Annotated in this window: 84 protein-coding genes and 6 pseudogenes (2 of these 90 only partly in view); 39 read left to right on the top strand and 51 right to left on the bottom strand. The window is 59.9% G+C overall.

Features of this window, described 5'->3' with window-relative positions; translation table 11 throughout:
* Positions 1-318, bottom strand: the start of a protein-coding gene (locus ACSBP4_RS06385; protein ID WP_049967031.1) for an N-acyl homoserine lactonase family protein. 486 nt of this gene lie to the left of the window's left edge; 318 of the gene's 804 nt are visible here — the first part of the coding sequence; it begins with the start codon at positions 316-318; the stop codon falls past the left edge of the window.
* A gap of 164 nt (positions 319-482) precedes the next feature.
* Here ACSBP4_RS06385 and ACSBP4_RS06390 point away from each other — a divergent pair, with 164 nt between their 5' ends.
* On the top strand, positions 483-2,147 hold the full coding sequence (locus ACSBP4_RS06390; protein ID WP_435551683.1) for an acyl-CoA synthetase: 1,665 nt from the start codon (positions 483-485) through the stop codon (positions 2,145-2,147).
* A 15-nt stretch (positions 2,148-2,162) separates the two neighbouring features.
* On the opposite strand, the gene ACSBP4_RS06395 is transcribed toward ACSBP4_RS06390, so the two are convergent.
* From ACSBP4_RS06395 to ACSBP4_RS06405, 3 genes are all read right to left on the bottom strand, one after another.
* Positions 2,163-3,305, bottom strand: coding sequence for a tyrosine-type recombinase/integrase (locus ACSBP4_RS06395; RefSeq protein WP_435551684.1), 1,143 nt, complete (start codon positions 3,303-3,305; stop codon positions 2,163-2,165).
* 620 nt (positions 3,306-3,925) lie between these two features.
* On the bottom strand, positions 3,926-5,173 hold the full coding sequence (locus ACSBP4_RS06400) for a digeranylgeranylglycerophospholipid reductase (RefSeq protein ID WP_435551685.1): 1,248 nt from the start codon (positions 5,171-5,173) through the stop codon (positions 3,926-3,928).
* Between the two features lie 94 nt (positions 5,174-5,267).
* The gene (locus ACSBP4_RS06405) at positions 5,268-5,600 is read right to left on the bottom strand and encodes a DMT family transporter (RefSeq protein ID WP_435551686.1); all 333 of its coding nucleotides are present in this window, start codon (positions 5,598-5,600) and stop codon (positions 5,268-5,270) included.
* 83 nt (positions 5,601-5,683) lie between these two features.
* Here ACSBP4_RS06405 and ACSBP4_RS06410 point away from each other — a divergent pair, with 83 nt between their 5' ends.
* The 3 genes and pseudogenes from ACSBP4_RS06410 to ACSBP4_RS06420 all read left to right on the top strand — a co-directional run bounded on the left by ACSBP4_RS06410 (position 5,684) and on the right by ACSBP4_RS06420 (position 11,345).
* Positions 5,684-6,472 carry a TrmB family transcriptional regulator gene (locus tag ACSBP4_RS06410; RefSeq protein WP_435551687.1) on the top strand — a complete coding sequence of 263 codons (789 nt, stop codon included), beginning with the start codon at positions 5,684-5,686 and terminating at the stop codon, positions 6,470-6,472.
* Positions 6,473-6,729: 257 nt separating this feature from the next.
* Positions 6,730-7,364 (top strand): annotated as a pseudogene (locus ACSBP4_RS06415) (IS6 family transposase).
* A 75-nt stretch (positions 7,365-7,439) separates the two neighbouring features.
* Positions 7,440-11,345, top strand: coding sequence for a PAS domain S-box protein (locus ACSBP4_RS06420; RefSeq protein ID WP_435551688.1), 3,906 nt, complete (start codon positions 7,440-7,442; stop codon positions 11,343-11,345).
* A gap of 399 nt (positions 11,346-11,744) precedes the next feature.
* Here the strand turns inward: ACSBP4_RS06420 and ACSBP4_RS06425 are convergent, their stop codons facing one another.
* From ACSBP4_RS06425 to ACSBP4_RS06435, 3 genes are all read right to left on the bottom strand, one after another.
* Entirely contained in the window at positions 11,745-12,251 is a 507-nt protein-coding gene (locus ACSBP4_RS06425; RefSeq protein WP_373633552.1) for a twitching motility protein PilT, read from the bottom strand.
* A complete protein-coding gene (locus ACSBP4_RS06430) occupies positions 12,251-12,616 on the bottom strand; it encodes a UPF0175 family protein (RefSeq protein WP_435551689.1) in 366 nt (121 codons plus the stop codon). The genes ACSBP4_RS06425 and ACSBP4_RS06430 overlap by 1 nt, the downstream gene beginning before the upstream one ends.
* A gap of 533 nt (positions 12,617-13,149) precedes the next feature.
* Positions 13,150-14,379 carry an HAD-IIA family hydrolase gene (locus tag ACSBP4_RS06435; RefSeq protein ID WP_435551690.1) on the bottom strand — a complete coding sequence of 410 codons (1,230 nt, stop codon included), beginning with the start codon at positions 14,377-14,379 and terminating at the stop codon, positions 13,150-13,152.
* A 333-nt stretch (positions 14,380-14,712) separates the two neighbouring features.
* On the opposite strand from ACSBP4_RS06435, the gene ACSBP4_RS06440 reads away from it, so the two are divergent.
* Entirely contained in the window at positions 14,713-15,516 is an 804-nt protein-coding gene (locus ACSBP4_RS06440; protein WP_006648163.1) for an IclR family transcriptional regulator, read from the top strand.
* 91 nt (positions 15,517-15,607) lie between these two features.
* On the opposite strand, the gene gdhB is transcribed toward ACSBP4_RS06440, so the two are convergent.
* Entirely contained in the window at positions 15,608-16,897 is a 1,290-nt protein-coding gene (gdhB, locus tag ACSBP4_RS06445) for a glutamate dehydrogenase GdhB (RefSeq protein WP_006648164.1), read from the bottom strand.
* Positions 16,898-17,014: 117 nt separating this feature from the next.
* Entirely contained in the window at positions 17,015-18,325 is a 1,311-nt protein-coding gene (locus ACSBP4_RS06450) for an aspartate aminotransferase family protein (protein WP_435551691.1), read from the bottom strand.
* Between the two features lie 1,379 nt (positions 18,326-19,704).
* On the opposite strand from ACSBP4_RS06450, the gene nhaC reads away from it, so the two are divergent.
* Entirely contained in the window at positions 19,705-21,171 is a 1,467-nt protein-coding gene (gene nhaC / locus ACSBP4_RS06455; protein ID WP_049967040.1) for a Na+/H+ antiporter NhaC, read from the top strand.
* A gap of 291 nt (positions 21,172-21,462) precedes the next feature.
* Here the strand turns inward: nhaC and ACSBP4_RS06460 are convergent, their stop codons facing one another.
* From ACSBP4_RS06460 to ACSBP4_RS06475, 4 genes are all read right to left on the bottom strand, one after another.
* On the bottom strand, positions 21,463-22,782 hold the full coding sequence (locus tag ACSBP4_RS06460; RefSeq protein ID WP_006648167.1) for an aspartate aminotransferase family protein: 1,320 nt from the start codon (positions 22,780-22,782) through the stop codon (positions 21,463-21,465).
* Positions 22,783-22,948: 166 nt separating this feature from the next.
* Entirely contained in the window at positions 22,949-23,905 is a 957-nt protein-coding gene (rocF, locus tag ACSBP4_RS06465; RefSeq protein ID WP_006648168.1) for an arginase, read from the bottom strand.
* Positions 23,906-24,425: 520 nt separating this feature from the next.
* Positions 24,426-25,226, bottom strand: coding sequence for an IclR family transcriptional regulator (locus ACSBP4_RS06470; protein WP_006648169.1), 801 nt, complete (start codon positions 25,224-25,226; stop codon positions 24,426-24,428).
* A 146-nt stretch (positions 25,227-25,372) separates the two neighbouring features.
* Positions 25,373-26,905: an aldehyde dehydrogenase family protein gene (locus ACSBP4_RS06475; RefSeq protein WP_006648170.1), complete on the bottom strand. Its 1,533-nt coding sequence runs from the start codon at positions 26,903-26,905 to the stop codon at positions 25,373-25,375.
* A gap of 389 nt (positions 26,906-27,294) precedes the next feature.
* Between ACSBP4_RS06475 and ACSBP4_RS06480 the strand changes: the two genes are divergently transcribed.
* Together ACSBP4_RS06480 and ACSBP4_RS06485 are read left to right on the top strand one after the other, a co-directional pair.
* Positions 27,295-28,977: a Na+/H+ antiporter NhaC family protein gene (locus tag ACSBP4_RS06480; RefSeq protein WP_049967043.1), complete on the top strand. Its 1,683-nt coding sequence runs from the start codon at positions 27,295-27,297 to the stop codon at positions 28,975-28,977.
* A 184-nt stretch (positions 28,978-29,161) separates the two neighbouring features.
* The gene (locus tag ACSBP4_RS06485; protein ID WP_049967044.1) at positions 29,162-30,808 is read left to right on the top strand and encodes a thiamine pyrophosphate-binding protein; all 1,647 of its coding nucleotides are present in this window, start codon (positions 29,162-29,164) and stop codon (positions 30,806-30,808) included.
* Between the two features lie 50 nt (positions 30,809-30,858).
* Here ACSBP4_RS06485 and ACSBP4_RS06490 read toward each other — a convergent pair whose 3' ends face one another.
* The 5 genes from ACSBP4_RS06490 to ACSBP4_RS06510 all read right to left on the bottom strand — a co-directional run bounded on the left by ACSBP4_RS06490 (position 30,859) and on the right by ACSBP4_RS06510 (position 38,045).
* The gene (locus ACSBP4_RS06490) at positions 30,859-32,139 is read right to left on the bottom strand and encodes an RNA-guided endonuclease InsQ/TnpB family protein (protein WP_373633561.1); all 1,281 of its coding nucleotides are present in this window, start codon (positions 32,137-32,139) and stop codon (positions 30,859-30,861) included.
* 883 nt (positions 32,140-33,022) lie between these two features.
* The gene (locus ACSBP4_RS06495; protein ID WP_049967046.1) at positions 33,023-33,793 is read right to left on the bottom strand and encodes an IclR family transcriptional regulator; all 771 of its coding nucleotides are present in this window, start codon (positions 33,791-33,793) and stop codon (positions 33,023-33,025) included.
* Positions 33,794-33,931: 138 nt separating this feature from the next.
* Complete coding sequence (locus tag ACSBP4_RS06500; RefSeq protein ID WP_435551692.1) at positions 33,932-34,723, bottom strand: enoyl-CoA hydratase/isomerase family protein; 792 nt, start codon at positions 34,721-34,723, stop codon at positions 33,932-33,934.
* Between the two features lie 77 nt (positions 34,724-34,800).
* Complete coding sequence (locus ACSBP4_RS06505) at positions 34,801-36,372, bottom strand: acyl-CoA carboxylase subunit beta (RefSeq protein WP_049967048.1); 1,572 nt, start codon at positions 36,370-36,372, stop codon at positions 34,801-34,803.
* Positions 36,369-38,045 carry an AMP-binding protein gene (locus ACSBP4_RS06510; RefSeq protein WP_049967049.1) on the bottom strand — a complete coding sequence of 559 codons (1,677 nt, stop codon included), beginning with the start codon at positions 38,043-38,045 and terminating at the stop codon, positions 36,369-36,371. Before ACSBP4_RS06510 ends, ACSBP4_RS06505 begins: the two co-directional genes overlap by 4 nt.
* Before the next feature lie 127 nt (positions 38,046-38,172).
* Here ACSBP4_RS06510 and ACSBP4_RS06515 point away from each other — a divergent pair, with 127 nt between their 5' ends.
* From ACSBP4_RS06515 to ACSBP4_RS06525, 3 genes are read left to right on the top strand one after another with little or no spacing between them, the layout of a single operon-like run.
* Positions 38,173-38,442 (top strand): hypothetical protein, encoded by a 270-nt coding sequence (locus ACSBP4_RS06515; RefSeq protein WP_435551693.1) that lies wholly within the window; start codon positions 38,173-38,175, stop codon positions 38,440-38,442.
* Positions 38,439-39,872, top strand: a complete 1,434-nt coding sequence (locus ACSBP4_RS06520; RefSeq protein ID WP_435551694.1) for a sodium:solute symporter family protein — start codon at positions 38,439-38,441, stop codon at positions 39,870-39,872. Before ACSBP4_RS06515 ends, ACSBP4_RS06520 begins: the two co-directional genes overlap by 4 nt.
* A gap of 9 nt (positions 39,873-39,881) precedes the next feature.
* Complete coding sequence (locus tag ACSBP4_RS06525; RefSeq protein ID WP_049967051.1) at positions 39,882-40,430, top strand: hypothetical protein; 549 nt, start codon at positions 39,882-39,884, stop codon at positions 40,428-40,430.
* Positions 40,431-40,884: 454 nt separating this feature from the next.
* Here ACSBP4_RS06525 and ACSBP4_RS06530 read toward each other — a convergent pair whose 3' ends face one another.
* Together ACSBP4_RS06530 and ACSBP4_RS06535 are read right to left on the bottom strand one after the other, a co-directional pair.
* Positions 40,885-41,241 (bottom strand): ArsR/SmtB family transcription factor, encoded by a 357-nt coding sequence (locus tag ACSBP4_RS06530; protein ID WP_049967052.1) that lies wholly within the window; start codon positions 41,239-41,241, stop codon positions 40,885-40,887.
* Positions 41,242-41,322: 81 nt separating this feature from the next.
* Positions 41,323-41,706 carry an ArsR/SmtB family transcription factor gene (locus tag ACSBP4_RS06535; RefSeq protein ID WP_435551695.1) on the bottom strand — a complete coding sequence of 128 codons (384 nt, stop codon included), beginning with the start codon at positions 41,704-41,706 and terminating at the stop codon, positions 41,323-41,325.
* Between the two features lie 155 nt (positions 41,707-41,861).
* On the opposite strand from ACSBP4_RS06535, the gene ACSBP4_RS06540 reads away from it, so the two are divergent.
* Positions 41,862-42,446, top strand: coding sequence for a response regulator transcription factor (locus ACSBP4_RS06540; protein WP_006648181.1), 585 nt, complete (start codon positions 41,862-41,864; stop codon positions 42,444-42,446).
* 6 nt (positions 42,447-42,452) lie between these two features.
* Here ACSBP4_RS06540 and ACSBP4_RS06545 read toward each other — a convergent pair whose 3' ends face one another.
* The gene (locus ACSBP4_RS06545; RefSeq protein WP_049967054.1) at positions 42,453-44,102 is read right to left on the bottom strand and encodes a bacterio-opsin activator domain-containing protein; all 1,650 of its coding nucleotides are present in this window, start codon (positions 44,100-44,102) and stop codon (positions 42,453-42,455) included.
* Entirely contained in the window at positions 44,095-45,264 is a 1,170-nt protein-coding gene (locus tag ACSBP4_RS06550) for a sensor histidine kinase (protein ID WP_435551696.1), read from the bottom strand. The genes ACSBP4_RS06545 and ACSBP4_RS06550 overlap by 8 nt, the downstream gene beginning before the upstream one ends.
* Before the next feature lie 284 nt (positions 45,265-45,548).
* Here ACSBP4_RS06550 and ACSBP4_RS06555 point away from each other — a divergent pair, with 284 nt between their 5' ends.
* From ACSBP4_RS06555 to ACSBP4_RS06570, 4 genes are all read left to right on the top strand, one after another.
* Positions 45,549-46,463 carry an ABC transporter ATP-binding protein gene (locus tag ACSBP4_RS06555; protein WP_373633567.1) on the top strand — a complete coding sequence of 305 codons (915 nt, stop codon included), beginning with the start codon at positions 45,549-45,551 and terminating at the stop codon, positions 46,461-46,463.
* Positions 46,460-47,269, top strand: coding sequence for an ABC transporter permease (locus ACSBP4_RS06560; RefSeq protein ID WP_435551697.1), 810 nt, complete (start codon positions 46,460-46,462; stop codon positions 47,267-47,269). Before ACSBP4_RS06555 ends, ACSBP4_RS06560 begins: the two co-directional genes overlap by 4 nt.
* Complete coding sequence (locus ACSBP4_RS06565) at positions 47,266-48,078, top strand: ABC transporter permease (RefSeq protein WP_435551698.1); 813 nt, start codon at positions 47,266-47,268, stop codon at positions 48,076-48,078. The genes ACSBP4_RS06560 and ACSBP4_RS06565 overlap by 4 nt, the downstream gene beginning before the upstream one ends.
* A gap of 119 nt (positions 48,079-48,197) precedes the next feature.
* The gene (locus tag ACSBP4_RS06570; RefSeq protein WP_435551699.1) at positions 48,198-49,859 is read left to right on the top strand and encodes an ATP-binding protein; all 1,662 of its coding nucleotides are present in this window, start codon (positions 48,198-48,200) and stop codon (positions 49,857-49,859) included.
* Between the two features lie 107 nt (positions 49,860-49,966).
* On the opposite strand, the gene ACSBP4_RS06575 is transcribed toward ACSBP4_RS06570, so the two are convergent.
* A complete protein-coding gene (locus ACSBP4_RS06575) occupies positions 49,967-50,155 on the bottom strand; it encodes a TM2 domain-containing protein (RefSeq protein ID WP_233274389.1) in 189 nt (62 codons plus the stop codon).
* Positions 50,156-51,373: 1,218 nt separating this feature from the next.
* Here ACSBP4_RS06575 and ACSBP4_RS06580 point away from each other — a divergent pair.
* The 3 genes from ACSBP4_RS06580 to ACSBP4_RS06590 all read left to right on the top strand — a co-directional run bounded on the left by ACSBP4_RS06580 (position 51,374) and on the right by ACSBP4_RS06590 (position 53,004).
* Positions 51,374-51,637, top strand: coding sequence for a HalOD1 output domain-containing protein (locus tag ACSBP4_RS06580; RefSeq protein ID WP_233274390.1), 264 nt, complete (start codon positions 51,374-51,376; stop codon positions 51,635-51,637).
* A gap of 221 nt (positions 51,638-51,858) precedes the next feature.
* Positions 51,859-52,443 carry an LURP-one-related/scramblase family protein gene (locus tag ACSBP4_RS06585; protein WP_435551700.1) on the top strand — a complete coding sequence of 195 codons (585 nt, stop codon included), beginning with the start codon at positions 51,859-51,861 and terminating at the stop codon, positions 52,441-52,443.
* Positions 52,444-52,452: 9 nt separating this feature from the next.
* Positions 52,453-53,004 (top strand): hypothetical protein, encoded by a 552-nt coding sequence (locus ACSBP4_RS06590; RefSeq protein WP_435551701.1) that lies wholly within the window; start codon positions 52,453-52,455, stop codon positions 53,002-53,004.
* Positions 53,005-53,048: 44 nt separating this feature from the next.
* On the opposite strand, the pseudogene ACSBP4_RS06595 reads toward ACSBP4_RS06590, so the two are convergent.
* A pseudogene (locus tag ACSBP4_RS06595) lies at positions 53,049-53,682 on the bottom strand (IS6 family transposase).
* Positions 53,683-54,247: 565 nt separating this feature from the next.
* Between ACSBP4_RS06595 and ACSBP4_RS06600 the strand changes: the two are divergent.
* On the top strand, positions 54,248-56,686 hold the full coding sequence (locus tag ACSBP4_RS06600) for a heavy metal translocating P-type ATPase (RefSeq protein WP_435551702.1): 2,439 nt from the start codon (positions 54,248-54,250) through the stop codon (positions 56,684-56,686).
* Positions 56,687-56,712: 26 nt separating this feature from the next.
* Here the strand turns inward: ACSBP4_RS06600 and ACSBP4_RS06605 are convergent, their stop codons facing one another.
* Positions 56,713-57,357, bottom strand: a complete 645-nt coding sequence (locus ACSBP4_RS06605) for an SOUL family heme-binding protein (protein WP_435551703.1) — start codon at positions 57,355-57,357, stop codon at positions 56,713-56,715.
* A gap of 432 nt (positions 57,358-57,789) precedes the next feature.
* Here ACSBP4_RS06605 and ACSBP4_RS06610 point away from each other — a divergent pair, with 432 nt between their 5' ends.
* Positions 57,790-58,215 (top strand): universal stress protein, encoded by a 426-nt coding sequence (locus tag ACSBP4_RS06610; RefSeq protein WP_049967064.1) that lies wholly within the window; start codon positions 57,790-57,792, stop codon positions 58,213-58,215.
* A 297-nt stretch (positions 58,216-58,512) separates the two neighbouring features.
* Here the strand turns inward: ACSBP4_RS06610 and ACSBP4_RS06615 are convergent, their stop codons facing one another.
* Together ACSBP4_RS06615 and ACSBP4_RS06620 are read right to left on the bottom strand one after the other, a co-directional pair.
* Complete coding sequence (locus ACSBP4_RS06615; RefSeq protein WP_049967065.1) at positions 58,513-59,793, bottom strand: RNA-guided endonuclease TnpB family protein; 1,281 nt, start codon at positions 59,791-59,793, stop codon at positions 58,513-58,515.
* The gene (locus ACSBP4_RS06620; RefSeq protein WP_084158357.1) at positions 59,790-59,945 is read right to left on the bottom strand and encodes a DUF2080 family transposase-associated protein; all 156 of its coding nucleotides are present in this window, start codon (positions 59,943-59,945) and stop codon (positions 59,790-59,792) included. Before ACSBP4_RS06620 ends, ACSBP4_RS06615 begins: the two co-directional genes overlap by 4 nt.
* Positions 59,946-59,998: 53 nt before the next feature.
* Here ACSBP4_RS06620 and tnpA point away from each other — a divergent pair, with 53 nt between their 5' ends.
* The 8 genes and pseudogenes from tnpA to ACSBP4_RS06660 form a co-directional block, all read left to right on the top strand.
* On the top strand, positions 59,999-60,397 hold the full coding sequence (tnpA, locus tag ACSBP4_RS06625) for an IS200/IS605 family transposase (RefSeq protein ID WP_049967156.1): 399 nt from the start codon (positions 59,999-60,001) through the stop codon (positions 60,395-60,397).
* 707 nt (positions 60,398-61,104) lie between these two features.
* Positions 61,105-62,112, top strand: coding sequence for a DMT family transporter (locus ACSBP4_RS06630; RefSeq protein ID WP_049905435.1), 1,008 nt, complete (start codon positions 61,105-61,107; stop codon positions 62,110-62,112).
* A 117-nt stretch (positions 62,113-62,229) separates the two neighbouring features.
* On the top strand, positions 62,230-63,474 hold the full coding sequence (locus tag ACSBP4_RS06635; protein WP_049905436.1) for an inorganic phosphate transporter: 1,245 nt from the start codon (positions 62,230-62,232) through the stop codon (positions 63,472-63,474).
* 330 nt (positions 63,475-63,804) lie between these two features.
* Positions 63,805-64,422, top strand: a complete 618-nt coding sequence (locus ACSBP4_RS06640; RefSeq protein WP_435551704.1) for a hypothetical protein — start codon at positions 63,805-63,807, stop codon at positions 64,420-64,422.
* A 106-nt stretch (positions 64,423-64,528) separates the two neighbouring features.
* Positions 64,529-65,065 carry a hypothetical protein gene (locus ACSBP4_RS06645; RefSeq protein ID WP_373633582.1) on the top strand — a complete coding sequence of 179 codons (537 nt, stop codon included), beginning with the start codon at positions 64,529-64,531 and terminating at the stop codon, positions 65,063-65,065.
* Between the two features lie 505 nt (positions 65,066-65,570).
* Positions 65,571-65,810, top strand: a complete 240-nt coding sequence (locus ACSBP4_RS06650; RefSeq protein ID WP_435551705.1) for a hypothetical protein — start codon at positions 65,571-65,573, stop codon at positions 65,808-65,810.
* Between the two features lie 373 nt (positions 65,811-66,183).
* On the top strand, positions 66,184-66,819 hold the full coding sequence (locus ACSBP4_RS06655) for an IS6 family transposase (protein ID WP_435551706.1): 636 nt from the start codon (positions 66,184-66,186) through the stop codon (positions 66,817-66,819).
* Between the two features lie 133 nt (positions 66,820-66,952).
* Positions 66,953-67,207 (top strand): annotated as a pseudogene (locus tag ACSBP4_RS06660) (RNA-guided endonuclease TnpB family protein); the annotation flags it as partial.
* Positions 67,208-67,275: 68 nt separating this feature from the next.
* Here the strand turns inward: ACSBP4_RS06660 and ACSBP4_RS06665 are convergent.
* The 5 genes from ACSBP4_RS06665 to ACSBP4_RS06685 form a co-directional block, all read right to left on the bottom strand.
* Complete coding sequence (locus ACSBP4_RS06665; RefSeq protein ID WP_435551707.1) at positions 67,276-68,631, bottom strand: APC family permease; 1,356 nt, start codon at positions 68,629-68,631, stop codon at positions 67,276-67,278.
* Between the two features lie 2 nt (positions 68,632-68,633).
* On the bottom strand, positions 68,634-69,845 hold the full coding sequence (locus tag ACSBP4_RS06670) for an alkyl sulfatase dimerization domain-containing protein (protein ID WP_435551708.1): 1,212 nt from the start codon (positions 69,843-69,845) through the stop codon (positions 68,634-68,636).
* A 131-nt stretch (positions 69,846-69,976) separates the two neighbouring features.
* Entirely contained in the window at positions 69,977-70,660 is a 684-nt protein-coding gene (locus ACSBP4_RS06675) for a helix-turn-helix domain-containing protein (RefSeq protein WP_435551709.1), read from the bottom strand.
* A 73-nt stretch (positions 70,661-70,733) separates the two neighbouring features.
* Positions 70,734-72,335 carry a sulfatase gene (locus tag ACSBP4_RS06680; protein WP_435551710.1) on the bottom strand — a complete coding sequence of 534 codons (1,602 nt, stop codon included), beginning with the start codon at positions 72,333-72,335 and terminating at the stop codon, positions 70,734-70,736.
* Positions 72,328-72,618, bottom strand: a complete 291-nt coding sequence (locus ACSBP4_RS06685; protein WP_435551711.1) for a DUF1450 domain-containing protein — start codon at positions 72,616-72,618, stop codon at positions 72,328-72,330. The genes ACSBP4_RS06680 and ACSBP4_RS06685 overlap by 8 nt, the downstream gene beginning before the upstream one ends.
* Before the next feature lie 200 nt (positions 72,619-72,818).
* Between ACSBP4_RS06685 and ACSBP4_RS06690 the strand changes: the two genes are divergently transcribed.
* Positions 72,819-74,246: an FAD-binding oxidoreductase gene (locus ACSBP4_RS06690; protein ID WP_435551712.1), complete on the top strand. Its 1,428-nt coding sequence runs from the start codon at positions 72,819-72,821 to the stop codon at positions 74,244-74,246.
* Between the two features lie 87 nt (positions 74,247-74,333).
* Here ACSBP4_RS06690 and ACSBP4_RS06695 read toward each other — a convergent pair whose 3' ends face one another.
* From ACSBP4_RS06695 to ACSBP4_RS06710, 4 genes and pseudogenes are all read right to left on the bottom strand, one after another.
* Entirely contained in the window at positions 74,334-76,037 is a 1,704-nt protein-coding gene (locus ACSBP4_RS06695) for a thiamine pyrophosphate-binding protein (RefSeq protein WP_435551713.1), read from the bottom strand.
* A 317-nt stretch (positions 76,038-76,354) separates the two neighbouring features.
* Positions 76,355-76,597 (bottom strand): annotated as a pseudogene (locus tag ACSBP4_RS06700) (DUF1810 family protein).
* Positions 76,598-76,737: 140 nt separating this feature from the next.
* A complete protein-coding gene (locus ACSBP4_RS06705) occupies positions 76,738-77,355 on the bottom strand; it encodes a peptide-methionine (S)-S-oxide reductase MsrA (RefSeq protein WP_435551714.1) in 618 nt (205 codons plus the stop codon).
* A gap of 175 nt (positions 77,356-77,530) precedes the next feature.
* A pseudogene (locus tag ACSBP4_RS06710) lies at positions 77,531-77,706 on the bottom strand (helix-turn-helix transcriptional regulator); the annotation flags it as partial.
* A 2-nt stretch (positions 77,707-77,708) separates the two neighbouring features.
* Between ACSBP4_RS06710 and ACSBP4_RS06715 the strand changes: the two are divergent.
* From ACSBP4_RS06715 to ACSBP4_RS06725, 3 genes and pseudogenes are all read left to right on the top strand, one after another.
* A pseudogene (locus ACSBP4_RS06715) lies at positions 77,709-77,930 on the top strand (cell division control protein Cdc6); the annotation flags it as partial.
* Between the two features lie 345 nt (positions 77,931-78,275).
* On the top strand, positions 78,276-79,706 hold the full coding sequence (locus tag ACSBP4_RS06720) for a S8 family peptidase (RefSeq protein ID WP_435551715.1): 1,431 nt from the start codon (positions 78,276-78,278) through the stop codon (positions 79,704-79,706).
* A 320-nt stretch (positions 79,707-80,026) separates the two neighbouring features.
* Complete coding sequence (locus ACSBP4_RS06725) at positions 80,027-80,377, top strand: hypothetical protein (RefSeq protein ID WP_435551716.1); 351 nt, start codon at positions 80,027-80,029, stop codon at positions 80,375-80,377.
* A 716-nt stretch (positions 80,378-81,093) separates the two neighbouring features.
* On the opposite strand, the gene ACSBP4_RS06730 is transcribed toward ACSBP4_RS06725, so the two are convergent.
* Together ACSBP4_RS06730 and ACSBP4_RS06735 are read right to left on the bottom strand one after the other, a co-directional pair.
* Positions 81,094-81,510, bottom strand: coding sequence for a cobalamin B12-binding domain-containing protein (locus tag ACSBP4_RS06730; RefSeq protein ID WP_435551717.1), 417 nt, complete (start codon positions 81,508-81,510; stop codon positions 81,094-81,096).
* A 131-nt stretch (positions 81,511-81,641) separates the two neighbouring features.
* Positions 81,642-83,339 (bottom strand): acyl-CoA mutase large subunit family protein, encoded by a 1,698-nt coding sequence (locus ACSBP4_RS06735; protein WP_049967077.1) that lies wholly within the window; start codon positions 83,337-83,339, stop codon positions 81,642-81,644.
* Between the two features lie 187 nt (positions 83,340-83,526).
* On the opposite strand from ACSBP4_RS06735, the gene ACSBP4_RS06740 reads away from it, so the two are divergent.
* Positions 83,527-85,164: an acyl-CoA synthetase gene (locus ACSBP4_RS06740; RefSeq protein WP_435551718.1), complete on the top strand. Its 1,638-nt coding sequence runs from the start codon at positions 83,527-83,529 to the stop codon at positions 85,162-85,164.
* Positions 85,165-85,212: 48 nt separating this feature from the next.
* Here the strand turns inward: ACSBP4_RS06740 and ACSBP4_RS06745 are convergent, their stop codons facing one another.
* Together ACSBP4_RS06745 and ACSBP4_RS06750 are read right to left on the bottom strand one after the other, a co-directional pair.
* Positions 85,213-85,599 (bottom strand): Zn-ribbon domain-containing OB-fold protein, encoded by a 387-nt coding sequence (locus tag ACSBP4_RS06745; protein ID WP_006648220.1) that lies wholly within the window; start codon positions 85,597-85,599, stop codon positions 85,213-85,215.
* A complete protein-coding gene (locus tag ACSBP4_RS06750; RefSeq protein WP_435551719.1) occupies positions 85,599-86,765 on the bottom strand; it encodes a thiolase C-terminal domain-containing protein in 1,167 nt (388 codons plus the stop codon). The genes ACSBP4_RS06745 and ACSBP4_RS06750 overlap by 1 nt, the downstream gene beginning before the upstream one ends.
* Positions 86,766-86,895: 130 nt before the next feature.
* Here ACSBP4_RS06750 and ACSBP4_RS06755 point away from each other — a divergent pair, with 130 nt between their 5' ends.
* On the top strand, positions 86,896-87,759 hold the full coding sequence (locus ACSBP4_RS06755; protein WP_435551720.1) for a 3-hydroxyacyl-CoA dehydrogenase family protein: 864 nt from the start codon (positions 86,896-86,898) through the stop codon (positions 87,757-87,759).
* A 9-nt stretch (positions 87,760-87,768) separates the two neighbouring features.
* On the opposite strand, the gene ACSBP4_RS06760 is transcribed toward ACSBP4_RS06755, so the two are convergent.
* Positions 87,769-88,893, bottom strand: coding sequence for an acyl-CoA dehydrogenase family protein (locus ACSBP4_RS06760; RefSeq protein ID WP_006648223.1), 1,125 nt, complete (start codon positions 88,891-88,893; stop codon positions 87,769-87,771).
* A gap of 138 nt (positions 88,894-89,031) precedes the next feature.
* Between ACSBP4_RS06760 and ACSBP4_RS06765 the strand changes: the two genes are divergently transcribed.
* Together ACSBP4_RS06765 and ACSBP4_RS06770 are read left to right on the top strand one after the other, a co-directional pair.
* The gene (locus tag ACSBP4_RS06765) at positions 89,032-90,588 is read left to right on the top strand and encodes an acyl CoA:acetate/3-ketoacid CoA transferase (protein ID WP_435551721.1); all 1,557 of its coding nucleotides are present in this window, start codon (positions 89,032-89,034) and stop codon (positions 90,586-90,588) included.
* Positions 90,589-90,659: 71 nt separating this feature from the next.
* On the top strand, positions 90,660-91,448 hold the full coding sequence (locus ACSBP4_RS06770) for an enoyl-CoA hydratase/isomerase family protein (protein WP_049967081.1): 789 nt from the start codon (positions 90,660-90,662) through the stop codon (positions 91,446-91,448).
* Positions 91,449-91,459: 11 nt separating this feature from the next.
* Here ACSBP4_RS06770 and ACSBP4_RS06775 read toward each other — a convergent pair whose 3' ends face one another.
* The 4 genes from ACSBP4_RS06775 to ACSBP4_RS06790 form a co-directional block, all read right to left on the bottom strand.
* The gene (locus ACSBP4_RS06775) at positions 91,460-92,212 is read right to left on the bottom strand and encodes an IclR family transcriptional regulator (RefSeq protein WP_049967082.1); all 753 of its coding nucleotides are present in this window, start codon (positions 92,210-92,212) and stop codon (positions 91,460-91,462) included.
* 1,479 nt (positions 92,213-93,691) lie between these two features.
* The gene (locus tag ACSBP4_RS06780; RefSeq protein WP_435551722.1) at positions 93,692-94,981 is read right to left on the bottom strand and encodes a PQQ-binding-like beta-propeller repeat protein; all 1,290 of its coding nucleotides are present in this window, start codon (positions 94,979-94,981) and stop codon (positions 93,692-93,694) included.
* Positions 94,974-96,146 (bottom strand): PQQ-binding-like beta-propeller repeat protein, encoded by a 1,173-nt coding sequence (locus ACSBP4_RS06785; protein ID WP_435551723.1) that lies wholly within the window; start codon positions 96,144-96,146, stop codon positions 94,974-94,976. Before ACSBP4_RS06785 ends, ACSBP4_RS06780 begins: the two co-directional genes overlap by 8 nt.
* A 217-nt stretch (positions 96,147-96,363) precedes the next feature.
* Positions 96,364-99,036: a PAS domain S-box protein gene (locus tag ACSBP4_RS06790; protein ID WP_435551724.1), complete on the bottom strand. Its 2,673-nt coding sequence runs from the start codon at positions 99,034-99,036 to the stop codon at positions 96,364-96,366.
* A gap of 76 nt (positions 99,037-99,112) precedes the next feature.
* Between ACSBP4_RS06790 and ACSBP4_RS06795 the strand changes: the two genes are divergently transcribed.
* Entirely contained in the window at positions 99,113-99,748 is a 636-nt protein-coding gene (locus tag ACSBP4_RS06795; protein WP_435551725.1) for an IS6 family transposase, read from the top strand.
* 222 nt (positions 99,749-99,970) lie between these two features.
* Here the strand turns inward: ACSBP4_RS06795 and ACSBP4_RS06800 are convergent, their stop codons facing one another.
* A complete protein-coding gene (locus tag ACSBP4_RS06800) occupies positions 99,971-103,603 on the bottom strand; it encodes a UvrD-helicase domain-containing protein (protein ID WP_435551726.1) in 3,633 nt (1,210 codons plus the stop codon).
* On the bottom strand, positions 103,596-106,250 hold the full coding sequence (locus ACSBP4_RS06805) for a PD-(D/E)XK nuclease family protein (RefSeq protein WP_435551727.1): 2,655 nt from the start codon (positions 106,248-106,250) through the stop codon (positions 103,596-103,598). Before ACSBP4_RS06805 ends, ACSBP4_RS06800 begins: the two co-directional genes overlap by 8 nt.
* A gap of 54 nt (positions 106,251-106,304) precedes the next feature.
* Between ACSBP4_RS06805 and ACSBP4_RS06810 the strand changes: the two genes are divergently transcribed.
* Positions 106,305-106,628 carry a hypothetical protein gene (locus ACSBP4_RS06810; RefSeq protein WP_435551728.1) on the top strand — a complete coding sequence of 108 codons (324 nt, stop codon included), beginning with the start codon at positions 106,305-106,307 and terminating at the stop codon, positions 106,626-106,628.
* A 344-nt stretch (positions 106,629-106,972) separates the two neighbouring features.
* Here ACSBP4_RS06810 and ACSBP4_RS06815 read toward each other — a convergent pair whose 3' ends face one another.
* The 4 genes in view from ACSBP4_RS06815 to pglX are tightly spaced (at most 55 nt apart) and all read right to left on the bottom strand, a layout consistent with a single transcriptional unit that may run on beyond the window.
* Positions 106,973-109,891 (bottom strand): helicase-related protein, encoded by a 2,919-nt coding sequence (locus ACSBP4_RS06815; protein WP_435551729.1) that lies wholly within the window; start codon positions 109,889-109,891, stop codon positions 106,973-106,975.
* A gap of 55 nt (positions 109,892-109,946) precedes the next feature.
* The gene (locus ACSBP4_RS06820; protein ID WP_049967088.1) at positions 109,947-111,224 is read right to left on the bottom strand and encodes a hypothetical protein; all 1,278 of its coding nucleotides are present in this window, start codon (positions 111,222-111,224) and stop codon (positions 109,947-109,949) included.
* Positions 111,225-111,244: 20 nt separating this feature from the next.
* Positions 111,245-113,437, bottom strand: a complete 2,193-nt coding sequence (gene pglZ / locus ACSBP4_RS06825; RefSeq protein WP_435551730.1) for a BREX-5 system phosphatase PglZ — start codon at positions 113,435-113,437, stop codon at positions 111,245-111,247.
* A 3-nt stretch (positions 113,438-113,440) separates the two neighbouring features.
* On the bottom strand, positions 113,441-115,343 hold the final stretch of the coding sequence (pglX, locus tag ACSBP4_RS06830) for a BREX-5 system adenine-specific DNA-methyltransferase PglX (protein ID WP_435551731.1). 2,423 nt of this gene lie beyond the right edge of the window; the window shows 1,903 of its 4,326 coding nt (coding positions 2,424-4,326); the start codon falls outside the window, past its right edge; the stop codon is at positions 113,441-113,443.

Below are 115,343 nucleotides of genomic sequence, written 5' to 3' on the forward strand. Positions count from 1 at the left end.
CACGGCGTCGATGTCGCCGACGCTGTATCCGACGTCCTCGAGCGCGTCGGGGAGCGGATGCTCGTCGGCGTCATGGTGTTCGAAGGCGGCGTACAGTTCCGCTGGCCAGTAGCCGTCTCCACACTCTGGGTGGGACCCGGTGTCCCAGAGGATGGTCGCCTCGGGGTGGTCGATAACGAGGTTGTATACCGGCCCCTCGATCATCTCCACGTCCGGGTTCGGATCGACAGCCGATCCCATCGTCTCGTTTTCGATGAGGAAGTTCCGATCGGTTCGAATCGATCCCCTATCGACGAGACTGATGGTAGCATTTACCATGATGTTCTCTAACTATAGTTTCGCTGTTAAACCTTTCTCCGATTTTTCACCTTACCTTTTTGTTACCGTCCGTCGATGTGTCATTTGTTACCTCGCCAAGCGAGTGAATCACCGGAGAAACCAATGCTACTACATCACAGACACCCATGACACGAGGACAACGCTTGGACGCGTACCATTTCTACGAGGACGACTGGGACAGTTACGAGCAGTTGCGGGAGGCGTTCGAGTGGGAGGTACCCGACCGGTTCAACATGGCGACGTACCTGTGTGACCGGTGGGCCGACGACAAGAGCCGCGTCGCACTGTTTGCCGAAGATGCGTCAGGCACCGAGGTGACGTACACCTTCTGGCAGATGCGAAACGTGACCAATCGACTGGCGAACTACCTGCGGGCACAAGGTGTCGAGGCCGGCGACCGCGTGGGCGTGAACGCACCACAGCGGCCGGAGACGGTGTTCGCCCATCTCGCCGCCTGGAAGCTCGGCGCCATGTCGGTCCCTCTCTCGACGCTCTTTGGCCCCGACGCCGTCGAGTACCGCCTCGACGACTGTGACGCCGTCGCGGCCGTCGTCGACGAATCTAATATCGAGAACTTCCGGGAGGCCCGCGCGTCGCTGTCGGATCTCGAGACCACGCTGACCGTCGGCGATGTAACGCCGGACGAGGCGGCCGGTGAAGCGGCCTTTTGGAACGCCATCGACGACCACTCACGGGAGTTCGACACCGTCGAGACGGACGCCGAGGACGACGCCATCCTCATCTATACCTCCGGGACGACCGGCGATCCGAAGGGCGTACGCCACGCACACCGGCTGGTACTCGGTCATCTGCCGCTTTTCGTCACCACCTTCGGGAACATGGATCTTCAGGACGGCGACGTGTTCTGGACGCCCGCCGAGTGGGCCTGGATCGCCTCTCTGTTCGACGTGGTGATGCCCGCGCTCTACTACGGGAAGCCGGTCGTCGCCTACAACGGCGGTCAGTTCGACCCCGCGTCGGCGTTCCGACTCATCGAACGGTACGGCGTCTCGAACTTCTTCGCGCCGCCGACGGCCCTGCGCATGATGATGCAAGTCGATGACACCGATCGGTTCGACGTGGGGACGCTCAGAACCATTGCCAGCGGCGGCGAGTCGCTGGGCCAGTCCATCGTCGACTGGGCACAGGACACCTTCGGCGACACCGCCGTCCACGAAGGCTACGGACAGACCGAAGCGAACATGCTCGTCGGCGACTGCACCGCCTTAACGGAGTTCCGCGAGGGCTATATCGGCCGCGCTGGTCCCGGTCACGAGGTGACAATCGTCGATCCAGAGACGGCCGAACCGACCGTCGAGACGGGCGAGACCGGCGAAATCGCCGTTCGCTACGAGGACAACCCCGTCTGTTTCGTGGAGTACTGGAACAAACCGGAGAAGACGGCGGGCAAAGTGCGAAACGGCTGGCTGCTCACCGAGGACCTCGGGCGGATGGACGAGGACGGCTACGTGGCGTTCGTGGGGCGGAAAGACGACGTGATCATCTCCGCGGGCTACCGTATCGGTCCGGAAGAAGTCGAGGACAGCGTCGCCGGCCACGAGGCCGTCGCCGACGCCGCGGTGATCGGCGTCCCCGACGACGAGCGCGGGGAGGTACCGAAGGCGTTCGTGGTGTTGACCGCCGACGCCGAACCGAGCGACGACCTGCGAGAGTCGATCCGCCAGCACGTCCGCGACCGGCTTGCGAAGTATGAGTACCCGCGCGAAATCGAGATCGTCGACGAACTTCCCAAGACCGCCACCGGCAAAGTCCGGCGGGCCTCGCTGCGAGACCACGAGGAGAGCTGACGGACGCGGCGGCCGTCACGAGTCGTGTTCCGAAAACGCACGGCCGGCGTCCTCGGCCATCTCCTTTGCCTCGATATGCGAGTACGACTGCCGAACCACCTCCTCGCTGTTATCCAGGAGTCGAGCAGCGGCGGTAAAGCCCCGCTGGCGAACCATGACTTCGCCGGCTCCCCGTCGGCCACCGTGCGGTGCGAGATACCCGTGTTTATCCTCGAGTCGAATCCCGGCCTCTTCACACAGTCGCCGCATGATCCGTCGAGCGCCGTCCGTGTTGATCGAGGGCGGTGTCAGTTCGTACTCCCGGAGCGCATCGAAAACGGCGATCTGACCGGTCAACCCGTCGACGAACTCCTCGACCTCGGCTGCCGACCAGCCGTGTTCGTCCCGTAATCCCGTCCGAAGCGTCTCGTAGAGCGTCGGAAGATGAAACGTGGGAAAGACCGGCCAGTCTCCCCCGGCGGGATCGAGCAATCTTTTGTATCGCGACATAGGATTTATCGTCTGCTCCGTCAGTGATCGATCCGACCAGTCTTGCTTTTTGGCGAGAACGGTCATCGTCCGATCCTCGAGCGAGACGTCGTCCCACCTGAGGCCGTTCCGTCGGTCGTCTTTCGGATCCGCGAAAATCTCGCCGCCGCGGACCCCGGAGTAACAGAGAACGTAGACAAGCGCCCGATCGCGGAACTCCCGGACGGCGTCGAGACCCTTCTCGTCGGCCGCGTTGTGTGCGCGTTCGTCGACGTAGCGCGTAATCCGTAATCTGTGGTCGTCGGTCCATGCCTGTTGATCGCCCGACCGTCGACCGTCGGTCTCCGGGAGCGGTTCCGTGGCGACGTTGCGCTGTGCGTAGTTTGCCTCGAGGAGCCCCTCGCGGACGCACCAGCCGACGTACGCGCTGACCTGCGCATAGTACGTCCGAACGGTCCCCGATGCGAGGTCTCGGCTCGTCAGTTCTCGTGCGTACCGTCGGAACGTCCGTTCGTCCAGGTCGTCGAAGGTTCCGTTCGAGTCGGGATCGGCCGCGAGCCACTCGAGGAAGTCCTCGACACAACGCTCGAGGTTCCGTCGGTAGTTCCCGCTTTCCTCGCCGCCTTTCGATTTCGATCGAAGGAACGCCTCGAGCGACTCTCCGACCGGTGTCGATTTGGAGGTAGTCACGCTCGATCACCCTCGAGACGCCGGTTCCTGCCGAAATCCATCGTTCGTGATTCCCAGAGGGAGTGGATACTCATAAAACCACACTTGATTATTCGACTAATCAAGAGTGTTTCGTTGTGGCGGTGATTCGCCAGAATTCGAGGGGTAGAATCCATCAGTGTAGTAGATTTCCAATCGATAAATCATATATTGATATATGAAATGGTGTGCTTCGAGGGCCGTCTTGTGGTCCCAGCCATGGCATTCTTTCAGCAGGAACAAGCGAAATAGTGTCTCCATCTCGTAGCTCGTCGATCCTGCATACCGGTCGTAGGGATCGAACTGGACGTATGCAAGCGGTAATGTGTGGACGAATGGTTCAACGCCCTCGTGTTCGTCTTGTTGGAACCACGTTTTTGCGACGACGCGGACATCCGACTCCAGTGCGGGAAGCGACGAGCGATCGAACAGCGGGCTAGACCCATACGTTGGCCAATCGACATAGGAACAATGAGCGATTTGGCGGAAGACTGTTCGACGCGACTCGGGGGTCATAGCCATGTGGGTACTGATAGCAAAACGTCCAAGACCAGTTGATCAAGATCGGATAGAAGTTGGATTCATCAGCGGAAGTGTTGTGGTTAGTTGGAGTACGAGACACTCCCAAATTGTGTTTCTCGCCAGTATTTCCAGAGGTAGGATAGATCACTGGGATACAACAGTTTTACAATTTCCCGCTTGCTCCCATCGTTAATATCTGAAAGGGTATCTCGAGAAAGCTTGTTCAGATCTTGCATGAGTCGGTCGTACCGTTCGTTTGGTGCAAGGTATAGCAACCTCGTCATCATCAATCGTCGGTCTTGTCTGGGAGCAACTTGCTCCTTCCAGAGGTCGTCGTAGACTCTCATCTCCTTAGCAGAGGTGTCTTTCGTCCTTGTCAGACAACGATCGGCTGTCATCGCAGCTGCGCGAGCTGATTTCATACACTTGTAGATTCCCTCTCCCCAGACAGGATCAACCGATGGGACAGTATCACCGATCGCCATAAACGAATCAGTACTCATCGATCCGGGGGGCTGTACATGTGCTGATCCCCGAACTGGACTCTCTGCGATTTGTCTGGCGTTCTCGAACCGTGGGTCAGTATCAAGCCAATGTTCGAGATACCCGTCGACGGTGCGATCGTGAATGGCGTTTTCTTGATAGCGTTCGTTCTGGATATAACAGATGCCGACTTTTGCTGTGTCGTCACCCGTATGGAAGATCCACGAATAACCTCCAGGGGCGTACTCGTGGTCCAACCGCAACATCATCGCGTCAGTGAGATCAGCAAACTCGGGATGATTGAGATCGACGCCTTCGAATAAGTATTCAATACCAATCGCGTGGTTCTCCCGCTCAAGATTGGCTATCCCCAGATCTTTAGCCAGTGGCGCAGCCGGACCCGTAGCATCAATAACGATTTCGCCAAAGACCTCCTGATCACGGTTATAACGGACACCAACGAGATCACCATCTTCGACGATCGGGTCACGAACACGAGCATCAAACCGATACTCAGCACCCTTGTGACGACCATCCTCGACAAGGAACTTCTTGAACGCCTCGAAGTCCAAGACAAAGCCCGGCTGGTCCTGGATAAAGTGTTCATTTGGAGATTCAAGAACTACTGATTCAGTCGCGTGCATAACGACGTCATCCGGGATGCCGAAGGAGGTCATCATTGACGCAAACGTTCCGCCGGTAGATTTGTTACTTTGAGCTGGGAATTCATCTTCTGCTTCGGTTTCTAGGACGACAACATCGTACCCACGGTCAGCTAGATCTCGTGCACACTGCGCCCCCGCTGGACCTGCCCCAGCGATGATTACATCATACCTGTTTGACATCGTTGGAGAACAACTACTCAGGAGCGGACGAACAAGATGTTGGAACACAGTGCCACTTTTCGGTTGTTTCCACACAGGCCCGGTGCCCACCATCTTAGTGGGCAGACATCTGTGACACCACGTTGACGCAGTAGACGCCACCGATAATGAGGCCAATTCCGAGAAGGCCTGCCAGATCAACTGGTTCATCAAAAACAACGGCCCCGATACCTGCCACACCGATAATACCCAATGCTGCCCATGTCCCATAGACGACACCCATCGGTAATTCCTCTAACGTCAGGGATAGTAGATAGAACGCTGCCCCATATCCGAGGACAACCCCAATACTGGGAACCGGTTGTGAAAATCCCTCCGAGAGTTTGAGGGCAGTCGTCCCGAATAATTCGGAGAGTATTGCACCAGCGAGCAGTACGTATGGATGCATATCGTTAGGTCTCGAAGCCCCCGAGATACGACTATTGAAACAAAACAGCACTTACAATTTGTTTGGAGGCACAATGACAAAGCATGACGGAATTGGGCGAGCTTGGACTCTCAAGTTACGAGGAGAAGGCCTATCGAACCCTTCTCGTAACAGGAGCAGTGACGGCAGCTGAACTCTCTGATACTAGTGGAGTCCCAAAAGGCCGGATCTACGACGTACTAAACGGCCTTGAAGCTCGCAAGTTGATCTGGAGACAGTCAAGCGACCCAAATCAGTACGTGGCCGTACAGCCAGAAACCGTCGTCGACAGGCTTCTGGCTGAACGAGCGTATGAACTGAAACAAGAGTGGGATCGTTACCGCGAGAAAGCAGAAACAGTTCGTTCGAACCTTTTGCCGACACCACCAACAGAGAGTAGTTTCTGGCTTGGATCGCTCGGGAGTGACGAAATGAGTACAGCGCTCCAGCAGCATATGCGAACCGCGGAGAATGTTGTCAAAGCAACTGTCGGGCCTCCCTACGAGGATGCGACGTGGGAGACACTCCAATCTGAAGTGGAAGGCTTTTTCGAGGGTGCTAATACCGATTTGGCTGTTGACCTCCTCTTCAGTGAAAAGGCAGTTACCGTCCTCCCTGATCGATTCCCACACCTAATTGAAAACCAGCCCGCAGACATAACTGTCAGAACGACCCCTGAGATTGCGCTTTCGTTTGATATCGTGGATAATGTGGAGACGACGATCGATGTGCTACATCCAGTATCTGGTGAAGACAGGATCGGTGTGATCGGGATCAAAGATTCGCAAGTGGTCTCCGAGTTTGAGCAGTACTTCCAACGACTGTGGACCGATGCTGTTCCCCTCCTTGAGTGAGACAGTGATGATGTATGGAAGACGTGATGTGATGTAATTGACTCAAACCGATATTGCCTCTGTGCATTGAGAAGGTCAGTCTCAACTCCTGGTGTGCTGTGTAGTTTCGAAGGACACGATCTGTGCAAGAAGTTAGCTTATGGCGATTCCGCCAAAGCGTAACAGTAGATGAGATTACTTTGATAGTTGTTGCCACTGCCGATAGGGCTGTGTTTAGTTAAGCGTGAAAAGTGAGGCGGCACAATTTTGTGGTGTCCATGCCAAAAATCGACTGCCTCAGCGGGTGTAGCGACTTGATCGATTTGAGTTTTGTGGAGCGAGAACGGACACCGCCTCAGCTACTGGAACTCGGTATTCGACTACATCTTGCTGGATTATCGCTTTCGAATACCGTTCGAGAACTCGAAAAGTTCGGTGTCGAACGATCGCGAAAGGCCGTTCATGATTGGGTGCAGAAAGCCGATCTACAGCCAGCAACTGACGCGACTCCGAATCACGTTGCGCTCGACGAGACCGTGATTCAAATCGATGATCACCGGTATTGGCTGTACGCTGCAGTCGATCCTGAACGAACAGAATCCTCCATATACGGCTGTTCTCGACGACTACGACCGCGTTGACTGAACGGTTTCTGCAAGAACTCACGGAGAAACACGATGTCGAAAACGCTGTGTTTCTCGTCGATGGCGCACAGCATCTCCAGACAGCACTCCGTCGACACGGACTCCGATTTCGATACGAAAAGCACGGAAATCGGAATGCTGTCGAACGTCTCTGTAGAGAGGTAAAACGCCGTACCTCTTCGTTCTCAAACTGTTTTAGTCACGCTAACCCATCAACCGCAGAATCGTGGCTTCAAGCCTTCGCCGTCCGGCAGAATGCTACAAACTAAACACGATCCTCGATAACCCACGAGGGTGTCTCGCAAGAAATATTTAACCAGTTAGACCGTCAAATCTCTGTAACTGTGCTCGGTACCACTGACGAACTGGACGATCCAATCCGCGTCCTCTACGTGAACTCCGATCCCGCGTTCGCGGAGTTAGTTCAAACCAAACTCCAACAGACCAGTACCGAGATCAACTATCTATCTGCGGACGGTGTCGACGAGGCACTTCATAGTCTTGCTACGGACCGAATCGACTGTATCGTCACGGCGTACTCGCTCGAAGATTCCGACGGAATCGGGCTTACGGAGTCGATCCGGCAGCAGAACGATACAATTCCGATCATCCTATTTACCGGACAAGGGAGCGAGGAAATCGCGAGCAAAGCGACTCGTGCGGGCGTATCGGACTATCTCCCAATACGGTCGGAACGTGATAACTTCACACTACTTGCGGCCCGCATTCGAACACTTGCGAGCGCTGCACGGAAACAACAGGAGGCCGAGCAAACGAAACGACGCTTTCGACGAACGCTCGAGCGCGCAACTGACGCGATTTACGCCGTCGATGGCGACTGGCGCATCGAGTATATGAACGAAAAAATGGCCGAACGAATCGGCCGTGACTCGGACGCGGTCGTCGGAGAAACCATCTGGGAAGAGTTCCCGTCGATCGTCGGGACGGAACTCGAAGACAAGTATCGAACGGCGATGGAGACTGGTGAACCGGTATCGTTCGAACAGCGTCTGGAAGAGCCATTCGACTACTGGGTCGAAGTGCGAGCGTTTCCAGATGACGACGGGCTGACCGTCTTTTCGCGTGAAATTACTACCGAGCGAGAGCGGGAACTGAAGTTAGAGCGCAGTGATGCGATTCTGGAGAACATCCACGACGTCGTGTTCGTCCTCGACGAGCAAGGTGATATCGAGTTCGCGAATACGGCTGCAAAGCGGTTGCTCGCAGGGGATCAGTCGGCCCAACTCACAGGACAACAGCTCGAAACGGTCGTCGGTGACCGCATTAGCAATTCTGCTGTAACGCGATTCTCCCAGGCAATCGAATCGACGCTCGACGAGGTCGAGAGCGATGATGGATCCACCGGGCTGTACGATACAGACCTCCAATTCGACGTCGTGGCCGGGGGCAGTCAGCGAACGTTCGACGTCCGGATAACGCCGTTCCAGAGTCGAAAAAGTAAACAGATACTCGTTGTCGCTCGAGACGTTACCGAACAAAGCGAGGTGAAGCGGCAACTGGAACGAGAGCGGGACGCACTTCAGGCCCTCCAAACCGTCATGGCAGAAAGCGATGTCTCGGACGAATCACGCCTCCAGAATCTACTGGAAGTCGGCTGTCAGACCCTCGGGCTCGAAATCGGCATCGTCTCGCGGATTCAGGACAGCGACTACACGGTCGAAGCAGTTCATGCACCAGAGGCCGATATCGAAGCTGGCGATCAGTTCGATCTCGATTCGACGTACTGTGCAGAAGTCGTCGGTACGGATTCGGTCTGTTCATTTGCAGACGCCGTTAGCGACGGGAAAGAGACGCATCCTGCCTACCGTGACTTCGAGTTAGAGTCGTACATCGGCGTGCCACTCGTCGTCGACGACACGCGTTACGGAACCGTCAATTTCTCGAGTCCAACGACGCGAGTCGCTCCGTTCGGAGCACTTGAACGAACGTTCGTCGAGTTGTTAGCCCAACTCGTGAGTGCCGAGATTTCGCGCAGTCGTGACCGTGCCAAACTTGAGCGTCAAGAGTTCCTGTTCGACCGCGTTCAGGACATCGCGGATGTCGGTATCTGGGAATTCTTCCCATCGAGCGGCGAGCTCATTTGGTCTGACGGGGTCCGTCATATTCACGGTGTCGACGAGGACTACGAGCCCTCCCTCGACGACGCGATCGAGTTCTACCACCCCGACGACAGAGAGATGATTACCGCAGCAGTCGACCGGGCAATCGAAAACGGGGAGCCGTACGACCTCGATCTCCGAATCGTTCGACCCGACGGAGAGGTGCGTGACGTTCGGGCGTGGGGTGAATACGTCGACGACACACAGCGCGGCGACTCAGCACTTCGGGGCGTTTTTCAGGATATAACGGAGCGAAAAGCGGAAGGGCGTGAGCATCAAGAGCTCGCGGAGGAATACGAGGCGTTGCTCGAAACATCAGGGGACGCGATATTCTTGCTTGACGTCGATACTGCTGGTGAGGACCCTTCATTCGAGTTTGCTCGACTCAGCCCCGGATACGAGACACAGACCGGGCTCACAACTGAGGAAGTTCGCGGCAAGACGCCGCGAGAAGTGTTCGGCGACGAGCAGGGTACTGATCTCGAAGTCAATTACACTCGTTGCGTCGATCAGGGTGCCCCGATCTCGTATCGTGAAGAACTCGATATCAGTGACGATGCTCGGTTCTGGGAGACGAGTCTCGCACCGGTCATCGTCGATGGCGAGACCGTTCGAGTTGTGGGCATCGCTCGAAACGTCACCGAGCAGGTCGAGCGCGAGCGCGAACTCGAAGCAACGAACCAGCGACTGGAATCACTCATCGAGGCCACGCCACTCACCGTCATGGAGATCGACACTGACGGCACCGTCATTCGTTGGAACGATGAGGCTGAAAATATGTTCGGCTGGTCGCGGGAAGAAGTACTTGGCGAGTTCAATCCGATAGTCCCGGACGACCAGGAGGCCGAGTTTGCGTCACACAAGCAGCGCGCCCTGAGCGGCGAGCGAATTCGAGCGAAGGAGATACGCCGGGAGACAAAAGACGGAGACGAGTTGGACCTGCTCTTGTCGGTCGCGCCGATTACAGATTCCGACGGGGAAACCACGAGCATCCTTGCCGTCTTGGAGGATATTACTGAACAGAAACGGTTGGAAACCCGCCTTCGATCGCTTCAGGAGACCGCACAGCAGCTTAGCGGTGCTGAATCAAGCGAAGAGATCGGAGCTATCGCCGTTGATGCGGCAGCCGAAATAATTGACCTTGATATTACTGGGATCTGGGAATACGACGAGCGAGAGGACGCACTCGTCCCAATCACAGAGACTCCCACAGCACGAGACCTATTTGGCGCTTCTCCCAGATTCACCCCCGGGGACGGTCTCGCTTGGGACGCGTTTGAGGCCGGAGAAACCCAGGTATATGATGATGTCCAGACCGAGGGTCAACCCCACAACCCGAACACAGAGATCCAAAGTGAGATTCTCGTCCCACTAGGTGAGTATGGGCTCATCTCGACAGGATCGATTTCCACGCAGGCCTTTTCTGAGACAGACATCGATCTGTTTCGAATTCTCGGTGCGACTGTCGAGGCAGCACTCGCACGAGCGAGTCGAGAAGCGGAGTTACATCGACAGAACGAGCGACTTGACCAGTTCGCGAGCGTCGTTGCCCACGACTTGCGGAACCCGCTCTCCGTTGCAATGGGATTTCTCGAGATCGCGGAGGAGACCGGGAACGCGGAACACTTTGAAAAAGTAGAATCTGCACACGACCGAATTGAACGGCTCATTGAGGACCTTCTGACGCTGGCACGTGGGGAGACGACGATCGAGAATGCAGAAGAGATCGACCTCGAGAGTATTACGACGGAGGCGTGGGGATACGTTGACACGGAGGAGGCAACGCTTACAGTTGCAGATGAAGTCCTGACAGTCACCGGGGATGCAGGGCGGCTGACCCAACTCTTAGAGAATCTATTCCGGAACGCAATCGAACACGGTGGTGCCGATGTCACGGTGACCGTGGGTGGACTAGACGGAGACGATGGATTCTACGTTGAGGATACCGGCAGCGGGATTCCCCAAGAGAGGCGAGACGACGTGTTCAAGCATGGCGTCACGTCCAGTGACGGAGGAACTGGCTTCGGGCTCTCGATCGTGGCCGATATTGCGAAGGCACACGGCTGGACGGTTTCGGTGACAAACGGAACCGATGGCGGGGCACGCTTTGAGTTCAAGCGGTCCAAATAGTACTCGTTGTCAGTGAGCAAACCGTGCCTGCGACCTATGCATTGAGACGACCGGTCTCAACTACTAGTGTACTTTGGAAGATGAGAAAGCTTCCAATTTCCATATCTTTAGCATATTGGGGAGTCGATCGGGTATCATGCCTTCCAGAAGACGGTTTCTAAGAGTGATACTCCGCCACAATACGTCCGGTTACATATACCCGGTTCCGATGGCGAAGTCAACTGGCAGTCACGGAAAGCAAGTAATTAACTCCGAGTCTGTAGTGAACACCGTGATATACTCGCATACACATTGAGCGGGGAATCCCTTCTGAGGAAGTCGAAACAACTGCCGGAGATGGTTCGATCACACGTAGAATTCCAATTGTACTCGGATGACGGAGTCACTGAAACCGAAACGTTACCGGTAGTCCGTAATGTTCCGATATGGAACGTAGTATCCGATTTCATCAATCCACGTTGAGAGCCATTCATCCGCAGTTTCCTCGCTAATCCGCCCAGCATCAATGGCGGCCAGGAGGACGCCGACCGAACCGACAACGGTCACGCCCTGTTCTTTCGCGAATGCTCTGGCGTCGCTGTCGTCCGTCAGTAACCGACCGTCGTGTGCGTCGGCAAGCGCAAATGCCTGTGCTTCTCCGGGATCGAGATGGTCGCTGACGACTGCTTCACGGTTTGCAACAGTATCCGAAACTGTCGCGACTGGAATCTCCGCATTGAGTACGTCCAGCGCTGACTGAAGGTAGGAATGGTCATCGACACCATTGTGGAGTTCTTCGCGAACGACCGGCACCGTACAGATTCCCGAGAGTCCAGCCACCACCCACAGTTGGTTGATGTAGGCGAAGTTCGAGAGAACGGTCGTATTGAGAACGCTTGGGTCCGCTGGAATATCGGCAGTCGTCATTACGAGTCCGATGTCTCGTTATCAGCAGGCTCATCATCGAACTCGAGTTCCGTCGCCGCCTCCGCTTCGTAGGCTGCATTCTTCTCGTCCGCGAGCCCGAGACGGAGGTCAACGCCGTGTTCACGGAGAATATCCCGCATCGTCCAGCGGTCGACATCAGCAAGTCTCGCAGCATCACCCAGCGTGATCCGCTCGCGTTCGTAGAGGGCGACTGCAGCAGCGATGCGTTCGTTTTCGTGGTCTTCGAAATACTCACGCACGAACTCTCGCAACGCATCGCTCTTTCCCCCGAACACACCAGCCTCGACAGCACCCTCGATGAGGAGATCAAGATCGTCTGGATAGGAACCGGTGATTCGTGCCATCGTTCTACCCCAGACTACGTCTTCATACTATTTATGAACTACGGCGGACTGCCATATGCATTGAGACGACCGGTCTCAACTACTGGTGTACTTCGGAAGATGAGGATAAAACGGGTATAGCGGGCCTGTAGTGCGTGGTATCGACCGAACCGATAACCAGAATCTGCTTCAGATCGCTTTCTAAACGGCCATTCCTGTTCCGTAGGCAACTGATTCGGGGCTTTTCCGAGAATCTTAGTGTCGCCACTCAAACGACGCGCAATCGCGGGGAGAGTTCCGTTACTATCCAATTCCGGTCTCCTGCTTCAAAAACGTGAGCGTGTTATCGGCTGTTACAATCGGTGCGTGTTCGTACTCGCTATTCGGTTTCCGTCTCCTTCTTCAAGAGCGTGTTGTCGGCCGCCACGATCGGCGAGTGAGTGTACTCGTCGGGGAACTCGACCTGTCCAAGTGGACGGCCTCGGGGTCACACTACAAGAGACCGTCCACGTCACGCTCAAGAGTCCGTCCAACTGGTTAGTACGGTCTGTGGATTATCGAATTGCACAAGGGCCGCTCATATCAATGGCATCAGCAATCCACTGTGGCTGCATCGGAAGGATGTCGGACGGCAAGTCGTTTACGCCGAAGAATCCGACCTCAAGTGCTTCCTCTTCATCGGCTTCGGCTGTCCCCGCCTCGATGGTACACCGGAAGCAGTTCGTAATGAAGTGGACTGTCTTTCCGGATGGATACGAAAACACCTGTTGCTCAGGCTGGGAATACACACCGGTTAACTCCTCGACCTGGATACGGATTCCCGTTTCCTCCATGACTTCCCGTGAAATTGCCTCTTGGACTGGCTCACACCGTTCGACCGAGCCCGTTGGAAGCGCCCACTGTTCCGTATCGGCGCGTTTTAACAACAGTACCTCATCCGAATCGGTAGTCACGACCGCCGCGACGCCCGGCCGAATCTGATCCGGCCACGAATATGGCGGCGATTCCCACGGCTCGATTTCCTCGGTAAACAGGTCAGCAAGCGTCGAAACCGTCAGCTCTGGCTCCTGTCGGTCACGAGCGGATGCAGCAGTCGGTTCTTCGTCGGCTACCAGAATCCCAGTGTGTCCCGCGTGGTGCGCACCGAGTACGTCCGTGGCCGGGCTATCCCCGATCACGACAGCGCTCATATTAGCGGACAGTCCATCGATGGCCATCTCGAACATGAGTGGTTCGGGTTTCCCGACGACTGTCGGCTCCGTTCCGGCGGCCGCTTCGACTGCACGGACGATGGCCCCAGCTCCGGGTGCAGGGCCATCCGGTGTCGGGAACGACCCATCGGGGTTGGTCCCCACGAACGCTGCTCCCCGATCGATATGCCTCGTTGCCCGCCGAATATCTCGGTACGTCGTCTCTTCATTTGCGCCGACAACCATCGCTTCTGGATCAGTGTCCGTAATCTCGATCCCCGCTGCCTGGAGTTCGGTTTTCAAGCCTTCACTGCCGACGACGGCGGTCGTGGTCACATCCTGCTGGGAGAGATACTGTGCAGTCGCCCAGCCTGACGTGACGATTTCGTCTTCCTGTGCGTTGATCCCCATCTCTCGAAGATCGCTTGCGACCGCCCGCCGCGTCGGGCGTGGATCGTTCGTTAGAAATCGCAGCTCCTTGTCCATCTCGTAGAGTCGGGTTACCGAGTCAACTGCAGCAGGCAGTGGCTCGTCCCCAACGTAGACCACCCCATCGAGGTCGAACAAGAACACGTCGAATTTCTCAGCAATCATACTACAGAGTAGCGGAATCAGCCACTTATATCTCATTGTAATAACACACCCGTAGTCTATCAGACATCGATCTCATCGTGGTAACAACAAGCAATGCCAAACACACTGAGAGTTCTCTAAAAAACGAATTTAAATGACATATCATGTTCCAATGATCGTATCGTGGAAGTACGATCGACTGTGCAGTGATGTTTAGTGGCTCCTCGAGACTGTGTCATCGGTTCGGCTGTGAAACGATTGTGACCGTTGTCCCGAGCAGCGTCGTAGCATGGCACTGCCCCCGTGAGTTTGGTATATACAAACCTATATGATGCGATGAAGATGATAACCGATATGGACGCCGACGACTCGAGCGATTCACCCCGCCGTATCAAATCGATTCAGACAGCGAGTGCTATCTTGGAAGCGATTCAGCATCTCGAGGCACCGACGTTTACCGATCTCTGCGGCGAGGTCGATATTTCGAAGGGGACGGTCCATACGTATCTCGAGACCCTCGAGAGCGAGGGGTTCATCACGAAATCGGGGAACGAGTATCGACTCGGGGTACGGCTGGTAACGATGGGGGAAAGCGTTCGAAACCAGACGGATATCTACCGCGCAGGGCAAGACGAAGTAGAAAAACTCGCCGAGAAGACGGGCGAGTGGGTACATCTGACGGTCGAGTGTCAGGGGCAGGAAGTGACGCTCTACGAAAGTAGCGGTGACAGGGCGATCGCAATGGATTACCACCTCCGAATGCGGGAGTCACCGCAGTACCTGTACCACACGGCGGCCGGAAAGGCAATGTTAGCGTGTTTCGATCGAGACCGGGTCCGAAAGCTGATCAACCGACAGGGGTTCGTCCAACGAACCGAAAAGACGATCACCGATCTCGAAACGTTGTTCGAGGAACTCGACCGGATCCAAACGCAGGGGTACGCGGTCAACGATGAAGAGGAAGTACGAGGGATGCGCTCCGTCGGCACTGCAATCACGGGACCCGATGCCGCCGTCTGTGGGGCAATAAGTGTGACAGCACCGACCAGTCGTCTCTCTGGGGAGTACTTCGAATCCGAGATTCCCGAGTTAGTTATGGAAGCGGCCAATATCATCGAAGTGAACCTCGAGACGGCTGGCGTCAAACAGCCACGCTAAGTCCGGTATCCGAGCCGAAGACGGGACCGCTCACGAATCGCCGTCGGCGATCACGTCACGAAACGATGTCTGCCGGAATCTCTCGACCGACCTATGGCCAGAGTCCCCGGGCTTCCTTTGCCTCGCCGATGCGGTTGAGCGCCACGACGTACGCCGCGTCCCGCCAACTCAGTCCTCGGGCGTCGACTTCCGCTTTCACGTCGGCCCATGCGTCGAGCATCGCCGATTCGAGTTCGTCGTTGACTCGCTCCTTGGACCACGTTCGGCGGTTGATGTCCTGGAGCCACTCGAAGTAGGAGACTGTGACACCGCCGGCATTCGCAAGGATGTCGGGAATGACGTGTTTGCCACGCTCGTGAAGGATCGTGTCCGCGGTCGAGGTCGTCGGACCGTTTGCGCCCTCGACGATGATGTCGGCCTGAATTCGATCCGCATTGTCGGCCGTGATGACGTTCCCGATGGCGGCCGGGATGAGAACGTCTACGTCCAACTCGAGGAGTTCCTCGTTGGAAACCGTCTTCGAACTGTCGTAACGCAGTACGCCTTCCGGCTCCTCCTTGTGGGACGGAACGTCCTGTGTATCCAGGCCGTCCGGGTCGTACAGTCCACCGTTGACGTCGCTGACGGCAACGATGTCCGCACCCCACTCGTCGAGCAGGCGGGCGGCGTTCGCACCGACGCTTCCGTACCCTTGCACTGCGATCGACACGTCCTCGAGACGCTCGTCGTAGTACTCGACCGCTTCCCGTGCGACGATGGCGACGCTCCGTCCGGGGGCTTCCTCTCGACCGTAACTCCCGCCGATGACGGGTGGTTTGCCGGTGACGACGCCGGGGATCGTTTCCCCTTCCTGCATGCTGTATGCGTCCATGAACCAGGCCATCGTCTGGGCGTCGGTGCCCATATCGGGTGCCGGGATGTCCCTGCTGGGACCGACCTCGTCTCGGATCTCTTCAGCGAACCGGCGGGTCAGCCGTTCTTTCTCGTCGTCGCTGAGGTCTTTCGGATCGACGACGATGCCGCCTTTCCCGCCGCCGAACGGGATGTCCATCACGGCACATTTCCACGTCATCCACATCGCGAGGCCGACGCACTCGTCGGCGTTCACCTCGGGGTGATAGCGGAGTCCGCCCTTGTAGGGGCCGCGAACGTCATCGTGCTGTGCGCGATAGCCGGTAAAGACGTCGACGGAGCCGTCGTCCCGCTCGAGCGGAATGGAGACCTCGACGACTCTGGTCGGGTGTTTGAGGCGTTCGATGACGCCGTCGTCGACATCGGTCCGGCTCGCAGCGGTGCGGAGCTGCCGGCGAGCCGTTTCGAGGGGTGATTCGGTCGTCGATTCGCTGTCCGATTCCGAGTGAGTGGTCTGTTTCTGTGTCATTGGTGAAGTCGGTTGGTGGTGTCGAGAGTCGTGATCGTTCGGCGACTAGCACTGTGTGTGCGGGTACGTGGTCGGATCGTGCCGACAGGGCCGCGTGATCATCGAGGGGATACTCGATTACGATCCGACGTGGTCGATCGCATCGTCGAGGAGGTCGACGGCGATATCGAGTTCGCGGTCGCGAACGTCAAGCGGCGGGAGCAATCGGAGCGTTTTCTGCCCGCATCCGAGCGTCAGTAGCCCCCGCTTGAGGGCAGCGTCGACGACTGCTTCCCGACGTTCCTTCGTATCGAATTCGATCGCAGTCATGAGACCGAGCCCGCGAACGTCGACGACCGTCTCGGGGTGATCGGCCTGAAGCTCCTCGAGCTGGCCCACGAACCGCTCGCCGGCCTGTTTCGCGTGGGTAAGCAGGTCGTGTTCCTGGATGGCTGCGACCGTGAGCGTCCCCTGAATCGAGGAAAGGATATCGCCGGCACCCCACGTCGAGGAGAGACGGCTCTTTTCGTCCGGGAAGATCTCCTCGGACGAGATCGTCGCGCCGACGCGCAGCGCTTTGGCGCTCGTGATGACGTCCGGTTCGAAATCGTAGTGGTCGGAGGCCCACATTTTCCCGGTGCGACCGACGCCCGACTGGATCTCGTCGGCGATGAGCGGGATATCGTGTTCGGTACAGAGGTCATTGACCGCACGCATGAACTCCGGTTCCGGGACTTGGTAGCCGCCTTCGCCCTGAACCGGCTCGAGGATGAGGAAGGCGACCTGTTCCGGCGGGATGTGGCCGTGTTTGGGGTCGAGTTTCTCGCGGAGGCGTTCGACGCCGGCCATGCTGTGGGGGACGTCGTGGATGCCGCTGAGTTCGGGGAATCCACGGCGGTGGACGGATTTCGACCGGTTCAGCGAGAGCGCACCGAGCGTGCGTCCGTGGAACGCGCCCTCGAACGTGAGGCCGTATTTGGGCTGCTCGCAGTTATCGTAACAGACCTTCATCGCGTTCTCGACCGCCTCAGCTCCGGAGTTCGACAGGAAGACCGTATCCATCCCGTACTGATCGGTAATATCCGTCAGCGTATTCATGAGATGGGCGGGGCCCGGAAGTTCCGTGTCTTCCGGCGTTCCACCGGTACTGACATAGAAGTCCTGCCCCGCAATCTTCAGCGGGTCGACGAGGTCGAACTCCTGCAGTTTGTCCATCAGCTTCGGGTTGTTATAGCCCAGCGGCGCAGCGGCGACGTGGCTCGTAAAGTCGAGCAGCACGTTCCCGTCGGGATCAGTACAGAACGGCCCTTCAGCGTCTTCGGTGATGTCCCAGACGAAGTCATAGACGTATGTACTCGTTGCTGCCGCCTCGTGGTGAAAATCGACCCACTCTTCGGCCTTTGGTCCTGGTAAGTTTTGGACTGATGGCTCAGCTTTTTGTCTCTGCATACATTGGTCACATCCACTACCACAATATAAATATTTCGTACGATGACCGTGTCTCGGTGCGATAGGACCGGCACTGTTTGTTCGATATATCCGAACTTTTCCAGCACGAATCGTTGGTAGCCGCTGATTACCGTGATCCGGAATGTAGCTTTCCATTACAAACATACGTCTGTATAGGTGGTCGCCTGTTCGGCTCCATCGTCTCGCCCCGTAAACGGAACTAAGAGGGAACGTCGACGATTATCGGGCCCACTGCTTTGAAAGTTTCAAACACGTCCGTGATCGGATTGCCGTCAATCGGATGAGCAGACGACCGCCGGGTTCTGCTCGTCCGATATTCGGTCGGTCGGCATAGTATCGTGCTGGCTATTGACTCGAGCGCTTAGCGTCCGCTCGTCAGCGGTTCGGACGTTGCCCTGGAGGCCGCTTTTCGATCGAATTTATAGTCTCTCCGAACTCGTATCACGTGGCTGTCGTTGCTGATCGCAACCGTTTCGAACTCCCCTGCTGCACTGCGCCATCTCCAGTTCAGTGTCCGATCACAGTACACGAACGAGTTGCAACGAGAGTACTACTGAATCCTCTCCCCCTAGAAAGCGGGGGAGAACGCGAATTCAAACGACCGTCCCTGGCCCGAGTTCGTGTACCTCAAACAGGTGGCTCGAATATACTGGCCGGTTTCTCGGTGGCATAGCGGCGTATAACCGCGCCGGGTTGTCCGGCTCGAGGTGGGCTATCGTCGCGCTTGAAAGTCACTGTCCACCCGATCGCAGGGCAGCGTTGGATCAGTGTGTCTCGTTTCAAGCGTGACGATAGCAATAGCGGCAAACAGACGGCGCCTGATCTCGATGGACCTATAGTAGCCGTTGAAAGTCATTGTACACCTAATCGAACGACGGCGTTGCGATCAGTGTGTGAATCGTTTCAACGGCTACTATAGCGCTGCAATGGAGTAAGGCAATCGTCGCTGAATCACCTCGAGAACCGCTGAAATCGACACCCGAACCGGAGCGATGACGAAACGCTGTTGGTTGCTCGAGCGGGTAGTGGCCTGGGCCACGTGCGACTTCCGTCGGACCGAGCGGGATGCATCAGTCCCAATGATCGCGTTCTGTGGCCGCTATGTGGATCTTTCACCCTTGCACTTCGATATAGCCAAACTCTCTACTGTCCTTTTGTAGTTAATATTCTCACATATATCGACGCACGACGGTCTCCAAGAGCATAAGATACATAAATGATCATCGGAATCGTTGAACCGACATGCATTGTCAACCCTATCCTTACGGAGCGAACATACTGCCGACTGAGTCTCGAGGCACGGTTGTCCGGACCGCGGCCGCATCCGAATATCGCGTGGCCTGTCACGACTGACAACAATGGAATACGATATTACACTCTTCGACGAACTCGATCCGGACGCCCGCCCCTCGTTAGGTGAGGCGTTAGTACCGGTTGCGGGAATGCTGTCGTTCCTCGCCCTCGGGATCGGAATCTATGGGCTGGACCCGCAATTCCCCCTCTTCTGGGGCATCACGTTTACCGGGTTGTTCAGTTACTACTGGCTCGGTGTCTCGTGGGATACGTTGTACGAAGGGATCACCCAGAGTCTCCTGATGGGGATTCAGGTGGTGTTCATTCTCTTTATCGTGTATGCACTCATCTCCACGTGGATCCAGGCGGGAACGATACCCGCGATGATGTACTACGGGCTTAGTCTGTTGACTCCCGCAGTGTTCCTTCCGATGACGGCAGTGATCACTGCCGTTATCACGTTCGCCATCGGGTCCTCGTGGACGGCGGCAGGGACGCTCGGCGTCGCCTTTATCGGAATCGGCTCCGGGCTTGGCCTCCCCGCACCGATGACGGCCGGGGCGATCCTCACCGGGGCGTACACGGGTGACAAGCAATCACCGCTGTCGGACACGACGAACCTCGCGGCAGCCGTCACCAACACCGATCTCTACGACCACATCAACGCGATGCGGAACGGAACCACGCTCGCGTTCGTGATCAGTGTCATCTTATTCGCGGTCCTCGGTCTCCAGGCCTCCGGAGCTATTCCGGCCGACCGGGTTGGCGAGATACAGACGGCACTTGCCGGTACGTACACGATCTCCCCGCTCGCGTTCTTCCCGATCGTGGTAACGTTCGCGCTCGCGATATACGGTATTTCCGCGATTCCGGCCCTCGGTACGGGTATCTTTGCCGGCGCGGCGACCGCGCTCGCACTGCAAGGGACGGGCTTTGAGCAGATCTGGTCCGCGGCCCAGAGCGGTACGAACCCCGAAACCGGACTCGAGGTCGTCAACGACCTTCTGGCGAGTGGCGGAATGGTCGGCGGCTCGTGGGCCGTTACGATCGCCATTTCGGCGCTTGCACTCGGCGGAATGCTCGAATGTACCGGTATTATCGCTGTCCTCGCTCACCATCTCGGCCGGCTGAGTCGTAGCGTCGCGAGCCTGACCGGCGTGACTGCGTTCTCGGCCGTGTCGATGAACGTTCTCGCTGCGGAGCAATACGTCAGCATCGTCGTTCCGGGGATCACGCTCCGGAACCTCTACGAGGAAAAAGGACTCAAGAGCGAAAACCTCTCGCGGGCCATCGAGTCGTCCGGGACGGTGACGAGCGCGCTCGTTCCGTGGAACAGTGGCGCTGTCTTCATGGCGGGAACGCTCGGCGTCAGTACGTTCGACTATGCGCCGTACTATTTCCTTGGCTTCCTCTCGCCCCTGATACTCATCCTAATGGGTGTCACTGGATGGAACATCACGCATAAGGAATCAGCAGACGCGGAGAGTACCGCGGTCGAACACGCCGAACCCGTTCCAGCCGGGGACGAGTAAGGCTCACCGATCGTTCGGCGCGGCTCGATATTCGAACCCCGTACCGTTCACCGTCGAATCCGTCTCGACCGATCGCCGTCGCTGCCGAAGCCGCGTTCGTCTTTTTTCGACCATCGCGTTCCAACCTCGAGGCGACGGTCTCGCCGCTTCCGCGGTGGTTACACTACATCACTCGAACCGTGCGTCGGAGAGCGGTGTCGAAATATCGTGGTACGGAGGACGACTCGATGGGGAACCCGGCGGCCGCTGCGGTCACTCGGCGTGGTCCGTCGTCGGACCCGCAGGTCGTAGTCAGACGGTCGCGGCTCGACTGACGCTCGCGATCGCTTCGTCGAGGAGGTCGACGGCGATGTCGAGTTCGCGGTCGCGAACGTCAAGCGGCGGCAGCAATCGGAGCGTCTTCCGTCCACAGCCAAGCGTTAACAGGCCGCGCTCGAGCGCGGCTTCCATGACCGCTTCACGCTGATCGGGGGTCTCGAACTCGATGGCGGCCATGAGCCCGAGCCCGCGTACGTCCTCGAGGGCCTGGTACTCGTCTTGAAGGGGTGCGAGACGGTCGAGGAGCCCTTTGCCCTGTCGGTCGGCGTGATCGAGCAAGTCGTGTTCGTCGATCGCAGCGAGGGTGAGCGATCCCTGGATCGAGGAGAGGATGTCGCCGGCCCCCCACGTCGAGGAGATGCGCGCTTTCTCGTCGGGGAACAGCTCCGACCGCGAGATCGTCGCACCGACGCGTAGTGCCTTGGCGCTCGTGATGACGTCCGGCTCGAAATCGTAGTGGTCGGAGGCCCACATTTTCCCGGTTCGGCCGACGCCCGACTGGATCTCGTCGGCGATGAGCGGGATGTCGTGTTCGGTACAGAGGTCGTCGACGGCGCTCATGAACTCGGCGTCGGGGACCCGATAGCCGCCTTCGCCCTGAACCGGCTCGAGGATGAGGAAGGCGACCTGTTCGGGTGGGATGTGGCCGTGTTTCGGATCGAGTTTCTCGCGGAGACGTTCGACGCCGGCCATGCTGTGGGGGACGTCGTGGATGCCGCTGAGTTCGGGGAACCCACGGCGATGGACGGATTTCGACCGGTTCAGCGAGAGCGCACCGAGCGTGCGCCCGTGGAACGCGCCTTCGAACGTGAGGCCGTATTTGGGCTGCTCACAGTTATCGTAACAGATCTTCATCGCGTTCTCGACCGCCTCGGCCCCGGAGTTCGACAGGAAGACCGTGTCCATGTCGTATTTGGCGGTGATCTCGGTCAGCTTGTCCATCAGGTGGCTCTGTGACGGTAGTTCGGCGTCGTCGGGTGTGCCACCGGTGCTAACGTAGAAATCCTGCCCGGCGATCTTCAGTGGATCCACGAGGTCGAATTCGCGGAGGTCGTCCATGATCTTCGGGTTGTTGTAGCCCAGCGGCGCAGCGGCGACGTGGCTCGTGAAATCCAACAGTACGTTGCCGTCCGCGTCCGTACAGAAGGGACCCTCGGCGTCTTCGGTGATGTCCCAGACGAAGTCGTAGACGTACGTACTCGTCGCTGCAGACTGATGATGCAGGTCGACCCATTCCGTCGCGGTCGGGCCTGGCAGTTGCTGTACAGCTGGCTCTGCTGTTTCGCGCTGCATACTCTCTCACATGGTCACGCGTGTCTTAAAACTCAGGGTATCAACAAAACGGTGGCTCGGCGGGCGCCGATGCGTGACTGATAGGCGGGTCGTTTCGACGGGGCCGCTACGCTGTGCCGGTCGGTTCTCCTCCAACAGGGACTCCGATCGAAGGGCTCCCGAAGCGTTACGCTATCCGTTTGCCGAGGAGACTGGCGGCGAGTTCGGCTGCGACTTCCGCGGTGCGGTTGTTCCGATCGAGAATCGGATTCACTTCGACGATATCGACCGAGCGAAGTAGCTCCGCGTCGCGGTCGCGCTCGGCAACGCACTCGAGTGCAGCGTGGGCTTCCCTGTATTCGACGCCGCCGCGAACGGGGGTTCCGACGCCCGGTGCGACCGTCGGGTCGAGCCAGTCGAGATCGAGGCTGACGTGAACCCCGTCCACGCCGTCGGTTGCGATATCGAGCGCGTCCTCGACGACAGCGGTGATACCGCGTTCGTCGATGTCGTGCATCGTGAACACGGTTACGTCACTTTCCTTGAGGGCGGTTCGCTCGGCGTTGTCAAGACGTCGTGCGCCGACGATGACCGTATTCGACGGGTCGACGGTCGGCGTCGTCGTCCAGTCGAGTCCGTCGAACTCACCGGTGCCAGTGACGGCTGCCAGGGGCATCCCGTGGACGTTGCCACTGGGAGAGGTGTCGGGTGTGTTGTAGTCCCCGTGGGCGTCGAACCAGAGAACCCCGATGTCCGCCGCTCGTGCTGCGCCGCGGATGGTTCCCATCGCAGTCGCGTGATCGCCGCCCAGAGCGATCGGAACGTCACCGTCCGCAATCGTGTCGGCGACCTCGTCCGCGAGTTCGGCGGTGACGTCGGCGATCTCGTCGAGATACTTCGCATCGTCTTCCGTATCCGGGACATCGCACTGCTCGAGTCGGGGGACGCGAAGATCTCCGCAATCGGTACAAGCAACGCCGGCTGTTTCGAGTTCGCCGGCAATATCCGCGTACCGGATGGCTCGCGGTCCGATGTCGACGCCGCGCCGATCCGCTCCGAGATCGAGCGGCGCGCCGAGCAGGCGAACGGTTCGAGTCGTCGATCGGTTCGGGTGGTCGATTCTGGCGTCGGTTGGTGTTGTCATGCTGGTGGAAAGACTCGTCGATGGTTCCGTTTCGTCGGCGGGATGTCAGCCCCCGTGTCCCGCGCGTCGCTACGTCGTAGCCACTGGGTAGCACACACGGCAGTTCCCCGGAGGACGTTTCGCTTTTCGACCGCCGTCCGGATCGTCCGCCAGGCGTCGAACGGGAGGTCCCCACACTCGAGCGATCGGCTCCGACGGGTGAGCTGTCGGAGCAACTCGCCGTCGTTCACTGTCACGCCACCCGGGGTAGCGAACGTGTCGGCATCGGCCGGTCGGTCGCGACTCTCGCGGCGGCTACGAGCGGTGCGGCTGCCGAAGACACGCGTCAGTCACTCGGTTGTTTCGTACCGTTACTCCAGTAGCAGTTCCCGCATCTCGGTTCCGGTTCGTGGGTGTCAATAACAGTACCGCACGCTGGACACCGTCGCTGGGTAGTTACAGGCATGTTCCGTGTATCGTCACGGTAACTCTACGCCAGTATATATACTCTTTGCAACTCCCGGCTCGACATCACGTCGAATCAGCCGTCACGCTGTGCGGTCTCGAGGTTGACCTCGATGAGATTGGCGGTCTCCATGACGAGTTCGGGGACTTCCGACCGAAACCGCTCGCCTTTCAGCCGACTGGCCGGTGCGCTCATGCTCACTGCACCGAAGATGGAACCGTCGGGAACGCGGATCGGTACACCGACGGCACGCATGCCACGGATTTCCTCCTCGTCGTTGAGCGCATAGCCGTTCTCTCGTACCGTCTCGAGCGTTTCCCGAAGTTCGGTCTCGTCCGTGATCGTGTTTGCCGTCTGTGCCTCGAGTTCTTGGGCGTCGAGTATCCTGTCTCGACGGTCCGCATCGAAGTGTGCAAGCATCGCTTTCCCGGCGGCGTTGTGGTGGAGATACTGCGGTGTCTCGCGCAGACGGAGGTGGTAGTCGGTCGCGATCGCGTATTCGCCGCGACTCTCGTAGAGGGTGACCTCGCGACCGCGTTCCTCAGCGACGAGGTGTACGTATTCCCCGGTCCGTTCGGCGAGTTCGTCGATCTCGTCGTGGCCCGCCATGTACAGGCTGGTTTCGTTTCGTACGTGTTCCGCGACCGTGACAAACTGTAAGCTGAGTCGGTAGACGCCGTCTTCCTCCGTGAGGTAGCCACAGTTGTGAAGCGTCCGGAGATACGTATGGACCGTGCCCTTCGTCAGGTCGACTTCCTCGGTGATCTCCGTGAGCGTTCCCTCGGTGAGCCGTTTAATAGCGGCCAGTATTTCATCGATCTTGTGGACTGATTTGATCTCCCGCTGACCGTTCGTTTCCTTTGCGGTTCCGAACATAGCCCTTCATCTATAGCGCTGTTTCTTAAACACTTGCATATATCAAACGCGTTTATTCGAACGCGGAACCGAGGCCGATCTCGGGTGGGAACCGCGAAAGGGGAAAATCGTCGCCGGTTCGCAGTCGATCCGACTCGTGAGCCCAGTTATTCGTCGGTCGTGATGTCGGCCGACAGTCCCTGGGCCATCTCGATCTCTTTGGAGTTGTTCAGCGTCCAGGCGGTGCGCTCGGTGACGGCCTCGATGGCCTCGCGGGCGCTCGGATAGCCGTTGCCGGACTTCTTGACGCCGCCGAAGGGCAACTGGACCTCCGCGCCGATACACGGCAGGTTCGCGTACGCGAGCCCGATATCGGCGTGATCGCGGAAGTAGTTGACCTGTCGGTAGTCCTCCGAGATGATCGCCCCAGCCAGCCCGTAGGGCGTATCGTTGTGGATCTCGACCGCGTCCTCAATGTCACCCGAGTACTCGAGGAGGGCGACGTGGGGGCCGAAACACTCCTCGTTGAGACAGCGCAGATCGGACTCGTAGTCGATCTCGTAGACGAACGGGCCGACCCAGTGACCCTCCGCGTGGCCGTCCGGAATCTCGTCGTCCTCGAGTTCGAATCGATCGACCAGGACGTTCGCGCCCTCTTCGCGCGCGAGTTCGTTGTGCCGGTGGATCTTCTCGACGTGGTCGGCCTCGATCGCCGGCCCCATGAACGTCTCTTCCTCGAGGGGATCGCCGACGGCGACGTCCTTGGCGATCTCGACGAACCGCTCTTTGAACTCGTCGTAGACGTCCTCGTGGATGATCAGCCGCTCGCTCGAGACACAGCGCTGGCCGGTCGTCTTGAACGAACTCATGACGGCCGCGTGGACGGCGATGTCGAGGTCGGCCTCCTCGGTCACGACGATGCCGTTTTTGCCACCCATCTCACAGGCCGCGAGCTTGCCGGGTTCGCCGCCGACCTTGCCGGCGATCTCGTGGCCGACTTCGGCCGAGCCGGTAAAGAGGACGGTATCGACGCGCTCGTCGTCGGTAATCGCTGCGCCGGCATCACCGAACCCTTGGACCATGTTGAAGACGCCATCGGGAATCCCGGCGTCCTCGAACATCTCGGCGATGATCTGGGCACACCACGGGGTCTGCTCGGCGGGCTTCCAGACGACGGTGTTGCCCTCGACCAGCGCGATGGCCATGTGCCAGAACGGGATCGCGACCGGGAAGTTCCACGGGGTGATACAGCCGATGACGCCCCGCGGTTTCCGGCGCATGTACGCGTCCTTGCTCGGAATCTCCGACGGAACGACGTCGCCGTGTGGGTGGCGCGCGTTGCCCGCCGCCCATTCGACCATGTGCCAGGCCTCGGTGACGTCCGCTTTCCCTTCCGAGATCTCTTTGCCACACTCTTTCGAGACGATCTCGCCGAGTTCCTGGTGGCGCTCGCGCAGTTCGTGGTAAATCTCCCACAGGTACTCCGCGCGATCGATCGCCGACAGTTCCCGCCACTCTTCGAAGGCCTCGTCCGCCGCCTCGAGGGCCGCGTCGACGTCCGCCTCGGTGCCACGCTGGAACGTCGCCAGCGTCTCGCCGGTGGCAGGGCTTTCGCTCTCGAAGGTTTCGGAGCCAGTTCCGCTCGTCCATTCGCCGTTGATATAGTGGAGATTAGTTCCACTTGCTGTTGATCGACTCACGTTCGACCGTTCTCCTGTGGCGCATATAATTGTTCATCTTTGCGTGAGCGGTCCGTGATACGGCTCACCGGGAGTACGGGGTTCGTATATATCAAATACGTGTTCGAGCGAATGCGGCGACTGAAAAGGGAGCGAACACGAACGATAGAGTACGGTAAGCGGCCGCTCCTTGGACGTTACACCATCACACACTCTCGGTAACGTTACAGACATACGATTGTAATACAACGTGATGCGTCTGATTTGATATTCTGAAATGGACGGTATCGTGACGAGAGTTTGCGGGATATCGGCCCTGCGGACGTACACAATGGACTCCGGGCTCGATATCGTGGCATAGTATATCAGCCATGGAAAGACTTATCAAAGGCCATGATTCATTGGGGTCTATGGGTGAATTCGGGATACTCTCCCTCGTACCACCGATTTTAGCGATCACGTTAGCGATTACCACGAGACGTATCATCCTCTCACTGTTCGTTAGCATCTGGTTCGGTGCCGTCATCTATACCGGCGGGTTCGGCATCGGACAGACGTTCGATTGGGTCGTCGCAGCCATCATCGCCGATGACGGGTTTCACGCGGAAATCCTGATTTTCACGCTCCTCCTCGGGTCGGGCGTTGCACTGATCTGGCGGTTAGGCGGTGCTATCGCTATTCAGGAGATAGCGAGCAAACGCCTCGAAACGAGACGGAAAGTCGGGATCGTCGCCTGGCTGTTGGGTATGGCGCTGTTCTTCGACGACTATGCAAACACCGCGATCATCGGGAACACGATGCGTGAAACGTCGGACCGAGTCAATATTTCACGAGAGAAACTGTCCTATATCGTCGACTCGACGGCCGCTCCCGTCGCGACGATCGGTATTTCGGGATGGGTCGCGTTTCAGCTGTCGATGATCGACGAGGCATTCAGCAATATCGAAACCGGAGCGGGCGTCCAGACACCGGACGTCTTCACCGTCTACCTCGAGTCGATCCCGTACAACGCCTATGCGATTCTTGCGATCGTCATGGTCGGTGTTATCGTCGTTACACAGCGGGATTACGGTGAGATGCTCACGGCGGAGCGCCGCGCCTGGGAAACGGGCAAGGTCAACGACGACGATGCGGACCCGTTACAGGAAGTCGAGGGTCATCTCAGTGATCCGATCACTGACCGACCAATGCTTCGGACGTTTCTGCTCCCGATCGTGGTCCTGATCGCCGTTACGATCGGCAGCGCGCTTCGGACCGGTTACGATGGTCAGCCGGTGGTCGAGTCACTGCTCGCAGGTGAGTTCGCGACGTTCGTCGAAACGGCGACGACCATCGCCGGCAACGGGTCCTGGACGACCGCACTGGTCTGGGGATCGTTCGCAATGGTCTCGACAGCGTTCGGTATCGGTATCGTATACGACCTGTTTACGGCCGACGAAGGCGTCGATGCCATCCTCGAAGGGTTCGAACTCATGCTGACTGCGGTGACGATTCTGATCCTGGCGTGGTCGATCAGTACCGTCGCCGATGCACTGGGGACGGGGGCATACGTCGCGACGCTGGTCGAAGGGACGATTCCGGTGGCACTGTTCCCCGTTGCCGTCTTCATCACCGCGACGTTCATTTCGCTCACGATGGGATCGTCGTGGGCGACGATGAGCCTGCTGACACCCGTTGCGATCTCCGTCGCGTTCGATCTCACCGGCGGGTTCGGACTCGCACCCGTCACCGTGGGGGCGGTGTTCTCCGGCGCGATCTTCGGGGACCACACGTCACCGATTTCGGATACGACCGTTCTCTCGTCGACCTTTACCGGTGCCGACCTCGTCGACCACGTCCGGACGCAAGCGTACTACGCGACGACCGTTGCGACCGTCGTCGTCGTCTGCTATCTCCTGTACGGCTTCTTTGCCGTCCCGCCACTGGTATTCCTGCCGATCGGCGTCGTCTTGCTTGTCGGACTCGTGTACGGACTGTCGGAATTCGACGCGAATCGACGGGGAATCGACGTCGGGACAATGCGACGCGATGTCGACCCGACCGGGCAGGACGCCGACTCCGAACACGGTACAGCGCCGGAGGGAACCGATTAACGTCCGCGACGATCGTTCCCGGTAACTGCGTCTCTCGGTATCGTTTCACAATTTGAAGCGCGAGTCGGCCCCCCGACCCTCTTATCCGGGAAGCGACACAGAGCAACAGGCGGGCCAAAACCGCAACCGGCGAAGCAATAACCGGAATGGGAGATCATAAGTATCTGGTTTCCGATGACGAGGTATGGATGTTAATCGTGCCGTGATAGAACGATTGACGAGCAATGGGATCGACACGATGTTCGGCATTCCGGGCAAACAGACGCTCCCGTTGAACGAAGCGATCGGGACACGTGACGATATCCGGTTCGTCGTCGCACGCCACGAAACCGCCGTCTCCCATCAAGCGTGGGGGTACGCGGAAACGAGCGGCACGCCGGCAGCGACGGCTGTCGTCCCTGGGCCGGGCGACATGAACGCGATGAACGGGCTGAAAAACGCACTCAACGATTGTACCCCGCTCGTTCACATCGCCGTCGAGACCGAACCCGAGGTTCGCGGGGGCGGTGGAATCCACGAGACGCCACCGGAAACCTACGATACCGTCGTCAAGGAGAACCTGCTCGTCGAACGACCGGAAAGCACGGCCGCGATCGTCGAGGAAGCCATCGCGATCGCCGAGACGCCGCCCAAGGGGCCGGTCCGGATCGGAATCCCGAAAAACTTCTTGACGATGGACGTTCCCCTGGCGACACCCGGAGAGTACAACCGAGAGTACGTCGAGGGCGCCGCCGAATCGGATATCGAGGCGGCTGCGACGCTGCTGGCCGAGGCGACGACGCCAGTGATCCTTGCCGGCGGTGGCGTCCGTGCCGCGAACGCGAGCGACTCGCTTCGACGGCTGGCCGACCGACTCGAGGCACCCGTCGTGACGACGTACAAGGGCAAGGGCGTTCTCCCCGACGATCCCGACGGGTACGTCGCCGGAACGCTTTCGGGCAGTGCATCCCCCGAACTCCTCGATTGTCTCGCCACCGCCGACGCCGCACTGGCGGTCGGGACGGACTTCGACGCGGTCGCGACCCGGACCTGGAGCGTCGAACTGCCCGATGACCTCGTCCACGTGACCCTCGATGCCGACGATCTCGGGAACGGCTACGATCCCACGGTCGGCATCATCGCCGATGCCGGGGTGGCGCTCTCGGAACTCGAGGCCGCGCTCGCGGACCGACCGATCCGTGCCAGCGACGGGACGGAGCGGGCGATGGCGGTCCGGGAAGCGACGAGCGACCGCCTCGACGAACTCCGTGGCTCGTCGCCCCCGTTGACGTCGGTGAGCGCACTCGAGAGCGTCCGAGACGCCATTCCACAGGACACGGTCGTCTCCGTCGACGCCGGTGGGTTTCGTGTCTGGGCGCTCAACGTCTTTGCGGCGGCCGGTCCACGGTCGTACGTCAACCCGGGATCGTGGGCGACGATGGGAACCGGTCTCCCGGCAGGAATCGGCGCACAGCTCGCCAATCCCGACGACGACGTCGTCGTTCTCACCGGCGACGGCGGCCTCATGATGTGCATCCACGAACTCCACACGGCCGTCGCGGAGAACGTTCCGATTACGGTCGTCGTGTTCACCAACGAGGACTACGCGATCATCAGCGATCAGGCGGGGCGAGACTATGACCTCTCCGACCGTGAGTACAACTGGAGCGACGCGCCGATTTCGTTCACGTCGCTCGCGGAGAGTATGGGGATGCGCAGTGAGTGTGTCGAAGACCCCGACGAGATACGGTCGACGGTCGGGTCCGCAGCCGTGGCGGACGAACCGGTCCTCGTTCAGATCCCCACCGATCCGTCGGAGCCACAGGCGAGCGACTGGATGCGTACTGATTGACATCCTCCCCGCCCTGAAGGGCGAGGATTCCCACGTTGGGATATTGTGGTTTACGACGTGACCTGTTTTTGAGGTGCGAACGCACCAGTTTCCTTGTCAAACAGGAACGTCGATGGCTGTGCCAACCAACCGTTACTCCTATTCGCCGAAAGACTCGGCGAATTCGGAGATACTTTCTGCCGGATGTTCTCAGCACCGTTCACATCAGCGTTCGCCACCGTCTCGCAGTCATCACAGACGTACAGTCCGCGTTCAACACGGTTTGCATCACGTTTGCGACCACAACACGAACACGTTTTCGAGGTATCCCGCTCGGACACTTCCTCAACCGAGATACCTTCCATCTCGGCCTTGTACGTGAGGAGGTCGGTGAAGCGATCGAACGCCCACGAGTGCAGGTCAAGGTTGCCGTGTTTCCCCCAGTTCTTCGCCTTGCCGTTCTCCTCGTCATCACGGATGCCGGAGAGGTCGCCCACTACAATTGTTCCAACTCCTTCGTCCACACATCGTTGGACGATGTGCTTGGAGAGGGTGTGGAAGTAGTGGGTGCGCCGAGCGGACTTCTTCTGGTTCAACCGATTGGCCTGCTCTGAGTCAGAGTCATCACAGCGAGCGAGTCGCTTGCTGAAGTAGTAGTCGTCCTGCTTCAAGCAGTTCAACGGGTACAGTTCGCTGTGACCGTCTTCGTAGGCAAGCGCGGCGAAGTTGTTGATACCAAGGTCAACACCCACCGTCTTCTCACCGGGAACTTCTGAAACTTCGACTTCGACTTTGCACACAATGTGCAATTCCCACTCTTCACCTGTCCAGACTGCCCGAACCTGTTGTACGCTCTCCACGGTAGAGAGGTCAACGTCGGGACGAGTCTGGTACTCGCAGAGAACGAAGTCCGACCAGTATTCTTTGAGGTTCGAGCCTTTCGAGAGTCGGACTCGGTTGTACTCGGTGTCGAGTTTGAAGCCTTTGTTCTTGAACGTGACCGTGCTACGCGGGTGGTCGTCGACGTGTTTGCGGTAGCCGGGCGGGTTCGCCCGTTGGTCTCCGTTGCGTCGTTTGCCGTACCAGCCGTTGAACGCCTCAGCGAGTTCTTGAAGAACGCGCTGACTTGACTGAGAATGCAGGTCATCGTAGCGTTCATGGCTCTTGAGGTAGGCAGTGAGTTCGTCGTGTTCGGGGATGTAGTCGATTTCATCCCAGACACGACTAATTGTCCACCGTCCGACATTCCAGAGTTTCGAGGCGGCGAACCCGAGGGCGTCGAGGTCATCCTGCACCTGTTGCTGGTTCTTGATGGAGGCAGTGTAGGTGCGGGCGACGACCTGTTTCGCCATACGTAATCTATGTTGACAAACCTACTTGAAAACATGGATTCGACCGTGGAATATTCTGCCGTGCCATCGAATAGTGGTTTGTGAAGAAAAGTGTCGGATTCATCCCCGCCCTAAAGGGCGGGGCTTTCTCCTTGTATTTCCGTAAACGCCGGGATTCTCTCGCTGCTTAAAGATAGATGTACAACCTATCGCATTCACATACTATTCTGATAGAGTATACATTCTCGAGCTGCCAGGCACGAACGATGGAACACGATCGACCGCAACGGGAACGACGACGATCGCTTCCCGGCACCAGTCCGACTGCGACGGACGCGATGAACCCGTGGACCCGATTGCCGAGTTCTTGCTCGGTTGTTGCCCAGGCCGTCTCGAAACGACCTGATGCCTGTCCTTAAAGCTACCTGAGGGAGAATACGGTACTCACGGTATCCCTCACCAACCGGTCGAGGCACGCCACGTCGCGGAACGTTTTCCCGGTCGATGTCACCGATTGGCCGATTGCCTTACTCCATCGATATGCGGTCGGTTTCGATGGGCACTGTGTAGCGCTCGAGGGCGTGATAGACAATCTCCTGAGGTAACCGTAGACATATATGCATATAGATAGCTATTCGGGGGGTGAGGGAACCGATTACCATGTCGACACGAGGCCCACGGGGGATCGCCGAAGCGTGACTCCCGACTGCGATATCCCGTTCGAACTCGCGGAACGGGACGACGACCGGTTCGTGGGTCACGTGCGTCGGTCGAACGCCTTCCGGTTCGGTCGCTCTCGATTAGGTTTACAAGTATATCGTTGTAATATCTGGGCGACCATCCGATCGACTCGAACGAGATGATACCGACGGTCGACGCCGCTGCCAATCGGTGACTGGGGGGCTCACCTGATCGAGAGATTGACTTCGATCTCGTTGCCGGCGGTTTCGATCTCGTCGACGAGTTCGTGCCGGTAGTCGTCATCGTCGAGTCGCTTGGTCGGACCCGCGATCTCGAGGGCACCGTGGGGATGCCCGTCGTCGTCCAGTATCGGTATCGCGATCTCGAGCAGTCCCTTGGCGCTCTCCTCGCGAGCGTACGCGATGCCGTCCGTCCGGATCGTCTCGAGTTCGGTGGCGAGTTCCGTCTCGTCGGTGATCGTTCCCGGGGCCGCTTGGGGCATCCCCCATCGTTGGACGATCTCGTCGACCCGTTCGGGTGGCAAGTGTGCGAGGATCGCCTTGCCGGTCGCCGTGTTCGTCATCCGTGCCTGGCCGCCTGGCAGGAACTGCCTGCGGATCGACCGCTCGCCCTCAGCGACGACGATATTGGTGGCGAGACCGTTTTCCTCGACGGCGAAATAGGCCTGTTCGCCCGTCTCAGCAGCCAACGTTTCGACCGTCGGCGAGACGATCCGGCGCAGTTCGTGTGACTGTTCGATCGTCCGACCGAGGTGGACGAGGCGATAACTGAGACGGTAGGTCCCGTCCTCGTTGATCAGATAGCCCAGTTGGTTGAGCGTCGTCAAATGCGAATGGACCGTACTCTTGGGTAGCTCGAGCTGTTCAGCGAGCGCCGAGACGCTCTCGGCCGTGTTTCGCTTGAGTGACTCGATGATCTTGAACGTCGTCCGAACGGATTGGAGCTGTTTCGTCTCCGGACCCTGTCGTCCCATACCATATCCCATTCTGATTGCTCAATAAAGCTGTCCAATAATCTCGGACGGAACCCGCCCGAGAGAAACGACGGCGGGCTCGAGTCGCCGACCGTCCCGACCGCGGTGGACGCCCGCTCGAGAACGGGAAGCTGCTTCCTACTGTCCGGTGAACTCCGGCTCGCGACCCTCGAGTCGGGCCGCGAACCCTTCGGTGTAGTCGTCGGTCTCGGTCAACGTTTCGCCGAGTTCGCCTTCGCGTTCGAGGCCCTGCTCGAGCGGGGTCTCCAGCGCGGCGTTCAACAGCTGTCGGGCGTGTTTCATGCCGAGTGGCGCGTTTTCGGTCAACGAGTCGGCCCACTCGCGAGCCCGGTCGTCGGTCGCCGACCGGTCGGGAACGACCTCGTGGACAAGCCCGCACGCTTTGGCCTCCCGTGGATCGATGTACTCGCCGGTGAGGACGAGTTCCTTCGCCTTCGAGAGACCGACCAGCCGCGGGAGTCGCTGTGTCGCCCCACCGGAGGGAAACAGCCCGAGTTCGACCTCGATGACGCCGTATTTGGCGTCCTCGCTGATGATCCTGAAATCGACCGGCAACACGAGTTCGAACGCCCCCGCAATGGCGGCCCCCTTGATGCTCGCGACCGACGGGACGCTCATCTCGTCGATGAAGTGGGTGATGTCGTCGAGTCCCATCTCGAAGTCGGGCGCGTCGTCCGCGCCGCGTCGTTTCATCATCTCGAGGTCCATCCCGGCACAGAAGACGTCGCCCTCGCCGAGAAGCACCATGGCCCGAACGTCGTCACGCGCTTCGACCTCCTCGAGTGCCGTTCGGAGATCGCGAAGCAGCGCTTGGTTCATCGCGTTGCGTCGCTCCGGTCGGTTGAGTACGACGTCCGCGCGGTGGTCGTCGATACGCAGCAGTACGTTACCGTCTCCGATCTCTCGCATACACCTATTCTATCACGAACATTTATATAAAACTTCAGTCCGATCGTCCGGCCGGCGATACGACGGGTGCGGGCCGCCTAGATCGGGTTGATCGATCGCTTTTTCGGCGGCCAGTCCCGGTCGCGGCCGTCGTCGGCCCGGTCGAACGCCCGTCGGATTCGGTCACGCGTCTCTTCGGGTTGGACGACGCCGTCGACGCCGACGCGTGCGGCCGCGCGGACGGCGTCGGTCCTGTCTTCGAACTTGTCGATCAGTTCCCGCCGGCGGCTCTCGGGGTCGTCGGCCGACTCGATCTCGTGTCTGTAGGCGATGTCGACTGCGCCTTCGATCCCCATCGCCGCGAGTTCGGCCGTGGGCCACAGCACCGTCAACTCGGAGTCGAGCGAGCGGCCGCCGCCCATGGCGACGTAGCCGAACCCGTAGCCGCGTCGCAACACGACGTTGGCGATCGGGACCGTCGCTCGAGCCAGTTCGAACGGGAGTTTCGCGGAGTGGCGTGCGATCCCCTCCCGTTCGGAGTCCGGGCCGGGCAGGATACCGGGCACGTCGGTCAGGGTGACGATCGGCAGTCCGAACGCGTCACAGACGGCCGCGAAGTGGGCGGCCTTCTCCGAGGCGGCGGTATCGATCGTCCCCGCTTTGAACCGCGGATTGTTCGCGATGACGCCGATCGGCTCGCCCTCGAGGCGGGCGAACGCCGTGACGATGTTGCGACCGTACGTCGGTTTGAGTTCGAACGTCGAGTCCCGATCCACGATGCCCTGAATGATCGCGTCGATATCGTAGCCCTTTCGCGGACTCGAGGGAATGATCTCGCGCAACCCCTCTCGAGCGCTCTCCGTCGGCGGTGTCGGCTCGACGGTCGGGGGCTCACACTCCGCGTTTCGCGGCAGGTACGAGAGGTACGTCCGGATGGCATCGAGACACGATTCGTCGTCCTCGCAGGCGAGGTCGGCCATCCCGGTCTCGGTCGTCTGGAACCGCGCGCTGCCGAGTTCCTCCTTGGTCCCCTCGACGCCGAGGGCGGACTCGACGAGCGAGGGGCCGGCGACGCCCATCGTTCCGGTCCCCTCGACGATGGGGACGAAATCCGAGAGCGCGGCGAAGTTCGTCGGCGCAGCGAAGGCCGGCCCCATCATCGCGGAGACGACGGGGACCCACCCCGAGAGCGCCGTCTGGAGGTTCGAGAAGCCGTTGTCGCCGCGAGCGAACGGTGCCGCGTCGAGCCCCTCCTGGATCCGGTGGCCGCCGCCATCGTGCAGCATGATCAGCGGGGTACCACGCTCGAGTGCTCGTTCGGTCACGCGCGCGATCTTCCGACCACCGGCGTGGCCGATCGAGCCGCCCTTGACGGTAAAGTCCGTCGCGAAGATGGCGACGGGTCGATCGTCGATCCGACCGAATCCCGTGACGACGCCGTCGGCCGGTGCGTCCTCGCGCTCCCAGTCGGTCGTCTCCGGCGTCGTCGGCATCGGCGCGGCGAGCCGTCCGATCTCGTCGAACGACCCCTCGTCCAGCAGGTACTCGATTCGCTCTCGAGCCGTGAGCTTGCCGAGGCCGTGTTGGTACTCGACGGCGTCGTCCCGGGCGTCGTCCGAGAGCGCGTCTTTCGCGTCGGCGACGGCCTCGAACGGATCGTCGTCGGTCATTCGAGGAGTCGCTCCCTGAGTTCGACCTTTCGCATCTTGTTCGTCTCCGTCGTCGGGATTTCGTCGACGATAAACGTCTCGTCGGGGTGCATGAACGACGGGATCCGTCCCTCGAGATGCGAACTGATCGTCGCTTCGGTCACCGACTCGTCGCCGCGGGGTTCGACCGCGAGCCCGATCCGATCCTCGCCGCCTTCGGGCGCCGGAATCGGGAACACGGCGGCCGCTTCGACGGCGTCGTGAGTCGAGACGGCGTCTTGAATCTGCATCGAGGAGATGTTCTCACCGCGCCGACGGATCACGTCGCCGAGCCGATCGACGAAGTAGAAGTTGCCGTCTTCGTCGCGATAGGCCGCGTCGCCCGTGTGAAACCACAGGTTCGACATCGCCTCGGCCGTCCGCTCGGGTTTCGCGTGATAGCGCTCGAGTAACAGCCCTGGCTGTTTCGGTCTGATACAGAGTTCACCGACCTCGCCGGTCTCGACCGCACGATCGTGTTCGTCGAGGACGGCGACCTCGGCGATGTCTTCACGAACGCGACCCATGTAGCGCTCCTCGTCGACGCGCTCGACGACGGGCAGGTTCATCTCGCGGGCTCGCTCCTCGACGGCGGCGGGCTCGAGGCCGCGGCGGTACGACGGCGGCGTTCCGCCCGCGTCGTCCGTGCGAATGACGCCGACGATCGGCGACCCGGTCTCGGTCTGGGCAAAGGCGACGGTCGCGATCTCGAATCCGAAGCGTTCGGCCAGGTCCTCGTACTCCTCGGGCAGTGGCTGCATGTGGACCTTGTTGAGCGTGTTCTCGTGGTCGGAGTCGGTCCGCGGTGCGTTCATCAGCCACGGCATCATCACCGAGATGAGCGTCACCGACGTCGCCTCGTAGGTGTCGATGCGGTCCCAGAACTCCTGTGGGGAGAACCGGTCCCAGAGCGCTACCGTTCCGCCCGCGACCAGCCCGGCGACGACGTCGGCGTAGACGCCACCGATGTGATACAGCGGGAGCGAGGTGTGGACGACATCGTCCTCGTTCAACACGGCGCGTTTGGGCGCGATGTAGTTCGCGAAGATCCACCGGTGGGGAATAACGACGCCCTTCGGCATCCCCGTCGTCCCGGAGGTGTAGACGATACTCGCAGTGTCGTGCCAGGCGACGTCGACGTCTGGATCGGTCGCCGGCTGTTCCCGCAACTCGTCGAACGACGTCGCTTCGAGGCTCGTCTCCGGACTCGGTCCGTCCGTCTCGATCACGACGAGTTCGGGGTCGGTCTCGAGGCCGTCGCGGACGGCCTCGAAGCGGTCGAGATACCGGTCCTCGAGGACGAAGACGTCGGGGTCGGTATCGTCGAGTTGGTAGGACAGCGTCTCGCCTTCGTACTCGAAGTTGATCGGCGAGTAGACGCCGCCGGCCTTGTTGATCCCGAACATCCCATGCAGGGTCTCGAGCGGATGGGCGGCCATTACCGAGACGTTCGATCCCCGTTCGACGCCCAGCTCGCGGAGGCCGTTCGCGATCCGGTTCGCGGTCGCGTTGAGTTCGTCGTACGTGACGTGGGTGTCGTCCGGGCCGTAGATCAACGCCGTTTCGTCCGGGATCCGATTCGCTCGCGCCCGGAGCATGCTGTCGACCGTGATCTCGTCGATGGGTCTATCGTCTAGTGTGCTTGCGATTCCCATACTCACAAATCGACAACCACCTTTGATAAACGTTCTGGTGAATTACACTGAGTCGCGGCGGTTCGCTGTCAGTACGCTACGAACTGCCATAATTATTATATGGTGGTGTATTATACCGTGGTATGAGATGTCACAACAGTACGATAGCGACCGAGTAGACGATGGCACGGGCTCGACATCGGGGTTCTTCCGACTCGACCGACTGTCCGCCGGGATGCTTGGCGTCGCGGCGATCCTCATTGCAGTCGCGTATGCACCGCTGCTCACGGGCGTCGAACTGATGATCGCCGGGCAGCCGTGGCTCCTCCTGTCTCAGCCGATCGTAATGGTCGTCCTCGGAACCCTGTTCGTTGCGGCGACGTACTACGTCGAACGTCGGGGCGGTGAGACGGCATGAGCCAAGCCAGCGAACTCGCGATCGTTCTGGGATATTTCCTGGTTATCCTCGGGATCGGCTACTACTTCAAAGATCACCGCTCGGGCGAGGAGTACTGGTCGGCGGGCGGGGAGATCGGCACCGTGATGAACACGCTCGCGATCTTCGCCGCCTTCGCGAGCGGCGGGACGTTTCTGGGCTCGATCGGGTTCGCGTACACCTTCGGGTTGCCGTTCGGCTGGACGGCGATCACCGGCTCCGTGGTCGGGTTCATCGTCGCGGCGATTCTCGTCGCCAAACCGATGCGACGCGTGGACGCGTACACGATCACCGACGTCTTCGACTTCCTCTATCGGGATCGACGGATCAATCTCCTCGTTCCGATCGTCGTCATCCTCGCGTTCGTCCTGTACATGGTCGCACAGCTCAAGGCCGCCGGCGTCGTCACGGAGTATCTCCTCGGGATCGGCTATCTCCCGTCGGTTATCGTCATCGGCCTGATCTTTATCGCGTACGTATCGCTCGGCGGCATGTGGGCGATTACGGTCACCGACGTCCTTCAGGGCGTGCTGATCTGGGGGCTGATGCTCGTCATGGCGGGTATTGGGTTCGCCTACTACGGGTTCTCGATTACCGCCCCCGGCGCTGCGACGCCAAGCTTGCTCGAGATGGCACCGGTCCATCCGGCCTCGTATCTCGGGTTCTTCGTCATCTGGGCGTCGACGGTCGCGATCCTCCCCCACATCGTGATGCGGGTCCTCTCGGCCGACAGCCCGAAATCGGCCAAGATCGCCTACAGTTGGGTCGCGATCCTGTACGCCGTCTTCAGCGTCATCGCCTTCTACATCATTCCCTCGGTCGCGCTCAGTATCGACCCGAACCTCGCCGATCCCGATCTCGCGCTCGTCGTCGTGATGGAATCGCTGTTGCCGGCCGTCGTCGCGGGGCTGGTCGCGGCCGCGATCCTCGCCGCGGTGATGTCGACGACCGACGCGCTGTTGCTCGCGATGTCGGCGTCGATCGCGAACGACATCTACGGGACGGTCCTCAACCCCGACGCCTCGGACGAACGGGTCGTTCGTCTCGGGACCGTCGCGACCGTCGGCGTCGGCCTCGTCTCCATCGCCATCGCCGCGCTCGATCCGCCGAGCGTCCTCGTTGTCCTCTACACCGACGCGACCGGGATGATGGCGGCCGCGTTCTTCTTCCCGCTCGTCCTCGGTATCTGGTGGAAGCGGACGACGACGTCCGGCGCGCTCGCCGGGATGGTGACCGGACTCCTGAGCTACGTCGGGGCCTGGCTCTTGCTGCCCATGTTCTCGGCGATTCTGCTCGCCTTACCGCTCTCGCTGTGTGTCACCGTCGCCGTGTCGCTGGTCACGGATGCACCCTCGGTCGAGAAGGTCGAACGACTCCGCGACGAACTGGGACACGAAGACGCAGGCTGGTAACGACGATCAATGAACGCACAGCGCTCACTCGTGCGACGATTCGTCGACACGGTTCTCGTCGGGAACCGCTGGCGAACGTTCTGTGGCTGTTCGCAAGCGACGCTCCTCGAGGGGCTTACTGAAGCGCTCGAGGACCATGGCCTGCCGTTCGAGATCGATGAGCGGTCGCCCTCGGGTACCGACCGATTCCTGTACGGCAGCGATGCCGATGGGGTTCGCGTGACTATTACCGAACCGTCCGAGACCGAACTCACCGTCGTCCCCGTTACTGCCGACCCGGTCTCACGCACAGTACTCTCGATGGCCGTCCGCGAGGACGTTCGCGAGCGAACGACTGCCGGCGTCTGTCTCGTCGACGTCTCGCCGCTGCCGGACGACGAGGGCGAACTGGCCGCCCTCATGCGGACGGTCATGGATCGCCTCGAGCGTGACCCGTGGGATCTCGCCGATCATCCGCGGTTCAGGCTCGCGGTCGTACAGCGGTACAAAATCCGAGCGAAGTGGCGGTACTGGTCGCGACTGGACGCGGCTGGCGGTTCGGTGTCGACCTCGTACTGACCGAGACCCCATCGTTGGAATCGCATCAGTCCGGCGTGATTCAGATAGGTATGTCGGTTTCGAATACTAGTTCGCACTTCGACATATACGGCCGACCCTGACGCAGTCCGTTTCGGATACCTGCCCGATCTCGTACCGCGTTTCGTGGTTTCTCGTTCCTGTGAGACGAACGCAACCGGAACGACGGCCAACGTTCGCCGTCAAAGCAGCGCTTCTGATCCCGTGAGTGTGGATTTTCCACGATATGGGGTTCGTATCCGTTCGAAAACGGGCAGTAAGACGCTGGAACTGAGGTTCCCCATATATCTATAAAAAATATTAATAATTCGTTGTAGTCCGTCATATTATACAAGTCCACCGAGCATCGGCTGTGACATCGTCCGGCGAAACACCACGGCGGTCGCCGTGAGGTAACTCGACAGTCGGCGAAACGTGATCGTTCCGACTTCTCCTGTCAGCTCCCGTCTGCAACTGCGTCCACATCGGCCACGAGTGGGACCTCGACTTCTTCGAGAACGAGTTCGAACGCCTGCCGGCGTTGTCCGCCGGGGGACGGAACCATCGTCGTCTCGAGGACCCCGATCGCCTCGAGTCGGTTGAGACGCCGATACACGGTCGGGCGGGAGGCACCTGTCTCATCGGCGATCTCGCGGGCAGGGACGGATCCCGTGCCTACTGCCGCGAGGATCTCGGTCGTGTAGTCCTCGGCCAGCACTGCGAGGAGGGCGTCGATATCGATCGAACGCTCTGTATCGCTCGAGACGGCCCCGAGCGCGGGATCGGATCGTGATTTGGATTCGGAATCGGACATCGGGTACGTCGTTCGTACCAGTTGGACGGTCGTGTAGTGTCTCGCTACTATTCGGCACTCCCGATCGAGACCACCCTCTAGCTATGCAGGGTCGATGTTGCGGTCGCGTTCAACGCGATCGCTCGCTTCGATCGCGAGCCCATCGCTGCCGAACTCGAGTCGCACTCGATCGACGGCGATGTGATATCGCTGCCGGTGGTGACCGTCCGCCCGGACGCTCATCGCACTCCGGACGAGTCCCGCGTCCTCGAGGCTGTCCAGTCGGCGGTATACGGTCGCACGGGAACTGTCCGTGCACTCTGCCAACTCCGTCGCCGAGAGCTGATTTCCGTCGAGTTCGTCCAGGAGACGCCGGGCGTGATCGTCGCTCAGGAGGTCGAGCGCTGTCTCGGTGTCTATCACCGTCTCGTCGTTCTCGGACGGGGTCGGCCGTCTCTCCTTACGGGCGGGATCTGCCTTCGACATCGATAGTCGTTGATTCGGCGGGACGGTCCCTGTACGGTGGTGCTACCAGTCGCAACGGTCTCGTCACGCGACTCTAGCTATCCGCAGCGACGTCGTCCGACCGCGGTCCGATCGTACCGGGATATTAATACGGTGACGGCTTACCGACCTGTAAGATGGGAAACGAGATGCGCGTGACAGCGCCCCGGGTCCTCATGGTCGACGACGAGAAGAAGGTGGCCGACGCGTACGCCCTCCGTCTCGAGGACGTCGCCGACGTGACCGTCGCGTATGATGGCGAGGAAGCCCTCGCGGTCGTCGACGAGCAGCCGGTACCCGACGTCGTCCTGCTCGATCGACACATGCCCGGTCTCTCGGGGGACGAGGTCCTCGATCGCCTCCGAGAACGGGATCTCGAAACGCGGGTCGTCATGGTGACGGCGATCGATCCCGGACTGGACATCGTCGACATGCCGTTCGACGACTACCTCTCGAAGCCCGTCGAGCGCGACGACCTCCGAGCGGCCATCGACCAGCAGTGTCAGGTCCTGGCGTACGAACTCCTTGGCGAGTACTTCCGTCTGGAGTCGACGCGAGCGGTCATCGACGCCGAACTCCCCGCCGACGAGATCGAACGCGACGATCGGCTCGCCGACCTCGAGGCGCGCCGGGCCGCTATCGAGGAGCGCGTTCTCGGTCTCCTCCCCGACGCCGAGGAGTTGCTGACCGAGTTCTCGGGTATCGACCGCGGCCGGTACTGACTCGAGTTACGTCCCGTCGGTCGCACTCGGTTCCGCGTCGTCTATAGCCGCATCCGAACCGCCTGCCTCCGTCGCCGAGTCGGCGTCGAAAAAGGCCTCGACGAGTTTCTGCTCCGCCCGCCGGAGGTGATACAGCATCGTCGATCCGGCAATGTCGAGCGTCTCCGCCACCTCCGCCGAACTGCTCCCGCGCGGCGACGTGAAGTAGTCCGACAGGTGGGCAGTCCGAAGCACCGTTCGCTGTCTGTCGGTCAACTGCTCGTCGAGGGTGTCTCGAAACCCCTCGGTCGGCTCGGGCGCTCGAGTCGTCTCCCGTTTGGCGACCAGTTGCGTCTCCGAAACGACGGCGTCGACGGCCTCGAGCAGCCGTCGGACATCGCCGTCGGACGGGACTTCGGCGACGAGTCGGGCCGACTCGATGCCGTACTCGCCGCCCTCGATCGTCGCACCCCACGCCGCGAGCGCGGTCACCGGTGTGTCGCCGCTGACGGTCGCCTGGAGGAGCGGTTCCGTCTCGTCCCGTATCCGCCGCACGTTGGCGACGGCCTCGCAGTCGGTCAGTGATTCGTCGACGCCCTCGAGCGGGCCGTCGGCAGTGAGATAACAGACGACCGCGCCGTCGCCGCGCGGGATCGCCCCCGCCAAGGACAGGGCGCGGTCGGCCTCGCGTGCGGCACCGACGAACGGGACCGTCTCGCCGCGGACTTCGACGGTTACCTCGGTACCCGTGTCGGCGACCAGTAGGTCCTCCTGTTGGCCGGCATTGATCGCGAACCCTGCGACGCCGCCCAGCGTCTCGAGGGCGACTCGCTCCTGATCGCTGAATCCGTCTTCCCGGTCGGTGTATACCGTTACGACGCCGTAGACGGTCCCCTGGTACGCAAGCGGGACCGCCAGACACGACTGGAGGCCGTGACCGAACGCGGCTCGACGGATCCCGCGGGGAACGGTATCGTCCTCGGCGATCGCCTCGTGACGTTGCGTCTCGCCGGACGTGACCGCGGCTTGGCCCGGGACGGTGCGCTCGTCCTCGAGGCTCTCGCCGATCCGCTCGCACAGGTTGGCTGCATCGCCAGCCGCGGCGAGTACTCGGAGACGTTCCTCGGAGAACGACCGGTCGCCGACCCAGGCGAACCTGTAGAGGTCGGTGCCGCCCAACTGCTCGCAGACCGTCCGAGCGATGTCCGAGCGGTCCGACGTGCCGATTACCTGCTGTAACACGGTCGCGACCAACGAGTTGATCCGCTGGATCCGATCGAGTCGCTGGTCGATCCGATCGACGGTCTGCTCGGTTTCCTTGCGCGGTGTGCGGTCTCGGACGTAGACGAGCGTTCCCTCGTCGACGTGAACGTCGACCGCAAGCCACCGGTCGATCAGCGGGTAGTACTCCTCGAAGGAGGCGGGCGTCGGCGACGGGCCGCCGAAGGCCTCCCGCAGCGTCCCGTCGGCCGACTTCGGGAAGCACTCTCCGATCGCCGTCCCGCGTATCGCGGACGGGTCGGTCTCCAGTAGCGTCGCAGCGACGTCGTTGACGTCGACGACGCGTCCGTCGGTCGTCGTCTCGATGATCCCGATGGGAGCCCGTCGTAGTCGGTCGTCCATCGCGTCCGAATCGATACCGCCTGCCGTCGTCTCGTCATCAGACCGGTCAGTCATCGTCTGTGATCGGGCGAAACTCGAACGTCGCACCACCGCATGCTCCTTCGGCAACCGAGACCGTCCAGTCGTGCGCGTGGGCGATCTGCTCGACGATCGTCAACCCGAGACCGGTTCCGCCCCCCGCGTCGGTCGACGAGTAGCCGGGTTCGAACACTCGCTCGCGCTCGTCGGCCGGAATTCCGGGCCCGTCATCGGCGACAATAAACCCACGGTCGGCGCTTTCGACCCGGACGCGGACCGGTTCGTCACAGGCCGATTCGGTCGCGTCCGGACCGTCTGTCGAACTGTGTTCAGTATCCTGACCAGCGGCCGAGCCAGGGTTCGTCGAGCCGTGTTCGACGGCGTCCTGCTGAGCGTTCGAAGCAGGGCTTGTCGAGCCATGCTCGACTGCGTTCCGGAACAGGTTCTCGAACAGCCGCTGGAGCCGGTCGGGATCGGCATCGAGCCGCGGGAGGTCCTCGGCGACCTCGAGCGACGCGGCCTCCGTCTCGACGGTCGCCCAGGCGTCCGATGCAACGGCATCGATCGCGACGTTCTCGGAAGCATCGATCGCGCGGTCCCCGCGGGCCAGCGTGAGCGCGTCTCGAATGATCCGCTCCATCCGGTCGTGGGCCTCTTCGACCTGATCGAAGTGGTCCGTCTCGCCGGTCTCCCGCGCCGCCCGGAGGTGTGCCTTCGCGACGTCGAGCGGGTTCCGCAGGTCGTGCGTGATGACGCTCGCGACGCGGTCGAACTCGACGGGATCGGCGCTCGTCGGTTTCAGTTCGGTTATCAGGACGTACCCGTCAACCGCGTCCCCGCCGTCCGCTCCGTCGCTGGTATCGTCGTCGCTCGAGCGGCCGACGCTACGAAGCCGGATCGGGCGACGTTCAGCGTCGCCCGTTCGGACACCGACCTCGATATCGATCGCGTTCCCGGCGGCGAGCTGATCGCAGGCAGCTGCCACCTCCGATTCGTCGACTGCGCGGCTCCGACGCAGCCATTCGCGGACGTTCGTTCCGGTCGACGCCGCGTCGAAGGTCGCATCGAACGCATCGTTCGTCACTTCGATCTCCGGCGTTCCGGCCGAGGCGTCGTACCCCATGACCGGCACCGGAACGGCGTCGATCGTGATGGCGTCGGACTCGTCCGCCCGACCGTCATCACGGCGGTCCGTCATGGAGATCACCGACGCCCGGCCGCTGGGGCGGCGCGCCCGTGGTGATTCGTTCGACGCGTCGCAACGGCCGATCGAACCGCTACTCGGCGTACTGCTGTGGAGATCATACACTCATCGTTGTAACCCTGACCCATAGACGCACACCCTAGTAATAACGAAAACCGATCTGAAACGTCTTTCGACTGTCCGACATGACGCGCAACGGTTGGGGTCCCAGCAAACGGTGTTTCTCGGCGTGACACACGGCGGCGGTCGTTTTCTTCCCCGTATCCGAAGCCGCGACTATGGCAGCGATCACCGCGAACGGGGTATCGAAACGATACGGAACGGTCACGGCACTGGATCGCGTCTCCCTTTCGGTCGAGGAAGGGGAAATATTCGGGTTCCTCGGCCCGAACGGTGCCGGCAAATCGACGTTCATCAACGTCCTGCTGGATTTCGCTCGGCCGACCGACGGCTCGGCCGAACTGTTCGGTCGCGACTGTCAGGCCGACGGCGTCTCGGCGCGCGAGCGCGTCGGCGTCCTCCCCGACGGCTACTCGGTGTTCGACCGACTCACCGGTCGCCAACACGTCGCGTACGTCGTCCGGTCGAAAGACGCCGACGACGACCCCGCCGAGGTCCTCGAGCGCGTCGGGATTTCGGCGGCGGCCGACCGGCCGGCAAGCGACTACTCCAAGGGCATGAAACAGCGCCTCGTTCTGGGAATGGCGCTCGTCGGCGAGCCCGATCTCCTGCTCCTCGACGAGCCGACGACGGGGCTGGACCCGAGCGGAGCCGCCGAGATCCGATCGATCCTCCGCGAGGAACGCGACCGCGGCGCTGCGGTCTTTTTCTCGAGTCACATCCTCGAGCAGGTCGAGGCGATCTGCGACCGCGTCGGCATCTTGCAGGACGGCGAACTGGTTGCCGTCGATACGATCGACGGGCTTCGACAGTCGATCGGCGGCGGGACCAAGCTCCTGATCGACGTCGGCGAACTGGACGACGCGACGACCGAGGCGGTCCGCGGCGTCGACGGCGTCGAGACGGTGACCGTCAGCGACGGGACGACGCTCGAGGTCACGTGTACGAACGACGCGAAGATGGACGTCGTGGTCGAACTCCAGCGCCGCGGTGCGGACGTGATGAACTTCCGGACCGAGGAGGCCTCCCTGGAGGAGATGTTCCTCGCGTACACGGGGGGCAGTCGGGAATGAACTGGCGGGTCATCGCCCGAACGGACGCCGCGCTCGCTTCGGCACCGCGGTCGACGCGACTGGTGCTTGTACTCCCGGCCGTCACGATTCTCGCGGCCGCGTATCTCTATCCCGTGTTTGGGTCCGACCCGATTACGACCGCCCGCTTTTCCGGGTTCGTCGACGGCTGGCTCGCGACCGTCGTTCCCCTGACCGGCGTCTTGCTGGGCCACGACGCGGTCGTGAGCGAACGCGAGTCCGGCTCGCTGTTGCTCTCGCTGTCGCTGCCGCACGGACGTGGCGACTTCGTTCTCGGGAAAGTCCTGAGCCGCGTCGGGCTGGTAAGCGGCGTCGTCCTCGTCGCGATGGTCCTCGGTGCCGGACTCGTCGTGTATCCTTTCGGCCGACTCGAGGTCGTGCAGTTCTGCGGCTTCGTCGTGACGACCGTCGCTTTCGGGGCGATCTGGACAAATCTCGGAATCGCCGCGTCGCTCTCGACCGCGACCAAACAGCGCGCGTTCGTGGTCGCGTTCGGGCTCTTCTTCCTGTTCGTCCTGGTCTGGGACGCCATCGCCGACGGGCTCCAGTACGGACTCGACAGGGCCGGACTCGTCGATGGGAGCCTTCCCGACCCCGTCCAGTTCGTCTTCGGCCTCGAGCCCGGGGCCGTCTTCCAGCGGGTCACTGCGGGCTTTTTCGATCCGAGTACGAGCGTCGACGGTCCGTGGTATCTCGGCGAGTGGGTCGCACTGGCCGTCTTCGGCCTGTGGCTGTTCGGGCCCTTGACGGTGACCTACAGCCGCTTTGCCGGCAGTGATCTGTCATGAGTTGGCGGACCGTCGCACGCAAGGATATCCACGACGCCCGCCGCGCCCGAACGCTCTGGCTACTGCTCGGACTGCTATCGATCCTGTTCGGCGGCTACGCCGTCGCGTACGCTACCGTAGACGATGGGACGTTCGCGGGGTTCGTCACGGGTTCGATCGGACTCGTCGACGGGGTCCTGCCGATACTCGGGCTCTTACTCGGCTATCGGTCGATTTCCGACGACCGGACTGACGGGAGCCTCTTGCTTTCGCTGTCCCTGCCGCAGTCCCGTCGGGAGTTGCTCGTGGGAACGGCGGTCGGTCGGACGGTTACGTTGCTGGGACCGACACTCTTCGGACTGTCGATCGCCGGACTGTACGCGGCGCTGCGGTACGGGAAAGCCGGTGCGATCGCGTATCCGTGGTTCCTGTTCGCCACTGCCCTCTACGGCGCGTCGTTCGTCGCGATCGCCGTCGCACTTTCGGCGTCGACTACGACGGATCGCCGGATCACCTACGGTGCAGTCGGTGGCTACCTCCTCCTGGTGGTCCTCTGGCGAACCCTTACGTCGATCGCCGTGACGGTGCTTCACCGGTTCGACACGAGTCTAGGCCTGCCCGACTGGGTGCTGTTCCTCCAGTTAGTCGAACCCGGCGAAGCGTACGCTCGCCTCCTCTCGGTGGGATTCGAGGTCGAGCGGGCGAACCGGTACGTCGGGAACGGGACGCCGGCGTTCGTCGACTGGTGGGCCGCACTGGCGGTACTCGTCGCCTGGATCGCGGTACCGCTGCTGGTCGGCTCCCGTCAGTTCGAGCGCGGTGATTTGTGAACGATCGGCCCGTTTCTCTCCGCTGCCGGCGGTGAGAGCCATCGGACGGCTGCTCTCTTGGTCGGCCGAGACCACCGCGTTCATTACATCCCACTGTCAACACTGCGAGAGAGGAACCGATGTCACTCGTCGAGACGTCCGCGGCCGTCGCTCTCGACGTCACAGCGGTCGCGCTGCTTGGCTGGACGCTCTGGCTCGCCGTCCAGTCACGGGACCGGCCCAGCGCACCCCCGTTTATCCTCATACTGACACTCCTGACGGTTCTCGGGGGCCTCTCGGTACTGGCGGAACTGCCGGGGACGTCGGCGGTTCCGGCGCTGGCGACGATCATTGACATCGGCCAGTTCGGCGTCGGGATCGTCGTTCCGGGCGTCTGGGTCGTGTACGCGCTCAGCTACACCGGTCGGGGAACCGGCCTCACGCGGCGGCGCATCGCCATGTTTCTCGGCATGGCGGTCCCGGTTGCGCTGAGCGCTCTCGTCGTCGCCGTTCGGCCCCCGACCACCGTCGGCGAGCAACTGCTCGCATCGTTTATCGGGACGGAGATCATGCTGTTGCTAGGACTGTTCACGTACGGCACCTATCTCCTGGTCGGCCACGGGTGGAACCACGCCCGCATCTCGAGGTGGCAGGTCGCGATCGTGATCGCCGCGATCGCGGCGCCGTATCTCGCCGGCGGGAGCGGGAGTAGCGGCCCCGTTGCGGACGGTGTCACGGTTGGCCTCCTCGTCTCCGGCGGGCTGCTCACAGTCGCAGTGCGGCAGTATCCGGTGATGACCGGCTTTCCCAAGGCGGAGTACGTCGCCCGAACTCGCGTCGTCGAGGCGCTCCAGGAGGCGGTCATCGTACTCGACTGGGAGGACCACGTCCTCGACGCGAACGCGACGACTGCGGAGTTGTTCGGTCAGTCCCCGCAATCGATGATCGGTGACCCGCTCCGTTCGATCACCACCGGGCTCGAGGGGACCGACCTCTCTGCGGGTGCGACGGGAACGATCCCGCTCCAGACGACGAAGGGACGCCGACGGTTCCAGTTCAGCGTCTCGGCGGTCGACGACGCCGAAGCCGATACCGATGGCGGGGCCGGTCCGGTTGCGAGAACCGTACTGTTACGTGACGTGACCGACCGCCAGACGCGCGAACAGCGACTGGCTGTACTCAATCGCGTCCTCCGGCACAACGTTCGGAACGAACTGGACGTCGTTCTCGCGTACGCCGACCGTATCGATGACGAAGACGTGCGGGACGGAATTCGTGACAGTGCGACCGACCTCGTCGAACTCAGCAGCAAGGCCCGGGCGGCCGAGGACGTGATGACCGCCAGCGCGGGGTCGCCTGAGCCGGTCGATCTCGCTGCCGTCGCACGGGAAGTCGTCGAGGAGTACCGAACTGCCAACCGCCCGTGTGAAATTTCGTTGTCCTGTCCCGGCGAGATACTCGTCTCGTCGCATCGATCCGTCGTCCGGCGCGTGCTGTCGGAACTCGTCGATAACGCGATCACGCACGCGGACCGCTCGCCCCGGATCGAGATCACGGCTCGAGCGAGTCCCGACGGTACCGCCGAACTCGTCGTCGCGGACGACGGACCGGGGATTCCGGCTCGAGAGCGAAAAATACTGGATAACGGAACGGAGACGCAACTCGAACACGGGAGCGGTATCGGACTCTGGTTCGTCAACTGGGCCGTCACGCAACTGGGCGGGGACCTCTCTTTCCGTGAAAACGAGCCGACGGGGAGCGTTGTGACTGTTCGTCTATACGACACCGAATATACGTCGTGATCGGACTGAAAAGACGAGTGTCGGCGGACGGATGGCGTGTCAACTGGCGGTAGCTATCGCTCCGGTATTGCGGAGCGACAGGGGTCTGGCGAGCGGGATCGCCTTCCTCACTGGACTGTCGTCTGGTCACCTCGTTCGGCTTCGGCGTCACTGATAATCTTGTACACGTGCAGCGGAACGATGACGATACCCAGCAACAGGTAATTCAGCGTGAGGAAGTTGATCACTGCTAGCTTCGTCCGGCCGACGTAGTAGTACGCGGCCGGAGAGAGGACGAACGCTAACAGGATTGCCACGGGTGTGGACTTGTCTGCGAGTGGCTGTACCTGTCGGCTGTCGTCGTCAGCGGGGGACCTATTCGTCGCCATGGCTATCAGAGGAATCGATCGAGCGGCGCCGATAGAGCGCGTATCCGAGTGCGGTCGTGACCGCAACGATGCTCGCTATCCTCGTTTTTCTCACCTCCATGTTCGAACAATGGGACGGGAATCAAATAGGCCCCGAGCCAGTGTCTCAGCCCGGGAAACACCGGTGGGTTTCGAAGCATCAGATTTGTTAGAACCCATGAGGAGGTGAAAATCCCTCACCTCCTTATTACAGGCTAAGAATGAAATTTATAGGCTGAACAGGCGCAATACCACGCCCTTCAGGCCGTGGATACGCGTCGTCACTCTGGGAAACGTCCCACCGTTCAAACGCCCGCCGTGAGTTTTCCACAGTGACGTTTAAGTGACAGACCGCCCTACTGAGGAGCAGGAATCGGTCGGAACGGAGCGGATTCCGAACCGTCCTTCGGAGGCGGCCTGTCCGCCCACGTAACGAGGCAGTGTCCGGAAAGGGCAGTCGGTGAACGCACATTCCAGAAGAGTGTGTCCGTGCCGACTGCTCAAAGCGAGCATCACGATACCCCCGACTCTGCTGACGCCTGCCGGCGTCCCCGTGGCAAAAACAACACTGGGACGCCGTACACGGTTGAGGATAGGGGTAACGGCGGTTTGGCACCGCCAGCAGTCCACCAGTCCGACGTTGTGGGACTACCCGCGCCCGAAAGGACTGGTAGTCCGGTGACTGGACTGCAGACCTGAAACTCCCACCGCTCGGGATTCCTCCGCGTTCACGCGGAGGAGGATGTCAATGCTGAAAATGCGATTCAGTCTGTGGTGACTCTTCCTGGCTTCCGAGGAGCCAGTAAAGCGCCAACCCCAGTACAGCTTCGAGCGGCCCAATGAAAACTGCACCAAGAAGAAACAGAAAATACGCCGAGAGACCATGGTTGGAACGGCTGGTATCCATCTCGGTCTCGTATTCCGTTGATTCCACAAAAAGTTCTGCGCTCAGTTCGAAGACGGAGGTACCGAAAGGACGAGATCCGAGAATTGGACCAGAGTCGGACAGGAGCGCGTGAATCAGCGGTAAGTACAGGGAATACGCCAATCACATCATACAGGATGAAAGCGAATTCACTCGGTTTCTTACAACAGCTATAATCCCATACAGAGCTAGTAGCCTACATAGTGAATTATTCAGAGTCGATCCAGAATCAGTATGACTGGTCGAATACCGCACCGAGTCAAGCAATTGTGGAGGCTATCGCAGCCATAGAAAACGTTGATCCAATCGCTCTCTCGGTAGAAAAGGGCTGGACCCTGCACGATACTGTCGATCCGGAAGCGCTTGATACACTCCTGAATGAGGGGAGTCTCGTCTCGGTTTCATTCACCATTGGTTCCTATAAGATCCAAATCGAGGGAAAGACCTTACAAATCTGCTTTAACTGAGATTTCCGGCACTAGCTTCACAATCAGTTCGCAGCCCTACGTAACGGCTATTTCATCGAGAACAGTGCCTAATAAATGGGTTTCAGCAGAGCCGAACGCTTGCGACCGCGCACGAGGAACGACGGTGACGGCAGACAGCGTCGCTGGGACAGAAACGGAACTGTTTCGGAGCGAGAGACACCGCAACTGGGTTCTTGCTTCCGTGGCCACAGGGACTGTCCATGGAGGCGTCGAACTACGATATCAAGGGGCTCGACCTCTCGGCCGACCAGTACACCGTCGAACAGAACCTGATACGGAACGAGTACAGGGCCCTTGACGACCGCGGTAACACGGTCCTCGAGGGGAAGCAAAAGACGTTCAAACTCAAAGAGGAGTTCCCGTTCGTCGATGCGGACGGCGACGACGTGTTCACCGTGACGGCACAGCAGATCCGGGACTACGAGGGTCAGTACGTTCTCACGGACGCTCGGAGCGGCGAGGACGTCGTCGTTCTCGACCACGAGTACTCGCTCCTCGAGCAGATCATGGGAGCGACCTGGACGATCCGTGACCCCGAAACCGACGCCGAGCTGGCGGCGATCACGTCTCGGAAGTTCGTCGGTCTGTTCCGGACAGGGCTCTTGGGGAACCTGATCCCACACCACTACGAAATCACCGACGCCGACGGCGGCCACGTGGGTTCGATCTCGGGGCAGCTCTCGATGAAAGATCGGTACGACATCGAGATCGACGACGCCAGTTCCGTGCCGCGGGTCCCAGTCGTGGCCGCCGCGATGGTCATCGACGCGATCGAGGGGCACTGAGTTCGAACCATGGAACGGAACGACGCCTCGAGTGACGGCATTCGCCGCCGAGATCGCAGTCGGGAACGGACGCCTCGGGACGGCACCCACACCAGACGGGCGGCTCTCGCTGCGAGCGCAACGGCGCTACTGACGGCGGTAGCCGGCTGTACGACCGCAATGGACTTCATCGGAGACCGGTTGCTCGAACAGGTCAACGTGTTCAACGAAACCGACCGACGAGTCGCCGGTTCCATCGCCGTCGGCGACCCCGCCGGTGAAACGGTTCTCGACGAGACGTTCGACCTCGCTCCGTCGGAGTCGGGGAACGACAACGAAGGGTCGGCCTCCGGAGACGACGAACAGTCCGTCGCAGTGTACGACGACGTGTGGGGTGATGCCGGCTCGTACGAAGTGACCGTCGAACTGACTGACACCGAAATAGACGGACGATCGCGGGCGAGCGAAACGGTGACGATTAGCGATCCCGACGAGCAGTTACTCGGTGTCGCACTCGGTTCCGAGGAGGTTGGCGAACCGATCGGCTTCCGCGTCGGCGAGAGCCTCTCCGATCTGGCGTAACGCGAACCGCTATATAAAAGCGTTCCTAGACTTACGGCTCGTGTTTAGTTTGTAGCATTCTTCCAGACGGCGAAGGCTTGAAGCCATGATTCTGCGGTTGATGGGGTAGCATGGCTGAAACAGTTTGAGAACGAAGAGGTACGGCGTTTTATATCCCTAAATAGACGTTCGACGCATTCCGATTTCCGTGCTTTTCGTATCGAAATCGGAGTCCGTGTCGACGGAGTGCTGTCTGGAGATGCTGGGCGCCATCGACGAGAAACACGGCGTCTTCGACATCGTGTTTCTCCGTGAGTTCTTGCAGAAATCGTTCAGTCAACGCGGTCGTAGTCGTCGAGAACGGCCGCATATGGAGAATTCTGTTCGTTTCAGGATCGACTGCAGCGTACAGCCAATACCGGTGATCATCGATTTGAATCACGGTCTCGTCGAGCGCAACGTGATTCGGAGTCGCGTCAGCTGCTGGCTGTAGATCGGCTTTCTACACCCAATCATGAACGGCCTTTCGCGATCGTTCGACCCGGACCTTTCGAGTCCTTGAATTGTATTCGAAAGCGATAATCCAGCAAGGTGAAGTCGAATACCGAGTTCCAGTAGTTGACGCGGTGTCCGTTCTCGCTCCACAAAACTCAAATCGATCCAGTCGCTACACCCGCTGAGCCGGTCGATTTTTAGCATAGGCACCAGAAAATCGTGCTGCCTCACTTTTCACGCTTAACGAAACACGGCCACTATCGCCGCGATTGAGTATTTCGCCTCTCGAGTAGCGACTTTCGGCAGCCAACGGAAGCGGAAGAGTGTTCCGTCCGTTGGGGACGGAATTTCTGAGCGGGTGGCCGACCGCACTACGTGGCCCAAACAAGGAGTTGTGCAACAGGGTGTTGGTTCGATAGCTCCCGGGAGAGGAGACGAAATACATTACCCTTCCAAGCGACTAGCTCGGCCGATATCACAGTCCGAACTGATCGACATGTACCAGGTTCCACGCTTTGGCAGTGCCGTGGCGTTGTTTCTCGCGGGAGTGTACTGTATCGGAACGTACATCTCGCGTGCCGTGATCGATGCCAGTGATGGCAGTCGGTGCCGGCGAGTACACCGATTACGTGGAGTCGCGGTCGTCGCGCTCGAGGACGTCCTGCTGGCGCACGAGGTGAGAAGACCGCGGATGCGACACTCGAAACGATCGTTCTACGGAGGAATCGACACACAACAAATCGCGGCAACGGCTACTAGTGACTAACGAATGTCCGACACCTCTCCGTCAGAACCCAGCTGTACACTCTGTGATCTCCCCGTCAGTGGGAGTGACATCGTAGCGGACGGCAATCGGTTCTGCTGTACTGGCTGTCGAGATGTCTACGTCACCCTCGGGGACGTCGACGACATCGACGCCGACGACGTCCGCCGCGCTCGAGACGATTCACAGTCAGATCGCGAGGTCCCGTCGGATCACGACGCGACGTTTCTAGAAGTCGACGGGATGCACTGTGCGACCTGCGAGGCGTTTATCGAATCGGCTGCGACGACGATCGACGGCGTCAGTGACGCCAGCTCGAGTTACGTGACCGACACGGTTCGAATCGATCACGATCCGGACCGCGTCTCGGCGGCCGACCTCCAAGCGGAGATCAGCGGACTCGGCTATAGCGCCTACGCCCGTGACGATACGTTCAGCCGTCGGAGAGCGAATAACTGGGAGATGGGGCGAATCGCAGTCGGCGTCCTCATGGGAATGTCCGTCATGTTGCAGTACCTCGTCATCATCTACCCGACGTACTTCGGCGGCCTGTTTTACGGCGATCGGGTCACGGAGTTTTTCGAAAGCGCGCTCGCGAGTTCCGTCGCCACGCCATTCTACGTCGTCATCGCGGCGCTCACGACGATCATCCTGGGCGTGACTGGCAAGCCGATCCTCCAGGGGGCGTACGTCAGCGTGAAAACGCGGTCGCCGAACATGGATCTCCTCGTCGCGATCGCGGCCGTGAGCGCGTACCTCTACAGTACGCTCTCGATCGTGTTCGGTGGCGAACACATCTACTACGACGTGACCGTCGCGATAATCGTTATCGTCACGGTCGGCAACTATTACGAATCGTCGATCAAGCAGGAGGCGACCGAGCGCCTCTCCGACCTGACCTCCATCCAGGTCAACGAAGCCCGTCGCGTTCGCGAAGACGGTGAGGCAGAAGCGGTCGCAGTCGAGGACCTCGAGGTCGATGATCGCGTGTTGGTCCGGTCCGGGGAACGAGTCCCCGTCGACGGGACGGTCGTCGACGGTGACGCAGCCGTCGACGAGGCGGTCGTCACCGGTGAGTCCCTTCCCGCTCGGAAGACCGCGGGCGATACCGTCGTCGGCGGCTCGATGGTGACGGACGGCGCGGTGACCGTCCGCGTCGGAGCGGAGGCGACGAGTAGCCTCGATCGGATCACCGAACTCGTCTGGGACCTGCAAAGCGGCTCTCATGGGATTCAGAAACTCGCGGACAAACTGGCGACGATCTTCGTGCCGGTCGTTCTCGCTCTCGCAGTCGTCGTTACGGGCGTGAATCTCCTTCTCGGGAACGGCGTTTCCGCCCTTCTCGTCGGGCTCACGGTGTTGATCGTTTCCTGTCCCTGTGCGCTCGGGCTGGCGACGCCGCTCGCAGTCGCCGCAGGGGTCCGCGACGCGTTGGAACGCTCGATCGTCGTCTTCGACGATAGCATCTTCGAGCGAATCCGCGACGCGGAGACCGTCATCTTCGACAAGACCGGCACACTGACGACGGGTGAAATGACCGTCACCGAGACCGACCTCGAGACGGCGTTGCTCGAGAAAGCGGCACTTCTCGAGCAGCGCTCGTCACATCCGGTCGGTGAAGCGATCGCCGCCGTGCGACCGGTGCCCGACGGTGGATCGGTCGAGTCCGGGTCGGACGCCGATTCACCGGCCGATCGCGTCGATTCCTTCGAGAGCTATCGGAACGGCGTCGCGGGTATCGTCGACGGAGACGAGATCATCGTCGGCCACCCAGACCTGTTCCGCGATCACGACTGGGACGTTCCCGCGAACATCACCGATCGAATTGCGAACAGCCGTGAAACCGGGCGGATTCCGGTCGCCGTCGGTCGCAACGGGACCGCTGCGGGCGTCGTCGTCGTCGGTGACGAGTTGCGACCGAACTGGGACGAGACGGTGGCATCGATCTCGGACGACGGGAAGGACGTCATCGTCCTCACCGGCGACGACGCCCGAGCGGCACAGCAGTTTCGGGATCACGCTGCCGTCGACGACGTGTTTGCGGGCGTTCCGCCGGAAGGAAAGGCCGAGACCGTCACGCGATTCAACGAGACGGGACGGACGGTGATGGTCGGCGATGGAACCAACGACGCACCGGCGCTGGCCGCGGCCGATCTCGGCATCGCTCTAGGCGGTGGGACTGCGATGGCCGCTGACGCCGCTGACGTCGCCCTCGTCGATGACGACCTCGCGTCCGTCGGGACGGTCTTCGAACTCGCTCGAGCGACGAATCGCCGTGTGAAAGGCAATATCGCGTGGGCGTTTTGCTACAACGCCATCGCGATCCCGCTTGCCATGCTCGGTCTGTTGAACCCGCTCTTTGCAGCGCTTGCGATGGGCGGGAGCAGTCTGCTGGTCGTCGTGAATTCGACTCGTCCACTACTGTCCGACGAGGATACCGCCTGAGTTCCGGCCTACTCCTGTGTTACCGTTTAGCTATGGTCGCTGTAGCGGTCGTCCGGAACGTCCGCAACGGGGACTTCGATCTCGTTCGTTCGCATAAACGGCGGCGTCCACGGATCGTTGTACTGGAGCAACGCCGGCTCGCCGTCCGTCTCGAGATCTCGTCGTGTGAGTTCCTCACGGAGCCGCTCCCGTTCCCGACGGACGCGCTCGTCCGTTGCGTACCACGAGAACCGGCGGACTGCGACCGTCCGCGGCGGTTCGACGACGAGTCGAACGTCGGCATCGGTCGGCGTCGGCGCGGTTTCGGACGTGTACGTCTGCGGGAGGTAGAACGCCATCATCACGTCACCCCCGTCGGACCCCGTTCGCACGGGCGCGGTCATCGGAATCGCGGTACCGCGGACCGCCACCGGCGCGGTCATCGACAACTCCTCGCGGCGCGCGTTCGCGCCCGAGATGTAGCGAAAGAGACGTCCGAACGCCGTCCGCGCATCCCCTGCCGTCGTTTCGGCGACAATCGTCCTGGGATAGCGACGGATCTCAACGCCGTCGAAGCGGTCCAGCGTTTCCGACGGGACGCGTTCGGTCGTTCGATCGACGTACACGCCCCACCCGATCCACAAGACGAGCAGGCCGCCGATACCGAGTAGCGCCTTTCGTGCCGATCGCATAGGACCCGTACACCGTACCGGTCAATAGTCCCATGGGGTAGCTTCGAGGCATTTCACATCGGTCGTCGATCGCGCCGACCGTCTCGACGTGACGCCGTGTACCCGATGCGGGACGACGACGGTTCGCTCGGATATACAACCCTCGAGACGATCGTCCGAGGAGGTCACTGCCGTTGGCGGTGGCTTCCCAACTACCGGACTCGTCACTCGAGTTACCGAACCTATCGGCAACCCGATGCGCATCGATAGACTCGTACGGATCGCTACCGTCTCGGACGAGCCGACTTCGGTTTCGGAGAGGTGACTCACAGCGTCCGACGAGGGGGAAGTGAGTGTTTGGGAAGCCGAGGGGCCCCTCGCTCCCTTACCGCCGCTCTTCCGCCCTTCGAACCCGGGTGATGGGTATATACCGAAAGGACGACTCCGTTCGGTATGGCCGATCGAATCCTCGTCCCATACGACGGATCACCACGGGCAACAGACGCACTCGAGTTGGCCTTCGACGAGTTTCCGGAGGCAACGGTCATAGCGCTGTATGTCATCGAAGTCCCGAACGGACGCTGGGCACAAATCGTCGGTCCCGAACTGCAACTACCCGTTACTGAGCGAGCGCAGGAATACGCGGATGACGTCCTCGAGTCCGCGACTGAAATCGCAACCGAGCGCGGTCGCGGTCTCGAAACGAACGTCGTCACGGGTGAGCCCGATCACCGTATCGTCGCACAGGCCGAAGGAGAATCGGTCGACCTGATAGTCATCGGAAGCCACAGTCAGGAGAGACTGTCGCGCATCCTGCTCGGAAGCATCGCGGAGAGGGTCGCTCGCCGATCACCGGTGCCCGTTCTCATAGCACGATAGCTGCCGAATCGTCTGCCTGTTCTAAAATTGCACTATATTGTATAGAATGCGAAAGTCACATATGAGGGAATCCCGACATCTACTTTGAGTGCGGGACGAGAGGAGGCGAAGACACCGCACTCTGTCAGAGGCATACCCACGTTCGGTCCGAGATCACACGCTCCGGCGGTCCGTGTCCCGGATTGGGTCCACCAGTATCCGAGCCCCTCGTGACGAAGCCACCGCTCCAAGTACTACCTTCGTGGCGTGACGCAGTGAACCGCCTCGGGGTCAAGCCCCGAGGCTTCTTCCCGTGGTTTAATCAGATACTTCCACCTGACCATCGGCAGGGTAGCCTCGAACGGTCGGGTGGGTCACGGTCGGGCTGTCCACAAGCCCCGATGCCTGCCGTCGCACCTTCCGAACAACGGGAAGGCTGTTGAGAGCAGGCACATTCCAATCCATATACTTCTCGATGCCTTTCACGGCGATATTGACGCTTGCACTACGGTCGCTGTGGTCTTGATGATCACAAGACTTGCACTTGAATCGCTTCTTCCGCCGATTCGCCCGTTCAGCGTGCCCACACAACGGGCACCGTTGGCTCGTCTTGTACGGGTCAATCGATTCCGAGGGGATTCCCTCGAACGCAGCCTTGTACGACGTATAGAACTGGAGAGCGCGGAACGGGAGGTAGTGCAAGCGTCGGTTCATCCGCGTGCCGTAGTCGATACTGTCGCGCATCTCTTTGAGGTCTTCAAAGACGATGCACGGCTTCTCAAACTGCTGACTCCACTCCACGATATGACGGCTCACTTTGTGGAGTCGGTCGCGGACGAACCGTTCCTCACGCCCTTCCAGCGTGTCGTGGATGCTGCTCTTCCCCGCGTTCTGCACGCGCTTCCGCATCGTGAAATAGCGGTGGCGCTCGAACTTGATTTCGGGGAAGTCGATAACCAACGTATCCTCGACGCCATCCTCGGAAAGTGAAGTGAGAGCTATGTTGTCCTCGTTCACATCGACGCCGATAACCGTCCGAGAGTCCTGCTTGTCTCGCACAGTACGTTCGGTGTTGCGAATATTGACGTGAAGTTCAGGTTCTCCCCCGCGCCACAGGGCTTCACTGGTCGTGACTTTCCACTCATCGCTCGTCAGTGCGTTCTTGAGCAAATCAAGGTGGGCGTCACTACCTTTGAGGATGCCTTTGACGTGGTTGTAGGGTTTCGCGCTGATGCGAAACGCCACTTCACCATCATCGGTGAGCGACAGGTTGTAGCCTTCTTCGTAGTTGGCTCGAAGTGGGTACGCGCCATCTTTGGTGTGGCTGGGAATGTTGTAGTCGTCGTAGTCGTAGTAATTCTCCATCGCTTCCAAGGCTTTGGCGACGATGCGTTGAGTTGTGTTCTTGATGAGGTCGGCCTCGTCTTCGAGGCGAGGAGAAATATCGTCCCAGTCCACACCTTCTTTGGCAAGGCGGATGGTTTCATTGTACACCCAGCGGGCTTCGAGGGTGGCGTCTTTGAGCAGACTCTCGTTGTCACTCTGGATGTCGAGTTGGAAATCCAGAGTCTTCACGAGAGTCGGCTCTTCGGTTGTCATTCTTCGACTTGTTCGGTGGGTTCTGAGGTACGAACGACTTTCACGTCTGCGCCACGCCAGCGTTTTGGGACGGTGACGTGGGCACTGTTCCCGAACGGTTTGACCTCTCCGTCGAGAACTTCTTCGCCGTCGATTTCAAATCGATTCGTCATACCTGAGTATATCCATTAGATATACCTAAGTGTGTCGGTGTGGTATGTCCAATATGGGGGAGAAACGGTCAAATCACACGGTGTACAACGTCAACTATCACTTCGTGTGGTGTCCGAAGTACCGCCACGCGATACTGGAGCCAATTGAGGATTCGTTGGACGAGTGTTTCCAGAAGGTATGTGATGAGTACGGCTATGACCTACAATCGTTGCATATATCTCCTGACCACGTACACGTGTTCCTGTCCACGCATCCGAAACACGCACCGAGCAAGATTGTGCGAACGGTCAAGAGCATCACAGCGCGAGAGATGTGGGAGCAACACGAACCGTTTCTGGAACAGTATTTGTGGGGTGGTGGGTTTTGGGAAGAGTCGTACTACGTTGGGACGGCAGGCACAGTGTCGAGCGAGACGATTGAACAGTATATTGAGCGAACGGAACACGTTTAGCTGAGCTTACGCCTTCACCCTCGGGGTCAAGCCCCGAGGCACTCGGCCTGTCTTTTGTGTAGAACTTCCGTCATGGTTTGGCCCACCAGTACACGAGTAGCCAAACGACCATGCTGGCAACCATGGTGGACAGCATCATGAGGGCAACGATGGCAAGCATCGTCGCAACCGGATCAGTGGGCAAGCAAGGCGATATCCCGGATGAAGAAGAGGCAAATCCCAGAAATACTACCGTATTGGTCCGATTCCATACCGTGTGTGTACTCGTGACATGACTATCAAAGAGCGAGGGAACCACTGCTACTCCAGTTCCGAAATCATGTCGAAACTGTGATTAGATTGGTAATCGACTGGCCGAGATCGGTGTTCGTCCCACACAGTCGATTTTTCTCTGCATTCTCGTTGGTCCGGGAACTGTTCTTCCGCTGGTAGATCTGCTATTGCATGCGATGGATGGTGGGGAACCCCGTTCGTCGACTTTTTCCTCAGTGAATCAACCAGTAACCTCATAGGAGCTAATTTAAATTTAGTTGATGATAGGGGATTTCATTGCCGCTCATTCGTACCGATCCGCATGTCTAGATAATGATTACCAAGGGGGAGACAGTCATTGAGTCGTGTTATCTCTCTCCCCGCAAATTGTTTAGTTGAGCCGCTTATAGAGACTACATCGACTTTGAAGCAATGACATACTATGCAATGATAACATGACAAAGACAGAAGACGTGCTGTTGTTCGGTGTGCTTGCACTCGTCTGGGGAACGGCGTTCACAGCGATCGAGGTCGGACTCGAAACGCTCCCACCGCTTCTCTTCGCAGCGGCCCGACTAGATATTGCTGCGGTCATTTTTGTCGGCGCGGTGCTACTCGGCCGGCTTCGGTGGCGTCCCCGGACGAAAGCCGACCTCGCTCTTATCCTCTCGAACGGCATCCTCGTCATCGGAGCGCACTTCGCGTTCTCGTTCATCGGCCAGAGCTACGTCACGAGCGGTGTCGCTGCGATCGTCCTCAGTTTCACACCGATTATCACGCCGATCATCGCCATTCGAGTCCTCTCGACGGAACGGATCTACGTCACGGATGTCGTCGGGCTCTGTGCTGGACTCGCCGGCGTAATCGCGATTGCAATTGCCGGTGGGTCCGTTGATGGACAGCTCCTCGGCATCGGGCTTCTCTTGGCGTCCGCAGTCGTCTTCGCGCTCGGCTCCGTCCTGACCGAACGCTGGTCGGCAGACCTCCCAACGATGGCACTCCATGCGTGGGCGATGGGTACCGGTGCAGTGTTCCTCCACGTGACGGCGTACGCTTATTCTGGAGCAACGCTCCGAAACGTAACGTGGACGCCGTCGGCAGCCGCTGCGCTCACATACCTCGGGGTCTTCGCGACAGCGGGCGGCTTCCTCCTGTATTTCACGTTGCTAGAGAGAACCGGCGCAACGAACATTAGCCTCATCAACTACGCAACACCGATCGTCGCGACGGTCTTCGGCGCAGCCCTGCTCGGGGAGGGAATCACGATGGCGACCGTCGCCGGATTCGCGCTCATCGTCGTCGGATTCGCGCTTTGTAACATCCGGCCGCTCTGGCGGCTGACCCGGGCCACTTCGAACACGGCTGACCACGATCGGTTGCTCGAACGCGATGAAGTCCGTATCCAAGGGAACGTGTACAAGACGGAAACCGACTCCCAGACCTCACTGCAACCAGGCGATTGACCGCTGTTTAGTAGTCCGCTCGAGACCCGCTGAACTAACGAAGTAGACAAAAAGCAGCAACGCGGTTCCGGCGTCAGGGCTTATATAAGGTAGTCAGATAATGTTGACTCAGATACGATGGTTATGCTGCTAACTGTCGTCGGTATCGGTGTCGCGATATTCGTCGGGTTCAACATCGGAGGGTCATCAACGGGCGTGGCGTTCGGTCCGGCAGTGGGCTCGCGCTTGGTCCGAAAGACGACCGCTGGCGCGTTGTTCGTCGCCTTCGGCTTTATCGGTGCGTGGACCGTCGGTCGGAACGTCATCGCGACGATGAGTAGCAGTATCGTGCCGGCAACCCAGTTCACGCCCGCTGCAAGCGTCGCCGTCCTGTTTTTCACGGGCGCGTCGTTGTTCGTGTCCAATCTCTATGGCGTTCCAGCTTCGACCTCGATGACGGCTGTCGGGGCGATCGTCGGATTGGGTCTCGCATCCGACACTCTCAATCGGGCGCTGATGTTCGTTATCGTCTCGGCGTGGATCGTCGCACCCCTGTCGTGTTTCCTCATCGGGGCCGTAGTCGGACGCTACATCTACCCGTATCTCGACCGTTACATCGCGTTTACGAAATTCGATCTCCATTTCGTCCAGCTTGACCGGTCGGGGACAGTTCCACGTCCGTATTTAAATAAGAACGCATCACCACAGGACATCGTCGGGTCACTCTCGGTGGTCGTCATCGCCTGTTATATGGCGTTCTCGGCGGGGGCGTCGAACGCGGCGAACGCAGTGGCTCCCCTCGTCGGTTCGGGGGGATCGCTCACTGTCAATCAGGGCGTCCTGCTTGCGGTGGCAGCCTTCGGGTTGGGCAGTTTTACTATCGCCCGTCGCACGCTGGAGACGGTCGGGGACGATATTACGGAACTACCGATCCTCGCATCACTGATCGTTTCCGTCGTCGGTGGGACAGTGATCACGATCCTCTCCTATTTCGGGATTCCCGCGAGTCTCGCGGTGAGTACGACATCGACGATTATTGGGCTCGGATGGGGTCGAGCGAGTCGGGCGGCGACACTGGTGGAGTTGGCAATCCCAACACCCGAGCGGCCGGAAGTAGACGTCGCAACAGGGGCATTGGTCACCTCCCGCGCCGAGGAGGCTCCTGCTGGCCCGACCATCGGGGACATCGCTCGCCAGGAGAAGCCGGCAGAGAAACCAGCGGACGTCCCAGACGTACCGGATGTCGGCGCGGAAGGACCGGCTGATCTCGACGAGCGGAGCCTCTTCGATCCGAGCGCGGCCAAGCGCATCGTCACGATGTGGGTGTTGACGCCGGCACTGGCGATTGCCACCTCGTACCCGGTGTTCGTGTTCCTGCTGTGAGTGGCACTCACCGAGACACCGTCCACCACATGGAACGGAGCCGGTCCAGTGGGGTGTCGAACGAGTCGGTATTCGGACTCTATGTCAGTTCGTCGCTAGCCGCAACGGGGATTTCACCGGCACGGCCCAGTGCCCTCGACCGTCCCGTCGATTGTGATATCAGCCGCCGTTAGCCCCAGTCCGGCCCTCAGTCGAATCGGGTCTGCTTGAGGATACGTCCTACAGTCCTCGGAGACCGACCGGGCCGCCGACGTCATCGTCCTCGACGTAGAGGAGGTCTACTGGAACACGAAAGCCGACTCGAAGACCGCGGATGACCTCGAGAGCGCGTTGGAGGATGCCGACTCGGCTGGCGAGTTGGGGTTCCACTCAAGCGTCACATCAGGTAATGGCGACCGGCTCGAGCCCGACTCGAGCGTTGACGTTGAGGTGGTTCACCCGGACGCGCCCGTCGAAAGTGATGCGGACGCCGAATTGGTCGCCCTGACCGTCGAGGCCCAGGAGAAACGCTTCCACATCGCGAGCGACGCTCGTGACCCGTCCAACGTGAAGGCGGATGGCGACGTAGACGTTCTCACGCTCCAACACCACGGCGCCGCACCGACTACTGAGTGGCCGAATATGAACAGTCCCAGCTGGATCAGCGGTATGGGTCCGCCGGAACACGTCGTCGTGCCAGCAAACTATTCGAAGCAGCATCCGACCTCAGAGGCGGTGGCCAACGTCGACGAAGTCAGCGACACGCCTAACTTCTACATCACGAGCGAGCACGAGTCCGGCGGGGCGGTCACGTTCGTGGTCCAAGACGAGGACCTGTCGGTGGAGTACGACGATGGCAAGTCGACGGATCCGGGCGACTGGGTGGAGGGCGCGGGTGGCGTCCCGCGGCTCCGGCCGCCCGCACAGTCGGTCTCTGCCGCCGCGGCTGGCCCGCTCCTCGCAGGCTGAGGACGCCGGTTCCTCCACCGGACTGAATAGATAGGGCCGTTCCCAGCTCAATTTTCGTTTTCACCTCGGACAGCATTTATACTACCGACCGATCTAACCCCCCTGTATGGGCAACATCGAGTCTAAGACGTTCATCGTCGACCGTTTTGAGTTCATCCAGACGTGGATGGAGTGTGTGATGTACGATCCGGGTGACGAGCGGTATCCAGACGTCCTCCTGCACAGTTGCGGTCACCCGTGTCTCCCGTTCGACGCCCGCTACCAGAGTTCTCATGTGACGCTCGACTTCTCGATATCACGCGAGCCGACTGGCGTCGGTATCGACATCGGGCCCGCTCGGTCCGTGACGGAGTTCGAAACGACGTTCGAACGACAGTCCGACAAGCACTACGCTGCAGCGTGTATGGGCGCGGAGGGATACGAGTACGACCTCAGCCTCGAGAGCGAGTGCCTCCCGTCCTGGGTCGCAGAGAGCGACGAGGTGACCGGGTACGCCACCGTCGAACTCACCTACGACGAGGAATTGACGAAATCCAAACAACGGCTCAGTGACGAGGAGATCGAACGCAAGCGCGAGGAGTTCCGGGCGCTCTTCGACGACTGGGACTTGGAGTACGGCCCGGACGCGACGCCGCGTCCGTGACGGATCCTTGATCGTCAACCTCCCCTCCGGTCCAGTCCGTTGAGGGCGCGGGTGGCGTCCCGCGGCTCCGGCCGCCCGCACAGTCGGTCTCTGCCGCCGCGGCTGGCCCGCCCCTTGCGAGTTGAGGAAGTCACTTATTCTCTCTGTCCGATGCATTCCTTTTCGGCGTGAACAGAATCTCTAAGAATAGTCGGATTGATTGTTTCATATGGGCAACATCGAGCCGAGACCATTCATCATCGACGAGTTCGAGGTTCTCCAGTCGTGGATCGTGTGTCGGATGTACGACCCGAGTGACGAGCGATACCCCGATGTCGTACTGATGCACTGTGGGCACCCATGTCTCCCGTTCGACGCTCGGTATCGATGGTCGCACGTGACGTTTGGCGTCTCGTTCTCCCGTTTCCCGACCGAGACGACCGCCGACGTCGGTCCGACCCGGTCAGTAGCCGAATTCGAGACGAAGTTCGAAGAGTTATCTGGCGAAGCATACAACGTAGCGTGTATGGGTGGCGAGGGGTACGAGTACTATTTCACTGTCGAGAGCGACTGTCTGCCGGGCTGGATCATCGAGAGTGATGACGTGACCAGCTACGCGACCGTCGAACTCACCTACGACGAGGAACTGACGAAAGCGGAAGAGGAGTTCAGTGACGAGGAAATCGAACGCAGGCGCGAGGAGTTCCGAGCGCATTTCGACGACTGGGACCTGGAGTACGGCCCGGACGCGACGCCGCGTCCGTGACAGTTCCCTGATCGTCAACCTCTCCTCCGGTCCAGTCCGTTGAGGGCGCAGATGGCGTCCCGGTACTCCGGCCACCGCTCAGTCAGTCTCTGCCGCCGCGGCTGGCCCGCTCCTCGTGGGCTGAGAACACCGCTTGGAACCCCCTGTCCGACGCGTTCCGTTTCCGCGTAAACAGAATCCCTACGAACGGTCGGATTGGAACTGCCTAGTTGAGCCAGTTTGAGAAGTGAGCAGGTCGTTGAGTTAATCGACCAAGATGCTCACAGACCTGATCAGAGAGCTATGCGGCGGATTTAGAAGAATCTCGGGAGAACGAGCGGGGTAGTGTTTAGTTAAGCGTGAAAAGTGAGGCGTGCTGATTTCCAGCTGGTTCATGGCAGAAATCGCGCGCTTCAGCGGTAGTAGCGGCTGGATTGATTTGGATTTTGTGGAGCGTGAGCGGACACCGCGTCAACTGATGGAGTTGGGTATTCGGCTCCATCTGTCCGAATTATTGCTTTCGAATACCGTTCGAGAATTGGACAAGTTCGGTGTCCACCGATCGCGAAAGGCCGTTCACGATTGGATACACAAGTGTGATCTACTGCCCGCCACTGATGCGTCACCGAATCACGTTGCGCTCGACGAGACGGTGATTCGGATCGACAATCAACAGTACTGGCTGTATGCTGCTGTCGCTCCCAAATCGAACGAACTGCTCCATATACGGCTATTTTCGACAACTACGACCGCTCTTACAGAGCTATTTTTACAGGAACTGACCGAGAAACACGACGTCGAGAACGCTGTGTTTCTCGTCGATGGAGCAAAACATCTCCAGACTGCACTCCGTCGATCTGGGCTCCGATTTCGATACGAAAAACATGGAAATCGGAACGCTGCTGAACGTGTCTTTCGAGAAATAAAACGCCGCACCTCTTCGTTCTCAAACTGCTTTAGTCACACAAAACCGTCAACAGCTGAATCCTGGCTCCAAGCCTTCGCAGTCTGTCACAATGCTACAAACTAAACACGACCCCGCTCACGCTCCCAACATTCATCAAATTCCGCCGCATAGCTCTCGCTGAGCAGGTCTGTGAGTATCATTCTATACCAACTCTACGACCTGCTCACTTCTCAAACCACGCTAACTAGACGGTGCCGCGAACAGGGATTGGAATGCAGCGTGGAACATTCTTTCTCGCGGTATCAAGCAAGTAGGAGCCGGACGCTCCGAATCAACGTCCTCAGAATCGCACGGCGATTCTGATGGGCTGCGAAAATCGCTTCACGATTTTCGAACGCCTGTGGAGACTGCGCTCCCTACGGGAACCACTTCGGTTCCTGCAAAGCGCGTCGTTGAAGCAGGAACCCCCATCTGCTCACGGGCGCGAAGCGCCCGTTCGCATGGTCCGTGAGACCGGAGGTCTCACGCTACCCTCAAGGAGCGAACGGCGTCAGCCGTGAGCGAGTAGGGTGGGGTAGTTCACTCGGTTGACTCGTCAAGCGACCGCATTACGCTTCGAAGATCGGTTCCCCGTTTATGAAGTTGTCTGACTCGAAGCCGGAAAACAGCATAGCCGGCGAGTATGTAGATAGCGATGACACCAATCATTGCTGGCAGCCTGAGGCTGGTAACCCCAATGAGGACAACTGAACTGAGTGCGCCCCCGATTGCGACAGTCCGAAGCACGAGTGGAGACAGCGTAATGTCGGCGCTCGAATATCGGTCAGGAAAGACTGCGGGCAGTCGCCAGAGTGCAATCGCGTTGAGACAGTTCACGGTAAGAACCGCAATAGCGAGAAAAATCGAGAGATAAACTGGTGACGGCTGGAGCGGTGCGAAAAGCAGAGGCGGGATTCCGAGTGTTAGAAGTGCAATGTGTGGTGTCTTGAACCGGGTATGGACTGCGGAGAATATCTTTGGAAAGATTTCATCATTCGCTGCTCGCATTAGCGCACGGGAGAAACCGGTGTAGGTGGTGCTGATCGAGGTGAGGCCACCGACGACCGCGCCAATTGCGATTAGTCCGACAAGTGGGCTGGGCAGGAATGTCCGAGCTGCCATTACGACCGCGCCCTCTCCACCACCGAGTTGTGCCCAGTTCACAGCACCGACTAGGACGGTAACTAAGCTGGCGAACAGCGTGAGCGAGATGACAGCCGCATACAACAATACTCGCGGGATCGATTTCGAGGGATTTTCAAGTTCGCCGCCGAGGTTCGCGATCATTGAGAACCCACGCAACGGGAAATACAGCGAGACGATTGCGAGTGCGAACGGTGAAATCCCATTCGGCAACAACGGAGTATAGTTGGTCGGCTCAATCTCCAGTATTCCAGGAAGGATAAACACGGTCATGCTGGTGAGTAACACGCCGACCAGAAGAGTTTGTACCCGGGCGAGGGGCCGGATACCCAAGACATTCAGCAACAGGAACGTCGTGAGGAGGATATAGGTAATAGCGAGGTCCGGGATTGCGACGAAGATACCGACGTACTCAGCGAATCCGACGCCGATGAACAGAAGTCCGGCCCACACGCCGGGAAGAATCAGCCACGGGAGCAGGAAGCCAGCAAACGGGTGGACGAGTCTGGAAGCATAAATATAGTTTCCGCCAGTCGTTGGAATCGCGCTTCCGAGTTGGTAGGTGATGGTGATGCCGAAGACTAGAGGAATCGCCGCGAGAAAGATCCCGAAAATGACGGCTGGACCAGCACTTGCGGCGAGCGGTCCTGGAAGTGTGAAGATACTGATTCCGATGACGTTCCCGACAACTAGCGCTGTCGCTCCGGCTACTGAAAGCGACCCGTGTCGAAGTCCAAACTGTTCACCGGTCATTGTCAGCGGAACCTTCGCCCCTCTGTCGCGTATTCAGCAGCAGCGGAATAGATGTTCTGTGCCATCAGATCTGTTTCTGTCTCTGCTCGCTGTTCGTACACCTCCGTGACGTTCGCTTGGACCACATCGTTATCCGGTGCGGATTCGAGCGCAAAATCAGCGAGGTGACCGGCAAGCCGGTGGTCGCCGGCTTCTGCGAGGTTCGATGCCCGGATCGCCACCTGTTCTGCGTCACCGATCAGATTTGTGAGTTCCTCGGCGAGTCCTTCTCGGGTCGCAGGTTTCAGTTCGCTCGGCCGGCCCGACCACCAGCCGCCATAGTATCGCAGGACATTTCGGACGATGAACTCTCCGTTATCATAGACCTCATCTAGCCATGGTTCTTCTGGGTTTGGCAGGTCAACCTCGTGGACGATGTCGACGTGTGGGGGTGACCCGTCGTTGAGCGCGTCAAGCGCTTGCTCGACGATCGTATCGAGATACTCCGCTCCCGAAAGGAGTCGCCGACGGATCTCGGAGGCGTCATCCACGATTGGGGCCCCGTGGCCGGGACAGAGCGTCGCAGCGTTTTTCCCGGCCATCTCCTCGAGCGTATCCGCCCACGCCCACGGATAGCGCTGGACCTTCTGTGGGTTCCCAGCGTTGGGTGCGACGCTAATAAAGAAGTCGCCGGTACACAGTACGTCCCTGTCAGGACAGTACAGCCAGCTATGGTCATCGGTCTCTCCCTTCCCGTGGTGAATCTCGAAGGTGACGTCGCCAACCTCCACCGTGAGGTCGTCACGGTACAGCGTCGTCGGCGGATGTTCCGGCCACCCGAATCGGCTTTCGTCGACTTCGTCGTTTCTCGCGGACGCAGTTCCACCAAATTGACGATTATTGATCGCTTCGTTGTGTCCTACAGTCTGCTTGTAGCGATCAAACCGGGCAGGCATCGCTTGATGAGCGATTACCTCCGGATCATCCTGTCCGTCGAGAAGGTACGCATCGAGACCGAATGCGTGGTCTAGATGGCCATGTGTGTAGATAGCGGTGTGGACCGGTGCATCCGTGTGCTGTCGGAGTAGATCAGCAAACACTTCTGATTCGTCCGCGAGACCGGTGTCGACTAGGAGGAGCCCTTCGGCCGTTTCGAAGGCCGTCACATCGCTGAATCCGGAACAGTGGTACGTCCGCTTTGCGACCTCGTTTACTTCGCTTTCCGCGACAAACATCTCGGTCTCGTATGGACTAATGCTAGTTCGTGACACACAACTGTGTGTGGTGTTCTGTGACTAACTCTGATCCCTCCGTATAGAGAGTAGTTTATATACTGGGTGATAGCATCCCCCGAACTGAAACGAAATTAGCTGAGACTATTAGACGCAGAACCAAAGTGAGATGTCATTATCTCATTGATGATGGTGTTCTCGATTCGACGCAACATATCACCAACGTTAGACGGTGTACAGTCCAATTCGCTGGCGATATCTTCGTACGTGACGCGACGTGGTTTCTGGTAGTACCCGAGCTCATAGGCCTTTTGGAGAACCTCACGTTGGCGCTCGCTCAGGTCGGTGAACAACTGCTGTGTACCGGGGTGGTAGTTACCGATGCGTTTGACTGTGACCGTAAGTTCATCTGGTGGCGACGAGAACGCCTGCTGGATGTCTTTTTCCTCCCCGATGAGCGTAATCTCCATCGTCCCATCATCCCGGATAGTAACTGGTCCGTCAATGATCAGCCCATACTCTTTCGGACCCCGGAGAAGTTCCTTGACCGTTGGCATCGGCTCGAAGTGGATGTACGCGAACACCGACTCTCTTCCCTGAACCACCTGGTAACTGGAGATGATAGCAGTTTCATCGAGAATGTCGCGGACGGTCCGTACATCGCCGACAAGTTCGTACAAGTAGATAGCCTGCCCGTCGTTGAGCAACCGCTGTGAGTGGACCGCAACGCGAGTGATGTCGTCTGCACGAGCAAATGCCTTGCCAAGCGGTTGTAGCCACCCGTCAGAATGTCGGACGCTGAACGTGGCGTATCTCATACTACCCGTTCACTCGCGGTTCCTATCAACGCTCCGGCGGTTTCGGTTCAGCGCTAGCGGCCACATGGGAGACTCATTCGCCAAGTCCGTACTGTTCGTACACCTCATCAGGCACCGCCATGTTGTTGAGCGCCTCATGCAGCAGGTCATCCATCTCCGTTTTCACCGAGGGCGATTCGGACACGATATTTTCCGACTGCGTTGGATCAGCATCGGTATCGTACAATCTGGGCTTTCGGACGAGTGACATTGAGGGATATTGCTGCTTCCAAACCGACGCATCGGTGTATGGGAGGAACTGTCCGGACTCTGCCCCTTCGTAGCCGTCTGTCGGGGTGAAGGGACTCTGTGCGCTCATCTGCATTGTTGAGTAGTTGTACAGTGGGACGTCCTCCTGGATCGGCACCATGTACGTGTGTGTCCCGTCGGTGATGTTAATATCCGAGTGCCACCAGCCGTAGAGTGCCCAGTCTCTGTGCTGAGTGGTTTCTCCCTCGATGATCGGTAGGAGACTCTTGCTGTGTGTCTCCGTATCAGTTTCAGCACCTAAAAGATCGAGGACTGTCTCGTGCAGATCAACAGCCGATGTCAGCGATTCAATGGTTGTTCCTGGCTGGTCACTATCTGGGTGCCAGACGAACAGCGGTGTCTGTGCGACGAGATCGAAGTCCGGACTCATCTTCCCTATCCAACCGTGTTCACCGAGGAGGAACCCATGATCAGACGTGATAATAACGGCTGTCTCGTTCCATAGCTCTTGTTCATCGAGTTCATTGAATACTTGGCCGAGCCAGTTGTCGGCCATCGTAACTTTTCCAGCGAACTGTGAGCGGAGGAACGCTAGTTCGCGGTCGGTGAGCGCTGCTTGGCCCTTGTCGGTCCGTCCATAATAGGGCCAGACTGGTAAGTCCGGATCACGCGGGTCTTTATCCGTATACATTGAAGCGTACGGCTCTGGACAGTGGAACGGTTCGTGTACGTCGAACTCGTCGATCCGGAGCAACCACTGATCCCAGTCGGTATTGTCGTGAAGCCAGCCAGCCGCTTTAGAGAAAACCTTCGCGGCAAAGAAGTCAGTCTGATCATCGAATCCAGCAACGTTGCGAACGTACTTCCAACGAGGTCGGTACTGTTCTAAATCGTACGGATCGCGAACGTGGTCTGGGTTAGCTGCGGGATCTGTTACTTCCGTACTGGTTTCTGCTGGATCATTATCGAGATCGTATCCGACTTGTTGTAGAAGGGTTTCATCAGCCCCGTACGGCTGCGTCTTCCAGAGGTCATCTTCGTGCCCGCGAACGAACTCGAACCCGTGATAATCCTCGTAGTAGCCACTTGATCCATGTTGGAAAAGATGGAAGTGATCGGTGATCAGTTTCGTCAATACGCCAGCGTTGCGAGCCTTTTCGGCGAGTGTCGTGTCGTATGCCTCGATTGGCCCCCAGCCACGCCACGGAAACTCCTGAATGCCGGTGTCCCACTCGCGACGAGCCGGCATACACGGGAGACTTCCGGCGTAGTGGTTATCAAAGGTGATCGCTTTCTCAGCGAACCGATCGAGATTCGGAGTTTTCACGTCCATCTCCGTGACCCAGTCGAATGGGGATTCGTAGGCACCGAGCATATCCCGTCGGAGGCTATCGATTGAGATGAACAGGACGTTCAGGTCACTCATCTCCGCTCCCCTCCGAATCCAACGTGTTCAGTAGCGTCAAGTGATCCGTGCCAGTGACTACGTCACCGTCTATGACGAAGAACGGCTCCTTGTAGCAGGTTCCACACCGCTGTAAACAGTATTGGAAATTGACTGACTGGTTGCTGTCCTTGATTGCCCGATAACTGTCGACGTCCACGTTATCGATACAACACTCTACGTCCGTGCGTGTCGTCTCCACGCCTGATTCGGCCTCGATAGCAGCTCTGTCCCCTCTGGAGACGCCTGTTCCGTCCTGTGCCATGGAGTGGAATTGAGAATCGGATGACTAACAACAATTCCTCCGTATGACCAGTCATTTAAATACGGTCTGCCATCTTGAGAGTCGGTTCGGCTTGGAAACGACTATCGACTGATTGTGAATTACCCCGCTGTCTAGGGGTATATGAGGAACTTCGTATGTGCCCAATCAGATTTAATCACTGATCTGGCCAGTGAGGAGGTATGTCTCACGATTGTGGGTTCCTCCGGGAGGTAGTTCCCGAAGACAGACTGTCGTTTAACGACTCAACACGAGAAGAACATGCAGCCGGCTGGGCTGCCAAAGAGAACGGAACAGGCGTCACCCCTGATGTCGTCGTCTGGCCAGAGTCGACAGAGGAGGTCGCAGCTGTCCTTTCGGCCGCCAACGACCGTGGCGTCCCAGTGACACCATACGCTGCCGGTACAAGTCTGGAAGGAAACGCCGTCCCTTCGTTCGAAGGAATCAGCATGGACATGACGCGTATGGATGCCATAGTAGATGTCCGGCCAGATGATCTCCAGATTGACGTTGAACCTGGTGTACTCGGATCGGCGATCGATGACGCCGCAAAGGGACACGGATTGTTCTTCCCACCTTTGCCGTCATCAGGAGACATCTCAACTATCGGTGGGATGATAGCTAACGATGCAAGTGGGATGCAAACGGTCAAGTATGGTGAGATCTCCGACTGGGTACTCGAGATAGAGGCAGTCTTGGCAGATGGATCGATAATTACCTCCGGGAGCAAGGCGGTCAAGAGTTCTAGCGGGTACAATCTTCGAGATCTGTTGGTCGGAAGCGAGGGCACTCTCGGCGTGATCACTCGAGCAACGCTGGAACTTGCAGGCCTGCCCGAGCAGTTCCGAGGTGGCCGAGCAATCTTCCCGACCCTGGATGATGCGACTGAGGCAGTGTCTGACGTAGTACGCTCGGGCGTCGACGTGGCAAAGATCGAATTCATCGATCCCCTGAGTGCCAAGATGGCGAACCAATACACCGGCAGTGACTTGCCAAACTCTCCGATGACGTTTTTAGAGTTTCACGCTGATCACGGTGTCGAGGATGAAATCGACTTCTGCCAGTCGATATTCGAGTCACACGATGTACGGCAGTTTGAAATGAGTGATGACGACACGGAGATGGAAACTCTCTGGACGGCGCGGCGGGAGTTGGCCTACGCTGCTCGGACATACGACCCGAACCTCAAACCCCTCCACCCCGGAGATATCACTGTTCCGATCAGCAAGTATTCTGATATCATCCGTTACGCGAAGGATCTGGCGACGGAACACGATCTAGCGTTGTTCTGCTTCGGTCATGGGGGCGACGGGAACGTTCACTATTCGCCGCTGGTCAATCCCAATGACCCCGAGATGGTCGCACGCGGACACACCGTCTACGACGAAATAATTGAGCAGGCCATCGAGATGGGCGGAACCGCGACTGGCGAACATGGCATCGGCCAAGGCAAACGCAAGTACATGGCCCTGGAACACGGGGAAGAAAGCGTTGAGGCAATGCGTACGGTCAAACGCGCTCTCGATCCGAGAGACACGCTTAACCCCGGAAAGATCTTCCCTGAGACGATTGAGAGAGACGGCCGTGTCAACGTTGGTCTCGAGGATTAGCCGAGACTATCCTCGTAGTCGTTCTATCGATGCTACCTGTGTGAAACAGCATCTACGGTGACCTCACCGTACGATACGCTTGCAGCGTTAGTCGTGAACGAGTACGTCCAGCACGTCGGGACCGTTATGATCGAGCGCCTTCTGGAGTGTAGGTTCGATATCCGCGGGTGTCTCAACCAGTTCGGCACGTGCCCCGTGACTCTGGGCGTTTTTCACTAGATCGACCGGCGGATCGATATCCATGCCAATATACTCGTGATCGTCGTCGGATCCCCCAAACATCGAAATAGTGTTGTCCTTCAAAATTCGGTAGTTACTGTTGTCCGGGACGACGACCGTCAGATCGAGATTCTCTCGAGCAGCGGTGTACAGTGTTTGCGGGTAATATAGATAGGATCCATCACCAATGTAACCGATAACATCGCGGGGATTCTCTCGCATACTTTCAGCTATTGCTGCGCCGGCTGATGCGGGCAGTCCGTATCCAAGACCACCCCCCTTATTGGAGATCATCCCTTCGGGTTGCATCTCTCGACGAGTGAGGAGCGGATACTTCGCGGTGATGCTTTCGTCGACGATGTAGGCGTCTGGTGCAACCGAGTTCATCACGTCGACGAGTTCTGCTTTCGACGCGTAGGAATTGTCTTCCGGTGTCTCGTCTTCGCCCATTGACCGGATCGTCCCCTCAAGCGATTCCTTCATCGCTTCGACAGCCTGAACACGCTGATCTCTCGTCTCATCGGGCAGTCGGTCCCGGAGGGACGCTGTCAACTCGCTCAGTGCAAGCTCAGGGTCGCTGGCGATCGCGACATCGGCGGGTCGGTTCTTGCCAAGTTGCCAAGTGTCGTTGCTAATATAGATACAGGTGGTGTCCTCGTCAACAAGGCTGCTCTCGTGACGCATCAACGTCGTATTGGTCGAACAGCCTGCGAATACAATGGTGTCGGTGTCCATCAGCACGCTTGCCAGTTCTTCGTCCGGTGGGAGATAGGAAATCCACTGGTCATGGCCAGTCGGAAAGTTCACCTCACAAGCGAGAATCTCACCGTGAACACGCGCGCCGCAGACCTCGGCGAACTCAACTGCAGCATCGACAGCCTCGAACCCGGACCGTGCGACATGGTCTCCGACTACCAGTAACGGTTCCTCGGCATCAGCGAGCAGGTCTGCCGCTCGCTCGACCTGTGTGGGATCGCCGCGCCCGGCATTGGGAATCCGACCGAGAGGTTCAATCTCCTCTGGGCTGGTTTCGTCCATCATGACGTCGACAGGTAGTCCGAGGAAGACTGGACCAGTCGGTGGCGTAAGAGCTACTCGGAATGCCCGCCGCAGCATTGTCGGGAGCGCGTCAACGGAGAGTACCTCATCGGAGTACTTGCAAAACTGGTCGACCATCCGTTTGAGGTCTCCCGTCAATAGTGGCTCCTCGTGGCGAAAGTCTCGCTCGTGGTTACCCGCAGTGACAACCAGTGGTGTTCCTGCCCACTTTGCAGCATATAGGTTGCCGATTCCATGGGCAAGGCCCGGCGTGATATGAAGGTTTGCTACACCAACAGGGTTGATTTCGGAGTTATGATGGCTATGATATCGCCGCGTACTCGCATAGCCTGATGCCATGCCGACCGCGATATCTTCATGCAATGCGAGGACGTACTCGGTGTCAGCCCCGCACTCCCCCAGTGCTTTCATTACAGGGAGTTCAGTTGTTCCCGGATTTCCAAAGACGTGTTTGACGCCGTATTCCGCCAGCGCGTCAACGAACAGGTCTGCACCAGTATAACAGTCAGACATTGGGACAGACGTACTCTATCTGTTTCACCGAAATATGTCGTCCTAGTCTTTAGAAGAAATTTAAGTAGGGTGGTATTCTAACACTAGGGTCGCGAATCGGTGTGTAACCCGAAATACCAACAGAGAGAGTTAAGAACAGCTAAACAGTGGATAACGATCACAGTCACCACAATCGTAGCGAAAACAAGTATCCAATAATCTCACCGAGTTCGAAATCAATGCGACGGCGTTGACTGGGGAATCGACTCGGCCATCGTTTACAGGCGGTCAAGGCGAATGCCCCGGGGCTTGACCCCGAGGCGGTTCACGATCTCTGTTCATTCACGCAGTCGCGAGCCAAGTATCGAGTGCGATAGATATGCTTCAGCCTCATCCTGTGACGAAATCGCGTAGCGCTGTGCCATCTGACTCTGACCGAGTCCCTCCATCTGCGGAAAAACGTACCACATCTAGTGAGTGCGTTTGCGGCCCGATCGCAGTTCTTCCTTGACATCTTCTATTACGGGATTCTGAGCTTCAACAAACCGCTGTAGATCATATGGATCATCAGTGCCTGTCATCCTCTGTAATTCAATTCTTGCGGCATTGCAGTGTTAAAGCACCCGGTGAATTATCCGGAGCTTTTCTCTACTCAACTGCAACTGGCTTGGCCCGCTTCAGGACCGAATTTTCTACTGAAGATTCCAGATGGGTACAGGGGTCACCTTGACTGTCGATCGTAGGGCTGCTGCAGGAAGGGGACATCCACGTCGTAGCCCGCAGCGTGAGCATTTAATTTCGCCGCTGCCGGCGACTCCCTGACTGCTTCAGCATCGTAGTTTGCTTCGTCGAAAACGTCGGTGATCCAGCGTTTCCCCCGGAGCTGAAACTTCTGATGGTAGTCCTCCGCGACATAGAACTCGTCAAGCTCTTCAAACCGCGTCTCGAGTCGCTCCTGATCGAACTCGCTCTCATCCAAGAACGCCTGCAGTTGTTCGTACTGGTTGTCCGTTTCGGTGAAGACGATGTTCTGGTACTGACGTTTGGTGGGCTGACGGGAGGGCTGGTGTTCCGAGAACGCCCACTCGAGAAGATTTTCAAACCATAGCTGGTCAGGATCGTACTCCACCTGAACGACCTCGGTATGATCACCGATGACCTCGTAGGAGGGGTCGGGCTTTGTTCCTCCTGCATATCCGACTCGCGTACGAATAACGCCATCTATTGTACTGACTGCCGCATCAGGCCCCCAGAAACATCCGAGTCCAAACGTCGCTGTCTCAGTGTTTTCAGGTGCCTTCGAATCGAATTCGGAGATGAGTGGTGGGGTAAGCATCATAGGCGGGGATCAACCAGTAGCTTCTCTCGGGGACAGGAACAGTTAACCCTGACTCATACTTGGATCCGTGCAGCCATTCCGTCTGGAATCGCCAGTTGAACCTCCTCCCATCATTCAGACAACACATTCAGATGATCCAGCTGGTATTTATCAGAGGCAGGTAGTTTGGGTGCGGCTATTCCGAGAGTAACTCGTCGGTGTCCTGCTGTTCCCACTCTCGACGTGCTTCGAATTCACGTCGACTGCGGGTAGTCAGTGTATAGAAGTTCGTCCGCTGATCGGCACTCCTTTCTACACGAGTCCTTTCTCAACGACCTCATCGAGGTTCGGATACAGGCGGCCGTGGTGGATCACTTGGTGGGTGGGCGTTCCACAACCACCTCGCCGAACTGTCGATGCTCGGCATTCTCAATCGGACGAAGCAAAACGAGGGGCGCGCCGGCGAGATTTACTACGAGTACGAGGTTGACCGCCATATGAGCGACGAACACGTGCCGCTGGACGCGGCGCTATCGACGCTCGAGATCGATCTCGAGTCTCTCTGGGAGAACGCGCGGGAGAACGGACTCATTTGAAAGTAGAGAAGAGGCGGTTCTTTATCCAGAATTGGTCGTGAGCTTCGCAGTAAGTACAGGGGATTGTAGTACCGGATCGGCTATTTATGTCTCCGGTTGTTGCCAGAAACAACGTGTTGAATACAGGGGGATGAATCCAGTAAATCATTGTACTGGAAGTCTTTTTGGAGAGTGGCGGTGGAAGTAATCGGTCAGCCTGTCGCGTAGCTATCCGTTCGGAGCCTTCTTTGCCAGTTAGTCCAAAATGGTCCCAACATCAAAAGAGGTCAACTATCTCATCGCCTATATATCAAAACCCCATAATTAAATAGTTTTATTACTTTTGTGATTATAATTGTTCATGGTATGTCAAACCAAAGTAGACGGAGGATCCTTCAAACAACGGGCGCGGTGATTAGTACTACGATACTCGGGGCCGGAGCGGCCAGCGCACAGAAAGCCGACTCCCGATTCCTGATTGACCTACGAGAGGTCTCACGGGCGCAAGTCCCCGAAGACGTAGAGATCATCCACGACCTTTCCGAAATCGATATGCTTGCTGCACAAGGCGATGAGAGCAAGGTCGGCGGGCCGTCCGCGACAACGCCGGATATAAAGGTTGACTGGAGCGGTGACAAAGGTGGAGCAGTCAAGGAACAGTCGGGTCCCTCCGTTGACGAGCGGAGCAACAGCCATAATCACGATGGTCCGCCAAAGAACACCGAGTACCAGTGGGACAAACGGGTACAGGACGTTGGTGACTACACCGACAAGCCCGACGATGGGAAATCCGTCCATGATACGACCACTGGAGAGGGAACTCGCGTCGCAGTTGTCGACACGGGGGTTTCCCCGAACCATCCGGACCTCGAAGGCGTCGTGAACGAGGAGCTATCAGCCAATTTCACGACCGATGGACTCGGGTTCGAGCCGAACGGTGCAGGCGATCACGGCACCCACGTCGCTGGTATCATCGCAGCGACGAACTCCAACGACGGTCCTGCGGGGGGTGGCCTCGGGACCGCACCGGATACGGAAATCGTTTCACTCCGAGTGTTCTCCCGGAAAGAAAACTACACGAGCGATTCGCTGGCCGCGTTTCTCTACGCCGCAGAGGTCGGCTGCGACGCCGCGAACTACAGCGTCGGCTACCCGGAACCGTACGTCGATCCGGAGGAGTACCCGTGGCTCATAGGTATCAGAGACGCGTACCGCCGGACGGCGAAAGCCGTCCGCGAGAAGGGAATGCTCATCGTCAATTCCGCTGGCAACGATGGCCTGAACATGGACACGGAGAACATCCTCAGCCTCCCGACGGAGGTTGAGGGTATCTTCGGGGTGAGCGCGACCGGTCCGATCGGCGTCGGCTGGGGAGACAAACATAGTGACAACGAGGAGAAGTGGCTGACGGAGAACCGGCTGGAGGAGCCAACGACCCAGCCAGCTTTCTACACGAACTACGGGAGTGCCGTCGACGTGAGTGCCGCCGGTGGGAACGCAGATGTGGAGGAGCTTTCGGAGAACCCCGACGCGTACAATGACCTCGTCTATTCGACGGTCATTTCGACGGATGAACAGGGGAATGTCGTCCCTGGCTACGGGTGGAAGGCAGGTACATCGATGGCGGCACCGCAGGTGACAGCTGCAGTCGCACTTGTCCGGTCGCTCCGCCCCGATGCAGGTGTCGAAGAGGTTGAGCGTCTGATCAAAGATACTGCAACCATGCCCGAGGAAGGCGAGTTATACCACGGCGATGGTCATCTCGACCTCGAGCGTCTGATCAAAGCCGCGAAGTAACGCGAATTAGCCTTTTTTAGGTCATCCGTCGCCAGATGCATGCTGACGTCGGCCTCCAGTTCTGCCTTTGGTCATTCGTTCTCTATCTCGAGTATTATTTTGGCGGCCGGGTAGAAGCAACGATCACGTGTTTGATTTTCGCGAGTATACTCGAGATGGATCAAATCGAGGGTATTGATTCCTGAACTGCTTCCCAGTCTTGGATTCGTACGTAAAATTGAACCGCTGTAGACTCCGCACCACGAGTGCGATACGGGAAGTAGTTCCCAGTCTCTGTTCTTGCTACCGTGACCGAGAATATCTGGTGTCCGACATGTGTCGTGTATGCAGCACTCCTCGAGGCTGCGACCGACGGCGACACGTCCATTGGCAACGCAGCCGACAGTGGTAATACCTCACACACCGTAGAGAAGACTGCCGAATCGGACGAGAGTAGCACTGAGGCACCGATCCCCGATTCGGCAGCCGATTCTGACGACCTGCACCCGGACGCGAAGGGCCTCGCGATCGGCGAAGTTCTCGGGTTCGATCGCGACGGGACGACCGAGTACGTCTTCCAGGCGGCCGATGCCGCCGACCGCCCGTTCCGCATGCGTGTCTTCGACGACGATCCGACGCTGACGGACGGTCTTCGGACGTACGTCGGTGGCGCTGTTCGGAGTAGCGTTTGAAGAACGAGGCAGTTGGGGTTCGAGGTGTCCATGCTTGAATTCCAACGCCCTAGTGGAGCTATAGTAGCCGCTGAAAGTCACACGATCTGATAGAGTTGAGTATCCAACTTCAGCTGTGCCAATCATCACTTTTGGATACTGTATATATCTTATATAGTTTCGGTGTCAAACGGGCACGATCGACCGTCTAGAACTATGCAAAAAGCCGAGCGACAGCCGACATATGGTACCCAGCCTGATCACGTCGCACTCGACGAAACCGTGATCCAACTCGACGATCAGCGGTACTGGCTGTACGCTGCTGTTGCTTCCGAGACCGATGAACCTCCACGTTAGATTCTTTCCAACGCGAAATCTGGACTCATCAGCCAATTCCTCGCTGAACTATGCGAGAAAGACGACGTCGAAGACGCTGTGTTTCTCGGCGGTTCAGGCCCCTGGCTCCACGCTGCACTCCACCGACACGGGCTCCGATTTCGAAACGAGACACGTGGAAATTGGAGTACTGTTGAACGTCTCTTTCAAGAGGTAAATAGTTAGACCTACCAGTTTGGATATCTCTTCAGAAATGCAGAACTAGCAACCGCCGAACCTGGCTCCAGAGCTACGCGTATTGCTGGAACCAGCCAATCTGAACATAGCCTGTAGCCACTATCCGAGTGGTTCAAACATATCGATAGATGCCCGCTGTGATCGCGATCGACCGCCATCCATGGTTACCGGTCAGGGACGTTTTTACGGACAAAGTCGATCGTCTCTTCGATCGACGTTCCGGGACCGAAGATCGCAGCAGCCCCCGCCGCTTCGAGTTCGTCGCGGTCCTCTTCCGGAATCACGCCGCCGACGAGTACGAGCGTCTCCGCTTTCGCGCCGTATTCCTCGAGGCCGTCCATGATTTTCGGGACGAGCGTATCGTGCGCCCCGGAGAGAATCGAGATGCCGAGGACGTCGATGTCTTCTTGCACTGCAGCCTGGACGATGTCGTCGGGTGCTTTGTGGAGTCCGGAGTAGATGACCTCGAAGCCGGCGTCACGGAACGCTCGGGAAATAACGTGTGCGCCACGGTCGTGGCCGTCGAGACCGACCTTTGCAACCAGACACCGAATCGTCCGCTCATCGTTCTCGATACTCATGGATCCCGGTTCGAAGGGGGAACGTATGTTTCTATCGGAGTCACCAAGTTTTGACCGTCGAAACGGCGCTTCCGACCGGGGAACGACGGGCTCGGGAATCGGTGGGGAGCGACGTCTGACGGGAGACCGGCTCAGACCGGGCTGATCTCCTCTCGATACGCGCCGTGGTGGTCTTCGAAGACCTGCATGATCTCCCCCATCGTCGCGTAGGCCTTGACGGCGTCGACGATGTACGGCATGACGTTCTCCTCGCGTTCGATCGCGTCCGACAGCGCCTCGAGCGTCGCATCGACGGCCGCATCGTCGCGGTCGGCTTTGACCTGTTCTAAGCGCTCGAGTTGGCGATCCCGCGTCGTTTCGTCGACGTGTAACAGCTCCGGCGAAGTGTCTTCCTCGATGGTGTACTCGTTGACGCCGACGACGACTTCCTCGCCGCGTTCGACGCGTTGCTGGTACTCGTAGCTCGCTTCCTGAATCTCGCGGTGATAGTAGCCCTGGTTGATGCCCTCGAGGACGCCGTCGCGGATCGAGCCGTCGCCCATTGCTTTGATCTCCTCGAGATAGTCCATGATCTCGGCTTCCATCTCGTTTGTGAGTTTCTCGATGGCGAAGGAGCCGCCCATGGGGTCGACGATATCGGCCGCGCCGGATTCCTCGGCGATTATCTGCTGGGTCCGCAAGGCGACGCGGACTGCCTTCTCGCTTGGCAGCGCCAGCGCCTCGTCGAAGCTGTTGGTGTGCAACGACTGGGTCCCGCCGAAGACGCCTGCCAGCGCCTGAATCGTCACCCGGACGATGTTGTTCAGTGGCTGCTGGGCCGTCAGCGATTGACCCGCCGTCTGGGTGTGGAACTTCATACGCTTGGATTCGGGCTCGTCCGCGCCGTACCACTCCTCCATCAGGCGGGCATAGACACGGCGTGAGGCCCGGAACTTCGCGACCTCCTCGAAGATGGAGTTGTGTGAGTTGAAGAAAAACGACAGCAACGGGCCGAACTCGTCGACGTCGAGTCCGCGCTCGAGACAGTCCTCGACGTAGGCGAAGCCGTCGGCGAGCGTAAAGGCGGCCTCCTGGGCCGCGGTCGAGCCGGCCTCCCGGATGTGATAGCCCGAGATCGAGACCGGGTGGAATTTCGGCGTCTCCTCGACGGCGAACTCGATCGTGTCAGTGACGATCTCGAGGGAGGGCTCCGGCGGGATGACCCACTCTTTCTGCGCGATGAACTCCTTCAGCATGTCGTTCTGGAGGGTCCCCCGGACTTCGTCACGGGGGACACCCTGCTGGTCGGCCAGCGCGATGTACATCGCGTAGATGACCGCTGCCGACGGGTTGATCGTAAACGAGGTCGACACGTCATCGATGTCGATGCCGTCGAACAGGATTTCCATGTCCCGGAGCGTGTCGACGGCGACACCCTCCTTGCCGACCTCGCCTTCGCTCATTGGATGATCCGAGTCGATCCCCATCAGCGACGGCATGTCGAACGCCGTCGAGAGCCCGGTCTGGCCCTCGTCGATCAAGTAATGAAAGCGTTCGTTGGTTTCCTCTGCGGTCCCGAACCCGGCGAACTGGCGCATCGTCCACGTGCGCCCGCGGTACATCGTCGGATACGGCCCCCGCGTGTACGGTGGCTCACCGGGGAACCCGAGGTCCTCGTCGAACTCGAGGTCGGCGATGTCTTCGGGCGTGTAGAGGCGATCGACCTCGTGGTTCGAGACCGTCGCGAATCGCTCTTTGCGCTCGCCGCGTTCTAACGACGGATCGAGCGTCTCCGCTTCCCACGACTCCCGTTGTTGGGAAATCTCCGCCAGTTCTTGCTCGTCGAACATTGTCTAGCGTATAGATGCAACTCTTCTAAAATGTTGTGCCGCTCGAGGCGACTCTCCGGCAGGAGTGACGATCGACGGCCGGAGTCGGCGGCCGACACCGGGGATGCGATGGATATTGAGTATATAGATGATACAAATTACCAATTGTAACAAAAGATTCAAGATTGCGCGTTCTGATTGGCAGCGTATGGGTGTTAATTACACTACAGAAGCAGACAGCTTCGAGTGGGATATCCCGGATTCGTATGCGATCACGTCGGTCGTCACGGACCACGCCGACTCGGTCGGCGATCGCGTCGCCGTCCGGTTCTTGGACGACGAGGGGGCCCGTGAGGAACGGACCTACGCCGATATCCGGGACGACATGAACCGCTTTGCCAACGGCCTCGAGTCCCTCGGCGTCACCGAGGGCGACCGGGTGATGCACCTGTTCCCGCGCCATCCCGACGCGTTCGCGATCCAACTCGGTGCGCTGGCGACCGGCTCGCTGCTGGTCCCCTGTTCGTCGATGCTGCGCTCGAAAGACATCGCGTTCCGGGCCGACGACTGTTCCGCGACGAGTATCGTCGTCCACGAATCGCTGACCGACATGGTCGAACCGGTACTCGAGGAGACCCCACTCGAGCGGGTCATCGTCCTCGACGGTTCCGAAGACGACCTGCAGGGCGAGGGATGGACGACGGTCGCGGACGTCATGGCCGAGGAGTCGACCGACTACGACGGCCCCGAGTTGGCTGCCGAGGATCCGATGACCATCAATTACACCAGCGGAACGACCGGCCAGCCCAAACCGGTGTTGCATAAACACCGCTGGCAGTACTGTTTCAACCGGATCAACGCCCCCTACTGGTGGGGCGTCGACGAGGACACCGACCTCGAGGACGAACTGCTGTGGGCCACCACGGGGACCGGCTGGGCGAAGTGGTTCTGGAGCCCGGTCGGCGTCGGCCTGACGACGGGCGCGACCCAACTCATCTACGACGGCGAGTTCGAGCCCGACACGTTCCTCGAGATCATGGAAGCGGAAGGGGTCACCAAGCTCTGTGCCGTCCCGACCCAGTACCGGATGTTCGCCAACGCCGACCTCGAGGACTACGATGTCACCCTCAACGACGCGCTTTCGGCGGGCGAGCCACTCAACCGTGAGCCGATCGAGCGCATTCAGGACGCTTGGGGCGTGACCCCGCGTGACGGCTACGGCCAGACCGAGACCGTTGCCTTGGTGACGAACTACCCCGGAATCGACGTCAAACCCGGCAGCATGGGCAAGCCGACGCCCGGTGTCGGCGCGACGATCATCGACGTCGACGACGAGGAAACGGTCGAGCCCGGCGAGATCGGTGAGATCGCCGTGCCGGTCGACTCGCCGGCGATCTTCGACGGCTACTACGAGAAACCGAACCTCGACGAGCAGAAACTCTCCGGCGACTACTACCGCACGGGCGACCTCGCCTCCCGCGATGAGGACGGCTACTTCTTTTTCGAAGGCCGGGCCGACGATATCATCATCTCGTCGGGCTATCGCATCGGTCCCTTCGAGGTCGAGGACGCCCTCGTCACCCACGATGCCGTCGCCGAGGCCGCCGTCGTCGACAGTCCACACGAAGAACGCGGCAGCGTCGTCAAGGCCTACGTGATCCTCGCCGAGGGCCACGAGGGCACCGACGAACTGAAAGACGACTTACAGTCGTTCATGAAAGAAGAGACGGCCCCCTACAAGTACCCCCGCCGGATCGAGTTCACCGACGAACTCCCCAAGACCTCGAGCGGGAAGATCCGCCGCGTCGAACTCCGCAAAGAAGAGCAGCAGAAACACGGCCTGTAGCCGGGTCGACGCCCGCTGGAGTGGGGTTCGTAGCGCGAATTGGCTCCGTTATTCTGCCGGACGGAAAACGATCGTCCGCTCGCCGTCAGTCTCGTTGGATTCGACGGTCGCGGTGACGCGGTCACCGATTTCGACGGCCGTTTGATCGATGCCTCGCACGACTCCCGTGAGTCGGACGCCGCCGAAGTCGACGACGGCGGTGACGTAGGGGGCGTCGTCTTCGAACTGCGGCGTCGGGACGGACACGGTCGTGTGCGTGACGATCTCGCCGGCCGACGGGAGGTCCCGCTCCGTGAGATTGCGATCGCCACAGTGCGGGCAGGCACGCCGTGGTGGCAGCAGGCCGTGCCCGTTCTCGCAGCTGCGGTAGTAGCCCTCGCCCGCTGCAAGCGCCTCGAGGAACGCGTCGTACTCGCCGTTGGTCACGTCCGTCATCACTCCATCACCTCCAGAACGTGAACGGTCGCACTGGCGACGGTCCCACCAGCGTTCTGGGCGACGCCGACCGTGGCGTCGTCGACGGCGTCGGCTCGCGGATGGGTGCCGTCGAGCAGCGTCGCGATGGCAGCCACCTGGGCGGCCCCGGTTGCGCCGACCGGATGCCCCTTCGCTTTCAGGCCGCCGGAGAGGTTCACCGGCAACTCGCCGTCACGGCGCGTCTCGCCGCGGCGGGCTGCCCCGATCGCCTCGCCGTGACTGTAGAGGCCGAGTCCCTCGAGGGCGAGGACTTCGGCGATCGTAAAGCAGTCGTGAACCTCCGCGACGGAGATATCGCTGGGTTCGATGCCGGCGTCGTCGTAGGCGTCCACTGCCGCGTCGCGGGTTGCAGGCGTCTTCGAGAGCGACTGACGATCGTGCAGCGCCATCGTATCGCCGCCGTGGCCGGCACCCGTGATCGCCACGTCGGCCTCGAGGTCGTGTTCCGCGGCGTATTCGGGGGTGGTCAAGACGATCGCGGCCGCCCCGTCGCTGATCGGACAGGCGTCGTACAGGGTAAACGGGGACGCGATCTCGGGTGCATCGAGTGCGTCCGCGACCGTGATCTCCTGTCGGAGATGGGCGTGGTCGTTGGCGAGTGCGTTGTCGTGGTTTTTGACCGCGATATGGGCCAGATCCTCGTGGGTGCCGCCGTACTCGTCGAAGTAGGCCCGAGCCATCAGCGCGTACGCGCCGGGGAAGGTGACACCCGACCGGACTTCATAGAGATCGTCGGCCGCACTGGCCAGCCCTTTCGTCGCCCCGGCCGTGCCCATGTTCGTCATCCGCTCCATACCACCAGCAACGACGACATCGGACTCGCCGCTTCGGATCGCACGCACGGCGTCGTGGACCGCGAGCCCGCTCGAGGCACAGGCGCTTTCGATCCGTCGCGATGGGACGGTCGTGCCGAGTGCCTCCGCCATGAGCGGCCCCTGATGACCCTGCCCTTCCGAGAGGGTGCCGACGAAGTTGCCGTAGAAGAGTTCGTCGACGTCCCCGGCCGGGACGCCGGCGTCCTCGAGAGCGGCGAGCCCGGCGTCTGCGAACATGTCCCTGCCCGTCCGATCGGGGTGGGAGCCAAACGTCGTCATGCCTGTGCCGGCGAGTTGCACCTGTGTCATTAGTTATCACCGTCACATATCAGTTCGTACGGTATAGCTGTGTCGGACGACGGCCGGTGGTTGTGACCGTCGGTTCCGCCACTGACGAGAGTCGGGACATTTACTACGACAGTCCGACCACCACGGAATGATGGTTGCAGACGTAGAGACGATCGACCGTGTCGGCGTCGTCGGCGCTGGCACGATGGGCAGTGGTATCGCACAGGTCGCCGCAACGGCAGGCTACGACGTCGTCATGCGCGACGTCGAACAGGAGTTCGTCGACAGTGGTTTCGAGACGATCGACGACAGTCTCGGTCAACTCGTCAGCAGAGACGCTCTGACCGAAGACGAAGCCGACGCGGCCCGCGACCGGATCACCGGCACGACCGACCTCGAGGACCTCGCGGACTGCGATGTCGTCGTCGAGGCTGCCGTCGAGAACCTCGAGATCAAACGCGACATCTTCGCCGATCTCGATGAAACCTGTCGCGACGACGCCGTCCTCGCGACGAACACGAGTACGCTCTCGATTACCTCGATCGCGAGCGCGACCGAGCGACCGGCGGCCGTCGTCGGGCTGCACTTCATGAATCCCGTCCCGGTGATGGAGGGCGTCGAGATCGTCGTCGGCGAGAAGACCGACGACGACGTCACCGCGCTGGCACACGAATTCGCCGAAGATCTCGGGAAGACGACCTGGGAGGCCGACGACAAGCCCGGCTTCGTCACCAACCGGATCCTGATGCCCTGGATCAACGAAGGGATCCGGGCCTACGACGAGGGCGTCGCCTCGAAGGACGACATCGACACGGGAATGGAACTCGGGACCAACGTGCCGATGGGACCGCTGACGCTGGCCGACCACATCGGCCTCGACGTCTGTCTCCATGCCTCCGAGACGCTCCACGGGGAGTTAGGTGATCGGTACAAGCCGGCCTATCTCCTCAAGCGCAAGGTCGAAGCGGGAGATCTCGGCAAGAAGACTGGACGCGGTTTCTACGAATACGAGTAACGCGTCGCGTTACTCGGTCAGGTGCCGTGCGATAACCTCCTTTTGTATTTCGGAGGTCCCCTCGTAGATCGTGGTGATCTTGGCGTCGCGGTAGTAGCGCTCGACGTCGAAGTCCTTGGTGTAGCCGTAGCCGCCGTGGACCTGTACCGCCTCGTTTGCGACGTCGACCGCCGTCTCGCTGGCGAAGTACTTCGCCATACTCGCTGCCTGCGGATCGAGGCCACCGTCGTTTTTCCGGGCGGCGTCACGTGTCAGCAGGCGTGCGGCCTGAACGTCCGTCTGCATGTCCGCGAGCTTGTGGGCGATCGCCTGATGGTTGCTGATCGGCTCGCCGAACTGTTCGCGTTCGTTGGCGTAGCTTACGGCAGCGTCGAGGGCCGCCTGGGCGACGCCGACGGCCTGACTGGCGATCGCGATCCGGCCACCGGTCAGGATCGAGAACGCGGCCTTGAGCCCGTCACCGACTTCGGTCAGGCGATTCTCCTCGGGGATCCGCACATCGTCGAAGAGCAGTGTCGTGGTGTCGCTGGCACGCAGCCCGAGCTTGTCCTCTTTCTTGCCGATCTCGAGGCCGGGCGTGTCCTTGGGCACCAGAAACTGAGTCACGGTGTCGGGATCGTCGCGGTCGGTCTTCGCGAACAGGATAACGACGCCCGCACGTTTGCCGTTCGTGATCCACTGTTTCTTCCCGTTGATGACGTATTCGCCGTCCTCGAGGCGGGCCTCGGTACTCATCTCGGCCGGGTTCGAGCCGGCGTCGGGTTCCGAGAGCGCGAACGCGCCGACGGGGCGACCGTCGACCATCTTCGGCAGCCACTCCTCTTTGTGTTCGTCGGTGCCGAACTGGCGGATACACGAGGTGGCCAGACAGTGGACCGACAGCGCCGTCGCAACTGCCAGATGCCCCCGCGCAATCTCTTCGTTGACGATGCTGTAGGTCACTTTGTCGGCGTCGAACCCACCGTACTCTTCAGGGACCGTGAGCCCGGTCAGATCGAGTTCCGCGAGCCCGTCCCAGACGTCTTCCGGAAACGTCTGGGCCGCGTCGTGTTCGTCGACCGTGTCGGCGACTTCCTTCTCGACGAACTCCCGAACGGTGTCCTGTATCAGTTGCTGGTTGTCTGTTAGCTCCATACACGCTGATTCGTGGGCGGGATAGTAAAGCGTACGATTCCGCTGTGAGAACGCCGTCGATACCGGTACGAGCGCTTGCTACAGTGGCGTGGCGCGGAGATAGGTAAGTAAAAGTAGCGGCTCCCGCGAGAGGGAGGTATGACGATTCGACAGTCCAGAGAGGCGGCAGTCGAACGTATCGACGACGGCGATACGGTCGGCGTCGGCGGCTTCGTCGCCGTCGGGATTCCCGAATACGTTCTCGAGGCACTCGGCGAGCGATACGCCGAAACGAGCCATCCACGCGATCTCACCCTCTATCATCCCGCCGCGGAAGGCGACCGGCAGGGGCGTGGGCTCTCGCATCTGGTCCAAGAGGGGATGCTCGAGCGCACGATCGCGAGCCACTGGGGCTTTACGCCCGACCTGATGGAGAAGGTCGTCAACAACGAGATCGAGGCCTACAACCTCCCCTTCGGCGTGATGGATCACCTGCTTCGCGATACCGCCGCGGGCAAGCCCGGCACGATCAGCCACGTCGGGCTGGGAACGTTCGTCGATCCGCGCCAGGACGGTGCGAAGGCCAACGACATCACCGACGAGGATATCGTCGAGGTCATGACCGTCGACGGCGAGGAGTATCTCTTCTATCACTCGGTGCCGATCGACGTGGCGATCGTCCGAGGGACGACGGCCGACGAGAACGGTAACATCACCATGGAGCGGGAAGCCCTCGACTCGAACGTGCTGGCGATGGCCCAGGCCGCCCACAACTCCGGCGGCACCGTGATCGCCCAGGTCGAGCGCGTCACGGAGTCGGGCACGCTCACCGCCCGCGACGTGGCCGTCCCCGGCGTGCTGGTCGATTCCGTCGTCGAAGCCCCGCCGAGTCACCACCAGCAGACGTACGCGGAAGACTACAACCCCGCCTACAGCGGCGAGATCAAGCAGCCGACCGACGACGACAGCGAGCCGCTCCCGCTCGACGAGCGGACGATCATCGCCCGCCGGGCGGCGATGGAACTCGAGCCGGATTCGGTCATCAACCTCGGCGTGGGCGTCCCGGAACTCGTCCCGGTGGTCGCGGCCGAAGGCGACATCGCAGACGAGATCACCCAGACCGTCGAATCGGGACCGGTCGGCGGGGCTGCCTCCGGCGGCATCAGCTTCGGGACCGCCGTCAACCACGAGGCGCTGGTCTCCTCGACCCAGCAGTTCGACTTCTACGACGGCGGTGGCCTCGACATGGGCTTTCTGGGGATGGCACAGGTCGACGCGATGGGCAACATCAACGTCAGCCGGTTCGGCTCGCAGCTACCCGGCTGTGGCGGCTTCATCAACATCACGCAAAACGCCGAGAAGGTCGTCTTCTGTGGCACGCTGACGACCGACGGCCTCGAGATCGAGGCCGGCGACGGTGAACTCTCGATCGAGAGCGACGGCTCGAGTTCGAAGTTCGTCGACTCGGTCGAGCAGATCACGTTCAGCGGCGAGTACGCCGTCGAAATCGACCAGCCGATCGTCTACGTGACCGAGCGCGCGGTCTTCGAGCTCTCCCCCGAGGGCCTCGAACTCACGGAGGTCGCACCCGGGATCGACCTCGAAGCCGACGTGATCGACCAACTGGGCTTCGAGCCGCTCGTGGCCGACGATCTCGCGGAGATGAACCCGGCACTGTTTGCCGACGAGCCGCTCGACCTGACCGACGCGATCTAGGCGGGGCCGAGCCCGTTCTCGAACCGACAAAGCAGGAACCGTTAAGCGAGGTTACGTCAAATACCGATCCGATGGTTGCATACGACAACCTCTCGATCGATCACGACGACGGCGTCGCAACGGTGACCCTCGAGAGTACTGCCGGGCGAAACGCGCTCACACTCGAGATGGCCAACGAACTGGTATCGGCGGCGACGACCCTTGGTGAGGACCCCGACACGCGGTGTATCGTCCTCACGCATGCGGGCGATTTCTTCGGCTCCGGCGCGGACCTCGGCGCGCTCTCCGGTGACGAGTCCGACGCGGCCCACATTCGGGAGCTGGCTGGACGGGCCCACGAAGCGATCGTCCAGTTTCACCGGACGAAGACACCAGTCGTCGGCGGCGTCAACGGCATCGCCGCCGGGATCGGCTTTAGCCTGACGCTGTTCCCGGACCTGCTCGTCCTCGGCGAGGACGCGACGCTCAAATTCGCGTATCCCGGGATCGGCCTGACCGGCGACGGCGGCGCGACGTTTTTCCTGCCGCGGCTCGTCGGGCTGCGAGCTGCCAAGGAACTCGTCCTGAAAGACGACCCCATCAGCCCTGCGGAGGCCCGCGAGCTGGGACTGGCAAACGAGGTCGTCCCCAGCGACGAGTTCGACGACCGGCTGGCCGAACTCGCCGCCGAGCTTGCAGCAGGGCCGACCGCGGCGTTCGGGACGACGACCCGACTGCTGACCGACAGCTACGAGCGCTCGCTCGAGCAACAGCTCGCGGCGGAGACTGACGGCATCGCAGACGCGACCCGAACGGAGGACTACGAGCGCGGTCTCGATGCCTTCTTCGACGACGGCGAGCCCGAGTTCGTCGGCCGCTAGTGGGGACCGGGTTAGACGTAATCTAGGTTGACCTGTGTCACGTTCGCCGATCGCTTGACGATGTCGGCGATCTCCTCGCGGCGTTTCTCGTCGATTCGACTCTGCGGGCCACAGACACAGATCGCCCCACGGATTTCGTCGCTTTTGTCCAGCACCGGCGCGGAAATACAGACCATGCCGGCGATGCGTTCGCCCTCGTCGATGGCGTACCCCTGCTCGCGGATCTCCGCGAGCTGCTCGAAGAGGGCGTTGGGGTCGGTGATGGTCCGGTTCGTCATCTCCACGAGGCCCTGCCGGTCGATGATCCCCTGAACGCGGTCCTCGGGCATGTGTGCCAGAATCGCTTTCCCGGGGGCTGCCGCGTGCAACGGCATGCGCGCACCGGGATACGCGAACAGATTCACGGCGTCGGGACCTTCCTGGACCGCGACGATCACACACTGGTCGTTTTCCTCGACCAGCAGCGTCACGTGTTCGCCGGTCTCGGCTGCGATGTCCTGAAGTTCGTCGCTGACGGCCTGAAACACCTCCAAGCGATGGCGCTGTCGGTGACCGACCTCGAGAAACCGGGTCGTCGTCGAATACTCCTTGTCCTCGACCGTGACGTAGCCCGTCTCGACGAGCGCCTGGAGATAGTTATGGACGGTACTGACGGGCATCTCGAGACGATCCGCGAGTTCCGATACCCGCCCGCCACCGTTTTCCGCGAGTTCGTCGACGATCCTGAACGCCCGTTCGACCGATCGGTTTGCTGTGCCCGTCATCACCCACATCATTCCACTGCGCTCATAGAAATGTTTCGGCTCTGTTGAATGGTGTTTCGAGTCATACCGGGCGATCGTGACCGGAATTCCGAACCGACCGCGGCCGCTATAGACTCGAGCCGTCGGTTTCTGTCGGATACCGACCCAGCAGTACTCGGAGGGTGATGCCGTCGCTGTGTGATCGCCGTCCGGGCGCTGCAGTCAGTTTCGGGTGTGACGAAATGCGGCAAGCCGGATATCGGCGATTAATTTTCCATATACCGCTCGCTGAGCGCATCTCGTTGTCGAAATCGCCCCATTCTGCTCTCCCGAAACTAAATCCGCGCACCGACGGTCGTGTGACTGCTCCGAAACGACCACGCGACGATGCTCGAGCGGTCGATCCACTCGACCTTTACGATCGTATGATTGTAAGATAAAGATGGAGTTGACGGTGAGTTGGTCATTGAGAAATCCACTAGAGTCGCGGACATATATCACTCTACAGTCACGAACAACGCCAGTCGACAAGCCGACCCCACACTACATCGGCGATTTTTAGCCAAGGTGAAAACCGACCGACTCAATGGGTTGAGAGATCGGGTCGAGTCGCGTAGTGTCGCTCGAGAGCCGACACCGCGTCAGTTGCTGGAACTCGGGATTTGGTTTCAGTCTGCCAACCTCTCGCTTTCGAACACTACTCGAGAATTATATAGTTTGGTGTCAAACGGAGTCGCAAGGCAGCCCATGGCTGGGCCCACACGTGTGATCAACAGCGGAGGGGAATTCGGAGTACGCACGCTCGAGGGGACGATGCTGCAACTCGATGGGTATCGCTATCGGCTGGACGCTGCTATCGATCCGGAAACAAACGATATCCGTCAGTACCGGCTGTGTTCGACGATTACGACCGCGCCGACGGGGCGATTTCTTCACGAACGTACGGCGGATCACGAGTTCGATGATGCCGTGTTTCTCGCCAGGGTGCAATTTGTCTCCAGACTGTACACTACCGATACGGGGCTTCGGCTTCGATACGCAGATCGTGGAAATCGGTGTGCTATCGAACCCATCATCTGTAATATAGAACGAGTAATATACTCGTTCTCAAAGTATTTTGGCCGCGGACAACTGCCAACAGGCGAACCGTGACCGGCAGAACGCGGCGAGCGGGACCGGCCGTCGCCGACACCACAAGAGTCCCCCGCTGGCAACCAAGCAGGAAGCCCGGAGTGAGATTCCCACCTCATCTCGAGACAGCGGCCTCCACGGGCGGAGCTGACCCCGCCTTGCAGGTCACGAGCGGTTACGGGGAATCGAGGAGAAAGCCCCGCCCTTCAGGGCGGGAAGGATGTCAATGGATCGGTGGGCGACGGTACTGCCACGGGTGTCCCCCCTGTGACAAGCCACCGGTATCGGAGTTGCAGGGACAACGCTCACCACGGTGCTAGAACGGAGTTCGATACGACATCGAACGAGCAGGTCCCCAGTCGGTTCAGATCAGTTCGTCGGAAGCCGCGCCACGCCACCGCCGTCGCGGTACGAAACGTACAACGCCCCATCGGCCGTCGTCACACCGATCCGAGAGGATTCCGGCTCGTAGTGCCACCAGCGTTCCCCGGTCGCAGAGTCGTAGGCGGCGAGTTGGTTCTCGCTGGCGGCAAAGAGGCTCTCACCGGCACGGCCGAATGCCTCGACCGTCCCGCCGATCGCGATGTCAGTTGTCGTCTGCCACTGCCGGGTCCCATCGAGGGAGAATGCGTCCAGCCGGATTAGAATGCCGCCGTCGGGGTTATCGACCGAACTTGCAACGAACACATCCCGTGAGGTCGTCGTCACTGCCTCGAGTTCGTACCCGACGGCCCGACGCCACCGGATGGTCCCACCATCACGCTCGATGGCAACCAGTTCGTCCGAGCGATCATCACGGCGGACACGCACGTAGACGTGTTCGCCAAGCCAGACTGGCGGCCCAAAGTGGCTAGTCACGTCGCCGTCAACCGGAGTCCGCCACAGGACGTGTCCATCGCGGGCCCGGTGCATCCGTACGGTAGAATCGTAGACCGTCACGATCCGGTTGCCGGCAGCCACGACGTCGGGGTAGCCAGTACGAGGTGGGGACTCCCACAGTATCTCACCGGTCGCCGGAGCGAACGCAACCAACTTCGTCTTCTCATCCGAGTCGGTGACGGGGAAGAGACAGGTGGAATCACTGAGTGTGGGAAGCTGATACGCTTGGCCGGGCCGCTGGAAACGATGCGTACCGTCGCTCGCATCGTAGCCGGTAACCACACCGTCGACCGGATCGGTGCCGACCAGCAGCGAGCCGTGTCGACCGAGCCACCCGTACCGGGCCTGTCCCTCCACGTGCCACAGTCGCTCCCCCGCCAGCCCGACCGTGTAGAGGTCGCCGTCGGTACTGTGGACGTGGACCGGGCCGCCCGACGATGGAACAGCCGGTCGCGCGTCGATGGGCCCACCGGTTTCGACGGTGAGGATCCGTTCCCCGTCGGCAGTAAACCCGTGCAGGCGTTTGTCCTGTCCACCGACGACGACGTGGTCGCCGGTCGCGGCCGGTGGGCTTGCCGCCGTTGCGGCCGAGAAGTCACGCTTCCAGCGGGGTTGGACGCTAGAAAACGCCGACCGCCAGCTACATCCTGCCAGCGCGACCGTGCCCGCCGACGCGAGCGAGGCGAGCGCCCGGCGGCGCGACCAGTGCCGACTGTCCTGTCGGTCGGTCGCGTTCCCCGGCGGATCGTACGTGTCGGCAGCGCTGTCGGTATCACGCATCGGTGATCGCCTCCGGTGCGACCCGTGTCAGACCGAACGTTTGTCCCAAATAGACCGTCTCACCGGCCGTCTGTGCCCACTCGACGCTGCCGGCCTCGAGCGACTTGTCGTCGAGTCTGACTTCCCGGACCCGTGTGCCATCTTGCTCGTGAACATAGAGTACAGTCGGGCTAAAGGGGACGGTGCCGCTCGATCCACGGATGCGGTGTGTCCCACCGACTAGCGTCACCAGCCGGTCCCCAACCTGCATCGGTCCGTGAGTCACGGCGTTCCCGAGGTCATCACGCCACACTTGCTGGCTCGAGGCCGCGTCGAACGCCCGGAGCGTGTAGTCCGCGCCGCCGACGTACACCCGATCGTCGGTCACCAACGGCCGCGTGAACACGGTGTTGGCCAGCGAACCACGCCAGGTGACTGTGCCGGTCGCGATTTCCAGCGCAAGCAGTTCCTCGGTAGCGGCACCGAGGTATGCGGTCCCGTCAGTAGCCCCGACGGCCGACAGCGGAGTGCCAATATCCCGCGTCCATTCGGCTTCGCCAGCCCGGTCGAGGAGACGCACACGACCGTTGACCAGGGGTGCAACCACGCCACCGGATGTCACGCCAGGAGCCCCTGACAGCGATGCGGGCAGGGGATGGGTGAACAGCGTCTCAGCGTCCGCCCGGTCGACACCGACCAGTCGGTCGGGCACGTCATCCTCGGTGCCCGAAATCGGGACCACGATGCGATCACCGAGTGGGAGTGGGGCGAACTCGACGACCCCAGGGTCGGCCGCGTCGATCGGCTCGAGCGGGCGTTGCCAGACGGACTCACCCGTGGCTGCGTCGACGGCGACCATCGTTTCGGCTTTCGAGATCGCGTAGGCCCGTCCATCACCGACACCTAGGGGCGACTTCTCGCCCTTCGCGATCGTCACGTCCCAGGAGATCTCACCGGTCTGATCGTCCAGCCCCGCGACGATCGGCCGATCACGGAACGGGCTATGCGAGCCAGTCAAGAGCTGCCCGCCAGCAGTCATGGCGACGGACGACGGCGCACGGACCCCCGTCTGCCACGACCGTTGGATGGGAAACGATTCCTCCTCGAGGAGACCAGCACAACCGGCAACGCTGCCGGCGAAACCGGTGACCGCGCCGAGGGCCGCACGGCGTGTCATGGAGGGCATTTGTTGATCGTTGCGACGGCAATGGTATCAATCTTGATGTTTGAGCGACAAATTCTGTCGGCTGGGGCCGTGAGCGGCCCGCCGCCTTGCGGTTGGATTCGGCGTGGACTCCCGTGCTGGCCGAACTCTCGGCAGAAGAGTACTGTCTCGTTGAGCCAGTGTGAGCAGTGAACCCTCGGATGGGAGCAGTGCCGACGAGAGGGAAGTGCCACCGACCTCAGTCCGCTTTCGGAAGTGTGACGCTGAAGACGGCTCCTTCCGGTTCGTTGTCCTCGACCTGGACAGTACCGCCGTACTGATCGACGAGCGTCTGCACCAGATAGAGCCCGATGCCCGTACCACTACTTTCGAGACCCATCTCGTCTTTTCCGAATATCCGCTCGCGCTGGGTCTCAGGAACACCCGGTCCGTTATCGGCGACCGCTACGTACACGTCGTCTTCTCGTTCTTCGGCAGTAATCTCGACTATCGGCGTGTCCTTGTCGTTGTGCTGGACGGCGTTGTTCAAGAGGTTCCGAAACACCGAGGAGAGCATCTCGTTCGCCCGAACGGTGACATTCGGAATCGGTTCGTCGACGCTGATCTCCGCGTCCGGGTGTGCATCTCGACGAAGGGCGATTTCGTTCGTTAGTACTTGCTCTAATCGCGTCGGCTTGACGTCTACCTCCCCGTCACTCGTCAGCGTCTCGACGTAGTCACGGGCGATCTCCGTGAGCTCGACGATATGTTCGCCGCTCGTGAGAATGTTCTCGAGGTGTTCTTTCCCCGCGTCGTCGATGTGGTCTTCGAGCAGTTCGCCCCATCCGAGCATGACCGCCATGTCGTTGCGGATGTCGTGGCGAACGACTCGGTTTAGCACCTCCAGTTCCTCATTGAGGCGTTCCAACTCGTCTTCGTACTGCTGTCGCTCGGTTACGTCTCGGATCGACACGAGATCTGCCGGCGCACCCTCATACTGGATGTCGGCGAAACTTGCTTCAGCGACTCGCTTGCGTCCATCCTTGGTCTCAAAGGTCAGAGTATATCGCGACGGCGGCGGGTCGACAGTGGGATCGAGTCGTCGTTCGTACCGCTCCCGGACGAGTTGGCGGTCCTCCGGCGCGATTAGCTCAGTGACCGGCATCCCCCGGAGTTCGTCCGTTTCGTAGCCGGTGATATCCGACAGCCGGGAGTTGACGAAGACGGACTTCCGGTTCTGGAATATCGCGATGCCGTCGTGGCTCTGTTCGACCAGCGTCGCGTATTTTTCCCGTTCCTCTTCGAGTTCCTCTTCACGTCGCTTTCGGTCAGTGATGTCCTGAAAGACGCCACGAACGAGTTCCGTCTCCCCGTTCTCGTCCGTGCTAACTTCTCCCTGTGTACGGACGTCCCGGACTGTGCCGTCGGGGCGGACGATACGCAATTCGAGGTCGTACTGCTCTCCCTCCTCGATCGCGCGGGTAACTGCAGCGGCAATCTCATCGCGGTCATCAGGGTGATAAAAGTCGAGTCCGTCCGCTAAGGCCGGCTCGTAGTCATCAGCCACCCCGTGAATGCGGCGGACACCGTCGGACCATGTGAGATCGTTCGTTCGTGTATCGTACTCCCAGATGCCGATGTCAGCGATTGCTTGGACCCGACTGAAGAGAAATTCCTGTTGTTCGAGTTCCCGCTCGCGCTCTTTGCGCTCGGTGATATCACGGAACACCCACAACCGGCCGTAGTGGGTTCCCTCGTCACCAATGACCGGAGCTGAATAGCGGTCGAAGACTCGGCCGTCCCTAAGCCGGACCTCGTCGCGACTCGTTTCCTCGGGGCGTTCGTAGAGATCGTCGACTAACTCCATGAACGCTTCCGGCTCCGCAAGCTTGTGTTCGACGATCCAGTCCAACAGCGCCTCGTCCGATTCCGTCTCGATCAACTCTTCGGGTATCTCCCACATATCGACGAACTTGTCGTTGTAGGCGGCAACAGTCCGGTCCTCGTTGACGACGAGTAGTCCGTCGATCGTGGTCTCCATCTGGGCTTCCAACAGAGAAGACTGATACTCGAGTCGTTCCTGGGACTCCGATCGCTCCGTTATATCCGTGACAAACCCCTCGATAGCGACGACCTCGCCGTCTTCGAACACGCCCTGCCCCTGCTCCCAGACTCGCTTCTCCGTGCCGTCGGCAGTGCGAATGCGATATTCGACGCGGAACGGCTCTTGGGCCTCCAAAGCGTCCTGGACAGTGTCCCAGACTCGGTCGCGGTCGTCTGAATGCATTACGTCTCGACCGTAACGACGGTCGCCGTCGAGGAGGGCTGCCCGCTCATATCCCGTGAGATCGGCACAGTCATCGCTGACGAAGAGCATCGGCCAGCCACGTTCGTTTCGACATCGATAGGCCATCCCCGGAACGTTGTCGAGCAGCGTTCGGAAGCGTCGCTGACTTTCCTCGAGGCGGTGTCCCGCTCTGGTTCGGTGGACCGCGTTTTCGATGCGGTTGGCTAGGACGGAGAACTGGTCAGAACCGGGCTTCTTTTGGAGGTAATCAGTGACACCGGCTGAGATAGCGTCACCCGCGATGTCCGAATTCCCGGTGAACAGAATGAACGGCACCTCCGGATACTCGTCTCGTACAGCCTGCAGAAATGCTAGACCATCCATGTCTGGCATCTGGTACTCACTGACGACACAATCGAACTCCGCTTGGGAAAGTCGCTCAAGCCCCTCACTGGCACTGGGTTCCGTCGCAACATCGAATCGCTCATCGTTCGCCTCGAGGAACTGGGAAGCCATCTCGGCAACGGTAACGTGATCGTCAACGAGAAGGACAGAAATCGTATTTTTGCCGCTTGTATTTCCTGGAGAAGTAGTATTCTCTCGGCGAGGGGCAACCATGCTCAAACAATTATCGGGTGAGGACATATAAATCTGAAGCCCAATTTATCGGCCGTGTTTAGTTAAGCGTGAAAAGTGAGGCGTGCTGATTTCCAGCTGGTTCATGGCAGAAATCGCACGCCTCAGCGGGTGTAGCAGCTGGATTGATTTGGATTTTGTGGAGCGTGAGCGGACACCGCGTCAACTGATGGAGTTGGGTATTCGGCTCCATCTGTCCGAATTATCGCTTTCGAATACCGTTCGAGAATTGGATAAGTTCGGTGTCCAGCGATCGCGAAAGGCCGTTCACGATTGGATACACAAGTGTGATCTACAGTCCGCCACTGATGCGTCACCGAATCACGTTGCGCTCGACGAGACGGTGATTCGGATCGATAATCAACAGTACTGGCTGTATGCTGCTGTCGCTCCCAAATCGAACGAGCTGCTCCATATACGGCTGTTTTCGACAACTACGACCGCTCTTACAGAGCTATTTTTACAGGAACTGATCGAGAAACACGACGTCGAGAATGCCGTGTTTCTCGTCGATGGAGCAAAACATCTCCAGACTGCACTCCGTCGATCTGGGCTCCGATTTCGATACGAAAAACATGGAAATCGGAACGCTGCTGAACGTGTCTTTCACGATATAAAGCGTCGTACCTCTACGTTCTCAAACTGTTTCAGTCACGCAAAACTGTCAACAGCTGAATCCTGGCACCAAGCCTTCGCAGTCTGGCACAATGCTACAAACTAAACACGACCAAGATCACTTCAGTGGGGATATCGATCGCGTTCTGTCGGTATATGTGATCTCCTGGCGTGTCAAAAAGTAAGTCGACTGGAAGCTCACAATCTGCTTGTGAAGCCAGGGAATTCAGGATAAGTATGTGGGTGAACTTGAAGATGGACTGATTGAGGAACCCCGATCCAGATGAGAGATTTCGCAGGGTACTGGTGGCGAATACCTACCGGGCTATCACACCAGTTCCATCATCGCCTGGAGTTCTGTTTCGAGATCCGCTATCTGTTCCGACCCCCAACTGAATCGCTCTTCGATGCTGGTGTCAGTAAACCGAAGCGAAGCCCGTACGTCACGGCTCTCGTCGTGTTGCAAGAGTGCAAGGGCGTACGCGAGCATCTGGGGTCGATAGTGCTCAGCTATCTCTTCCGATGTGGTTGACGAGAGATCATTAGTCTTGTAGTCGATAATGTAGAAGGCATCCGGCGTAACGAGCAGCCGGTCTATATCGCCAATAATCCGCGACTCATCAATTCGGGCGACAACAGAATACTCGTCGTAGACCGCTTGGGGCTGGACATCGGCCTCAATATGGTCCACAAATTCAACCGCATCAGCAGCGTGATCAATAGCTTCGTCGAGGTCAGTTTCTGTCGGTTCCTCACCGGACATCCGACTCAAACGTCGGATCAAGGCGGGCCACTCGTCTCTCGGTGGACGGAGTTCGTTGATTCGGTGGACAACCGTCCCGAACGTCGTTGGACTCAGACCCACCGACTCCTCGCGTTGAGAGTAACTGTGACCCTCTGTAGACGCATCTGCCACCGCATTCACGAGCGTCGTGGCCGCAATTCGTTTCGCCGGCGCGAGCGACGGCGGTGAGGGGATCGATATCTCCGGCGCTGAATCAACGGCGTCGTCGTCGGTGTGCCAGTCTACTGGGCGCGGCGGCCTGCGAACAGTATAGCTGGCTCCTTCTATCTCACCACGGGTCTGTCCGTCACGAACTGCCTCGGCGACAAGTGTTCCGTCGAGGAGGGCTGGCTGTAACCAGTCGCGCCACCGGTCTGCGTCGTCGAAGGCTGCAGGCTCGCCAAGTTCGATTGTACCGGACTCGTCGACATCGATGTCGTGCGTGCCGCAGAGAAGGAGGTGATCGCGCGTTCGTGTACATGCTACGTAGAGGAGGCGTTTCGACTCCGCACGCTCCTGAGGACGCGACCGTCGGTCGGCGTACTCGTGGACGGCCGTCTTCTCGATGGAGAACGCATCGCACGGATTCGGCCCGCCGACCGCCGGCACCGGCGACGCGTCATCAGTTCCGTCCACAAGTCGAACGTAGCCATGGTCGTCGACGGAGCGACCGAAGTTGAGGTCACTCCCGAGATCGGGGACGGTGACGATCGGAAACTCGAGTCCCTTCGCAGAATGGATCGTCATAATCCGGACGCCCTCGGCGTCTCCCGGAATATCGGCCTCACCCTCACGAGGGTCGATTTCGGCCTGTCGGTCGATACGGTGGAGCAATCCGGCAGAGGTGTGAACACCGTTCTCGCTCAATTTCCGGACCTGGTCACGAAATTTCTCGACGTTCGCGACGGCCTGCCGACCGCGTTCGTCAGCGCTTACGCTCGCTAAATAGCCAGTATCGTCAATCACGTGCGATAGCAGTCGGTTCCACGGGAGCACACCATCCTCGGACGGGGTCGCGCAGCCGCTGAGGGTCCGCCACCTCGACAGGAGGTCGAAGGCGTCCGCCAGTTGCGGGTCGTCCGTCTCGGCGAGCGCATCCCACACTGAATCGGCCTCTGCGATCGCCGGTGCAAGTCGATTATCGGTGAACCCGAACAGCGGTGACCGAAGCACCCCGTAGAGGGAGACGTCGTCCTGTGGGTCACCGAGTACCCGAAGCAGGTTCGTGAGCGCTTGGACCTCTGGCGTATCGTAGAACCCGACACCACCGACAACAGTGTAGGGAATGTCGTACTCCTCGAGGGCGCGCTGATACCGATCCAGATGAGTTCGCCGGCGAAGGAGGATCGCCGTGTCGTCCGGCGTAGCGTCGCGATGAACACCCGTGTCGGGATCTTGGACTGTCGGTGGATCGTCGAACAGGTGGGTCAGTCGAGCAGCGAGCGCTTGCGCTTCGGCCTCGATGGTGTGGTCGAGCGCACCTTCAGCAACCGGATGGTCACCGCCGAAGAGTTCCGCCGCCGTGTCGGCGTCGTCGGGCACAGCGAGATACTCGACGCTACCGGTGAGTCCCTCGATGTCTTCGACTCGGTCGCGCTGTGTGGTCAGCGCCTGTGGTGGCGCTTCGTAGGGCTCGTGGGTGTCCCCCTCCGGTTGGAACAGATACTCGAAGAGCTCGTTCAGGAACGACAGCGGCTCGTCCAGCGTCCGGAAATTCCCGGAGAGTTCGAGCGCGGTCGGACTCTCGGCATCGCTGTCGGGGACGTTGTCGACCCCGCGGGTCTCGTTGACGGTCTGGAGTTCTGTCCTCGCCGCCCCGAACGTCGTCACGTCGGCCCCACGGAAGCCGTAGATACTCTGTTTCTCGTCGCCAACCAAGAAGACGTTCGACGCCGTCTGCTCGTCAACGCCCGTGAGAAGCTTGACTAGCTCCCACTGGCGCGGGTCCGTGTCCTGGAACTCGTCGACCATCATGGCCGCAAACTGCTCTCGTAGCCGCTCCGTGACGGCATCGTTCGCTCGCAAGAACTCGAGGGTTGTCTCGATCACGTCGGGAAAGTCGAGCGTATCGCGGCGCTCCTTCTCGTCGGCGTAAGCGGCGAGGACGTCATCGAAGACCCGCATCAGAGCCAGCGCGTAATGGGCACTGTTTGCTTCGAGCTCACCGGGTGTCGTCTCGACTGCATCCGCGTGCGGTTCGACGGCCGCGATGACCGCGTCGATGGCGTCCTTCAGGTCGTCGTAGACGTCGCCGTACTCATCCCACTCGTCCCGGTCACCGACGACGTACCCCGAACTGCTGTACAGGCCGCCGTTCTTCTTCTCACAGGCCTCGTAGAGGTCGAGGATGGCCCGCTGACAGTTGCGGGGATCGCTTTCCTCCGGGTCGGCAGGGAGTGTCGTCGCAATCTCGGTGAAGGTCCGGTAGGCCCGAAGGCCGTCCTCGTCGCCGATAGCGCCCTCACGGTCGAGGCGGCCCGCGACCGTGCGTAGATGCTCAAGGAGTCCGTCCGCAAACAGCGTCTGTCGAGCGTCGGCAACGTCGAGATCACAAACTACCTCCCAACAGATATCGACGTAGTCGTCGACCTCGGCGTCACGCCACGCCTCGAGGACGGACTCGCTCTGTGGGCGTTCATTGAGTAATCCAGCGAGTACATCGATCAACTGGTCGCGACTCCAGAGTTGGGCAAGGAGCTCCACGTCGTCATCGTCCTGGTTGCGTTCGAGGAACTCCGTCACGACTTCGCGTTGGAGTGTCGCGGCACCGTCTTCATCGAGCACGTCGAAGCCGAGCGGGACCGGAGCCTCGACGGCCCGTTCTCGCAAGAGCCGCGTACAGAACGCGTGAATGGTGTGGACGTAGCCATCCTCCAGGTCGTCGAGGACGTTTCGCCAGCGGTGATAGGCCTTTGGTGAGTCGACAGCCTCGAGCCGGTCGTACACCTCCTCCCGAACGCGCTCGGTCAGTTCGGCAGCGGCCTTTCGCGTGAAGGTGATCGTGACAATGTTCTCCGGCGTGAGTGACGGGTTCTCGGCCAGTATCGTCACGTACCGCTCGGTGAGAGTTGTCGTTTTCCCCGTCCCAGCGCCGGCAGTGATCGCGACGTTCCGGCCTTGGACGAGCGCGTCCTCCTGTTCCTCTGTGAGCTGAATCTCCTCGGGCACCTCAGTCATCGCTCATCACCGCCTCGATGTCCTCGTCATCGCGAACACGGAGCGGAACGTACGCTGCGTCGTCATGGTGAACCTCGTCGACAAATTCGCGCTTGCGGTGATGCCGGACATCGCACGCCCGACGGTAGTCACAGAATCGGCAGTTCGCTCCGCGGGCGGACAGCAGCGTCGTGTGGAACCGACCGTTTCCGATCGCCTCGTCGATCTGGCCCAACCACTCCGGAACGACATCGTTCAGGAATCGGCGGAGTTCGACCTCTGAATCGAACTTCGACTCGACCCCGCGTGGAACCTTGAGGTCGTTGGGGGGTCGCACCTGATAGTACGTCGCTGAAAGCGATCCCTGCTCGAACAGATCACCGTCGACGACGTTGGCCGCAGCAAGCAGATAAATGGGTAGCTGGAACTTCGTGCCGCCGGTCGTCTTCGTCATATACGGTGCTCGACCCGTCTTGTAGTCGTAGAGCGTGAGCGTCGGTTGCTCGCCGTCTCGGCTCACGTCGACGCGGTCGATGTATCCACGAATCGAGACGGTCGTACCATCCGGTCGCTCCACCGTGAACGGACCACCATCCGAGTCGGGCAGCCCCTCGCCGAACGGAGCCTCGAACAGATGTGGGTGGCCGGCGCCGTCACGCGAGATTTCGTTGTTAAGGAAGGTGGCGAACAATCCCTGTTCCGGTGCGTCGTGGGGTTTGATCCCGGCCTCGTACGGTGCGCTCTCACCGTCACCGAGACCTGCGAACAGCTCCGCCTTCCACCGCTCGTAGAACAGCCCGTCGTACTCGAAGTCAGCATCCCGGAGTTCCTCAACGGCGATCTCGCGAAGGTGCGTCGCCAGGTCGTCCCGGTTAAAGTCCGTGAGATCGACACCATCCTCGGTCTCGTCCTGCAGATCCGCGAAAAATCGTTCGAGAACGTCGTGAACGTACGACCCAGTTTCGAGGGGCGTAGGGACGACCTCAACATCGTCGGGATCCTCGAGTCCGAGCACTTTCTCGGCGTAGAACTTGAACCCACACTCGACGTATCGCTCGATCCGACTCGCGCTGTAGGGTTCTCGTTCCGACGGAGGATAGACCTCAGCGACGGTCTCGGGTTCTAACACGCCGTCGTGTTCGGAGAGGCCAGCCGTTCCCCTGTTGTCCGCACAGTAGAGTCCCCGATCCATGCGCTTGGTCTGCTCGGGGGAGAGGTCACCTCGGTCGCCGGCGCGGCTGACTGCCGCACGCCGGTCGGCCGTTGCAGCGACGTGGCGCTGGAGGTCTTCGCGGGAGCCTACGCGGTCGTCGACGCCGTCTTCGGGGTCGATGCCGGTCACGCGCTGGAGTTCGTCGAGGACCGGCGACCGGACGACGGCGGACTCGTCGTCGCCCGTCTCTGGTGTGGTGATCGTGAGTTCATCGACGTTCGCGAGGAGCGTCGCGAAGAGATAGCGGCCACGGAGGCGCTCGTCGCCGGTGTCGAACCGAGGGTGGGCGTCGGTCATCTCCTCGAAGAAGGCCGGGCGTTCCGGCGTCACCGGGAAGTGCTCGCTCGTCAGTCCCACGAGAAACACCTTCTCGAACGAGCGCATCCGGGCGTCGAGCAACCCCATCACTTCGACGTAGCCGCCAGCAGCGCGCTGTGGAACACGGATGGGCACACCATCGAATGCCCGGGTGAACAGTGCCAACGGGGAAAGGTCGCTATTGACCGTCGCCAGCGACTCAAACGAAGAGAGGACCTCGTCCACGAGATCATAGGCCTGCTGTTCGACGGCTTGCTCTGCGCCGCTGGCGTAGTTCTCGGTCGCCGCTTCCAGGTCGAACCGGTCGTCCAAAAGTCGTCGGAGCGTCTCGGTTGCGCCCTCGATGTCCTCCGTTCGGAGCGTCTCTAGCGTGGCCAGCAGCTCCTCGATCAGCGTCGCCGGGTCGTCGTCGACGTCATCGAGCAGGGGAGACACAGAAACCGTGTCACGCCGGCGAGCAGCTGCCGTGACGGCGTTGGCTTCGTCGGTGTCGACGACGTTGACTAATGGATTTGCTAACAGGGACGTGAGGTCCTCTGCCCGCGGATCCGGTTCGGCGAGGTTTAGGAGGTCGTGTACAACGCTCCCGGTGAACGTCCGGTTCAGCTGTGAGGCGGCGGTCGTGACGTGCGGGATGTCGAACGTATCGAACGTGTCCTCGACGTACCCCGAATAGGCCTCGGTCCCGGGGACGACGACGGCCAGGTCGTCAGGATCGCGACCATCGGCTAACTCAGTTCGGAGCTCACGAGCGACGAAGCGAATCTCGCGCTCGGGCGTCGGGAGTTCACGCCATCGCAGAATGTCTGGAGCAGGGACTGTGTCCGGGTCCGGGCGGTAGAGCGACTCGGTGATCGTTCCGAAGGCCCGCCCTGACTCGTCGACGGGATCGAGTTCTACTGTCTCAAAGTCAAGTGCTTCGTAGACCTCCAAGGCGTCCTCCGCAACGGCGTCGACTCCGCTCCGGCCATCTTGGTGGAGCGGCAGCAGTGCGATCATCGGAAGTTCGTCGATGAGGCGTTCGATGAGGCGGCGTTCGACGGGGCGGAACTCGTGATACCCGGAGAGGACGACGACATCCAGTTCCGGGGAGAGCGCCGATAGTGACTGCTCCGCCGTCGCCACGGCGTCGAACATTTCTCCCCGGGTACAGACCCACTCGTCGACGTAGTCAGCGTGGAGATTTCGGTAGTGTCGGTACGCGTCGACAGTGGCTGTCGCGATACGGTCATCGAGAGCGGAGCCCTCGAACTCCGCTGCCAATGCGTCGGGGGTCCCGACGCCGGCGTCGTCGAAGAGCGAGAAACGACTACTGAACGAATCAGCGAGGGCGGCAGAGGCTGGTTCACCGGCAAGAGCGCCATCTGTCTCGGCTGTCGTTCTGTCGAGTGCGTACTCCGCGAGCCGGCGATTCAACTGCCCGGTGAGGGGTTGGACCGGGCCGTGGAGATGCTCGTACCACTCCCGAACGACCGCGTCAAGCGTCTCGGCACGAAGATGGAGAGGTTCGTGTGACGCGGCCCAGCTGTCCTCAATCATACTCCGGCGAGTGTCGTTTCGCGTTATATATAGGATTGAACCAAAAAGGTCATCAGCCATCTGGTCCACCCGTTCAAAAGCAGCTTGTTCTAAATGTGAATGTTGGGAACCAATTAGAAGCGTATTATTCATCGAATACTACTTAACAAGAGGTCCATCTTACTTCACTCTTGGCGAGACAGTTCCGTCAGTAAATGGAGTACCGAAGTGGCTCTATTGGCGTGTCAAGCCTGAACTGTCAGAATTAAATTGGAGGCGCTGTACTGCAGGAATCTATCCATTCACGTTTGAATCGGCACTAGCTAAAGCTCCATACATACTCATAATGAGAGAGTCAAACAGTAGTTCTCAACCTCGGGCGCCAGTGAGATGACCTGATCTCGACGTTCTAATTCACGGCGACGTGTCTCGATTCGCTCTTCGAGTTGTTCGAGACGTTCCTGTTGGCCACGGATCGCGATGGCCATATCCGAGCCAGCGTCGGCCTTGCGCTCGTACTCCTCGATGAAGGACTCGATCCGTTCTCGTTCCGCCTGTGCGTATTCCTCGAGGTTCTCCAGCTCCCGAGCGGTTTCCTCGTGGCGCTTCTCTTGAAGATGGGTCTTGATCTCGTTGACCCGCACGCTCACATAGTGATCGGCAGCCATCCGTAAGTCGGCTTGCGTGTCGAGTACCGTCCGAAGGTCGTCGACATCGGGCTTTGCTGCTATGGAGTCGCCCTCGACAACGCGTTCACCGAGCGCCTGCTGAGCGTCCTCTTGTGCAGCATCCACGAAGACGGGGATGGTCTCCTCGCGAATCACGTCGCCGGTGCCGTCTTCAAACGCCACGCGATAGTTGTAGGTGATACCCGGCGTATCGACGAACGGAAGCAGTTTGAGTCCGACCTCACCGCGCTCGTCTTCCAACACGCGTGCCATGAGCCGTTGCAGGACGTCCGTGTCAGGGGCGAGGTAGGTGATGTCCTCGTGATCCATCGCGAAGTCGCGGTCGAACGTGAACGGGCCAAACGTCGAATCTTGGCCGGGCGAATTGATCCCGTCCGGCAACTCGGCCTGATAGAGATTGGTACCGCGCTTCTCGAATTCGCCTCCGAAGGCTTCGACTGCTCGCTCGAAGAACTCGCGAATGTCGCCCTCGCTCCCGTAGACATCCTCTGACTCGTCGACGACCTCCTGAATCTGCCGACGACTCTCCGCGTCGAACGTACTCGTATCGACGAGGCTCCGCTCGTACCATTCCTCGAGCGTCCGCTGACGCTCTTCGATCATCTCCTCGAGTTCCTCTTTGGTCGCACTCGGCGGTTCGTCGTTCTCGATGGATTCCATGATGAGTGAGTCCACGTCGATGTCGTCGAGGATGCCGAGCACGTCCGCCGTGTTTCCGAGCTGGGAGCGGATCTCCTCGACCTTGGTTTGGAGCATCTCGAAGATCTCGCTCTCGCGGGTATCGTCGAAGAGGAAGTTCCAGACCTTGACCTCCTCCTCCTGTCCGTAGCGGTGGATGCGCCCAATCCGTTGCTCGAGTCGGTTCGGGTTCCACGGAAGCTCGTAGTTGGCCATGATGTGGCAGCTGTGCTGGAGGTCGATCCCCTCGCTCGCTGCGTCGGTCGCGAACAGGAGCCGCGACTGGCCGTGGTTGAACTCGTCTTCGATCCGCGCCCGTTCTTCCTTGTCCACGTCGCCGTGAATCACGAGAATCTCGTCGGCCCACGGCTCGTCCTGTACGAACTCGAGGAGGTAGTCGAGCGTATCGCGGTACTCCGTGAACAACAGGAGTTTCTCGTCCGGTTGTTCCTCGAAGAGTTGGGAGATGAACCGTCTGACCTTCTGGGCCTTAGAGTCGACCGGCAAATCCTCAGCCAGCGAGACGAGGTCACGGAGCGTATCGATCTCCTCTTGGAGCTGTTCGTCGGTGCTGGTGACGGTCAAGCCGGCAATCTCGTCTTCCGCGTGTTGCTTGTCGTCTTCGTCCAAATCCTCGCCGTCGAGGTAGGCTCGCGCTTCCTCGGAAAGGCCATCAGTTTCCGCCTCCTCGCCGAGGAGGTCGTCCAGTCGTCGACGGAGCGTCGCGTGAATCGCGCCGACGCTGCTTACGAGCCGTTTCTGCATGAGGGCCATCGCGAACCCGACCGCGGGTTCGTTCAGCTTCTCCGAGCGGTTGTAGACGTTTTTGACGTAGTCAGTGACCGCGCGGTAGAACTGCCGCTCGTCGTGCGTCATCGAGACCGATACCGAGTTGACCTCTCGGTCTGGGAAGACGCGTTCACCATCCTCGTCGTAGATGTCGGTCTTCCCACGGCGGATCATTACGCGGTCGACTGTCTCTTGTGAGAGTTCCCGGTTCTCGGCGACGAGGAACGGGTCGATATACTCGACGAGTGAGCGGAACGCCTCGCCCTTCCCGTCGTGAGGAGTCGCGCTGAGAAGCAGCAGCGAGTCGGAGTTCCCCGTGACGGTATCGACCATGTTTGCCGTCTTGCTCGGCGAGTCACCCCGCTTTGCCGTCTTGTGTGCCTCGTCGACCACGACGACGTCCCAGAACGCGTCCCGGAGTGCGGGCCGGAACTCGTCCTGTCGCAGGAACGCCATGCTGGTGACGAGCTGTTGCTGGTCTTGGTTCCAGATGTTGGCCTCCTCGCCGAGCCGTCGGCGCTCACCTTCGACCCACGCCCGGTCTGCGACGGTGAGATCGACGTCGAAGAAGCGATCCATATCCCGAATCCACTTCTTTTGGAGATGAGCGGGAACGACGAACAGGACGCGGTCGGCGCGATTCCGGGCGGCGAGTTCCTTCAGGATGAGTCCGGCCTCTATCGTTTTCCCGAGCCCGACGTCGTCCCCGATGAGTGCCCGCTGGCGAAGCTTCTGCATCACCCAGTTGACGGCGTCGAGCTGGTAGGGCTCCAGTCGAACGAGCGAGTTCGAGATGCTCAGGAGCTGTCCCTGCTCGTGGGCGAGCTTGAGTTTCGTCGCCTGCGTGTGGAGGTCGAACCACTGTGCCGAGACTGCATCGTGATCGGGATGAAGATCATCGATTCGCTGGTTGGACAGCTCCTCGATCCCGGATCGATGCGGTTGAATCTCGACGTCTTCGAGACAGATCGTCTTGGCGCCCTCGCCGTCGATGTATGCTCTCAGGTACTCGATCTCTCCGACCGTTTGGGTTTTGATGACTTCAGCCGGTGCTCCGTTGAGGATTACCCGCTGCCCCGGAGAGAACTGGGTAGAGTTCGTCATCGAGTGATGTCTGTGTCAAGACCGCACGCCGTCTTCAAGATTGCCAGTCCGCGCATTATCGAGCCTCCGTAGCGGCGAACGACCGCAGGGTACGTTCGATCTCTGACTCAACATACTCAATTTCTGCACCGTAGGCATCTACGATGTCGGCGTAGTACTGCGGTATCTGTCCAGCCAGTTCCCGACTTTCAAACTCCTCGGTGTACGTCTCCAGAATGGAACCCGCGGCGGCTTCGTTGACCAACGTCCGTTCTTCGTTCTCGATGAATTGCGTGAGGACTGGCTTCATTACCGAATCTGGAACGTCGAAGGCACGCTCGGACGGGAGTATCGACTCGAACAATCCTCCGCCGAGGTACGGTACGTCGCTGAACATCTCTGGAAGTTCGGCATCGCGCTGCTGTTTTGGGGTCGAAAGCGCATCGTAGAACAACGGCTGGAGGTATTGAGAGTAGAAGCTGCCCCGGAACCGATTGAGACCCTGATTATGTTCGCTCCACTGAGCGTGGAGCGCGACGCGGTCGAGGATACCACGATCTGCCAGCAGTTTCACAAAGGCGAGTCGGTCAACGAGTAGTGTTGCGAAGGCCAGTTTCTCAGACTTTGAGGCATCTGGCGGCTGCTCGATCGCGTCAACGAGGGCTGCATCCAGATGCTGGTATTCACCGCCGCCGGTAGTCACCTCCAAGTAGAGGTCGTAAAACTCGGTCAGTCCCCCGATAGCTCGCCGGATACCGTAGTGATTGAATGTCTGGTAGAAGTCCCCCAACACTCCTTCGACGGTACCGTTTTCCTGCAGTTCTTCGGTGTAGCTGACTAATCCTTGATTGCGGGCAATCCGTCGTACCGCTGGTGCGATGTTCTGTTCTTCGACGACGGTGACGAGGTCTGCTCGACCGCGTTCATCCGTTTCGACGGCGTACATTCCCCATCGGAATCCGTCAGTCGAGAGTCCGTACTCGTATCGGCGTGAGTCGAGGTAACCCTCGATGTCATTCTGCGCGGTTTCGAAGTTGTTGGCCGATTTGTTCTCCCCGATAACCGTTTCAGAGAGATTGTCGATGCGGAAATCCGGCTGTTCATCGCTGTCACCGACGGGATAGTACGGCCGTGGTGTATATTCGTAGCCGAGCGTCTCCAGAATCGGCCAGATGAGAGCATCTTCGACACACCGCTCGGGTGTTTGGCCAAGATTCTCACTCTGAAGTGTGCCGTCTGCTTCGACGATCTCACTAAGCCGCGGCTCGTCCATCTGGTTGTCGAGCGTCGTCAGAAAATCAACGATGTGATTTCGGATTTCGGTGGTCGCTTCTTCTATTTCCTGTGATGACATAGATGAGAAGTTTCGAGAGATTAGCCCTGTGTGATGCTAATGAAGTCAAGCACGAACTCCTGTGGGAGCAGTCCGCCGTGATAGAACCGCGCGTCACCGAGTCCCTGCTTTCTGAACCGCTTGAGTGGGCTCGCAAGGACGCTGACGTTGGCGTCGAGGTACCCCAGTCGGGAACTGGAGTCGAGTAGCACGCCGGGCGAATCCTCGTCTACATCCTCCCCGGCGATCCATCGGCGCCCGGAGTCGGACGCTTCCGCCGGCCGCGAAATCTTCTCCGGCGACGCGTTGTCCGGAAGCAGGACGAACCCGTGATCGGTCAGCACGTAGGCCTGATCCCACTCGCCCTGTTCGAGTTTCGTGCCGATGAACTCCGCGAGCGAGTCGACGCGTCGGGCCAGCATCGCCTCGAGGTCGCTGAGTTCCTTCTCGCCGATGTCGTCGATGTCGTTCTTGAAGTAGGCAACACGCGTCGACTGCCAGCCGTCGTCCTCCTCGCGAGTGACCGTCCAGCCGTCGCCGCCCAACAGCGACTCGCGGCGGTTGGTCGTCACCCGACGGTTGTTTCGAAGCGGCTGTAACTCGCCGTCGACCAGCGAGACGTCGAACATCTGGATCTCGCCCGGTGTGAGCGCAGCCTTCCCGAACTCGGTCTCCGAGGGAAGCGTTCCGAGCCAGACGTCTTCATCGACGGCGAACTCGGGGGCGTCGGCCGGGAGTGTCGCCACGTAGTCGCGCAACTCGTCCGCGAGTCGGCGAGCGAGATCGAGTCGAAGGGCGTCGATGACGAACAGCGCAATAGTCTGGCCGCTTTCGAGGCCGTCTGATTCCTTCGTGAAGAACTGGTAGGAGTGATCTTCGTCGACGAACGGAGCACCAGCTTCGACGGTATCGGTGACGAGGTCGCCGAGGTCTTCGAGGTACTCGACGTATTCTGACTGGAGCTGGGTACGGAGGTCGTCGAGCGCGGCGGTCGCGGGATGATCGTCGGGGAGGTCGGTCTCGGGCTCTCCCGCGACGACGAGATTGAGCACCGCGTTGTCGATCTGCCACGTGCCGTCGTCCGGGTCGGCGTACAGCGAGACGACGTCGTCAGTGGCGCTCTCGTCCCACGTCTCGAGTTGGTGAGCGAGCCGAGCGATCTCCGCGGCTTGTTCCCACGTCCGCGTCCATGGGCTGTCCGGGCCGTAGGCTCCCCGGTAGGTGCCGCGGAAGTCCTCACTCCCGAGCAGAGCGTCGTACCGCTCCTCGGCGCGCTCGAGACACGTCTCGTAGTCGCCGGCGTCGAAGGACGCGTGCCACTCCTCCCAGAGGCGACGTTCGAGCGCGGCGTCGACGATACAGTCCGCGAGTTCCCACGGGTCGTCGACGTCCGCGAGGATGTCGGGCCAGATCGCCTCGCCGAGGTAGCGGTCGGCGAGGAGGCTGGCCGAGGTGGTGTTGTTTAGAAGCGACTTGAGTTCGGGGAGGTCGTGATCGCCGGCCGTCTCGGCGCGGAACTCCCTCGGGAAGCGTTCGGCGTCGGCGCCGGCGTGGATCAGCCACTCGGCGACGGCCCATCGACGCGTCGCCGTGACGATTCCCACGGGTTCGTCTTTACTGGCGACCGCATCGACGCCCTCGCTGGTCAGCAAGTCCTGCATCTGCTCGATAGTGTCGGGGCTGTCGTCGATGTCGCCCCAGCCGTTCTCCAGCACGAACGCGACCGGGTCGGTGTAGCCGCCGGTGACGATCTGCGTGCGAAGCTGTTCGAGCGTCGGGAGCTGCCCGCCGGTGAGCTGGTCGTGGAGAATCCGCGCGATCTCGCGGCGTTTTGCGGGGTCGTCTGCCTGCGTCGCGGTTTTCAGTTCCCACGCATCGAGTTGCCCGCGCTCGAACGCGTGGACGGTGAGGTCTTCGATGCTCATCTCTACCTCGCCGCCCGTGTGCTCGATGTCGCGGAACCAGTCGAAGTCGCCCTCGGCGTTTTCGGGCTCCTTGACGTGTGGGACGTACCAGACCTGTTCGCCGTCGACTGGATCGGCACGGAGCTCCAGTGGCGTCTCCTCGGCGACCTTTAGGTGAACGCCGAGTTCGTTACAGGCCTGCTCGATGATGTCCTCGAGGTAGTTTCCGTCGTCCCACCAGAGGACAATCGGGTCTGCTGACTCGGCCCGGTCGAACTCACTTCGGATGGTGTCTTTCGCGGCGTCAGGGAGAGTCTGTTTCGCTTGCATACTTCAGAGCACCTTGTCCTCGACGGTTTCGGGGACGATGTTCTTCTCCGCGAGAGGCATGATGTTGATCGCGACGCCGTGTTTGTGATTGGGCTGGTAGCCGGCAGTCGTGACTTCGGAAAGGGCACGATCCTCCCAGTCTGAAGGAATTTGCTTGTAGACTGACTGGCAACGGTCGTCAATCTCCTCAGCGAGCGCCTTGAGCTCCGCTAGCGGTGGTAATTCGTCCACGTCGTCGACGTCTTCATCGTCCGCAATCTGTTGGAGGTACTCTTCGTCAAGGACGGATGCGTCGTCGATGCCCGTTGCGAGCGAGGCGAGCAGCTTTTCGTCCTCGGTGAGGTTCTCGAAAGGCTCACCATCGTCGTTGAGGAGGTCGCTCCCCTCACGCTCGAAGTAGTAGGTCATGAAGAGGATGCCTGTGCTAGAGTAGTGATCCGAGCCCTTGAGTCGCCAGTTGAAATAGTCGAAGAGGTCGGCGAGATGGGCTTCGACGGGCTCGTCATTGGGCTTGGCGTACTCCTCGCAGGCGTGTTCCAGTTCCTCGAGCGCGTCCAACCACTCATCGCGCCCCTCGTCGACGGCGTTCCAGAAATTATCGGAAAAGGTATCTTGGAACCATTCTTCGCCGTTCATCTTACGGAGTCGTTCGAGCGTTTCGACGCGCTCCGCGGTCTCATCACGCAATGCGGCGACCTTGGGGGCCAGCTCGCTGATGCGTTCTCGGTCGTCGTCGTCGAACTCGCGCTCGCTGATAGAGCCGAGTTCCTGCATCACCTCTTCGAATTCGGCGATCTGTTCGAGCGCGCTTGAGCAGAATTCGAACTCGTCGGTCGCATCAGCACGTTCGCCCGTGGTGAGGGATTCGTCGTTACGGCGCTGGTTCGCTGCCGACCGGCGCTCGCGGAGTTCGGCCTTCCGCGGCTCGAGGTACTGGTTGCTCAGGCGGTCGAAGAGGCTGGCGTTGATCTGGTGGTAGTCGACGAAGCACGCGAAGCCCTCGTCTTTCACGTCGGCGAGGAGCCGTGCCGTGCTGAGCTTCCAGACGATGGGCGTGTTTTCCATCTTATCGACGTGGTAGGCGAAGAGGTCGTCCTCGATGAACGATCGGAGGTTGGGGTACGCCTCGTCGGCCGCCGACTCGGCACCGAGAATGTCGTCAACCTCAACTAGGCGGTCTTCGGCGTACTCACCGTAGGCGTCTTCAAATCGTTCGACGATGCGGTCGAGCATATCGGCCTGCTCGTCCGTACCTTCGAGCGGGATGATGCCGTCCGATTCCTCACGGACGGCCTCCATCGCGAAGTGATTGACGAGGTCTTTGACCTGCTCGTCTACGTTATCAGGGGCTTCGGAGACAGATTCGGGGTCTGGAACTTCACGGTCTTCGGGACTTTCAGTGGTTCTGAGGAATATTTCCGTACGAATGTCCTCACGGATACCAGTCGAAATACCTATTTTGTCATATATGTACTCGTCTATTTCCGTTGAAAGATCCTCCAATTGCTGCCTCTGGCGTAATCTGTTCTTGTAATTCTCTCTTGCGGCTTTTTTGATTGACGTTGCAGGTGGAGTCCGAACCGTCTGAGCATCCACTTCGTTTTCAGCGACATCCGTGTGTGGATGCTCATATAGGAACTCACCGCTTTGTCCAGACTCGGGGTACAGCTCTGGTTCTATGTAATATGGGCTGGTTGGGTCATGGAACCTTTGCTGAAGTACAGTTTCATATTGACTCTTTGCTAGCTCTTCAAGTTCTTCAACACTCTCTAATTCTTCGAGCCATGGAACACTTCCCACTTCTCCAGCGTTCCAGTGGCGCTCTGTGGTCAGAGAGAGGAATAGTGCATGATACAAATTAGAGTTTAAGATCGCCATCATCTGCCATAGGGACTTATCAGTACGG

The organism is Natrinema sp. CGMCC1.2065 (assembly GCF_051225675.1).
Taxonomy (GTDB): Archaea; Halobacteriota; Halobacteria; order Halobacteriales; family Natrialbaceae; genus Natrinema; species Natrinema thermotolerans.

Excerpts from the sequence above, each read along its gene's own strand:
- ACSBP4_RS06785 (WP_435551723.1), bottom strand. The coding sequence starts at position 96,146 with ATGCCCTCCATGACACGCCGTGCGGCCCTCGGCGCGGTCACCGGTTTC.
- ACSBP4_RS06760 (WP_006648223.1), bottom strand. The coding sequence starts at position 88,893 with ATGGAGCTAACAGACAACCAGCAACTGATACAGGACACCGTTCGGGAG.
- ACSBP4_RS06765 (WP_435551721.1), top strand. The coding sequence starts at position 89,032 with ATGACGATTCGACAGTCCAGAGAGGCGGCAGTCGAACGTATCGACGAC.
- gdhB (WP_006648164.1), bottom strand. The coding sequence starts at position 16,897 with ATGACACAGAAACAGACCACTCACTCGGAATCGGACAGCGAATCGACG.
- ACSBP4_RS06650 (WP_435551705.1), top strand. The coding sequence starts at position 65,571 with ATGGGTGGCGAGGGGTACGAGTACTATTTCACTGTCGAGAGCGACTGT.
- ACSBP4_RS06585 (WP_435551700.1), top strand. The coding sequence starts at position 51,859 with ATGGAGGCGTCGAACTACGATATCAAGGGGCTCGACCTCTCGGCCGAC.
- ACSBP4_RS06495 (WP_049967046.1), bottom strand. The coding sequence starts at position 33,793 with ATGGGACGACAGGGTCCGGAGACGAAACAGCTCCAATCCGTTCGGACG.
- ACSBP4_RS06805 (WP_435551727.1), bottom strand. The coding sequence starts at position 106,250 with ATGTTCGACGCCGTGGCGACGGCGGAGCAGTCACTATCGGCGCTCTCC.
- ACSBP4_RS06555 (WP_373633567.1), top strand. The coding sequence starts at position 45,549 with ATGGCAGCGATCACCGCGAACGGGGTATCGAAACGATACGGAACGGTC.
- ACSBP4_RS06410 (WP_435551687.1), top strand. The coding sequence starts at position 5,684 with ATGACGGAATTGGGCGAGCTTGGACTCTCAAGTTACGAGGAGAAGGCC.
- ACSBP4_RS06510 (WP_049967049.1), bottom strand. The coding sequence starts at position 38,045 with ATGGGAATCGCAAGCACACTAGACGATAGACCCATCGACGAGATCACG.
- ACSBP4_RS06780 (WP_435551722.1), bottom strand. The coding sequence starts at position 94,981 with ATGCGTGATACCGACAGCGCTGCCGACACGTACGATCCGCCGGGGAAC.
- ACSBP4_RS06795 (WP_435551725.1), top strand. The coding sequence starts at position 99,113 with ATGGCAGAAATCGCACGCCTCAGCGGGTGTAGCAGCTGGATTGATTTG.
- ACSBP4_RS06750 (WP_435551719.1), bottom strand. The coding sequence starts at position 86,765 with ATGACACAGGTGCAACTCGCCGGCACAGGCATGACGACGTTTGGCTCC.
- ACSBP4_RS06635 (WP_049905436.1), top strand. The coding sequence starts at position 62,230 with ATGGTTATGCTGCTAACTGTCGTCGGTATCGGTGTCGCGATATTCGTC.
- ACSBP4_RS06485 (WP_049967044.1), top strand. The coding sequence starts at position 29,162 with ATGGATGTTAATCGTGCCGTGATAGAACGATTGACGAGCAATGGGATC.
- ACSBP4_RS06685 (WP_435551711.1), bottom strand. The coding sequence starts at position 72,618 with ATGGCACAGGACGGAACAGGCGTCTCCAGAGGGGACAGAGCTGCTATC.
- ACSBP4_RS06755 (WP_435551720.1), top strand. The coding sequence starts at position 86,896 with ATGGTTGCAGACGTAGAGACGATCGACCGTGTCGGCGTCGTCGGCGCT.
- ACSBP4_RS06565 (WP_435551698.1), top strand. The coding sequence starts at position 47,266 with ATGAGTTGGCGGACCGTCGCACGCAAGGATATCCACGACGCCCGCCGC.
- tnpA (WP_049967156.1), top strand. The coding sequence starts at position 59,999 with ATGGGGGAGAAACGGTCAAATCACACGGTGTACAACGTCAACTATCAC.
- ACSBP4_RS06735 (WP_049967077.1), bottom strand. The coding sequence starts at position 83,339 with ATGTTCGACGAGCAAGAACTGGCGGAGATTTCCCAACAACGGGAGTCG.
- ACSBP4_RS06560 (WP_435551697.1), top strand. The coding sequence starts at position 46,460 with ATGAACTGGCGGGTCATCGCCCGAACGGACGCCGCGCTCGCTTCGGCA.
- ACSBP4_RS06680 (WP_435551710.1), bottom strand. The coding sequence starts at position 72,335 with ATGAGTGACCTGAACGTCCTGTTCATCTCAATCGATAGCCTCCGACGG.
- ACSBP4_RS06525 (WP_049967051.1), top strand. The coding sequence starts at position 39,882 with ATGAACGCACAGCGCTCACTCGTGCGACGATTCGTCGACACGGTTCTC.
- ACSBP4_RS06440 (WP_006648163.1), top strand. The coding sequence starts at position 14,713 with ATGGACGCCGACGACTCGAGCGATTCACCCCGCCGTATCAAATCGATT.
- ACSBP4_RS06430 (WP_435551689.1), bottom strand. The coding sequence starts at position 12,616 with ATGGCACGAATCACCGGTTCCTATCCAGACGATCTTGATCTCCTCATC.
- ACSBP4_RS06740 (WP_435551718.1), top strand. The coding sequence starts at position 83,527 with ATGGGTGTTAATTACACTACAGAAGCAGACAGCTTCGAGTGGGATATC.
- ACSBP4_RS06500 (WP_435551692.1), bottom strand. The coding sequence starts at position 34,723 with ATGCGAGAGATCGGAGACGGTAACGTACTGCTGCGTATCGACGACCAC.
- ACSBP4_RS06670 (WP_435551708.1), bottom strand. The coding sequence starts at position 69,845 with ATGTTTGTCGCGGAAAGCGAAGTAAACGAGGTCGCAAAGCGGACGTAC.
- ACSBP4_RS06815 (WP_435551729.1), bottom strand. The coding sequence starts at position 109,891 with ATGACGAACTCTACCCAGTTCTCTCCGGGGCAGCGGGTAATCCTCAAC.
- ACSBP4_RS06720 (WP_435551715.1), top strand. The coding sequence starts at position 78,276 with ATGTCAAACCAAAGTAGACGGAGGATCCTTCAAACAACGGGCGCGGTG.
- ACSBP4_RS06450 (WP_435551691.1), bottom strand. The coding sequence starts at position 18,325 with ATGCAGAGACAAAAAGCTGAGCCATCAGTCCAAAACTTACCAGGACCA.
- ACSBP4_RS06610 (WP_049967064.1), top strand. The coding sequence starts at position 57,790 with ATGGCCGATCGAATCCTCGTCCCATACGACGGATCACCACGGGCAACA.
- ACSBP4_RS06630 (WP_049905435.1), top strand. The coding sequence starts at position 61,105 with ATGACAAAGACAGAAGACGTGCTGTTGTTCGGTGTGCTTGCACTCGTC.
- ACSBP4_RS06600 (WP_435551702.1), top strand. The coding sequence starts at position 54,248 with ATGTCCGACACCTCTCCGTCAGAACCCAGCTGTACACTCTGTGATCTC.
- ACSBP4_RS06620 (WP_084158357.1), bottom strand. The coding sequence starts at position 59,945 with ATGACGAATCGATTTGAAATCGACGGCGAAGAAGTTCTCGACGGAGAG.
- ACSBP4_RS06405 (WP_435551686.1), bottom strand. The coding sequence starts at position 5,600 with ATGCATCCATACGTACTGCTCGCTGGTGCAATACTCTCCGAATTATTC.
- ACSBP4_RS06790 (WP_435551724.1), bottom strand. The coding sequence starts at position 99,036 with ATGTCCTCACCCGATAATTGTTTGAGCATGGTTGCCCCTCGCCGAGAG.
- ACSBP4_RS06505 (WP_049967048.1), bottom strand. The coding sequence starts at position 36,372 with ATGACCGACGACGATCCGTTCGAGGCCGTCGCCGACGCGAAAGACGCG.
- ACSBP4_RS06530 (WP_049967052.1), bottom strand. The coding sequence starts at position 41,241 with ATGTCCGATTCCGAATCCAAATCACGATCCGATCCCGCGCTCGGGGCC.
- pglZ (WP_435551730.1), bottom strand. The coding sequence starts at position 113,437 with ATGCAAGCGAAACAGACTCTCCCTGACGCCGCGAAAGACACCATCCGA.
- ACSBP4_RS06540 (WP_006648181.1), top strand. The coding sequence starts at position 41,862 with ATGGGAAACGAGATGCGCGTGACAGCGCCCCGGGTCCTCATGGTCGAC.
- nhaC (WP_049967040.1), top strand. The coding sequence starts at position 19,705 with ATGGAATACGATATTACACTCTTCGACGAACTCGATCCGGACGCCCGC.
- ACSBP4_RS06615 (WP_049967065.1), bottom strand. The coding sequence starts at position 59,793 with ATGACAACCGAAGAGCCGACTCTCGTGAAGACTCTGGATTTCCAACTC.
- ACSBP4_RS06590 (WP_435551701.1), top strand. The coding sequence starts at position 52,453 with ATGGAACGGAACGACGCCTCGAGTGACGGCATTCGCCGCCGAGATCGC.
- rocF (WP_006648168.1), bottom strand. The coding sequence starts at position 23,905 with ATGACAACACCAACCGACGCCAGAATCGACCACCCGAACCGATCGACG.
- ACSBP4_RS06800 (WP_435551726.1), bottom strand. The coding sequence starts at position 103,603 with ATGACTGAGGTGCCCGAGGAGATTCAGCTCACAGAGGAACAGGAGGAC.
- ACSBP4_RS06400 (WP_435551685.1), bottom strand. The coding sequence starts at position 5,173 with ATGTCAAACAGGTATGATGTAATCATCGCTGGGGCAGGTCCAGCGGGG.
- ACSBP4_RS06745 (WP_006648220.1), bottom strand. The coding sequence starts at position 85,599 with ATGACGGACGTGACCAACGGCGAGTACGACGCGTTCCTCGAGGCGCTT.
- ACSBP4_RS06695 (WP_435551713.1), bottom strand. The coding sequence starts at position 76,037 with ATGTCTGACTGTTATACTGGTGCAGACCTGTTCGTTGACGCGCTGGCG.
- ACSBP4_RS06480 (WP_049967043.1), top strand. The coding sequence starts at position 27,295 with ATGGGTGAATTCGGGATACTCTCCCTCGTACCACCGATTTTAGCGATC.
- ACSBP4_RS06545 (WP_049967054.1), bottom strand. The coding sequence starts at position 44,102 with ATGACTGACCGGTCTGATGACGAGACGACGGCAGGCGGTATCGATTCG.
- ACSBP4_RS06490 (WP_373633561.1), bottom strand. The coding sequence starts at position 32,139 with ATGGCGAAACAGGTCGTCGCCCGCACCTACACTGCCTCCATCAAGAAC.
- ACSBP4_RS06690 (WP_435551712.1), top strand. The coding sequence starts at position 72,819 with ATGTCTCACGATTGTGGGTTCCTCCGGGAGGTAGTTCCCGAAGACAGA.
- ACSBP4_RS06655 (WP_435551706.1), top strand. The coding sequence starts at position 66,184 with ATGGCAGAAATCGCGCGCTTCAGCGGTAGTAGCGGCTGGATTGATTTG.
- ACSBP4_RS06520 (WP_435551694.1), top strand. The coding sequence starts at position 38,439 with ATGAGCCAAGCCAGCGAACTCGCGATCGTTCTGGGATATTTCCTGGTT.
- ACSBP4_RS06570 (WP_435551699.1), top strand. The coding sequence starts at position 48,198 with ATGTCACTCGTCGAGACGTCCGCGGCCGTCGCTCTCGACGTCACAGCG.
- ACSBP4_RS06730 (WP_435551717.1), bottom strand. The coding sequence starts at position 81,510 with ATGAGTATCGAGAACGATGAGCGGACGATTCGGTGTCTGGTTGCAAAG.
- ACSBP4_RS06770 (WP_049967081.1), top strand. The coding sequence starts at position 90,660 with ATGGTTGCATACGACAACCTCTCGATCGATCACGACGACGGCGTCGCA.
- ACSBP4_RS06470 (WP_006648169.1), bottom strand. The coding sequence starts at position 25,226 with ATGTTCGGAACCGCAAAGGAAACGAACGGTCAGCGGGAGATCAAATCA.
- ACSBP4_RS06665 (WP_435551707.1), bottom strand. The coding sequence starts at position 68,631 with ATGACCGGTGAACAGTTTGGACTTCGACACGGGTCGCTTTCAGTAGCC.
- ACSBP4_RS06425 (WP_373633552.1), bottom strand. The coding sequence starts at position 12,251 with ATGACGACTGCCGATATTCCAGCGGACCCAAGCGTTCTCAATACGACC.
- ACSBP4_RS06645 (WP_373633582.1), top strand. The coding sequence starts at position 64,529 with ATGGGCAACATCGAGTCTAAGACGTTCATCGTCGACCGTTTTGAGTTC.
- ACSBP4_RS06675 (WP_435551709.1), bottom strand. The coding sequence starts at position 70,660 with ATGAGATACGCCACGTTCAGCGTCCGACATTCTGACGGGTGGCTACAA.
- ACSBP4_RS06550 (WP_435551696.1), bottom strand. The coding sequence starts at position 45,264 with ATGACGGACCGCCGTGATGACGGTCGGGCGGACGAGTCCGACGCCATC.
- ACSBP4_RS06820 (WP_049967088.1), bottom strand. The coding sequence starts at position 111,224 with ATGTCATCACAGGAAATAGAAGAAGCGACCACCGAAATCCGAAATCAC.
- ACSBP4_RS06515 (WP_435551693.1), top strand. The coding sequence starts at position 38,173 with ATGTCACAACAGTACGATAGCGACCGAGTAGACGATGGCACGGGCTCG.
- ACSBP4_RS06605 (WP_435551703.1), bottom strand. The coding sequence starts at position 57,357 with ATGCGATCGGCACGAAAGGCGCTACTCGGTATCGGCGGCCTGCTCGTC.
- ACSBP4_RS06535 (WP_435551695.1), bottom strand. The coding sequence starts at position 41,706 with ATGTCGAAGGCAGATCCCGCCCGTAAGGAGAGACGGCCGACCCCGTCC.
- ACSBP4_RS06460 (WP_006648167.1), bottom strand. The coding sequence starts at position 22,782 with ATGCAGCGCGAAACAGCAGAGCCAGCTGTACAGCAACTGCCAGGCCCG.
- ACSBP4_RS06775 (WP_049967082.1), bottom strand. The coding sequence starts at position 92,212 with ATGACGGGCACAGCAAACCGATCGGTCGAACGGGCGTTCAGGATCGTC.
- ACSBP4_RS06435 (WP_435551690.1), bottom strand. The coding sequence starts at position 14,379 with ATGATTGCTGAGAAATTCGACGTGTTCTTGTTCGACCTCGATGGGGTG.
- ACSBP4_RS06705 (WP_435551714.1), bottom strand. The coding sequence starts at position 77,355 with ATGATGCTTACCCCACCACTCATCTCCGAATTCGATTCGAAGGCACCT.